The sequence below is a fragment of the Arthrobacter sp. MMS18-M83 genome (assembly GCF_026683955.1).
GTDB lineage: Bacteria > Actinomycetota > Actinomycetes > Actinomycetales > Micrococcaceae > Arthrobacter.
On sequence record NZ_CP113343.1, the window covers coordinates 3099627 to 3214969 of the forward strand.

Sequence of the window (115343 nt, forward strand, 5' to 3'; positions counted from 1 at the left end):
TGGCCTGGGTCGCGGCTGACCGCATGGTCCGGGGAATCCGTGAATCCGGTATGCCTGGCCCGTTGGATCGCTGGGAGGCTTTGCGGGACACCATCCATGACGAAGTCATGACCCATGGATTCGACGCCGAACGCAACACCTTCGTGCAGTCCTACGGGAGCAAGGAGCTGGATGCCAGCCTTCTCCTGATCCCCAAAGTGGGCTTCCTGCCCCACGATGATCCGCGCGTGATCGGCACCATTGACGCCATCCAGCGTGAGTTGACGGAAGACGGCTTCGTGCTGCGCTACCGTCCGCAAGACAGCGACGACGGATTGCCGGGTGGAGAGGGCGTCTTCCTCGCGTGCTCCTTCTGGATGGTGGACGCACTTTTGGGCGCCGGGCGCAGCTCGGAAGCCACGGAGCTCTTTGAGCGGCTCCTTGCGTTGCGCAACGATGTGGGGCTGCTGAGCGAAGAATGGGACGCACATGCCGGCCGACAACTGGGCAATATGCCCCAGGCTTTCAGCCATTTCGGCTTGGTGCTCAGCGCCTTGCAACTGCACCACGGCAAGGCGCACCGCAGCAATGCCCCGATAGGCGGGGCACCGCCGTCGGAATCCCCTGCAGTGTCTTTGGAAGCACCGTCCTCAGAGGCGCCGTCGGCGGTTTAGGGGACGCCGACGGCGGCCTAGGGACGGCGTCGAGCTGACTTTCTGGAGCGTTTAGGCCAGCGGAAGATCCGGCCGGCCAAGGCCAGCCCAGCTCCGAGGTTGATCGTGGGCAGGTAAGCCCGTGCGACTGCCGTTCCAACGGCCGGCAATGAAGCGGCGTCGGGGTAGAGCATGTAAAGGGGTTCGTACCTAGGCTGGAACTTTGCCTTGAATGCCAAGAGGGACCTGAACCCGTACACCGGTTCCAACGTCGCGCCCAACCAATCGAGCAACCGGTCAAGGCTGCCGGGAGGCCGGGATCGTGGCCTTGGGCGTGGAATTTCGGAAGGATCCTCGGCGATCCGTGCCAGGGGGGCTCCAGAGAGGCTGAGGAATTCGCATCCTTCATCCTTGAGGCTGAGTGCGGCGGAAGCGATGAGGAATTCGATGCTGGCACGGAAGCCGTTGCTACGGCGCCGCATGAAATCCAAGGTCCAGCCCACGATGTGTCCGTTGCGGTACACGGGCAACCAGGACGTGACAGCGTGAACGGTGTGGCGCTGGTCAATCGCGAGCAAACAGCGCACGTCCGGGTCGTCGAGCTCGTCCAGGCTGCCCAGGGTGAAGCCCATTTCGGGCATGTTCCTGTCCGCTACCCATTCCTCGGAGATTTCCTCGATCTGGACCTGGACGGAGAAAGGAGCAGAGGCGTAGCTCGTCCACTCGTAGCGGACGCCCTCCTTCGCTGCGCTGTTCAGGGCTGTGCGGATGTCCTGGAACTTCTTTCCCTTGAAGGAAATCGAATGCAACGGCAGGACCGTTTCCTGGGCTACCTGGGCGGAGCTCCAACCGGACAAGTCCGCATGATCGCGCAGTTCCTGGGGCACCGAGTAGAAACACGGCGTCCACCCATTGCCCCTGCAGTGGCGGGCGAATTCCGCGAAGGCGGCGCCCATCTCGGATTTGGGTCCCACGGGGCCACCAAGCGTGAGCGCAACTCCCGTGCTGACCCGGTACGCCACAAAGGACTGTCCTGAAGAGGAAAACCAATACGTGTTTCCCGGCCAGGTAGTCATCCAGGACAGCGAGCTGCCTTCCCACGTCTTGATGATATTCCGCGCCCGCTCGGTACTGGCGTCGTGCCGGGTGTGGGTCTGGTGAAGGAAAGTCTTGAATATCAGAACACCTGCAACGGCCCAAAAAAGCACTCCGACGCCCTCGTAGACGAGAACGGCGGCTGTGCCCTGGGGAAAGAAGGCCGGAGGGACGTCCAGCACGAAGCCCAGCGGAAGGAAGCGGTCGGGGATATCCGCCAATAGATCCGGCAATCCCGGAACAGGGGAGAAATCCTGGGCGAGGAGGAGCCCTGCACCGACGTAGACCACACTGAGCACAGCCGCCATGGCAAGAACCTGGACAGCAAGGCGCTTATAGGTTCCAGCCGGCGCCGTAACGTGGAACAGCCGCCGGGCGGCGAGCAGGACGATGGTCAGCGCAAGAGGCAGGAGCAGCGGCAGGGCCAGGGTGAGCGGCTGCGAGGAGCTTGACCCTTCGATCGCGGCGATCCCCTCGCTTGCCCCGGTGTCCGAGGTAGTTGGCTGTAGGACCCCGGCGATGGCAATTCCAGCCAGGACGGACAGGGCCACCTGGATCAGCAGGGTCCCCACCCATGCAAATCGTCGTCCGCGACGAAGGCCGTCCGCGAGCAACAGGAGGAGGAACGACGGGAGGATGGCCATGAAGATCCCTCCGGCCCCTGCGCGCAACTGCAGCTGGGCGACGGCACAGTCCTTCGCCTGCGCCGGATCCGCGCAGAGGGCTTGGAGCGCTTGGGAGTCTATCGGCTGGATGTTTGTGAACAGAAAGCGCAGGATAGACAACGGTCCCACGGCATGCGGGACGAGGCCGGCGACCACCGGTCCGATCGCCGATGCGGCAATGAGCAGCGAAAGCAGCACACGGCCCTCGTGCCGGGTGCTGACCGGTCGCCCGAATCGCGGCCGCCGTCCCAGCAACAGGGGGCCAAGAACCGTGCCCACCCCTGCGGCGGCGAGCCTCACAAGATCCGCGAACCCTCCGCTGTACAGGGCCAGGAGCAGCAATAAGGCGAAGCCGGCCAGCCGGATGCGGCGCCTCCAAAGGGTTGCCATGGACGCAGTCGCTGCCATGGCCGTGCCGGTGATGAAAGCACTCGGACCCATGAAGAGGTGGCTGCCCATCTCCGCCGTCCAGCTTCCCAGCAAGCCTTGGACAAGGCCGAGGAATCCAAGGGAAACTCCAACTCCCAGAATCTGGCTGGAGACCGCAGCGGTTGCGTATGCCCGCCATCCCATTCGCCGCTCCAAAGGCACTCCGAGCAGGAGCACCAGGACGGTTCCAAGCACGTACTCCGTCAGGTCCCTCGCCCAAAAGGCGGAAGCCAAGACGGCCCACCAGTGATCTGGAACAGAGTGCGGCGTCGCTGCGACGTTGAGCCGCAATTGCGCATTCGGTCCGGTGGCAAGGCTCGACGTCAACGCGCCCAATCCCCAGAAAACGATGACAAAACCCAAGGTGAGCCGTGCGGAGCGCAGTCTTCCAGCCCACGATGGCCGCGCTGGGACGTCTGGGAAGGGCTCGGTTCCCGGCTCGTGCACGGGGTTCCTTTCAACGCACCAGAAGGATTGGGGGCGAAATGAAATTCTTCCACACCAGCTGTCCTACGAGGATAGGTCCCACTTCGCCGTGACCTTCCCCGTCCCGATCCAATAGACTCCGACGTAGGCAGGCCGTCGGATTGATTCCGTTCCCTACAAATGGCTATCAAGGGACAGTTGTTCCACGTTTATGCCGCCAGAGTTCAAAACCAACAGAAGCAAGCTCGGGACAAGGACGATGCACAAATCTCGCATAATCCGCTTCGCTGCATCCGTAATGGCCGCTGGCGTGGTCTTGGCCGGCTGTGCGCAGGCGCCGGCCGAGTCGACCCCGTCGGCCAGCGGGAAGCAGGCCGCGGCGCCCATCGCGCCCTCCGGAAGTCCGGCGGCAGCGGCCGAAGGTCCCAAGAAACCCGATTCTCCACAGGATCCGTCAAAGCTTCCCGTGGGGACCCTGTACAAGAATCCAAGCAATGACCGGAACGAAATCATCCTCGCGGATATCCGGCACACCGCTGTCCTCATTGGTGACTCCCAGTCTGAGCCGATGGGCTCATGGCCACGGGTGGCCTTGGACTCCCTTGGCTACAAGGTGTATTCCGTGGCCCGGGGCGGTACCGGATACGTGGCCGCCACGAAAACCAGTGGGAACTACATCGATGCGCTGCAACGCGGAGACTGGGTGCTGCCTTATGGGACGCCGCCGCTGATCGTGCTCGAAGGTGGAGGCAACGACGCCGGCCACGACGCCAGCGATGGGCAGATCACGGCCAACGCCAACAGGCTCCTCGCAGCCCTCAAAAAGAGATACCCACAGGCGAAGATTGCGATGATTGGAACCCTTGCCAGGGGTTCCAGCGTCGGCGGGGGTCGCCGCACCGAGGTTGACGCGCTGCTGGGCGACATCGCGGCCAAGGCCGGAGCTCCGTTCTTCAGCGTCGGCGACTGGATCACCAAATATCAGGTCGCCGGCGACCTCGTGGATGGCGTGCACCTGAACGCCGCAGGGCATGCCAAGCTCGGCAGGGTACTGGCCGCCGACATGGCCGAAGCCGGACTTCGCCTGCAGCCGGACCCGGCCAGCTGACCCGGCTCCGAACTAGCTTGCCCAACACGTTCCAACCAGAGGAGTGCTTCATGAAAATTGCAGTAACCGGAGGAAGCGGAAAACTGGGCAAGAGCGTGGTCCGCAGGCTGATTGCCGACGGTCACGACGTCATGAACCTGGACCGGGCCGGCGGGAGGGAGCGCGGAACTGTCACGGTGGACCTTCGCAACTACGGGCAGGTTGTGGACGTGATCCTTGGCCTGGATGACCGCCACGAAGGATTCGACGCGATCGTCCACCTAGGAGCGATCCCGGCACCAGGACTGTTTCCGGACGCTGCAACGTTCGAAAACAATATGCTCTCCACGTACAACGTGTTTCAAGCAGCCAGGAGGGCAGGGATCAAGAAGATCGTCTACGCCTCCAGCGAGACAGTGCTGGGGCTGCCGTTCGACGTCGATCCTCCCTACATCCCCGTGGACGAGGAATATCCGGCACGGCCGGAAAGCACCTATTCGCTGGTGAAGCACCTCGAAGAACAGATGGCCATCGAACTCACACGGTGGGATCCCGAGCTGAGCATTGTGGGCTTACGGTTCTCCAACGTCATGGACCCCGAGGACTACGAAGCTTTCCCGTCGTTCGACGCCGACGCCAAGCTTCGTAAGTGGAACCTGTGGGGTTACATCGATGGCCGGGACGGCGGGCAGGCTGTGGCCCGGGCACTCGAGCACGGCAAGCCGGGTTTCGAGGCGTTCATCATTGCGGCGGCGGACTCTGTCATGGGCCGTTCAAGCGCCAGCCTCGCAGCCGAGGTCTTCCCGCAGGTCACGGTGACCAAGGACCTGGGAGAACACGAAACCATGCTGTCGATCGACAAGGCCGGGCGCCTCCTGGGTTTCTCCCCGGAACACAGTTGGCGGGACTACCACTCGAACCGGACCACGCCCACGGAAGACTAGCCCGCGGCAGCCGGAAGCCCGCCGCCGTCAGGCCCAGCTATCTGGAGATGGCCGGGTCTGGCAGAACTCCGTGCACGGGAGAACAATTGATTCATGGTCAGCTATTCAGCCCTTGAACAAGCGTCCAGCAAGAATCCGCATGACTGGGGCCGGGCGATGGCAACGGCGATGACAAAGCTCCTGGATGCGGCTCGCATTGATGGACGGCATTTTGAACATGAGTTCCTCTATGGCGAGGAACTGCGCATGAGGATCGACGAGATCAACGGCGGAGCCACCGTGAAACTCACGTGGACGCCGATGGACCAGGAAACTGAAGAGGAGAAATCCTCGGCCTGAGCGCTCCGGCCTGCTCGGGACCGGCCGGGCCAGGAAAGCCGCCCGGGCCCGGGCCGGGGCCGCTAGGGCCTCCGTTGCTGCCGAGCAGGCTCCGCGTCAGGGCCTCGCCGTCGGCCATGAGCTGTTCCACCGCGAAGCCCAGGTGCGCGTCGCCGGGAGTCTCGTCCGCCAGCGCTGCCGCGACCACCGCGCGTCGGATTAGTTCCTTGGCGAACGACGCCGTGGTGCCGGCAGTGCGGGCTGCTGCGGTTTCGATCGACGAGGGTGAGAACGGGAGTCCGTTCGAATACAGCCTCAGCAGTTCCACCCGTTCGTGCTTGGAAGGAAGCGGTATTTCCACGGCAAGGTCCACGCGTCCGGGCCGCTGGGCGAGGGCCCGCTCCAACAGGTCCACCCGGTTGGTAGTCAGCACGAACGCGACGTCGGCGTCGTTGTCCAGCCCGTCCATGGCGTCGAGCACCTCGAAGAGCAGCGGCTTGGGTCCATGTCCCCTCGGCGATCAGATCGCAGTCCTCCAACACAACGATCGACGGGGCCAACGCCCGCGCGATCTTGGCTGCCTCCGAAATCCTGGCGAGTGACCCGCCCGAGAGGAGCACCGCCGTCGTACCCTCGCTTTGGCTCAGCAGGTACCGGACGGTGTGTGTTTTGCCCGTGCCCGGTGGCCCGTAGAGAAGGAGGCCGCGCTTGAGATGCTGTCCGTGTGCCGCCAAGATGTCCGCTTGCCGGGCAATGCCAAGGGTATGGCCCTCCACCTTGTCGAGGAGGCCGTCAGGAAGGACCACATCACCGCTGGTGAGTTCCGGGCGCCTGATAAAGGTCACGCCACTGATGCTCGGCCCATAATCGCTGACGGCGAGGGCGATGATCTGGCCCTTGAAAACGCTTTGATGCTCCATTTCCCCCGCACTTCGGCCAGCAGCTCGGAAGCGACGGGAGGGTGGGTGGCCAGGACTTCGAGTGAGGCAAATTGCCGGCCGCGGTCCATCTTGGCCCCGCGCTGGAGCACCGCAACGGGCGAACCGGCGTAGCTGAAGAGCCAGAGACCAAGCGCGACGGCCTGGCGCTGTTGATCCGGGCCGGTGGCCAAGTTGGAGTAGTCCGGTTGGGCGAGCGGGAAGCGCGGGTAGCTGCGGGATTGCTGCAGCATGTCGCTGAAGGACATGCGGTGGCGCTGGTCGCCGCCTCCGATGCCCACCAGCCGGTAGTCCGGATCGCGGCCGGCCAGCCCCTCCATGACGATGTCCACATCCACCAAGCGATGCGGCGGGATCTCCTCCGTCACCACGGAGAGTTCATGGGCCGGCACGGCAAGGTGCCCGGTCAACGCCTGCAGAAGCTGCTCGTCGCCCTCGGTACGGTCCAAACCAGACTGGGCCAAACGTGTCAGTGTTCCGAAGTCTTCGATGAATTTCCCCAATTTTTCATCCATGGTCAGACCCTAGCAGGAGGGGCATTGCTTGGTCAGCGGGTTCAGCAGAGCCCGTTCAGGGTAGTGATGGCGAGATCCCGGAGCCGCCCGGACACCGGTTGCGTGAGGGCGGCGACCATTGCGTCGTTCTCCGCCCCGGTGTCAGGTGGGTAGGCGATCCCCAGGCTAAGCTGGCGGTTGCCGTCCGCGCTGCTGACACTGATGCCGCCGAAGCCCAACGTGGATCCGCCGTGGCCGTAGTAGAAGCCGTTGGTGCATTCGTCATTCCAACGCTGCAGCCCAAGGCCATAGTTCGCCCCGTTGATCGTCTCCATCTCCGTCAGGGCGGCGGGTCCTAGTAAGCGACCCCGCATGAGGGCCGCATAGAACGAATTCACGTCCCCCACGCTCGAGATGACTCCGGCACCGGCCGACCCAAGCTGAAGCTCCGGTTCCGTCACGTCCAGGCGCTCGCCGTCCAGCAGGGAATAGCTGTGGATCAGGTCAGGTTCCGAACGGTCCGGCCCGCCAAGGGTAGTGCGGCTCAGCCCCAGGGGTTCGAAGATGTTATCGGCAAGGACATCGCTGATCGAGTGGTGGCGGTACCTCTGGATGATCAAGGCCAGGGCAGCGTAGTTCGCTTCCGAATAGGTGAATTGCGGAGCGAGCCGTTCCGCCCAAGGCGCTGTACCTGCCAGCCGCAGGATGTCCTCCGGGCTGAAGCGAGTGTTGATGGCCTGCTTCAACGACTGGGACCTCAGCATGGGCCCCGTCGGGTCGGCCAACCCTGAGGTGTGGTTCAGCAGGGACCGGACCGTGACGGCGTCGCTTGCGTGGACGAGGGTGTTGAATTCCGGAAGGTGCTTCGAAACGGGGTCATCGAGGCTGACTGTTCCTTCCTCCACCAGTTTGAGGAGGGAAACCGAGACCATGGACTTGGTGATTCCCCCGGCCGGAATCCGGTCCGTGACTTCGGCGGGATGCTGCGCGTCCACGTTCCGTACCCCGTAGCCCTTGGCCCACTTGTTGCCCCGGACGTTGACCTCGACAACTACAGCGGTGGCCCCTTGTCCGATCATGGCCTGTGCGAAGAACTCCAGCCCGGGCACATCTATCGCCGCCGCTCCCGTAGGCGCCGCGACGGGTGCGGAATCGGACGTGGGAGGGTACGTGCAGGCTCCTGTAGCCAGGGTCAATGCCACGACTGAGGCCGCCAGGAATCCTGCAATCGGGGAGGTGGCTCGAGCCCGGGGAACCATGGAAGCCCGCGCAGCCTTCATGACTGCCTCCTGAAGCTCCGCTGCAGGGCAACGGCGGGGCGCCCTTGCCCCCGTAGTTTCGATCGTCCTCTTCGGAGCGGAGGGGGTCAACGCCGAAAACGTGGGTGGCCCGAACCCAACTGACTCGCAGTAGTTGTCGTTATGAGCGCTCATAACGACATTTACTGCGAGTCAGTTTGGGTGGCCGGGGGAGCCTAGGTCAGCTTGATCTGACGGTTGACGTCCTTGTACAGCAGGTACCGGAACGGGCCCGGTCCGCCGGCGTAGCAGGCCTGCGGGCAGAAGGCGCGCAGCCACATGAAGTCGCCTGCCTCCACTTCGACCCAGTCATTGTTGAGCAGGTACATGCCCTTGCCCTCCAGGACGTACAGGCCATGCTCCATGACGTGGGTCTCCGGGAAGGGGATCACGCCACCGGGCTGGAAGGTCACGATGTTCACGTGCATGTCGTGGGCCAGGTCATTGGGGTCCGCGAAACGCGTGGTGGCCCAGACGCCGTTGACGTCCGGCATTTCGCCTGCTTCAACTTCTGCATCACTCGTGACGAACGACTTGGCTTCATAACCCTCAAGGCGCTCGTAGGCCTTGCGGATCCAGTGGAAGGAGACGATGTCGTCCGAGACGTTCTCCAGGCCCCAGTTGGAACCGGCAGCAAGGTAGGCGTAGCCGCCCTCCTCAAGCTGGTGCAGTTCGCCGTCAAGGGTCAGGTTGACCTTGCCCTTGGTAACGAAGATGACGCCTTCAACACCCGACTCAAACTCGGCCTTGGGAGCGCCGCCGCCCGGGCCGATCTCGACGATCAGCTGGGAGAAAGTGGTGGCGAACCCGGAGATCGGGCGGGCAATGATCCAGGAACGCGTGTTGGAGAAGCCAGGCAGGTTGCTGGTCACAATATCGGTCAGCACGCCCTTGGGGATGACCGTGTAGGCCTCCGTGACGATTGCGCGTTCCGTGGTGAGGTGGGTCTGCGGCGGCAGGCCGCCTTGGGGGTAGTAGTACTTGCCCATCATTGGATCCTTACTTGGAGGTGGTGTGCGCCAGCCGGGGGTGCGCCAGTGCGGTCAGCCGGGGGAGTTCGACGCCGGCAAGCGCCAGCACTTCTTCGGAACCTACCGCTCCGCATTGGACGCCCCGCAGGACGAAGGCGGCGAGGGCCCGGGCGGTGGCGGGTTCGTCCATGACGCCGCCTTCGGTTCGTTCCACGTAGTTGCGGAGGCGTGCCGCGGCCGCGGGCATGCCTTCGCGGTAGAAGGCGTACGTTGCCGCGAAACGGCTGGGCAGTTGGGCGGCGTGCAGATCCCAACCCTGGTAGTAGCCGCGTTCAAGCGAGCGCCGTACCAGTCGGCCATGCAGCTTCCACGCGTTCTCCACGTTGTCGCCCACCGGGATGATGTTGGTGGAACCGTCGGAGAGCCGGATTCCAGTGCCCGCAACGGCCAACTGCGTGACTTCCTTCGCGAAGTCCGCCACCGGGTGCTCCATGGACTGGTACTCCGCGGAGATCTGCAGAGAAGCCGAGTAGTCATAGGTGCCGTAGTGCAGGGCGCTGATGCGGCCAGGAACTGCGTGCGCAAGCTTGGCCACGGGGGAGGTCCCGTCCGGACCCAGAATCAGCTGAGGTGTTTCCACCTGGACTTCGAAGCGGAGCCGGCCTGCCGGAAGCGAGTGGATCTCTTCCAAGCGGGAGACGGCGAAGTCCATCGCCTGCACCTGGGCCACCGTGGTGACCTTGGGGAGCGTGAGGATGAGGCCGTCGGGCAGTTCTCCGGCGGAAGCCAAAGTGGAGACGAACAGGTCCAGGGTCTTCAGGCCGCGTGCCCTGGTGGGGGCCTCGAAGCATTTGAACCGAATGCCGATGAAAGGCGGGGCAGAGCCGGCGGTAACGGCTTCGCTGACAGCCTGGGCTGCCGCTACCGCTGCCACGTCTTCAGCTTCGTCGCCGCGGTCGCCGTACCCATCCTCGAAGTCGAGGCGCAAGTCCTCGATCGGTTCGCTCCGCAACTTGGCAGCCACACGGGTGGCGACGGCGGCAGCCAGCTCGGGCTCCTGGCCCAGCAGCGTACCGAGCCTTTCGAGACCGCCGTGGGCCTCCGCCGTCGTGATCGCCTGGGCGCCCCATTCGGCAGAGAGCGACGGCGTGAAACGGTCCGCAGGGACGTACACCGTGTGCACCGGCTGGCGGGTGCCGTCGTCACCGGGGTAGTTCCGCTCCAGCAGTTGGTCGGTGGCGGCCAGCTGGGTGTCGATGGCGGCGAGATCGGCCGCCGAGAAGGAGGAAGCGGCCATTCCTACACCAGCTCGTAGGCGGGAGTGGTGAGGAAGTCCGTGTAGTCCTCGGAGAGACAGATGTCCGCGATCAGGCGGCTGGCCGGCTCGTAGAACTTCTCGAAGGTCTCGGCGTCAACCTCACTGCGCAGGCGGTCGGTCTCTTCGCCGAGGATCCGGGTGACCAGTTCGCGGGTGACCGTGTTGCCGGTGTCAGCCAGGACGGACTTGTTGCGGATCTGCTGCCACACCTGGGAGCGGGAGATTTCCGCGGTGGCGGCGTCTTCCATGAGGTTGTGGATCGCGACGGCACCGCTGCCGGAGAGCCACACGGCGGTGTACGCGACGGCGACGTAAAGGTTCAGGCGAAGGCCCGCCTCGGTCACTTGGCCGCCAGCGGAGGAGATGTCCAACAGCTGCTCGGCAGTCACTGAGACCTCCGGGCGCTGCTTGTCCAATTGGTTGGGCCGAGCTCCCAGCACCGAGTCGAACACTTCGCGGCAGGTGGAGACGAGGTCCGGGTGGGCCACCCAGGAACCATCGAAACCGTCGTTGGCCTCGCGGGTCTTGTCCGCACGAACCTTCTCGAAGGCCTGTGCCGTGACTTCGGGTTCGCGGCGGTTCGGGATGACGGCTGCCATGCCGCCCATCGCGAAGGCGCCACGCTTGTGGCAGGTCTTGACCAGCAGTTCCGTGTAGGCACGCATGAACGGAGCCGTCATGACCACGGACGCGCGGTCCGGCAGGATGAAGGACTCACCGGCGTCGCGGAAGTACTTCACGATGCTGAAGAGGTAATCCCAACGGCCTGCGTTCAGGCCGGAAGCGTGATCACGAAGTTCGTAGAGGAACTCGTCCATTTCGAACGCGGCCGGGATGGTTTCGATCAGCATGGTGGCGCGGACGCTGCCCTGCGGGATGCCGAGGTAGTCCTGGGCGAAAACGAAGATGTCGTTCCACAGGCGGGCCTCAAGGTGGCTTTCCATCTTGGGCAGGTAGTAGTACGGGCCCTGGCCATTGAGCAGGAGTTGCTTGGCCACGTGGAAGAAGTGCAGGCCAATGTCCACCAACGCGCCCACGGTGGGTTCGCCGTCGATCAGCAAGTGCCGTTCGTCCATGTGCCAGCCGCGCGGGCGGGCGACGACGACGGCGAGCGGCGCGTCCGTGCGGAGCCGGTATTCCTTGCCTTCTGGAGAGGTGTAGCTCAGGGTGCCCTGGGCGGCGTCGCGGAGGTTCAGAATGGCGTCGATGACATTTGCCCAGGTGGGCGTGCTGGCGTCCTCGAGGTCGGCGAGCCACACTTTCGCTCCCGAATTCAGGGCGTTGATGGCCATCTTGGCCGGGGAGGCCGGACCGGTCATCTCGACCCGGCGGTCCCGCAGGGCCGCGGGTGCTTCGGCGACCTTCCAGTCGCCGTCGCGGATGTCCTGCGTTTCCGGGAGGAAGTCGAGACGGCCGGTGCGGGCCACTTCTTCACGCTTGGCGACGCGCGCCGCCAGGAGCTCGGTGCGGGTGCCAGCGAAGCGGCGGTGCAATTCCTCCACGAAGGCCAACGCCTTGGGAGTCAGGATCTCCTCGGCGCGTTCGATCGGCCGGGGGTCTGTGACTGTGAGAGCCATTGGGTGGTCCTTTCCTAGGGAGCGCCCTAGCGGGCTGCGGATGCTGCGTTTGCTACGGCTGCGGCGACGTCGGCGGCAACGTGCGGGTCGAAGACGCTGGGGATAATGTAGCTCGCATTCAGTTCATCATCTGCAACCCGGTTGGCGATAGCCTCTGCGGCGGCCACCAGCATTTCCGGGATGATGTCCGATGCTCCGGCGTCGAGCAGTCCGCGGAAGAAGCCCGGGAAGGCCAGTACGTTGTTGATCTGGTTGGGGAAGTCGCTCCGGCCGGTGGCGACTACCGCGGCGTGCTTGGACGCAATAACCGGGTCGATTTCCGGCGTGGGGTTGGCCATGGCGAACACGATCGCATTCTCGGCCATCGAAGCCACCTGCTCTTCGCCGATCACGTGCGGAGCGCTGACGCCGATGAACACGTCGGCACCCTTGAGGGCTTCGTGCAGCGTACCGGAGAAACCGGCCTCGTTGGTGTTCGAGGCAATCCATGAACGGTGCTCGTCGTCGTACTTTTCGCCCGAGTGGATGGCACCGGAACGCCCGGCCGCCACGATGTGCTGCGCGCCCTGGGCCTTGAGGAGCTGGATGATGGCAGATCCCGCAGCACCGACGCCGGAGACCACGATCTTGACCTCGGAGAGCTTCTTGTCCACAACGCGCAATGCGTTGACGAGGGCCGCGAGGGTGACAATCGCCGTTCCGTGCTGGTCATCGTGGAAGACGGGGATGTCCAGCTCGTCGCGGAGCCGCTTCTCGATTTCGAAGCAGCGCGGGGCGGCGATGTCTTCAAGGTTGACGCCGCCGTAGACGGGTGCGATCGCCTTGACGATCTTGATGATTTCCTCGGTGTCCTGGGTGTCCAGGCAGACCGGCCAGGCATCGACGTTGGCGAATTGCTTGAACAGTGCGGCCTTGCCTTCCATGACCGGCAGCGCGGCGGCGGGGCCGATGTTGCCGAGGCCCAGGACCGCGGAACCATCCGTGACGACGGCGATCGTGTTCCGCTTGACGGTCAGGTTGCGGGCTGCGGCGGGGTCCTCCGCGATGGCGAGGCAGACGCGTGCGACGCCGGGGGTGTAGGCGCGGGAGAGATCGTCGCGGTTGCGCAGGGCTACCTTCGGGACGACCTCGAGTTTGCCGCCCAGGTGCATGAGGAAGGTGCGGTCCGAGACGTGCTGGACCTTGACGCCGTCGAGCGCGTTGAGGGCGTCCTTGACACGGTTGGCGTGTTCTTCGTCGGTGGTGTTGCAGGTGACGTCAACAACCAGGGTGTCGTGGTGCGACTCGGTCACATCCAGCGCGGTAACGGCTGCACCCGCCGCGGCGACGGCCGCGGCCAGCTCGCTCGTGGCAGTGAAGCTTGACGGCGCGGCGACGCGCAGGGTGATCGAATTTCCGGGGCTCGGGTTCGCCATTGAATTTCCTCCTCGTGCAGGCCCATAGAGGGCCTCCGCTCAAACCGAATGTTTTCGTATTATGGATATTATTATCTACAAAGTGGAAACACAAGCCCCGGTTGGTACGCAAGCATTCCGGCGTCGCGTGCTGTATCTTGAGTGTTCTAAGCAATTCTTTTCACGATGCGGATAAGAGTTGTCGGATTCCGAGCCATAGGAGACAACGGAATGGCTGAAAAGCCCTCGGGAGGCGTGCAGTCCGTCGAGCGCGTCTTCGAACTGCTGGAACTCATCACTGATGCCGGCGGAGACGTTACGTTGAGCGAGCTGTCGTCGTCGACAGACCTGCCGCTCCCCACCATCCACCGCCTGCTGCGCACCTTGGTGTCCCTCGGCTACATCCGGCAACTGCCAAATCGTCGCTACGCGCTGGGTCCCCGGCTCATCCGGCTTGGCGAGGGAGCCAACAAGCAGCTCGGAGCCCTGGCGCGTCCCCAGCTGAAGTCGCTCGTTGACCGGCTAGGCGAGACGTCCAACATGGCCGTGCTGGATTCCGACATGGTCATCTACGTTGCCCAGGTTCCGTCCCTGCACTCCATGCGCATGTTCACCGAGGTGGGCCGCCGCGCCCACACGCACGACACCGGCGTGGGCAAGGCCATCCTGGCCCAGTTGGACGACGAGGTGGTCCGCGGGATCGTGGCCCGCACTGGCATGCCCACGCCCACGGCCAAGAGCATCGGGGACATCGATTCACTCCTCGCCGATTTGAACCGGATCCGCGAACGTGGCTACTCCATCGATGAGGAAGAGCAGGAGATTGGCGTGCGTTGCTTCGCGATGGCCGTCCCGAACGCTCCGACGCCCACTGCCATTTCCGTTTCCGGGCCGGTGTCCCGCGTGGACCAGCACTTTGCGGACCGCGCCGTGCCGCTCCTGCGCGAAGCCGCCCTCGCGATCTCGGCCGAGCTGAACCAGAACTAACCCGTCCCGACGCTCGCTCACCTATGACGCGAAACTCCCCGACGCTCGCTCACCTATGTCGGGTTTCCCGCGGACGCTCGCTCACCTTTAAGGCCAAAATGGCGAACGCTCGAGCACATCTTGTGCACGAGCGTTCGGCCGGGGGCGATCTATCTGCAGGAGCGTTCGCCAAAAAGGGGTCAAAAGTGAGCGAGCGTCCGGCGGGGCTTGCGCGAACTGGCGGGCGTTGCCCCTTTGCCTGAGAAAAGAGGTGCGACGCCTGCCAGTTCGGCACAGTAAGGCGAAGAAAGCCGCTAATGCTCGGCTGCGGTGGACGACGTGAGCGGCACTTCCTTGCCTTCGGCGTCGATCAATTTGCCGTTCTCGAACCGGTCGCCGTTCGCGAGGCACGCAATGTCCGCTTCTGTGACCACACGTCCCGTGCCTGCCACGAACACCGACTGGTTGTCCGAGTTGCCGGCCTTGAGGTGGTTGAAGAGCATGTTCAAGAGGATGGCCATGATGGCGGCCGAGCTGATGCCCGAATGGAAGATGGTGGAGAACCAGGAGGGGAACTGGTCGTAGAACTTCGGGGCGGCGATCGGGATCATGCCGAAGCCGATGGAAGCCGCCACGACAATCAGGTTCATGTTGTTGCGGTACTCGACTTTGGAGAGCGTCCGGATGCCGCTGGCGGCCACAGTTCCAAAGAGTACGACGCCGGCGCCGCCCAGGACGGGCGTCGGAACCGCTGCGACCACTCGCCCGAGGATCGGCAGCACGCCGAGGACCACCAGGATGAGTCCGCCCGCGCTGACCACGAAGCGGCTCTTGATGCCCGTGATGGCCACGAGACCGACGTTCTGGGCGAAAGCGCTCTGGGTGAAGGAGTTGAAGAGCGGCGAGATGGCACTTGAGAGCATGTCCGCTCGCAGGCCGTTGCCGATGCGCTTGGAATCGACCTTGGTGCCGACGATTTCGCCGACGGCGATGATGTCCGCCGAGGTCTCAGTCAGGGTGACCAGGATGACGATCAGCATCGAAACAATGGAGGCGATTTCGAAGGTGGGGGCACCGAAGGCGAACGGAGTGGGGAAGGCAACGATCGGACCCTGGCCGACCTTGGAGAAATCAGCCATTCCCGTGGCGAGGGCGATGACGGTTCCGATAGCCATGGCGAGGAGGATAGACAGCCGGGAGATTGCCGCGTTGCCGATCTTGCTGAGGAGCAGGACGATGCCCATCGTGGCCGCGGCGAGTCCAATGTTCGCCATGCTGCCGTAGTTGGGTGCGGCGCTGTTGCCGCCCATGGCCCAGTTGGCTGCGACGGGCATTAGGGTCAACCCGATGGTGGTGATGACGGTACCCGTGACTACAGGCGGGAAGAATTTGATGATCTTGGAGAAGAGGGGAGTGATCACCAGGCCGATCAAGGACGCCACGATGACCGAACCAAACACCGCCTGGATTCCGCCGCCACCGTGGACGATCGCCACCATGGTGGAAACACCGGCGAAGGACACTCCCTGGACCAGGGGCAGTTGAGATCCGAAGAACGGGATGCCGATGGTCTGCAGAATCGTGGCGAGGCCGCCGACAAACAGGCAGGCCGCGATCAGGAGGCCGATGTCCTGCGAGGACATGCCCGCGGCGGCTCCGATGATGAGCGGAGGGGCGATGATGCCGCCGTACATGGTCAAAACGTGCTGGAAGCCGTACGCGAACGTGCTCCCGATCGAGAGGCGCTGATCCTCGGGCCGGGTTGGCCCGGACTCTGCGGGGCGGGTTTTCTTCTTGGTGTTCATGGCAGACTTTCTTGGTTCATGGCAGACGTCTTTGTCTGGCTAACTTTGTCTGGCTAACGATGTGGGAGTTTTTGGGTACGGGTTAGTGCCCAACTGACTCGCATTTGATGTCGTTTTGACGCTCCAAAACGACACTTACTGCGAGCCAGTTGGGCGGGGATCTGGCGGCTTAGCAGAAGCCGGCGATGCCGTTCCAGGCAGCCGGGGCCGGCCTGGTGTCGTCGCGCTGGACCGTGGCTTCGATCAGGCCGTACGGGCGGTCCGCGGCGAAGAAGACCTCATTGGGGTTGTCGAGGCCGAACGGGCTGAGGTCCACCAGGAAGTGATGCTTGTTGGGCATGGAGAACTTGATCTCGTCGACTTCGCTGTGGGCCTCGAGGACCTTCTTGCCCATGTCGAACAAGGTCTGCTGCAGGGCATGGGAGTAGTTCTCCGTGAAGCCCTCAAGGAGCAGGGCCTTGATGTCCTCGTAGCTCTTGTTGAAGTCGGTCCCGGCAACGTCGAGTCCGGTGCTGTAGCGCCAGCGGGCCGAGACGTCGGTGGCGAGGATGCGGTCCGTGGTCTCGGGCAGCGTGGTGTACCGGTCGCGGGGGTAGCCGACGAAGCCGGACTGGGTGGTCTTGAGGACGGTCAGGTCCTTGAGGCCGGAAATGACGTGCGTTGTGTTGCCTTCGCGGACCACGACGGCGGTGCGGACTTCCTGCCCCTTGCGGACAAAGCTGTGGTCGTGTGCGGAGCCGTGGGCCTGGATGCGGTCCCAGGTGTAGGCCTCGGCTTCCCAGCGGCCGCCCGTGACCCACTCGAATCCGGAAGTGAAGTGCGCGCTGAGGCGGAGGAGGAAGGCCTCGGGGGAGCCGATGCCGTCACGGGCGAAGGCGTAGATGGTGTTCTTCTGGGTGTCCGTGGCGACGACGTGTGCGTTGTCGCCCTGGAGGTGCGCAGCCTGGAAGTCGCCACGCAGTTGTGAGGTGACATTCAGGTCTTCGATCTGGTGGCGGTCGGTGTCGCGGGTGACTTTGACGACGCGGACTTCTGCCTTGCCGTACTGGTTGTCGCCGAGGACGATGTTGTTGCTCATGGTCATATCCCAACTTCTACGAGGTGGAACCACTAAGGTCCACCAATGAAATTAAGCGCGTGTTCAAACGCGTTTCTGGTGGAGCCGACCCAACAAAAAAGAGCCGGCATCCGTTGATGCCAGCTCATTACGACCCTGCCTGCTGCTCCCAGGTTACGTGACCTGCGCCACGAATTGAAGAAAGCGTAGCCCACGTTTGCCAGTGGTGTACATCACTTCCGGAGAATCGTTATCTACTTTTCGATTGTGACCGACGGCGGCTGGCGGTGGGGGCATGGTCCAGAGGGCACCCCTTGACGCGGTTCGAGGATCCCCTCTACCATTTCCATATAACAAAAAATGTTTTCCAAGATGCGGAAGCTGGCGAGACCTGACGAAGGGTCCAGAGCGCATCCTCACGGAGAACTTGAGCGCATGAAATAGGAGGACAGATGGACTCGCAGGATAAGAAGAACGTCGTGGAATTCCCGGCGCCCGGCCAGGAGCTGTACCTGCCGTTCGGCGCTACGGATCCTGACTTCTACATTCCGGCCGACTGTGACCGCATGCCCGGGACATTTTCCCGTTGGCTGCGCGCCCTTCCGGTATTCGGCCGGCAGCGTTCCTAGGGCTCCTGCCCCTGGGGATGAAGGACTCTGCGCAACAGAGCCAAAAGGCGGGTGGCACCTGGGGAGGTGCCGCCCGCCACTTTGTGTATCTAGAAACGGTGCGTGTTCGGGGAGCCTACATCGGTAGGGTGCTGGCTATGCTCGAAAAGATCACGCCCGCTTTGATGCCCACCACAATGAAGCTCAGTGCAGTGACGCCAATCAATGCCCAGATCGGAGCAAGTCCGCGCTGCGGTGCAACCTTATGGACGATCACGGACCGACCAACCACGTAGACCCCGGCGCCCAAGAATGCCCATGCCCAGTGGAAGGGGCGCACCACGCCGTCCTTCTGCAGCTTTTGCCAGTCGAGGTAGGACAGGAGAACGCTGACCCCGTAGATGAGCCAACCCGAAGCGATGAGCAGAAAATATGGAACGCTGAACATCGAGGTCGGATCGAGGGTTGGTACGCGCCTGGCGCCCACGTACCGCAGGTGGAAGACCGGATTCCAGACGAGCAGGACGATCAACGAGATCACCGGCAGGAGCGTGACCAACCAAATGAACGGGTTGTAGACCGGGGTCTGCGCGCTGATTTCCGGGCGCGGAGCGGGCCGTGGCGGACCGATGTATTGCCCGGGCTGTGCCGCTGCCGGCCACGGGGCTCCCGCCGGCGCCGCCTGGCCCGGCGCAGCCTGTGCAGTTCCGGCCTGGCCCGGTGGGTTCCACGCGGTTCCAGTCCAAGCATTACCGTCCCACCACCGTAGCTGCCCGGAGCCCGAGGGGTCTGGGTACCAACCTGGAGGAGTCGGCGTGTTGTGCTGGGGGACGGTCATGATGTGCCTCCTGATCTACGACCTAATCGAGAGGCTACTCCTAACCCCTGATGATTTTCTGTGCGGCGGCTGAATGTTTGGCAATAAGTTCCGGGATGTCCAGCTCCGGGATCTGTCCGTCCACAACGCGCCACTGGCCGGCCACCATGACGCGGTCGGCGCGATCCGCTGCGCAGAGCAACAATGCCGCGATGGGATCATGGCTGCCGGAGAAGCGCAGCCCGTCTGGCTTGAACAAGGCAAGGTCTGCCTGCATCCCGGGAGCAATCTGGCCGATGTCGGTGCGGCCCAGCGCTGCCGCCGATCCGCGCGTCGCCCAGCCGAGGGCGCGCTCCACGGGGATATCCGCACCGTAGCGCAGCCGCTGGAGATACAACGCTTGCCGCGCTTCGAGGATCATGTTGGAGGCGTCGTTCGACGCCGAGCCGTCCACTCCCAGCCCAACGGGAACCCCGGCGGCCTCGAGTTCCAGCACCCGCGCGGTGCCGGACGCGAGCCGCATGTTCGACGTCGGGCAGTGCGCGACGGCGGTGCCCGCGGCACCCAACCGGGCGATCTCGTCGTCGTCGAAATGGATGCCGTGGCCAAGCCAAGTGCGCTTTCCGAGCCAGCCGACGCTGTCCAGATAATCCACGGTGCGCAGCCCGAACATCTCGCGGCAGAAATCTTCCTCGTCGATGGTTTCGGCGAGGTGGGTGTGTAGCCTGACGTCCAGCCGTTCGGCCATGGCGGCGCTTTCGGCCATGAGCTCCCGCGTCACCGAGAACGGCGAACAGGGAGCCAATGCAATCTGGATGACCGCGCCGTCTCCCCGTTCGTGATACTTCCCGATCAGCCGTTCGCTGTCCGAAAGGATCACCTCCGGGCGCTGCACGGTGGACCGCGGCGGCAGGCCGCCGTCGTCCTCGCCCAGCGTCATCGACCCGCGGGTGAGCGTGGCGCGCATGCCGAGTTCGCGTACGACGCCGGCCTCGACGTCGATCGCGTCCTCAAGTCCCGCGGGAAAGAGGTAGTGGTGGTCGGCTGCCGTGGTGCAGCCGGACAGCAGGAGTTCTGCGAGCGCAACTTTCACGGCAAGCTCGAGGCTGTCCGGGGTGAGGCGCGCCCACACGGGGTAGAGGTTCTGCAGCCACGGGAACAGGGGAGCGTTGGCCGCCGGACCCCAGGCGCGCGTGAGCGTTTGGTAGAAGTGGTGGTGCGTGTTGATGAGCCCGGGCAACAGGACGTGGCTGCGGGCGTCGAAGACTCGATCGCAGGGTGCGGAAGGTTGCTTTCCTGCCGGAACGAGCTCGGCGATTTTCCCGTCGCTGACCACGATGCCGCCGCCGGCGTCGAGCCCGTTGGCGGTGAACACTGCGAGAGGCTTCTTGATCCAGAGTCTGGATGGTGTTGGGCCTGCCGGCTGGAAATCGGGTTTCGGAGACACTGGAATCCTTGTCTGGTCGGCGTGGTTGCGTTCCAGCTCAGTGGGTCCTGTCTGCTGATCCAGGTCCCGGCGGGCGTGCCCTGCCGGTGGCACCCAGCGTAGGACTCCACGCTGAAGCGAGTCAATGTGACCGACGCCCCAACCCGGCCCAGCGCCCGGCCAAACGGCCGAATTTCACATGTCGAAACTTTTTTTCCAGAAACTATGGCGCGGCTCACATCTCCGGTGCTAATCTCAATTTGCCAAAGGCGGGCACCCGGACTCCGGGAAGCTATCTACCAGGCGAAACCTTCAAAAGCACATGCTGAAGCCTGGTAATCGCAGCACTGGTCTGTCATGTTCAGATGCCTCCCTGGTTACAGGCTTCCTCAGCACTAAGGAAGTCGCACATGAGTACCACCGTCACGGCCGAACATTTCTTGGCCACCTCCATTGAGCTGGCAACAGCCAATGTCCTCAACAGCGGCGGGCCGTTCGGCGCCGTCATTGTCACCGCGGATGGCCGCGCCTTCGAAGGCGTCAACCGGGTCACCGCAACCAACGACCCCACGGCCCACGCCGAGGTCACAGCCATCCGCAATGCCTGCCGCGAGCTCGGTACCTTCGATCTCAGCGGAGCCACCCTCTACACGAGCTGCGAGCCATGCCCCATGTGCCTGGCCTCGGCTCTCTGGGCGCGCATCGGCAACGTGGTTTTCGCAGCAGACCGGCACGACGCCGCCTCCGTTGGCTTCGACGACGCCGTCTTCTACGAGTACTTCGAGAACGAAGACCGGGACAAGCTCATGCCGGTCACCAAGCTGGAACTGGGCGACCCCCAGGCGCCGGCCATCCTGGAACCGTTCAACACCTGGAACACGCTTGACTCCAGGATTGACTACTAGGGCCCGGTGGCTGAAATGACAATCCTGGACCCCGCAGATGTGCGAACAGCAACTGAAAAGCAGGCTGCGCCCTTGGGCGCAGGGCAGACAGCGGCAAGCGAAAAGCACACGGCAACCGGACTGGTGCGGGGCAGCAGCCCCAGGCCACCGGCGTCGAACTCCTTCCTGGATGGTTTCTTCCAGATCACCAAGCGTGGCTCCACGCTGGCCCGCGAATTCCGCGGCGGCATTGTCACGTTCTTCACGATGGCCTACATCGTCATCCTCAACCCCCTGATCCTGGGCGGTTTCTCTGCCCAGAACGCACCCACGGACGTGGCCGGCGGCTGGTTGTCGGCAGCGCAGGTGGGGGCCGTCACCGGCCTGACCGCCGGCGTCATGACGGTCCTCTTCGGCCTCATCGCGAACCTGCCGTTCGGGCTCGCTGCGGGCTTGGGAATCAACTCGTTCCTGGCAGTCGCCGTCATCCATGAAGTCACTTGGCCGGAAGCCATGGGCCTGGTGGTCATCAACGGCATCCTGATTGTCCTGTTCGGCGCCACGGGTGCGCGGACCGCGATCTTCAAGGCTGTCCCCAAGGAACTCAAGGCCGCCATCACCGTTGGCATCGGCCTGTTCATCGCCTTCATCGGCTTCGTCGACTCCGGCTTCGTCCGCGCCACAAAAGGTGGACCGCCGGTACAGCTCGGCACGGATGGTTCCATCACCTCCATCCCCACGCTTGTATTCATTGTCGGTCTGCTGGTCATGGGGATCCTCGTGGCCCGCAAGATCCAGGGCGGCCTCCTGATCGGAATCGTCGCCACCACGGTCCTCGCCGCCGTCGTCGAGGCCGTCATGCACATCGGGCCTGGCAGTGCCGCCAATCCCGGTGGCTGGCACCTCAACACCCCGGTACTGTCCGGCCAACTGGTTTCCGCCCCGGACTTCAGCCTGGTGGGCCACTTCGACCTCTTCGGTTCGTTCTCGAGGATCGGTGGCCTGGCGGCCACGATGCTGGTGTTCACCCTGGTGTTCACCAACTTCTTCGACGCCATGGGCACCATGACCGGCCTCGCCAAGAGTGCAGGCGTGGCGTACAAGGACGGGACTTTCCCCAAGCTCAAGTCGGCCTTCATCGTCGAAGGCCTGGGCGCGGTAGCCGGCGGCGCGACGTCCGGTTCGTCCAACACCGTGTACATCGACTCCGCTGCCGGCATTGGCGAAGGCGCCCGCACCGGCCTGGCGTCGGTGGTCACTGGACTGCTGTTCCTGGGCTCGATGTTCCTGACCCCGCTCACCAGCGTGGTTCCGCTGGAGGTCGCAGCCTCGGCGCTGGTGGTGGTGGGAGCCATGATGATGGCGCAGATTCGCGAGATCAAGTTCTCCAAGTTCTCCGTGGCCCTGCCCGCCTTCCTGACCATCGTCACCATGCCGCTGACATACTCCATCGCCAACGGCATCGGCGTCGGGTTCATCTCCTGGGCCGTGATCCATGCGGCATCGGGGAAGGGCAAGAAGGTCCATCCGCTCATGTGGGTGGTGACCGTGGGCTTCCTGATCTACTTTGCCCGCGGGCCGATCAGCGCGCTGATGGGAGCGTAGCCGGCCATTGAGACGGCGGTCCGGCCGCAAGTCACCGCAATGAATAGGCGTCCGCCGATCGTCCTCCACCCGCATAGCGCGGACGACGACGGCGGGCGGCGGTGAGGTGCGGCCGCTCCGCTAAGGACCGGGGTGGGAAATGAGAGGCCCACCCCGGTCCTCTTCACGCAAAGGGTCGCCTGTTTACCCGAAGCTCTCCTGTACAGACGCAAGGAATGAGAATATGAGGCAAGATCGCACACTGCCCCGGACGGGTCTCCGGTCCGGGACCTCGGTAAAGGAAGTGTTGCCATGCTGGATTTGATGCCTTCGCTGGGCACCTGGCGGCCCGCGGTCTCTGGCGAGCGATGCGCAGTCGCCACCATCGTGGCCGCCGGAGGCTCCGTGCCCCGGCCCCTTGGCACGTCCATGCTGGTTTCCGAACACGGCGATGTCCTCGGCAGCCTCTCCGGAGGGTGCGTGGAAGGTGCCGTGGTGGAGGCCGCGCTTGAGGCAATGCACGACGGCGGCAGTCGCCTTGAATCGTTCGGCTACAGCGCCGAGGACGCGTTCGCCGTCGGGCTCACCTGTGGCGGCGAACTCGAAGTCCACATCCAGCCGACCGGGGCAGACGGGTTGGACTTGGCTGTCTTGAACGCCGCTGGCGGAGGGTTGAACACCGCGAGCGGCTGGCGGTCCTCCATGGCACTCATCCGAAGGCTCGATGGTGCAGGGGGCGCCGTCGTCGTTCCTGATCCGGTGGTCTTTTCCGCCGCGGGTTCGCGGGAACTCTCGGACCTCCTTGGCGGGGATGACGCCGTGATCCGCGCGGCCGCAGCCCAGCTCGAGCCCCTCTTGCGTGGTGGCCGCGCAAGGCTGGTCCGGCTGGCGCCGGCCGAAGGCTGCGGGACCGTACCGGAACCCGAACCAATTACCCTCTTCGTGGAAAGCCGCTTGCCCGCGGCCCGCATGCTCATCTTTGGCGCCAACGATTTCGGCGCCGCGCTGCTCCCTGCCGGGAAACTCCTGGGCTACAACGTCACTTTGTGCGATGCCCGTCCTGCGTTTTCGAGCCAGGGCCGTTTCCTCGCTGCAGACCACCTCGTCACGGATTGGCCGCATCGCTACCTTGCCGCCGAGTCAGCCGCCGGCCGGATCGATTCCCGCACGGTGGTGTGCGTGCTGACCCACGATCCCAAGTTCGATATTCCCCTGCTGGAAACCGCCCTTGCTTTGGATCTTGCCTACGTGGGCGCCATGGGTTCCAGGCGCAGCCACCGGCAGCGGATCGACGGACTGTTGGCCAAAGGCACCCAGGCTGAGGCGCTCGAACGGCTTCATTCGCCCATTGGGCTGGACCTTGGCGCGGTCACCCCGGCTGAAGTTGCAGTGTCCATTACGGCCGAGATCCTCGCGTCCCGCGCGCCCCAAGCCACGTCCGGCTGGGGTTCGCTCAAAGACGGCACAGGACCGATCCATCACAGCGCCCCCGAAGCCCGTACCCCCGATCACGGCACTCTCGAACACAGCAAGGTGACCCCATGGACATGAACACCATCGAGTCCGTGGTTGCCACCACGGATCCAGGCCAGTGGCGCGACGGCGACGCCTGGCTTGCCGGCGGCACTGTCCTGTTCTCCTACGGCAGTCCGGTCGGCAGCGAAGAACCGCTCAAGCGCTTGCTCGACCTGGGCCAAGCAGGCTGGCGGTCCGTGACCGTGAGCGACGCCGGCATAGAGCTTGCCGCCACCTGCACCGTTGCGGAGCTCTACGCACTCCCGGTTTCGGACGCCGTGGCCGGCCGCAACTGGCCCGGTCTTGACGTTTTCCGCCCATGCTGCGACTCTTTCGTAGCTTCCTTCAAGGTGTGGAACATGTCCACCGTTGGCGGCAATGTGTGCACCTCTCTCCCCGCCGGCCCCATGATTTCGCTGTGCGCCGGCATGGACGCCACGGCGACAATCCTTGGCCGGCACGGCAGCAGCCGCACTGTCCCGGTGGCGGAGTTCGTCACTGGGGACGGGAAAAACTCCCTGGCACCTGGTGAGCTCCTCCGCAGTATCCAGCTGCCGGCGTCGGCTCTGTCAGCTCGGGTGGCCTTCCGTCGGCTCTCGCTGAGCAACCTCGGGCGATCGGGGGTACTGCTGATCGGAAGGCTCGACGCCGATGGGCGACTGGTCCTCACCGTCACCGCCGCCACCAAACGACCCGTGCAACTGCGGTTCGCCGCCGCGGAGGCGCCCGACGCAGGCCAGCTGGCCGCCGCCGTCGAGCATTCGATCCCTCCGGAGCTGTACCACGACGATATCCACGGGCTCCCGGAATGGCGGCGGGACATGACGTTTCGACTTGCGGAGGAGATCCGCGTGGAACTACTCGACCCGGCTGGACCCGGAGGGCCGTTTACGGTCTCGGGCGACTTCTGGCCACCGCATGCCACCTCACAACAACCGTCCACCCAGCCCGCTTTGAGGGACACAGCACAGCAGAAGGAGGCCTGAGCATGGCAATAGAGATCAACGGAACCGCCACCGAGGCCGCACCCCGCCCGGGCCAGTGCCTGCGGACATTCCTACGCGAACAGGGCAACTTCGGCGTCAAGAAGGGGTGCGACGGCGGCGACTGCGGCGCCTGCACCGTCCACGTGGACGGCACGCCCGTGCACAGTTGCATCTATCCGGCCTTGCGCGCCGAGGGGCATTCGGTCACTACTATCGAGGGGCTGTCCAGCGGGGGAGATCTGCATCCTGTGCAACAGCAGTTCCTGGAACACCAGGGCTTCCAATGTGGGTTCTGCACAGCCGGCATGATGATGACCGCCGCTACCTTCGACGACGAACAGAAGGCCAACCTCCCGCGCAGCCTCAAGGGAAATCTGTGCCGCTGCACCGGTTACCGCTCTATCGCGGACGCTGTGTGCGGCAGTCACACCCACGCTCCCGACGGCGGCGCGGCGGCTCAATCAAACGCGGGCCAGCTCGGCGACGACGTTCCCGCCCCTGCGGGTCGCGCCGTCGTCACGGGCTCCGCCCGCTACACGCTCGACGTCCCCGCGGAACAACTCCCCGGACTGCTGCACCTCAAGCTGTTGCGCTCGCCGCACGCGCACGCCCGGATTGTTTCGATCGACACGACGGCGGCCCTCCAGGTACCGGGAGTCGTTGCGGTGTTCACGCACGAGGACGCGCCGGCTCGGTTGTTCTCGACCGCCCAGCACGAGCTCTACACCGATGATCCCGACGACACCCGGGTCCTCGACAACGTGGTGCGATTCATCGGCCAGCGGGTTGCCGCCGTCGTTGCCGAATCGGTGGGCGCAGCCGAAGCCGGGGCGCGGGCCATCAAGGTGGAGTACGAACTCCTCGACGCCGTCTTCTCGCCACAAGAGGCGTTGCGGCCCGGCGCCCCCGCGATCCACGGGGAGAAGGACGCGGAGACGGCCCGGATTTCCCGCCCGCAGAACAACGTCGTGGCAGAGGTCCATTCCGAGCTGGGGAACGTGGAGGCTGGGTTTGCAATGGCCGATTTCATCCATGAAAACACGTACCAGACCCAACGGGTGCAGCATGTCGCGATGGAAACCCATTGCTCCATCGCGTGGCTGGAACCCTCTGAGGAGCCCGGGGAGGACAGGCTGGTGGTGCGTTCCTCGAGCCAGGTGCCGTTCCTTGCCCGGCGCACCCTGGCCCGAGTGTTCGATCTCCCGGAAGACCGCATCCGCGTGGTCGCTGGTCGGGTTGGCGGTGGGTTCGGCGGCAAGCAAGAAGTGCTCACCGAGGACCTCGTTGCCATGGCAGCCCTCAAGCTGCGCCGACCGGTGCAGGTGGAGTTCACCCGCACCGAGCAATTCACCGCCACCACCACGCGCCACCCCTTCACCATCAAGGTCAAGGCCGGGACTACCCGGGACGGGCACCTGACGGCGATGCAGCTGGACGTGGTCACCAACACGGGCGCGTATGGAAACCACGCGCCCGGAGTGATGTTCCACGGTTGCGGCGAATCCTTGGCCGTCTACAAATGCGCCAACAAGAAGGTGGATGCCCAGGCTGTTTACACCAACACTGTCCCGGCTGGCGCCTTCCGCGGCTACGGGCTGAGCCAGATGATCTTCGCGATCGAGTCCACCGTGGACGAGCTCGCCGTCGGAATCGGCATGGATCCCTTGGAATTCCGCCTCAGGAACATGGTCCGGCCGGGTGATGACATGCTTTCGACGAATCCGGAGCCGGAAGAGGACGTCTTCTACGGCAGTTACGGCCTGGACCAGTGCGTGGCTTTGGTCCGGGACGCCCTCGAGCGGGGGAGAAGCGCTACCAGGACGCGGGCCTCGACGACCTTGGCCCGGAGTGGGCCACCGGTGTCGGTTCCGCGCTGTCCATGATCGACACGGTTCCGCCTCGCGGCCACTTCGCCCACACTCGCCTTAGGCTCTTGCCGGACGGTACGTTCGACGCCGCCGTCGGGACCGCCGAATTCGGCAACGGCACCACCACGGTCCACGCCCAACTGGCCGCGACCGCGTTGTCCACCGCGGCGTCGACGGTGGCCGTGCGCCAGTCCGACACGGACCTCGTGGAGCACGATACAGGTGCCTTTGGCTCCGCGGGCACAGTTGTGGCCGGGCAGGCCACTTTGCTCGCGGCACAGGAGCTGGCCGTCCGGATTCGTGCTGCGGCGGCCGCGTTCGCCGCGGTTCCGGAGGCGGATTGCGTGCTCGAGGACGGTGCGGTGCGCTGCGGCTCGCAGGTCCTAACGCTCGCCGAGGTGTACGACGCCGCGCAGCAGCAGGGCGCGGAACTCGCCGCAGAGGGCCGCTGGGGTGGAACACCGCGTTCGGTCGCCTTCAACGTCCACGGATTCCGGGTCGCTGTGAACACCGGAACGGGGGAGCTGCGGATCCTGCAGAGCGTGCAAGCAGCCGATGCCGGCGTCGTGGTCAATCCGCGGCAGTGCCGCGGCCAGGTGGAAGGCGGAATCGCGCAGGCGCTCGGCGTTGCGCTGTATGAGGAAGTCCGCGTGAACGACGCCGGACGGGTCACCACGGACATCCTGCGGCAGTACCACATCCCGTCTTTTGCTGACGTGCCGCGCAGCGAGGTCTACTTCGCGAAAACGAACGATCAGATGGGGCCGCTCGGTGCGAAGTCCATGAGCGAGAGCCCGTTCAACCCCGTCGCGCCCGCACTGGCCAACGCCATCCGGAACGCTACGGGAGTGAGGTTCGCGGAACTCCCCATCGCTCGGGACAAGATCTACCTGGCGCTCAAGGACGCCGCCGCCCCCACCCAACTGGCTCGCATTTAATGCCGTTTTGAGCCCTCATTACGGCATCTACTGCTAGTCAGTTTGGGTGGCGGGTCGGCCGGGCCGGCTAGTCGGTCAGGAGGTGGAGCTGTGCCTTGGTATCCACGTCTGTTCCATCGGCGAGGTCGCTGCAGTCCACAACGTCCACCAGCCCCGGGTGGGCTTTGAGGAAACGGCGAGCTCCGGCGTCGCCCACGGCGGACTCGGCTGCCTCGGCGCGGAGGGCGGCGTCGATGATCAAGGGATGGCCACGCCGCAGCTTTGCGGGTGCACTGCCGTTGATGGCGTCCTCCGCGTACCCTGCGGCCGTCACGCGGCCGGGTCGGTGAGCGGCCAGCAGCCTGGCGACGACGCCGGGAGTCAGGCCGGGCTGGTCTACCAATGCCACGAGGACGTTGTGGCCATGGGCAGCCGCTGCGATACCTGTCCGGAATGAGCTGGCCATACCGGACGCCCACTCCGGATTGTCCACCACGAGGTATCCGTCCAGATCTGTGGTGCGGCGGACTTCCTCTGCTCCGGCACCGAGCACCACCACTACCTCGTGGCATCCGCCGTCGAGCAACGCCTTGGCGAGTAATTCCACCAAAGTGCGGCCGCGGAAGGGCAGCAGTGCCTTGGGGCCGAGGCCCAGGCGGGTCCCTGCGCCGCCGGCCAACAGTACGCCGGCGGTGGGCGTGAGGCTGGTGTCATTCATGGGTTCACCATATACATGGTGGCCTTGGGGTCTTGACACGGGCCGGGCTCGTCCGTGGATGCTCGGGCACTGTTCCTTCGCGGTCGTCCGCAATTCGTCCGAAATCCCTGTCATGATCTGAAGTCGGGGTGCTCTTAACCTTTGAAGCCCTTCTTTCAAGGGATCGAAGTGAACCTACCGACGGGTGCGCCTGTCTCAGGAGCCGCTGTGGGAAAGCATCATGAGTCTGGCCGGATCGTTGATCTGGTGCTCTCTGGAAAATTTGGCCGGGTCCTGTCGGCTTGCTTCCTGGCTGTCTTGGTGACGTTTGCTTTTGGCTTCCAGGGCCCGCGCCTGGGCGGGCCATCGGCCGGGGGATCGTTGGCCGCGGGCCAGGTGGAACCCGGCATGCTTCCCGCCGACGGCAGCACCTCCGGTGCGCCGGGGGCTGCGGTCCAAAGCCTGTCCTCGGCTCCTGTTCCTGCAGGTGAGAAGGCCACGGTGTCTTTTGAGCGCTCCCCGGTCCAGACCCTGGACAGGAACGGGGTCGGCAATCTCAACGTCGCGTCGAGTTCCCTTGACCGGCCTGCCGCCGGGAAACTCTACGCTCCGCTGGAGGTGCTGGTTCCGAGCTCTCCCTTCGGGTTGAGGATCGACCCTTTCACGGGCCTGCCCGGGGAGTTCCATTGGGGCCAGGATTTCGCCGCGGGCTGCGGCGCCCTCGTTTATGCGGCTGATTCCGGTGTGGTCCGCGCTGTGGGCTGGCATCCGTGGGGCGGCGGGAACCGGGTGGAGATCGATCATGGAAACGGGCTGGTCACCACGTACAACCATCTGCAGGGGGTCGCGGTGGCCAAGGGGCAGTCGGTCCGGGTGGGCGAGGTGATCGCCAGGGTGGGAACCACGGGGTCCTCGACGGGCTGTCACTTGCACTTTGAGACGATTCTCAACGGCGTCTATGCCAACCCGATGAACTGGTCTTTCTTGCCGACCAGGCAGGTTGACCGGCTCGGGGACCTTGCCATGGTCAGTTACCGGCCGGGTTCTGTAACGGCGGCCTCGGCGGGGTCTGTGTGGTCCGTCCCCGGCAGGCCCCCCGAGGAGTTAGTGACCGGCGGGGTGCAGGAGGCGAAGGTCGTGCCGCCGGGCCCGTCTGCTACGGCCACGGCGACCCCGACTGGGACACCCACCGGCAGTCCGACGGCGACGGCGACGCCGACGCCCAGCGTGACGCCGACGCCCAGCGTGACGCCGACAGCGACGCCGACCGGGTCACCCACCGCGACGCCGACAGCCAGCGTGACCCCAAAGCCCGGCGGGACGCCGACGCCGACGCCCACGCCCACCGTGACGCCGACAGCGACGCCGACCGGGTCACCCACCGCGACGCCGACAGCCAGCGTGACCCCAAAGCCCGGCGGGACGCCGACGCCGACGGGCATATCCGGCACCTCGGGGACAGGTGCCCTCGCGACCTGGTCGGGCGTTATGCCGGGCTGGCCGAGTTCGCCGGGGTCAGTGACACAGTCGCCGTCGCCGAAAGTCCAGTAGCCAGCCACACGATCGGGGATGGCAGCAATCGACATCTTCTAGTGAGATTCCAAGGCGGTCTTGAGGTTGTGAAGTTGGGCGACTTCGGCCAGCATCGTCCGCGTGATCGAGCGGTCGATGAGCTTCATGAGGCCTTTGGTCTTCAGGTCGAGTCCGAATTGAATTCTCGTGCCGTTCAGGACCTCGGCCAAATGAAAGACGCCAGCGGGGCGGGCGGGGCCGGCAATGACCTGGAATGCGAGGAGGGAGCCAGGTTCCGCGCGGGTGATTTCAAAGTCACCCTTGATTGGTCTGCCGCCTGGACCCGTGAGGGTCTGGCTGTAGATGGCTCCGACAGTTCCTGCGATCCCGCTTTCCAGGGCAATGCTTTGGATCCCATTCCTCCATTTGAGTTCGTTGAGCGGGTTGGCGATGAAGACGTAGACGTCACTGATCGGACGCTTAACGATGATCGTGTTCTCGGCGTGAGCCACGGGAGACCTTTCGTCCTTCGGGCTAAGTCTCTCTGAAAGAGCGGATGGGGCCCTGGAGCTGGTGTTTGAAAAAATGGTGTTGTAAAGAGGCGTGCGGCCGGGGTCTCAGATCCGACCGCACGCCTTGCGGGGATCCGTGGATCCCTGCGCATGCCCCGTGTGGTCGGATAAGCATGGGGTCCCCGACCGCCGTGGCACGGCCTGACACGCGCTCCACGGAGGACGGCTCCGTGGCGGAGCCCTAACAGGCCAGAGGCGCATTTCACACTTCTCTCGCATGCCAGGCACTATGTATGTGTCTTGAGTGCCCGAAACATGTCGCCAACCTGGCAAGACAAATTCCGGAGCCGCTAGGAGCCGATAGCTGCCTTTCCATGGGCAACTTAGACGTAATGAGCGCAGTCTTCTGTTTCAGGGTCGGACCACGAATGACCGGTGCTCGCCGCTAGACCAATGTCAGCGTTCCTCAAGATCGGTCTGAGCGCCCGGGGCGCCTGCAGGTCTGGAATGTCGTCTGGCCAGTTGATCCGGAGGTCGCGTGGACCTTGGTCAACCGCCGTGAAGACGAAGACTGGTTCTGCACGATCGCCCGCAAGTCGGTCGAATCATCGGCGACACGATTTCCAAAGTCTCGCTACTAAGCAAGTGGCGCACCTTCTCGGGTCTGCCGGTCACTGGTTTGCATGAAAGGAATTGAGAATGCCTAGTCAAATGGCACGACGCCGTTTTGCGTCCGGGCCAACATCACCGGGGGCGCGCAGTGGCAAGTAAGCGGCAAAAGCCCCTACAGCGCCACCAACATCGGCTGACCTGGAAATGATCGGACGCCATCGAGCCGCCCCCTGGATCACAGGGAAGAATAAGACCAGCGAACAAGGGAGTACCAAAATGGCCGCAAGATTCAATCTCCACTTTGACGCGGATGCCCGCGTGAGATTCCAACTTGTCACCGAAAGTGGAGATGAATTGCTCACCTCCAATGCTTTTGAGGACGAAGATGCGGCAATAGCAGGGATCTGGACTGTGCGCGAGGCCGCGGCCAACGGGCGCATCGTTGATCTCACAGAATTGGCGCCCGAAAACCACATCGCCAGCTAAGAACATTGCTCCTCCTATCCGCCGTCTAGACCTTTGCCTTCGCTTTCCCCGATGCGAATATTCCATTGGAGACATTGAACCCGTAGGGATACCGCCGCGCCACGTCGCGAAGCACGTTTGGCGGACATCACGAGGTGTGACGGGAGACGGAGCACGTCTTGGTGATTAGGAGCGTTTCGCCGCGACGGAATTGTCCGTCTGGTTTCCTTTTCAGGTCCCTCGCAGGGACCGGGCTCCGGTGATGGTTAGAGGTACGGGCGAATTTCGTCCGCGGAACTGACGCAGGGTGCCGAAAGATTTCCTGGGCCGTTGTGACACGATCCGGATCCTTTTGACACTTAGTAGGTGTCTGGCACGCGAGGCAAAGTTCTCCGCAGTCCTGTAGGGGGATTGCTGCGGCGGACCTCCCAGAGTGCATGCCAGGCCTTGGTCCGGCGGTGAGGGCTCCAGCGTCTCGATCCGTCAGGCCATGTTTGCCGGCACAGCGACCCGGCATCGCGGGCGGCTGGGACTGAGACTCCCGGCCGCCCGTTTCCCGTCAAAAAGGAGTGAACACTCCAGAGGATTCCGGAACGTGCCGGCAGGCAGGATCCACTTTCCCGTGGCTCCAGCGGTGGGCGATTGGGGAGAGCGGTCACATTCGGCGAAAAGGGCTTGGCTCTTGACCTGGGCGTTGCCGGAAAGTAATCTAACCCACATTCCTCATTGCGGATATATTATTCCACATTGCGGAATTTAGCGAACCGGCCATAAAAAAGTTAGTCGGACGATCCATCGATATTGGAGCATCATCGAAACGCACTCCACCGCTCAGCTGCCCTCGACCTTCGAGGAAAGAAGCCGTACGTTCAGGCGTATTGTTTTCCGGTTCATCCCGTTCCTTACCCTGGTCTGGTTCTTCGCGTGGATCGATCGGGTCAACATCGGCTTTGCCAAGTTGACCATGGTGGATGACCTGCACTGGACTGAGGTTGTTACGGGGCGGGTGCCGGCATCTTCTTCCTCGGGTACTTCTTCTTTGAAGTCCCCAGCAACCTCCTGCTCCAGAAGATCGGAGCACCCAAGACAATCATGCGCATCGCGTTGGGTTGGGGAGTTGTCTCGATCCTATTGGCCTTCGTCCGGGAGGAGTGGCAGTTTTACGCCCTCCGATTCCTTCAAGGAGCATTCGAAGCCGGACTCCAGCCCGGCGTCATACTCTTCCTGACCTTCTGGCTCCCCGCCCACCGCCGCGGCAAAGCCATGGCAATTTTCATGTCGGCCTCTGCGATGTCGCTGATGATCGGCTCCCCTATGGCCGGATTCATCATGGACAGCCTCAACGGCGTCCTTGATTTGGCTGGCTGGCAGTGGCTGTTCATCGTTGAAGGCATCCCTTCCGTAGTCGTGGGTTTCGCCGCCGTCTTCATCCTGACCAACAAACCGATCAACGCCAAATGGCTTTCCACCCAAGAGAAGGAGCACGTCGCCTTCGAACTAGCCGTCGAGAACACGACACTGGGCGACCGGGACCACAGCTTCTGGTCCTCCCTGTGCAAAGCCAGCACCTGGGTGCTGATCCTGACCTTCTTCTGCATTGTCGCCGGTGACGCCACATTGACGTTCTACGGCCCCAGCCTCGTAAAGCCGTCGGCATTACCGATATCACCACCCTGGGCTGGGTCCTGTCCGCCATCTACGCCTGCGGCTGGCTTGGCATGATCGGCAACGGCTGGCTCTCGGACCGCAACCACGAATCCCGATGGCACACGGCTGTGGCCGCAGGGGTCGGCGCGACTGGGCTGGTGCTGGCGGCCGTTTTCCTGAACCAGGGCAGCGCCCCCGGCGTGCCTCTCCTTGGCACTGTCAGCAGCCGGCACCATGGGCGCCATCCCCGTGTTTTGGAACCTCCCAGCCCGCTTAATGTCAGGCACAGCCCTCGTGGCCGGTCTCGCGGTCATCAACTCCATTGCCAACCTCGCCGGATACCTCGCTCCCCAGGTCCTCGGCGGCATCAAAGCCTCCACCGGAGACTACACAGGGGGCCTCTATCTAATCGCTGTCGTCGAATTCATGGCCGTCGGCCTGGTCCTGCTGTTCATCAAGAGACAGCAGAAGGTCAGGTTTGAAGATTCAAAGGATCAGGACCTGACCAGGATTCGATAGCGGCAGCATGACACGGGAAGCGAGGTCAGGGACCCCGATCTCGGCGTGGTTCGCGGGGGACGGTCTGACAACCGAAGTCTGGCCCGGGAGTTGCGGCCCTGCGGCCGCAGATCCGATGGAATGCCAAAGACCTCTTCCTTTCGGGCGGGCCCTGAACATTCCGTGACCCGTTCTTATAGAACCGGCCCATCCTGACCGGGTCCGGACAGACCTGCGTCGAATCGTGCAGGGACTTCGAAGAGCGCGCTAATATCGCCGGCTGTTTCCCGGGGCAGCGTGCCTTTGAGGAAGGTGATGGCCGGGCCGAGACCCGGGGTGACGGCGGTGCCGCCGACCATGGCCGTGAAGTTGGGTTCTCCCGCCGTGCCGGTGACCCGCAGGTGCGCTCCCTCTCTGAGGCCCAGGACCGGGACATCGTTTTCTTCGAGGAATTCGCTGAGCCTGGTTTCGCGGGTTTCCCCGGCATGGGTGCTGCCGGGGACCGCGTCCAGGTAGTGCGGGTTGATCTGGAACGGTACGAGGCCCAGGGTCGAGAAGCTTGGGGGTTCGACGATGGGCATGTCGTTGGTGGTGCGCAGCGTCGGAGAAGCGATGTTCGTTCCGGCGCTTGCTCCCATGTACCTGGTCCCGGACAGGGCCGCGGTCCGCAGGGGATCCATTAGTCCCTGCCGGTGCAGCTGTGAGACGAGCCGGAAGGTATTGCCTCCTCCCACAAAGACAGCATGGGCCTCGGCCAACTCGTACTCGGGCGAGTCGAACGTGTGCAGCCCGCGGGTACTCATGCCGTGGGCAGCCAGCGCTTCAGCTACTTTCGCGGTGTAGGTGTCGTGGTCCTGAAGGGCGTAGGGCACAAAGATGACTTCGGTGACCCCTTCCAGGAATTGTGCGACCTCGTCGCGAGCGTGGTCGAGGTAGCTCCTGTTGGCGTTGGTCGAGTTGGAAAACAGCAGAAGATCGAGCATGTGTTCAAGCTTTCGTTCGTGACCGGGTTTGGTTGGACAGGCTCTTGCCGTGGCGCCAGTTCCGTTGGGGTGCGGCCGTCTTGTTGGACAATAAGTCGGAGAGTTCCTGGGCTGCTGCCAGAAGTTGGGGCAGGAAGTCCATCAGGTCTGTGCCGTCCTGTTGGACCTTGCTTTCGGAGATGGACAAGGAACCCACCGGGCGATGCCCCAGAAGCACCGGAACGGCCAGTGCCCTGGTGGAGGGGTCATATTCACCTTGGGAGAAGGCGTAGCCGTCGGTGACTGTTTGATCAAACAGCGCTTCGAGGCGCTGCTCATCGACCTCGGTGTGTTCGGAGTATCTTGGGTGCGGCCTGCCTTGGAGCAGGTTCCGTCGCTCGGCGGGACTGAGGAACGCGAAATATGACCTCGAGGTGGCCCCGGCATGGGCCGGGTACAGGTCTCCGATCAGGGGGTTGGCCCGGAGGGGGCCGTGGAGACCGTCGATGGCTGCGATGCACCTGACGTAGGCCCCGTCGGGGATGGCGAACAACGTGGTCTTGGTGGTTTCCTGTGAAAGCCTGGTGAGGACGGTGTCGGCAAGCCGTGCCAGGCCCCCGGTTCGTTCCCACAGGGAAGCCATCCTCCACATGGCAGGCCCCAGACTGTATCGGCGGGTCCACGAGTCGGCGCGGAGAAACCCCTGGGCCGCGAGGGAGGCCAGGAGCCGCTGGGCGGAGGACTTGGTCAGTCCGAAGGTCTCGGCAAGTTCAAGAACTCCCCAGTCCGTGCGGAACTCATTGAAGGACAAGAGGATCCCCAGGGCGCGGTCAACAGTCTGGAGCGGGGACTGCGCATCGGCGCCTGGAAGGGGTTGCGGGGACGATGTCATGGGAAAAGCATAGGGGCCACCGGAGCCGAAAACGGCAAATTCCCGAATTTCCATCCCAAAGATAGATTCTACCTCCCAAATAGTGGGAATTGATTGTTTATGGTGAGCATCCCGTGGGCTAATTGAGGCAGTCCAAAATGTCGGGCAGATCACAGCCGGCAGCAAGCTACGGCGGGCGCCGGGAAAGGATTCAGATGAACGACGTACCACCACCTGCGGCCCCGGCCCGCACCGCACGGACCCTGGGCGTCATCACCATCGGGCAGACGCCGCGGACGGACCTCACCCCGGAACTCGCGGACCTTCTTCCTGGTGTGTGCATCGCTGAACGAGGCGCATTGGACGGGCTCTCGGCGTCGGAAATCGCCGAACTTGCTCCGGTATCCGGAGACCATGTCATGACGACGCGTCTGCGGGACGGGACGGCCGCCGTCGTCGGCCAGGAAGCTCTGGTGAGACGGGTCCAGGTGGCCATCCTGGACCTGCAGGGCGAAGTCGACGTGCTCCTGCTGGCATGCACAGGGACTTTCCCAGAGTTCATCCACCACAAACCACTGATTGAACCGGACCACGTCCTGGCCCACGTGCTGGCCGCCGTCGCCTCGCCGACCCGCTGTGTCGGCATCATCTGTCCTCTGGCCGAACAGGAGGAGGACGCGAAGGCCAAATACCGGGCCCTGCTGCCCGGGACGGTGGCACTCTCAACGGCGGCAGCCACCCCTTATTCCACGGACGTGGCATCCCTGGGGGTAGCCGCCAAACAACTCAGAGCCGACGGCGCCGAGATCATCGTTCTGGACTGCATCGGCTACACGGCACGGATGCGCTCCCTGGTCGTCGAAGCCAGCGGCCTGCCAGTGCTGCTGGCACGATCCGTCGCTGCACGCATCGCCGCTGAGCTGCTCGGCTAACCCAACCCAAAGAACCAGACACGGCGCCGGTGACCCCGGCGCCGCAATGAAACCTGCATTGACCCATAAAAAAGGAGCAAAAACAATGTCCTGGAAGCACGTGCTGGAATCCTTTGACCTGCTGGACAGCCCGGCAGCCAACGGCGAGGCGGTCAGGAATCTATGGCAGAACCACGGAGCCGATGATGTCTTCGTGGAAACCGTCGCCGGCCACGCCGGAGCCACGGACTTCGTCCGCGTTCTCATCCCGGGAACCAGAGGCAAGAGCGCCGGCGGCGCGGCGCCGACCCTCGGGATCATCGGCCGGCTCGGGGGACTGGGAGCCAGGCCTGAAAAGATCGGTTTTGTCTCCGACGGCGACGGCGCCCTGACAGTCGTGGCCGCCGCGGCCAAACTCCTGGAAATGGCCTCCCGCGGAGACCGGCTTGAGGGCGACGTCATCGTCAGCACTCATATCGACCCCGACGCCCCGACGCAACCCCACGACCCCGTCCCGTTCATGGGTTCCTCGATCGATATGTCGATCAACAACAAGTATGAAGTCACCCCGGACATGGACGCCATCATCTCCGTAGACACCACGAAGGGCAACCGCATCTGCAACCACCGCGGATTCGCCATCACCCCCACAATCAAAGAAGGGTGGATCCTGCGCGTGGCCGAGCCGCTGCTCGACATCGCCGAACAGACCTCCGGGATGGCGCCGGTGGTCCTGCCGATCACCATGCAGGACATCACCCCCTACGGCAACGACGTCTACCACATGAACTCCATCGTCCAGCCCTGCACCGCGACCACCGCGCCAGTCGTCGGGCTGGCCATCACCACCATCTCGGCCGTTCCCGGATCAGCCACCGGAGCGACCGACCTGGGCAGCGTCGAATCAGCCGTCAGGTTCGTCATCGAAACGGCCAAAGACTTCGGACGCGACAAGCTGGCGTTCTTCGACGACGAAGACTACGCACAGCTGACCGCCCGCTACGGGACCATGTCCAAGCTCCAGCACCTCGATCAAACACTCGCCGCAGCCACCACCCCGGCCTGAGCGGGAACCGCCCCACCCCCAACGATCCCTCCCACAGAAATCAGTCCTCCCATGGCACAGCCTCTCAATGTCAAAGACGACACCAAAGCACGCCACCCCAGGGCCTTTGAGCCCGTGACCCTGGTGGTCACCGTTCTCCTGAGCATCCTGGGCGCCGTCATCGGCCTGCACATGATCACCACCATCGGCATCTCCGCCAATACCTCCGTCATCGGCGCACTCATCGCCATGATCATCGGCCGGATCTCGTTCTTCGGGCTGGCCAAGATGCGCGACATCAACCGGCAAAACCTCGCGCAAAGTGCCATCTCCGGTGCCACCTTCGCCGCCGCAAATTCACTGCTCACACCCATCGCGGTCCCCTTCGCATTCGGCCGGACCGACCTGGTCGGTCCCATGCTCGTCGGCGCGTCAATGGGCCTGCTGATTGACGCCTGGATCCTGTACAAGAGCTTCGGGTCCAGATTCCTCCCCGCCGACGCAGCCTGGCCTCCCGGAGTGGCCGCCGCCGAAACCATCCTCGCCGGCGACAAAGGAGGCAAACGGGCGCTCCTCATGGCCGCCGGAGGCGCCATCGGCGTAGGAGCATCCTTCTTCGGACTGCCCATGTCCGCGGCCGGAGTCGCGCTGATCGGCAACGTATGGGCCTTGGGAATGTTTGCCGTCGGGCTCTTGGTGAGCCAATACGCTCCGGCGATTCTGCACTTCACCCTCTCCTCCATGTATGTCCCGCACGGGGTCATGATCGGCGCCGGAATCGTTGCCCTGGTCCAGGCGGTCCGCATCCTCCTGGACAAAAAATCCGCCAAAGACCGGCAGAAAGACCAGATCCTGGCCCGGGCCCGCGCCGCAGCACCGGAAGACCCATCCCTCGTCTCTACCGTCAGCGCCGGCAAGCTGCGCCGCACCTTCGCCTCCGGCTACGTCCTCTACGTCGCCGGCGCCCTGATCCTTGCCACGCTCGGTGGCATCTGGACCCAAATGTCCGTCCCCGCAGTGATCGCCTGGATCCTCTTCGCCGCTGTCGCCGCGATCGTCCACGAACTCATCGTCGGCCTCGCGGCCATGCACGCCGGCTGGTTCCCCGCCTTCGCCGTGACACTGATCTTCCTCGTCGCCGGCCTGCTGCTCCAGATCCCCGCCGTACCCCTGGCCCTCCTGGTCGGATACTGCGCCGCCACCGGCCCAGCGTTCGCCGACATGGGCTACGACCTCAAAGCAGGCTGGATCCTCCGCCGAGAAAACCGGCCGTACACGGCCTTCGAAATCGAGGGCCGCCGGCAGCAATTGCTCTCCGCCATGATCGGCTTCACTGTCGCCATCGGCCTCGTCGCTCTGCTCTGGAACACCTATTTCACCGCCGGACACCTCCCGCCCGCCGCCATGGTCTACGCGGACACCATCAAAGCCGGCCTGACAAACCCTGACGTCATCCGCAACCTCATCCTCTGGGCCATCCCCGGAGCCATCATCCAGATCATCGGCGGGGCCAAACGCCAAATGGGCGTCCTGCTCGCAACAGGACTGCTCATCGGAACCCCCAACGCCGGCTGGCTCGTCCTCGCAGCCCTGCTCTTCCGCTTCATCTGGACCAAATACCGGCCGCAAAACGGAGAAACCGAAGTGTCCCTCATCGGAGCAGGCCTGATCGCCGGCGACTCTATCTATTCCGTTGGCCAGATCTTCAAAGGCTAAACAGCCCACGATTTGTCTCCGCTGTCACTGCCGGGACAATGACTTCAAGGTCAACGAAGGCGGCTGCGAACAAGGTTCGCAGCCGCCTTCGCCGTCCCCGGTCAAGCTGCCTGCAGTTTGTTCAAACACCGAACGTAGCCGTTCATTACCGATTCGAAGTCAAGCAACTGCGGTTGGATAGTAGTTGCCAAGAGACCATCGCCGGAATCTTCCTTGCAAAGCAGAGGTTCACAACTGTTCCCTGATGCGGAGAACGTTGCGATGCCCCATGGATGGGTTGCGCATGTCACAGCGATCCCGGCAGCGTCGAATGTATCGGCCAGGACTTTGGTGGCAACGGTCTGCCAGGAGTGCAGGAGCGCGTCCTTCATGCGCTCCGCGAAATCCGTGTCTTGGCTCTTGCGGGCGAGCGTCAGCGCGGCCGAAAGATCGTCCCACTCCTGTGCCGGGCGAACAAGAAGGTGTCCACTCCGGATCTGGGCATTCATCTCATTCAACGACAACACTTGTCAACGGCAACTTAGAAGTGACCGGTGGCGGCATGTTGGTTTGACCGCTGGCGGCAAGTGATTGACCGGTCGCGGCAAGTATTTTTGGACAGGGTCAGGCGCCCCGGGCATGCCGGGTTTCAGTGCGCCTGACCAGGGTTTGGGGTTAGTTCATGGGGCGGGTTCCTTTCCCGTTCTGGGCTTGCATGAGCCGGACGGACTCGCCGCTGGTTTGGCAGAGGTGGGCGTGGTGGAGAAGCCGGTCAACGGTCGCGGTGGCGATGGTTTTGGGCATGAGCTCATCGAACCCGGAGGGGTGGATGTTCGAGCTGATCGCCAGGGACCGCTTCTCGTAGGAGGCCTCCACGACGCGGTAGAAGCCCTCGGCCGAGTCCGCGGAAACCGGCAGCAGGCCGATGTCATCGATGCAGATCAAATCCACGTTGGTGGCCCGGGTGATGGCTTTGTTCACGCTGTCATCGATGCGGTGCCGGCGCACGAGCGCACCGAGGTCTTCCATGCTCAGCCAGGACACGGACATGCCCTGGTCGATGGCCTGCTGGCCCAAGGACTCCAGCAGCAGGGTTTTGCCGGTGCCGGAGGGCCCGCACGCGATCAGGTTCTCCCGCCGCCGCACCCATTCCAGCGTCCGCAGGAACGATGTCGTTGCGGCCGGGAGGGTGGACAGAGCCTCGTCCCAGACATCGAAGGTCTTCCCGGAGGGGAAACCTGCGCGTTTGCGCCGGGTGGCCAGCATCGAGGCGTTCCGACCGGTGGCTTCGGCTTCGAGCAGGACACGGACGACCTCGGTGGGGTCCCAGCGCTGGGCTTTCGCGGTGGCCAGGACATCGGCGACGACGGCGCGGGCGTGCGGCATCCGGGTCGTGCGCATAAGCGCGATCACCTGCTCCACCGCCGCGTCGGTCAGGGGCGGGGACATGGTGTCAGCGCTCATCGAGGGCTCCTTCAAAATCGCCGTCAACGACTGGATCGGTGGTCGGGGCGGTCGTGGGTGTCGTGCCGAAATTCGCCCAGGAGCCGGTGCCCTGGCTCAACCATTGGCCCTGGTCGGTGACGGTGCGGGTGGTGCCGGTTGTGTGGCCTGTGCCGCCGGCGGTATTGACGATGGAGCACAGGTCCTCGTGGGTGAAGCGCTGGTGCACCGCTGCCGCCCCGAGGCCCTTGTCGACCTCGCCGGCGCCCAGGACCTTGGCCAGGGTGACGGCGCGTTCCATTTTGTGCCGGATCTTCTGGGTTCCGGCAGCGGCGGCTTCCTTGAGCCAGAGCGCGGCGCCGGCGCCGATGGCCAGGAACTCTTCCTCGGCCTTGTTGGTGGGGCGGATGACCCGTTCGAGGGCACCGGACGGGGCCGGCGGGAAATGGGCGTCGATGATCGCCGGGGTCCCTGGGCGGGTGAGCTGGTGCCGTGCGACCTCCACCGGGCCGGCGTCCCCGACGTGGACGATGACGACCTCGGTCTCGGTGCCGCGGACCCAGACCATCTCACCCATCAGGGTGTGCGGGACGGAGTACCGGGACTGCTGAAAGGTGATCATGGGCGTGTTCGGCGGGACCTGGCGGGTGTGGCCGAAACTGGCCGTGACGGGGGTTTCCGGGACCGGGTGCAGCCGGGGACGTTCGAGAACGCGGAGCATGTCCTTGGGGATCTCCAGAGTGGCCCGGTGAACCCGCGAGTTCACCTCCTCCATGAACGCCTCACACGCAGCCTCCAGCTCGGCGAAGGACCGGTACTCGGGCAGCAGGTTCGTCTCTTTGGGGACGAGGTCGGCTTTGGCGATCTTGACCGCGTTCTCGACCCCGCCCTTGGAGGCCGGGTCGGCCGGGATGCACGTCTGCATGGACGTCGAATAGTGCCTGGAAAACGCCACGATCTGCGCGTTCCGCACGGGGATTCCGGCGACGTGCTCGATCGTGACCGTCTTCTCGTTGTCAGTCAAAATGTAGGTCGGGATCCCGCCGATCAGCCTAAACGTCCGGTCCAGGGCGGCGAAGACGCTCGGCATGGTCTTGTCCCGCAAGGCGATCACGATCCGGAACCGCGAGAAGGCCAGCCAAGCGACGAACAACACGGTCTTCACACCGTCAACCACGGGGCCATCCCCGTAGTCGAACTGGAGCCATAGACCCGGCTCCGGCGTCCAGGGCCGGTGCACGCGCACGTTCCGGGCCCGGTATTTGGCCTTCAGTTCAGCCAGCGTTGTCCTGGTTGTCCGCTCACACCCGGTGAACCCTAGAGCGAGGAGCTTCTCATGCACGACATCACCGCGGATCTTCCCACGGGACTGCTCGACCCAGGAGATCATCTGCGGCAGGAACGGGTCGGTCATCCGGCCGCGGTGCCGGGCCACCGGCGCCTGCGCGCCTTCCTGACGGGCCTTCACATAAGAGCGCACCGTATTGTGTGAAACGCCGCAGATCTTCGCGGCATCCCGGTAGGACCGGGTCAAATCGTAAGCAGCTAAAATTTCCATGAACTCTCCTGGAGACTTCATAACGAGCCCCTTCCTTCCCGCAACGGGTGAAATACACGATTGGCATCGCCATTTCACCGCGGAAGGAAGGGGCTCTCCCCGTAACGACACGAGGAATGGACAAGGGGGAATCCCGGCACGCCAAGCCACCCGTAGTGGCCGACTGCTGTTCAAAAATGCTTGCCGCCGCTGGTCAAAACCACTGCCGCGAACGGTCAATCAGTTTTGCCGTCTCCGGTCAGTTTAAAGTTGCCGCTTACAAACACTGGATACCTCCCTGGAATTGGTGCGGCCTCGGCCGCCGGGTGTTCACATGCGGGAACACCGCCAAGGATCTTGTGTCCACAACCACTGGAACATGACGCCATTGTTCCGAAGTTCGACCCTCCCGGCCGGTCAGCTAACCTGCTTCCGGCCTTCGTCGGCAGCGACGTTCCCGCGCCAGCTCTAGTGCGGGTCCCGAGGGCCTCTACGCGATCAGCAGTGTCCGCAGCTCCACCGCCAATCGTTGGACATGGGAAGCTTCAGACGAGGGAGAATAGCATCATGACTTCAGAAGAGCCGGCGGACCCCGGACATGCCTCTCCTCGGCCAGAATCACCGTCCGGGGCCAAATCCCCGAACCCATCAGCGGTGATGCTGATCGAAATAAGCAGGTCACGAGGACAGCAGTCATTTGGGGGGCCGTAGCGTTCGGTCTTGCGGTGATGGTGCTGTTGATAATCTTCTTCATCCAAAACCAAGACATGATCGCGGTCAAATTCCTTGGCTGGGAAGGCCGCCTGGCCCAGGGAATCGCGTTCTTCATGGCCGCCGTCGGAGGTGGAATACTCGTGGCAATCGCAGGCGGAGCACGAATCCTGCAGCTTCGCCGCAACGAGCGACGACGCCGGAAGACCACGGGCTTGTAGAGCAACGGGTGGAGAATTCCTGAAAATCGGCATTGGAGTTGCGGCACGAAATCTGACTGAAGGCCACTGTAAGGATGTCCGTAGTTTTAACGGACTCCTTGTGTCCCCCAAAGGTGAATTTCCCGGTTCCGGGGAATTCACACAGTGGGTGTGCCACGGGATGTGGCGCGAGTCGAAGGAGTGAAGATGCCTGTTCGTACTGAAAAATGGCCCGAGGGGACGCCGACATGGGCCGATCTTGGAGTCACTGATCTGGATGCCGCCAAGGCGTTTTACACCGAGTTGTTCGGCTGGGAGTACTCCTCCGGCGGTGAGGATTCCGGAGGGTATTGGCTTGCTCATCTTGGTGGGAAATCGGTAGCGGGTTTAGGGCCGAAACAGAATGCGGAGATGCCCACGGTCTGGACCACCTATCTTGGGTCCGACGACGTGGATGCCACTGCGGTGAAGGTGGCCGCAGCGGGCGGGGGTCTTATCGCCCCGCCGTTTGATGTGATGGACTCCGGCAGGATGTCGATCGCCGCGGACAGCGTTGGCGCGGTATTTGGCGTTTGGCAGGCCGGGACTCACATCGGCGCAGAACGAGTCAACGAGCACGGGGCATTGTGTTGGAATGAGTTGCACACACGCGACTACGGCCCGGCCCGGGAGTTTTACGCAAAGGTTTTCGGGTTCAGCTATAAGGACATTGACGGTGACGGCTTTGTCTACTCGACGTTCAAGCGGATCTCGGACGGTGAAGAAGTCGGTGGCATCCACCACGACACGCAGCTTCCCGACGGTGCACCTAACTACTGGTTGGCCTGGTTTGCCAGCGATGACGTCGACGTTACCGCAGCGAAAGCCCGCGAATTGGGCGGGAGCCTCGTCATACCCGTCATGGACAGTCCGTTCGGGCGGATGACGATCCTGCAAGCACCCCAGGGCGAAACTTTCGGGGTCATCCACCTGCCCGACACGCGGGGATAATTTCGTCGTTGAGTAGTTCAACCGATGGACCCCCATGACCGGCGCGGCAGATCTTCAATGTAACGACAAGAATCATACGAATGTGACGCACGCCGACGGGCTGCGCTCCTGGGCCAAAGGCTCCCTCGCTTGCGAGGCGGCCACCGAACTGCTGCTCCGTGGGTTTGGAGGCCGGTTCGCCGCGCCGGGCAATCCCTGGATCGGCACGGACGAATTCAGCGGCGCCTCGTGGATTGATTTCGCCTCTATCCCCGAACATGCCGGCCGCGTCTCCAACGGTGAATGGGCGTTCCTGATGTTCGCCGCTTCCATGGCCGAGGGCGTTCCCGTGAATTTGGCTGAAATCGTGACCGCAGTAAACAGAGAGAGCGTCGCGCTTATGCTGGCCTCGATCGCCCACGCTTCCGGTAGCCATGAACACTCCTGGGAGAGGGCGGACCGGGGTCGGTTGGAGGGCTTCAACCGTCTGCCCGGGCTGTATTCATGGCCGGGCAAGCACGCTGAAGGCCGCTAGGACAGAACTTTCGGACACATCCCGGACGGCCAGCACAGTGACCGGACCATCCGAGCTGGTTCCCGGGAGGCCGGTGGCAAAGATTTTTCCATTGTGGTTCGCGACACGATCCTGATCCTTTCTCTACTTAGTAGGTGGCAGGCATGGGAGTGGTGAAATCCGACAGACTTCATCGATGTGGTGTCCGGGCGGACAGCCATCACTTCACATGACCGGCCCTGTCACGGAGTGCGCGCCGGATCCTGTCGGTGCCGTGTCTGCCTGGACATACGAGCCGATGACTATGATCACGGCAGAGCGCGCGGCCAGGCCTGGACCTGGCCGCACGCTTCTTTCCCGTCGATGTTCACAAACAAGGAGCCTCTCGCGGCCCATTCTCCCCAGACTTATCTGAGCGAGCGTTTCTGCTGATCAGCGGGCATGGCCCGGGCTAAGGGAGAAGTAGGGCGTGAAGCGGGCTCGGGCCCCGGGTGGAATGTTCGAGCGGACGGTCCCGGCTGATTCCAGCCTGAGAAGATGACCATGGACCGTGCTTCTGGACAACCTCACGGCATGGCAGATATCGGCCACTCTACTGGCGCCATTCTTGAGCAAATAGTCGAGTATCAAGGAGCGCGCCGTGGCGGAGCCGGTAGGAGCCTCGGGCGGGAGTGCCGGGTCCATTGTGGGGTAGGGGATTGTAGACATGTCTGCCTCTCAATGCGTCAACGTGTACGAAGCGGGATCTGCTCCGGGCACAGGATTCGCCGGATGCCGTGGAACCTCCCGACATACAAGTGCTGCCTCCTGGTGAAACATGTCGCGGTTCCGCGACCGACGTCGGCGCAGTCCTTGAGGCGGCAGACTCACGGCTGCCGCTCTATGCATCGGGTGTCCGCGAGTCTGGTCTGTCAGACCACGTTTTGTTTGAGGCCCGGACACGGGGGATGTTGCCTTGGTTCACTCGTTTGATGAAGGAATCGAAGGCAGGTATCTGGTTGATGGTTGCCGCGACGGTGGCAATCGCGGCACTGGACGGGCTGGTTGGGGTCGTCCCCATTTTTCGGCCGAGCGGTAAGTCGACCATGTTCGGACTGGTGTTCGCACTCGTATCCGCCGTGTTGTATGCCTTTCCTGCGCATATCGGCGGGGGCTCCTCAATCCAATCGGCGACGGGGCATGAGTTCAATTTGCGGAGAAGTTCCCGGTTAGGCGTCATTTATGGCGCCCGTAGGCCACACAACACATATGGCCAAGAATTCTGAAGCTCTAGGGGAAGTCATGGCAGGTAGGTTTCGGGCAGCTGCGGTCGCCAGTGACCGTGAGCTCATCGCGATGGTTCGCGCCGGGAACGCGGAAGCATATGAAGGGCTTTACACGAGGCATGTATCCATCGCCTCCTCTGTGGCACGGAGGAACGTCGATAACCCAGGTGACGCGGACGACGTCGTTGCGGAAGCATTCCAGGCCGTGCTTCAAAGTCTCAAATCCGGCGGTGGTCCCCGGGAGTTTTTCCGCGCGTATTTACTCTCCGCCGTCACCAGGCTCGCCCATCACACCAACAGAAAGGCACGCCGAACCACCCCGGCAGACATAGAAGCGAACTTCGACCACGATGTGGTGGAGGAGGACCCGGTCATTCGCGCATTTGAGTCGCGGACCGTCACGCGCGCGTATCGCGCACTGCCTGAACGGTGGCAGTCGGTGCTTTGGTATCTGGACGTGGAAGGGATGAAGCCGGCAGCGGTCGCCCCGATCCTGGGGCTCTCTCCCAACGCCGTTTCCGCGCTCGGAGTACGGGCCCGTGAGGGATTGCGCCGCCAGTACCTGCAGTCCCATATCAATGACCCGGAGCGCAGGGGATGCGCGGAGTTCAGGTCCCAGCTGGGGGCCTATCTTCGTGGCGGCCTTTCCAAGAAGAAAGCCTCGGGTGTCCGCAGCCATTTGGATGGCTGCGCGGCGTGCACAGCTGTCCTGATTGAACTTGAGGACGTTCGCGGAACCATGCGGGCCGTGCTGTTGCCGTTGGTCACAGGCATCCCATTGGCGGCCTGGGGCGACGGGTCCAAGGAACTGGGGGAGGCCGGCATCCTGCAGGGAACCTCAACCGGGACCACCCTGGTCAATCCCGTCGTGATGACCGCCGCTGGTGCTCTTATGGCGACGATCATGTTTGGCGGGGTCAGTGACTCAGCCAATCTGACCACGCAGGGCCAGCTTGACGCGCTTGGTGGCGGGACCTCACGTAACGACGTTCCCCCTGGGCCGGTGTTGCCTACACCTGCGCCATCACGGCCCCAAACCGCGGTAACGCCGGCGGCTCAACCGCCCTCCACCCCCGTTACGCCCTCCGGGCCCTCGCCTTCCCTGCCTTTCGAAACTGCGCCGGACCCGGCCCCACAGCCCGCCCCAGCCGCGTCGTCGGCCACGGCTCCTCCGCCCGGGCCTGAACCGGGCATTGTCTCTGATTCGATCCAGGCCGCCGGCGTCCAGGGGAGTGCCTACGTCTCGGATGTTAACGGCGATCCCAGAACCCGGAGCATAGTCGTTGTTTTTTCCATCACAGGCGGTGCAGATCTCGGCACCGCAACCGCAGCCTTCTCGTTATCGAAACACGCCTCGATAGATCCAGCATCCGTAAACGCCCCTTCAGGATGGACCTGCATCGTGAACGCAGCAGATTCCGGCGCACTCACATGCACTACCGACGTCCTCAAGGGCGGAACCGCAGAGTTCCAATTTACGGTCAACACCACAAACAGGGGCCACGGTCACGTGCTTCAATACAGCCTCAACGGTCCAGCCATCGAAACCAACTCATACACGTATGGATTCTGAAATCAGTCCGCGTGCCAAGATTCCCGGCGGTTAAGCCCGAAGGGCGGCCGGATGTGCGGCCTTGAGACGTTTTTTAGTACCGGGAGGAGCTGCGCCGCTTCTCTTTGTGTCGTCGGAACGTACAGGAAAGTGACTGAGCCTCCTATTAGTGCCAGCCGGGGACCATTCGTGTCGCCTGGAGTTAGTCCTTGGGGGAGAAATGAAGGCAACGTTGTTCGCTCGCAAGGGATTCTTCTTCTGCGGAGTGGGGGGCGCCGTGCATCGCGCGGCTTGCTCTCTTGCTGGTGCGCTGGCGCCGGAAAGCCACCGCTACGAGCGGAGCGGTCAGCAACACAAAGACGACTCCGGTCACGGCGAGGGCACCTGACACGGTAATCAGCGCTGCCATGACCATGATATGGATGCCCTCGGTTTCAGAGATCGACGGGCTTAATGCCGAGGCGGCGATCGTGTTCAAGCTCATTGTTTTCCTCTCAAGCTGCCGGTCCGATCCGTGACCTGGCAGACAGGGCGCGGCGGCTGCGAGCCTGGTTCGCAGCCGCCGTTTCCTGGGTCAGACGCCGAGGCACTCACTGACCTGCAGCGTTCCGCCGCGGGCTATGAAGGGGTGTTCGGCGAGCAAGGCGCGGACGGCGTCGAGGGACTCGGCCTGGATGATCGAGTAGCCGGCGATCTCGACGGCGGGAGCGGGCTCGCCCGACGCCAGCTGGGCGACGAAGTTCACCGGCGCGCCGGGGTCGGTGACCGCGCCGCCGGTGGAGGATGGCCATGCGGCCGAAGGGGCTGTCCGTGGGCGGGAAGAGGGTGGCCGCGCCGAGCGCGGCGGCAGCCTCCAGGGTCGCGTCCGGGTCCTGGACCTGGAACCATGTCAGCCAGTAGCTCGGAACACCGTCCGGGAGGTTGGTGTCGTGGGAGATTCCGCCCACGGTCTGGCCGTCCTTGGGACGTTCGAAGGTGGAGTAGACAAACTCCGAGCCGTCTCCGATGTCCGTGTAGCTGAAGCCGAAGACGCTGGCGTAGAACTCGCGTGCGGGCTGGTAGCCGCGGGTGTGAAGCTCATTCCAGCACACGGCCCCGGGTTCGTTGTAGCGGCCGATACCGTGGTGGCCGGTCGACTGCCAGATGCCGAAGGCGGCCCCTGCCGTGTCGAAGGCCACGCTCATGCGGCCCTGGTCCATGACGTCGAACGGCGGCATCATGAGCTGCCCGCCGGCATCGGTGATCTTCGCTGCGGTGGCGTCGGCGTCGTCGACGGCGAGATAGGTGCTCCACACCGAGGGCAGGGGGCCGGCGTTCTCGGGTTTGGGGCCGATGCCGGCCACGGGCGAACCGCCCAGGAAGGCCATGTGGTAGCCGCCCGCTTCCGGGCCGGCATCCTGGATATCCCAGCCGAACAACCGGGAGTAGAAGTCTGCGGCGGCCTTGACGTCATCCACCTGGGCGTCCACCCAGTTCGGGGTTCCCTCGGGCCAGCTTTCGTTGCGAACAGGCATGATGCTCCTTTGAGTATGCGGCGTGGTGCGGCTGGTTTGCTTGGCATACTCAAAGTGGTGCCTATTCGCTGTTTGTGCTGCGAAAAGGGCGCCGCAATTTCACGGCGCCGGCTCCCGATGCGCGTGTCGGGTCACCGGTTTCGCCGGCGGTTCCGGAGGGCGGCGGCCAGGCAGAACGCAAGCAGGCCGCCGATGAAGTAGAGGGCCCAGAACGGGAATCCGATGTTGGTTTGTCGTCCTGCCAGGGTTTTCTGTTCGGGGGCGTCTTTGGGGATGTCTGCGATCCGGGAGGCGTGGACGAGGAGCCGGTGCGAGTTCACGCCGATGGGGGTGCACGTGATCAGGGTGATTTGATCCTCACCCGCGGTGATTTTCAGGGAAGAGATGTCATCCGGTTTGACCACCTCGATCTTGTTCACTTTGTAGAGGAAGGTGTGGTCCATGACTTCGGTGGAGAAGATGTCGCCCGTTTTCGCTTGATGGAGGGGGTTGAAGAGTTCGGCGTTGGGGATTCCCGAATGTGATGTCAGGACGCTGTGTGTACCGGGGCCCCCTACGGGAAGGGAGGATCCGTAGAGATGGCCGACTCCCTTGGCTAGGACGTCGTCGCTGGTTCCGTGGAAGATGGGCAGGTCGATGTTCAGCGAGGGGTATCGGAACCGCCCGATCACGTCATCGTTGGCCACGTTTAACTGGCCCTGGTAGTCCCGCAGTTGCCCTTCCACGGCCGGGGTGGGGGCTTGTGCGGAGTAGGGGTCACGCAGCTGTCCCGGGGGGATGCGGGAGTTGTATTCGCGTGCGCGGTCCAGCACTTTCGTCCGGGCCGAAGGTTCGAGTTGCTCGACTTCCTGGGAGTAGCCGGAAAGCTGGCTGTTGTGGGATATCGAGCTGAACCAGTCCGCTGCTTGTGGGTAGAGGATCAGGCCAAGCCCGATGGCCGCGATCACCATCATTGCCGCGAACCTCCGGTCAGCAAGCCCGGATCGGATGCCGTGGCGTCCAGCCGCCGGTCTCCTGGCTCTGCGGCGACCATTGGGGTCTTTCGGGCCGGGTTCGGAACCCTCCATGAATTCTTCGAGGGTTTGAGTCATTGGAGCCTCTTGCTTTGATGGACGGGAGAGGTGTGGGGCATCCACCAGGTTGGCGGATGCCCCACACCTTGCATCACAGGACGTAGGTCACCGAGGAATTACTTTGCCTCGTTGCGCTTCCGACGGCCAGTGACCATGAAGAGACCAGCACCGGCTAGCACAAGAATCCCGCCGGCTGTCAGGGCCCAGGTTCCCACACCACCGGTGAGGGGCAACTGGAATCCGGCGTTGTGCAGGACGTTGTTGATCGTCACTGTGACGACCGTCGGGTCCGAGCTGGTGACCGTGGTCTGGACCGGCTGGGCGAGCAGTTCGTAACCGGCCGGAGCCTTGGTCTCTACCAGCCAGTACGACTGGTAGCCGGGCTGGCCCGGGCTTACCGCAACCCCGTTGGCCCAGTTGGAGTAGCGCAGTCCGGAGATCACCAGGTTGCCGCTGGCATCGGTGGTCCAGGAGCTGACACCGGCGATGGTGATCGCGTTGGTGCCGGCAAGGGCATCAGCCTGGGTCGGGTACACCGAGAACACGGCGCCGGCCAGGGCAGCCGAGGTCTTGGAGTCCTGCTTGTGAAGGACAATGTCGCCCCACTTGGTAACCACCGGCGGAGTGACGACCGGACCGCCGGGCTGGCCCGGAGCGATCGTGAAGCTGGCCGCGTTCGGGTACACGAGGGCAGTGTTCGAGATCTGGCCGACCGTGTTCACGGTGGTGTTCACAGTCACGACGACTTTGGCCGTGGGGTTGGCGGCAAGGATGGCCCGGCCACTGGCGGTGAAGTCGACCGTGAGGGTGTTCGTGGCGGCGTTGAACGCGATGGTGTAGTCCGTGTTCAACGTCAGTGTGGCGCCGTTAGAGAGCGCTACCGACGAGTTCGTGTACGTCAGTTTCGGGTCGAGCTGATCCACGATCCGGTAGCCATCAATCGGGTTGACATTGGGAATGTCGCCGGTGATGGTCCACTGCACGTTGTCGCCGAGCTTGATGGCCGGGGCGTCCGTGACGGTCTTCGTGGCGCCGGTCACCGCGTTCTTGGGGTAGACGTTGACGTTGTACATCCAGTTGTTCTCGTTCACGGGGTCCGTCATGGGAAGCGTGACCAGGAACGGAGCCGCAGGAGTGACCCCGGCCGGGTAGCCGGTCTCCGTTACCAGGTACAGGCCCAGAGGAAGGTTCGCCAGGGTGGCTGTACCGGTCGCGTCGGTCGTGACCGCGGTGCCCGGGGTGGCCGCCTGCGCTGCGGCCTGGGCCGGTGTCAGGGCTGCTGCGGCAGTCCAGCCCGCGTTGGTCGTCAGGTCAATGTTGTTGACCTTCTGAACCGTGAACGTGACCCCAGCCATGGGGGTCAGGCCCGCTAGCTGGGCCGCAGTCAGTGCCGTTCCGTTGTTCGGCAAGTTGGTCGGCGTGGCCGGCTGCTGGTACTTGTGGATGGTCAGCGTAGCCGTCTTGGACGGATCGATATTCGCAATGTTCGCCGCGTGCGCGCCCCCTGCCCCGAGGGCAAGCATTGCTGCTGAGGCAATTGCGGCTAGCGAAGCAACTATTCTGCGCCTCACCTTCGATGATTTCATCGTTTTCCTTTCTTGTTGTCCCCAGGGAGATGCACGGAGCTGCGCTCAGCAATCTGGGTATGTGGGGTTTTGTCCGCTCGCCTGGCCATGATGAGGGCGAGCGAAGTCATGAGGAGGAGGATCCCGAGAAGGGCACCTCCGAAGAGGCCGGCATTGCCCGGTCCGCCGGCGGCTGGAAGCTTCACTGCCGCCACGTCCAGGACGGTGATGGTCGAACCGTTCACTGTTACAGAGGTGCCGGCCGTGGTTGTATCCAGAGTGATGCTGCCGTTAGCAGACACAGTGAACTTCACGGGAGTAGCCAGGAGCGAGTAGCCGTTCGGGGCCTTGGTTTCGAGCAGCCAGTACGTCCCTGGAAGCAAGTTCCTGACCTCGACCAGTCCGGGGGACCCGGACACGGCGCTGCTCACCCCGACCACCGTGGAGCCCATTTGCCCGGCGGCATCATTATGGATCTCAAAGGTCGAGCCGGTCAGGGGAACGGTGGAACCCTGGGTCGGGCCGGGCCCAGATTTTTGCACGAACAGGTGGCCCGTGGTGGGGTTCGTGGTGAAACACGCAGGGTCAAGCGGGGCTGCGCTGCCGGTCACGCATCGTGCCGGCGGGATGACCCCGTTGCCGGTTGCCCCGTTCTTCAGGGTGACGAGCCACGCATTCGTATTGACGGTCACCGAGTAGGTCAACACCGCGGTGCCGTTGCCCGGGAGGGTGAACGAGGGTGTCACCAGCTTGTTGCCGGCGCCGGGGTCCGGAACTGCGACGGGTGTGCCCCCGTTGATGGTGAGCTTCGCCGAACCGGCTGTGAAGGTGGCGTTGTTCAGTACCTGGCTCAAGTCATCGGTGAGGATGACACCGGTGATGGGATTGACGGTGGAATTGGTGGCGGTCACCGTGTAGGTGATCACCCTGCTCGCAGCCGGGTCGCCGGGGTTGATGTACGTTCCCGAGGCCGGAGAGGCGGTCTTGCCCAGCGTCCACGAGCCCACCGGGTTGACGGTGCAGGTGGTACTGCCGGCCGGGCAGGACGTCGGGGGAGTGGTGGTTGTCGAGGGCGTCAGGTAGTTCTCGACCGAGGCATTACCTGGAGCGCCGGGGTTGTTGACCTTCACCTGGTAGGTCACCACGCTCTTCGCGCCCGCGGCCACCGTGCCGGTAATGCCCAGAGTTGGCGGTGCCGCCCCCGAGTTGTTGGCCACGACCAGGGCAGTCCCGCTCGTGGTGGTCGTGCTGATGGAGTTGGCCACGAAGGTCGTGTCGTCGAGCACGTTCCCGAGCCAGTCGGTGTAACTGACGGCTGCCGGGGCGGTACCGGTTGTGTTGTCGAAGGTCAGTGTGTAGGTGAGTACCTGTCCGGGTTGGACCATGGTCCCGGCCGCGGGGTTCACGCTCTTCGAAGCCACCAAGTTGGGCAGGAGGGCTGTGTTGACGAAGCGGCAGGTGACCTCGGTCGAGACAGTGCTCGATGAAGTCGGGATGCTCGTGCTGTTGACGTTGAATGAGGTCCCGGTGCCGCTCAGGAATGGTGCGGCGGTGAGGTCCGGGGTGTTCCAGCATTTCCAGGTGGTGGTGTATCCGCCGGTTGACGTGGTCTGGGATTCGGAGAACGTGTAGTACACCCCGCTGGCCTGGGCGAGGACGGCGGCCGGGCCCACTTGTTGGCTCTGGACACCCGAGGCGCTGCCGGTGGTGGTGGTGCTTCCCAGGACGGCTCCGTTGCCGGCTGTGTCGCCACGTTTGATGGAGAGGTTGAACTGGTCGCTGGCGCTGACTCGGCCGCCGACGATTTCCTTCTGCAGCTTCACGTGGGGCGGTGCCGGCTGGCATGAGGCCAAATCTTCACCGTTGGGATAAGCCAGTGCTGTTCTGGTCCCTAAGGGCTGGAAGGTGTTGGGGTCGTAGACAGTGACGTTGGTGCTCGTGCCGAGGTTGTGCGACTCGATGATGAGCGCGCCGTTGGAATCGAAGGCGATGCCGTCGTAACCGGGATCGTTGGTCGAATTGCCGATCAGGATGCTGCCCGTGGCATTGGCCACCGTTCCACCCGGGGTGGCGCCCACCCCGGTGATGGTGAAGATATTGACCCTTCCCGGGTACGCCGTCTGTGCGTTGTCGACCTGGGAAACGATGGCGTAAAGATTTCCCTGGCTGTCAAAGGCAAAGTCGCCGTTAAGGGTGGCGGGTACCGGGTCCCAGCTGTTCGTTGTGGAGTTGAAGTTGTATCCCAGGTAGGCAGAGGAGGAAAGCTGAAGCCCGTTGACCACCAAGGTAACGGCCCCGGTTGCCGGATCGTAGCGCCAGATGTACAGGTTGACGGTCCAGCTTGGCGGGTTGCTTCCGGCGACCGGGATGTCCTTGTAGCCGCCGAAGTAGTATGCGCCGTCGACGGGGTTGACCGCGCCGGCTACGGTGCCGCCACCGATCGAAGTATTGACATTTGTGATAAGAACCGGGGCGGGATTGGTTGCGGTGGGATTGTAGGAGTAGAGGTTGACAGATCCCGAGAGACGATCGACGTAGTACAGAATTCCCGTCTGGGGGCTGACGCCGAGCGCGTTTGCATTGGTGAGGGGAGTGCTGGTGTTGGCCATCTGGTAGTCGTACACAGGGTTGTTGGTGGTGGGATCCACGTGCGATCGGTAGATCCCCCCGGACTGACCGATGGCGTAGAAGACGTTGGGCGCGCACACCTGGGAAACCGTCAACGCCATTGGCAGCAAGGCCGTGCCGGCGTTCGCCGGGACAGACTGCCCGGCCGGAACCTGTGGGGACCCCGCGGCGTTCGCAGCCGCGGGCATCGCCAAGAGCTGAACTAGAAGGACCAGAACAGTGGTAAGGCCCAGGATCAGCCGTGACAGGGAGCGGTGCGTCTTCGGGAGTAGCCCAGCGGGGTCCTTGAAGACACAGGAGAAAGTCTTGACGGTCATCAGGAACCGCCCCTGATCCCAGGCCTTGCTGTGGTGAATTTGTTCAATTTCACCGAACACCTCACTAGTAGTAACGACCAGGCCCACGCCCGGAACTTTGCGTCTGACTGGTTAGTAGTCGCACCCGACCGAACGTGACGACGATCTGGTAGGAAACTCTCAACTTTTTCCCAGGGCACCTGAGGATGGTCATGTAAAATTCGCAAAACGGCGCGGCAGAGCCGAGTCACTCCTCCGCCAACAGGCGTGAACCGGCTACACCGTCCTGCGGAACCTGATCGGGCAGAGGGCTATTCAGGGAAAGGAAATGGGTGTGATGGCGTCGTGTTCATCCCAGTGCCTCGTCCCGGACGCGGTTACGGCCTGGACAGCCATGGCGCTGATGAGCTCTCCTGCATGGCTTTGGTCGTTTTCGGTGACGACATACGTGAAGACGAGCTCGGTTTCCCCTCCGGCTGGCATCGGACCGAAACTCAAGGCGGACGGGCCGGTCGCGTAGCTCAGCTCTTCTAGTCCTGCGTTGGTGAAGGACCGCAGGACAAGGGTGACATCGGTGAGGACTTCCCCTGAATCATTGATGACCCAGGCAGAATAGGTCAGGGTGTCGTGAGGTGCCGCGGTGGCCTTGTGCGCGTAATGAACGAGGCGCACACCGGTACCGTGTAGGGGACACGCCAAGAAGACTCCGGGAGCTGTGGCATGCGATGGAGGCGATTCGTGCCTCGTTTCAGGGGGTTGCCGTTCAATTTGATTGTCCAGGTTTCCCGGGAGCTGCAGCATTAGGACTTCCTTGGGAAAAGTGTTTTCAGCCATTGGGCTCTCAGCGTTTCTGCTCGGCGGCGGCCCCGGGCGGGTGTTTGGCCGATGGCGTCTTTGCCGGGAGGTGCCATCGGCTCCTGGATGGAGACCATTGATGAGGTGAACCGCCGTGTGCCGGTGGCAGTGTCCCGTTCACTGGCTGTGTTGTGGCCCGGCAGGCTGAGAACGGCATCAATGATGGCAATGAGCCGCAGTGAGCCCTCGTTCCCGCGTATGGCCGGGCCCGCGGTTGAAGTGAACAGGTTCGCCGGACGTTCGCGGCAGGTCATCGCGACTGCGGCCTTACCGGGATCCCCCGGAGCTGCGCCATGAGGCGCATGGCTTCGGCATCCGTTGACGGGATCGGTTGGTACCGGAGCTTGCAAGGGCCGAGGGCCCCGTTACGGAGCGTTTCAAGGCGCCTCTTGCACCTCAGCGCATCAGCAAGGTTCCCTGTTGAACCCTGGATGAGGAAGTCCACCCTGTCATGGCGGTACACCTGTATCGCTGATTCGCCGGTGAATTCCTGGGCGCAGATTCGACCCACTTCCACGGACAGGGTCCAGGAGCCTTTCAGTTGTTTGTCCATGAGAGGAAACAGGAAAGCCCCCAGGATGAACTTGCCGGAGCCGTTCGCCGTCCGGCGCGCGTCTTGAAGTGCGCGTTCGAAATGGGCTGTGGTTGCCAGGCCCGTTGTGACATCCGTGCAGGACGAAGGCTGTTGGTCTTGCTCTCTGGCCTCTACCCATCCGACGGCGATGTCCTGCAGCGCGCTTTGATCGACCGGTTGTCCGGCAGCTGTGAAGAGGGATCGCAGATCGGTCATCGTTTCAGCGATGCCAACACCGTGGAAGGAACGCGATGCACCCAGATGCCGGGCTGCACCAAGAGATGAATTCCCATTCATCACCGAGAGGGCCATGCCTTCGACTTCCGGTACGAACCAGTCCCGGACATACCGCCAGCCATCGCGCCGGCTCTGGTCCCGCCACCGGTCCAGAAGCTGCCACACGCCGTTCTCAACGGGGACGGAAGGCGCTGTTTGAATCTTCATGCCTAACTTGTGGCGCGTGCAGACGATTCATGTTGCAAGTGCCGCGAAATATCTGCGTCGAGGGCAACTAGTCAAGTCAATCCGGTGCGCTCGAGAGTCGGTTGAGGCAGTCCACCGTGCCTGGGCCGCGTTGGCCCGGCGTAAACCTTGGGTGTCTCCGTGTCTTCCGGTTCTCCTCGGATTCCGGCGTAGGTCTACCGAAAAAGGTTGAATATTACCCACGGGTAGGCCTTCTGGCACGCTCCGATGGCGGATATTCTCTTAGGGACTTCACGAGAGTCAGTGGTCATCGAAAGGGATGCAACGACGCATCCGCGGTAGAAAGAGAGTTTATGTCTGGCATTTTCGAAATCTTGGCAGCAGGGGAGCAATCGTTCCACTTCCGGTTGAAGGCCGACGATGGAACGGTCGTGGCAGTGTCGCCTAAGTTCCCGGATATCGCGGCCCTCGTGGCCGGAATCAATGCAGTCAGGGAGAGTGCCGCCACAGGATTCGTGGTGGATCACCGCTCGCTCGGAGCGCAATAAGAAATCGGCGGCAGTGCTCACAGGAGCACTGCCGCCGATTAGTTTTAGGGCACCTTAGGCGTCGCCTCCTGAACCGCCGGTAGTGCCGGCAGTGACGTCCAGGAGCTTGTAGCGGTCAATGGCGTACGACGGCGCACTCGGGTCTACCTCGCCCCTCGCCGCGAGGAGTTGCAGGGTTTTGGTGACGATGGAGTGGGTGTCGTTTTTGAAGTAGCGTCGGGCGGCTTGGCGGGTGTCGGAGAAGCCGAAGCCGTCGGCGCCGAGGGAGGCGAATTCGTTGGGGATGAATTGGCGGATCTGGTCCGGGACGGCTTTCATGTAGTCGGTGACGGCGATGACGGGTCCGGTGGCGCCGGCGAGTTGCCGGGCGACGAAGGGGGTGCGGGGTTGTTCGCCGGGGTTGAGGAAGGCGTGTTCTTCGGCGGCGAGTCCGTCGCGTCGGAGTTCGTTCCAGGAGGTCACGGACCAGACGTCGGCGGAGACTCCCCAGTCGCCGGCGAGGATTTTCTGGGCTTCCAGGGCCCAGGGGACGGAGACGCCCGAGGCCAGGATCTGCGCGCGGGGTCGCTTGTTGTCCCGATCCTCGGGCTTCGCCGGGGCGAGCAGGTAGATGCCCTTGAGGAGGCCTTCGGTGTCGAGGTTTTCCGGTTCCGCGGGCTGGGTGATGGGTTCGTTGTACACGGTGAGGTAGTACATGAGGTTCCGGTCCTCGGAGTGGTCCCCGTACATGCGTTGGAGTCCGTCGCGGATGATGTGGCCGATTTCGTAGCCGTAGGCGGGGTCGTAGGTGCGGACGGCGGGGTTGGTGGAGGCCAGGATGGGGGAGTGGCCGTCGGCGTGTTGGAGTCCTTCGCCGGTGAGGGTGGTCCGTCCTGCGGTGGCGCCGATGATGAAGCCGCGGGTCATCTGGTCCGCGGCGGCCCAGAAGGCGTCGCCGGTGCGTTGGAAGCCGAACATGGAGTAGAACACGTAGATCGGCACGAGGGGTTCGCCGTGGGTGGCGTAGGCGGTGCCGGCGGCGGTGAACGCGGCGACGGCGCCGGCTTCGTTGATGCCGGGGTGGATGAGCTGGCCCATGGGGGATTCCTTGTAGGCCAGGACGAGGTCCCGGTCCACGGAGAGGTAGTTCTGGCCCTTGGGGTTGTAGATCTTCGCGGTGGGGAAGAACGCGTCCATGCCGAAGGTGCGGGACTCGTCCGGGACGACCGGGACGAAGCGGGCGCCGAAGTTCTTGTCCCGCATGAGGTCCTTCAGGAGCCTCACGAAGGCCATGGTGGTGGCGGCCTGCTGTTTGCCGGAGCCGCGCTTGGCGGCCTCGTAGGATTTGTCCTCGGGCAGCACCACGGGGGTGTGGGTGGAGCGGCGTTCCGGGACGGGCCCGCCCAGGGCGGCGCGGCGGTCCATCATGTATCGGATTTCCGGGGCGTCCATGCCGGGGTGGTAGTACGGGGGCCGGTACAGGTCCGTGTCCAGTTGTTCGTCGGTGATGGGGATGCGCAGGTGGTCACGGAAGGCCTTGAGGTCTGCCATGGTGAGTTTCTTCATCTGGTGGGTCGCGTTGCGGCCCTCGAAGTGGGGTCCGAGCCCGTAGCCCTTGACGGTCTTGGCCAGGATCACGGTGGGTTTGCCCTTGAACTCCGACGCGGCCTTGTACGCGGCGTAGACCTTGCGGTAGTCGTGGCCGCCGCGTTTGAGGCCCCAGATCTGGTTGTCGTCCAGGTCCGCGACCAGGTCCTTGGTGGCCGGGGTCTTCCCGAAGAAGTGTTCCGCACGAACCCGCCGGACTCGGCCTTGTAGGTCTGGTAGTCCCCGTCCACGGTCTCGTTCATGATCTTCACCAGGGACCCGTCGGTGTCCCGGGCCAGCAGATCATCCCATTCCCGGCCCCAGACGACCTTGATGACGTTCCAGCCCGCGCCGCGGAAGAACGCCTCCAGTTCCTGCATGATCTTCCCGTTGCCCCGGACCGGCCCGTCCAGGCGCTGGAGGTTGCAGTTGATCACGAAGTTCAGGTTGTCCAGGTTCTCGTTCGCGGCGAGCTGGAGCAGGCCGCGGGACTCGGGCTCGTCCATTTCCCCGTCGCCCAAAAACGCCCAGACCTGCTGGCCGGAGGTGTCCTTCAGGCCCCGGTCGTGCAGGTAGCGGTTGGACTGGGCCTGGTAGATCGCGTTCATCGGGCCGATGCCCATGGACACGGTCGGGAATTCCCAGAACGCGGGCATCAGGCGCGGGTGCGGGTAGGAGGAGAGGGCATGGCCCTCCTTGGACTTTTCCTGCCGGAACCCGTCCAGGTCCTCCTCGGAAAGCCGGCCCTCCATGAACGCCCTCGCGTACATCCCCGGGGACGCGTGTCCCTGGAAGAAGACCTGGTCCCCGCCCGAAGGGTGGTCCTTGCCGCGGAAGAAATGGTTGAATCCGACCTCGTACAGCGTCGCGGCCCCGGCATAGGTGGAGATGTGCCCGCCCACCCCGATGTCCGCCCGCTGCGCCCGGTGCACCATCACGGCCGCGTTCCAGCGCATGTACGCCCGGTACCGGCGCTCGAACTCCTCGTTGCCAGGGAACACCGGCTCCTGGTCCGCCGGGATCGTGTTCACGTAATCGGTGGTCGTCACCATCGGCACCCCCACCGACTGGGACCCCGCCCGCTGAAGCAGGCTGCGCATGATGAACTGCGCCCGCTCCGTGCCCTGCTCCCTGATCAACGCATCCAAAGACTCAACCCACTCGGCAGTCTCTTCCGGATCACGATCAGGCAGCTGGGAAGTCAACCCGCTAAGGATGTGTGAGGTCTCTTCTCCTGCAGCCACGTCCAACCTCTCTTCATTGAATGTCTGGGCGCTTGCACTGTAGTGCGCGCTGAAACGTGCATGGAAATTTCGTATTGTGAGAATAAAATTCTGTATTTCGAGATTAGCCATGCGTTCGCCAAGCGTCAATCTAGCGCCGCAGAGGCTAGTCCTCGCGAGGCTGCGCGGCGCCAGATGGCAGATTGTGACCGCCGTCGGGAGCGAAACCCTTGACCAAAGGTGATCTGGCTCATAAAGTTATTTCACTATTCAATAACTAGATTTCACGATGCGAAAAAGATTCACATCCTCTCACAGCGTCTCGGAAGCCTAGTTGCAGCACCACAAAGAAGTGGAGATCCACGATGCAATCGACTCCCCCAGTCGGCGTCACAACGGCTTCGGAGCAGACCATACTGCCTGGCAGTTCGGTACATCCGTCAGTAGGAAATGAAACGCTCTGCGATGTAGCGTCCGTCGCAGCAGGCCGCACCATCAGCCCCAGCCTCTACAACCTGGACCTTGCCCCCACCAAGAAAGAGGGCAGGCGCTGGACCAGCTACAGCATCTTCACCCTCTGGGCCAACGACGTCCACAGCCTTGGCAACTATGCGTTCGCCATCGGCCTCTTCTCGCTTGGCCTGGGCGGGTGGCAAATCCTCGTGGCCCTCGGCATCGGCGCGGTTTTGCTGTTCACCCTCCTGACCTTCTCCGGCTTCATGGGCCAGAAGACGGGCGTTCCCTTCCCGGTGATGAGCCGGATCAGCTTCGGTATCCGGGGCGCCCAGCTGGCCAGCCTGGTCCGCGGGGCCGTGGCAATCGCCTGGTTTGGAATTCAGACCTACCTCGCCTCGGTGGTGCTCCGCGTCATGCTTGTCGCCATGTTCCCCGGACTCAAGGACGTGGATGCCAACTCCATCCTGGGCCTGTCAACGCTCGGCTGGATCGCCTTCGTATCGCTCTGGATTATCCAGTTGGTCATTGTCAGCTTCGGCATGGAAATGATCCGCAAGTACGAGGCCTTCGCCGGCCCCATCATTCTCGTCACCATGCTGGCCATTGCCATCTGGGTCTTCGTCGAGGCCGGGGGTGCCATCCAGTGGTCCGGCATCAAGGGACTCGAAGGCGGCGAGATGTGGCGCACGATCTTTGCCGGCGGCGCCCTCTGGGTCTCCATCTACGGCACCTTCGTCCTGAACTTCTGCGACTTCACCCGTTCCTCGGTGTCCAAGAAGTCGATTGTCCGCGGCAACTTCTGGGGCATCCCCATCAACATGCTCCTGTTCGGCGCAATCGTGGTCATCATGGCCGGCGGCCAGTACAAGATCAATGGCAAGATCATTGAAAGCCCTTCGGACATCGTGCAGAGCATCCCCAATACGCTCTTCCTGGTCCTGGCCTGCCTTGCCTTGCTGATCCTGACTATCGCAGTGAACCTCATGGCGAACTTCGTTGCACCGGTCTACGCCCTCACCAACCTCTTCCCCAAGCACCTGAACTTCCGCAAGGCAGCCTGGGTCAGCGGTACCATCGGCCTGATCATCTTGCCGTGGAACCTCTACAACAACCCCTTGGTGATCGTGTACTTCCTGGGCGGACTTGGCGCGCTGCTCGGCCCCCTGTTCGGCGTCGTCATGGCCGACTACTGGCTGCTGCGCCGCGGCAAGGTCAATGTCCTCGACCTTTACACGGACCACCCGTCCGGCACCTACTTCTACAAGCGTGGCGTCAACCCCCGGGCGATCGCCGCCATGGTTCCGGCCGCCGTCGTCGCCATCCTGATTGCATTCGTACCCGCACTGGAGGCCGCAGCACCGTTCGCCTGGTTCTTCGGCGCAGGCATCGGGGCGTTGTGCTACTACGTGTTCGCGGACAAGAAGCAGCAGCACAGCGACATCTCCGGCGAGCCGATCGCCGTCGTCAGCAACCACTAATACTCAACTGACTCGCAGTTAGCGTCGTTTTCGCCCGTCAAAACGACAACGACTGCGAGTCAGTTGGGCTAACCCGGCTACCAGGCAACCCAATCAAGGAGGAACCCATGCGAATCCTCGTCGCAAACGTCAACACCACCCAATCCATGACGGACTCCATCGCAGCCCAAGCTCGAAACGTCGCGGCTCCGGGCACTGAAATCATCGGCATCACCCCACGGTTCGGCGCCGATTCCTGCGAAGGGAACTTTGAAAGCTACCTTGCCGCCATCGCTGTAATGGACCGCGTGGTCAATTACCCAGAACCGTTCGACGCCGTCATCCAGGCGGGTTATGGCGAGCACGGCCGCGAGGGGCTTCAGGAGCTCCTCGACGTCCCGGTGGTCGACATCACCGAGGCCGCTGCCAGCACTGCGATGTTCCTCGGGCACAAATACTCGGTGGTCACCACATTGGATCGTGCGGTTCCGCTCATCGAGGATCGCTTGAAGCTTGCCGGGCTTGACGCCCGCTGCGCCTCCGTCCGTGCGAGCGGGATGGCCGTGCTGGAACTCGAGGAATACCCGGACCGCGCTGTGGAAGCCATTGTGGAACAGGCTGAACGGGCCGTGCGTGACGACAAGGCAGAAGTGATCGTCCTCGGCTGCGGAGGCATGGCCGGCCTCGACGAGCAGATCCGCCAACGTTGCGGAGTGCCGGTAGTAGATGGAGTTGCCGCCGCGGTGACTATCGCCGAGTCGCTCGTCCGCCTGGGCCTGTCCACGTCCAAGGTCCGGACCTACGCCACGCCTCGTCCGAAGACCGTCGTAGGCTGGCCACTGACGATCACAGACACGACGACGGCGGATGCTCCCGCCGCGCACTAGTTCAACAACCAGGAGAACCGCGTGAGCGAAACCATCCCCACCCAGCCCCGGGTCGCCGTCGTCACCGGAGCAGGTTCCGGGATCGGGCGGGCAGTCTCCCGGCTTCTGTTGGCCGAAGGCTACCGCGTTGCCCTCGCCGGTCGCCGTGAAGCGCAGCTCCTCGAGACCGCTGAGGGCCACGCTGAGGCGCTTGCGGTGCCGTGCGATGTGACAGTGCCCGACGACGTCGCGCGCCTTTTCGCCGCGGCCCGCCGGCGCTGGGGGAGGGTCGACGTCCTATTCAACAATGCGGGCATCTTCGGTCCGTCCGGAGGCGTGGACGAGATCAGCGTGGCCGATTGGGATGCCACCCTGGCCGTGAATGTCACGGGCTCCATGCTGTGCGCGGCCGAGGCCGTTCGGACCATGAAATCGCAAGAACCGCAAGGTGGGCGCATTATCAACAACGGCTCAATCTCGGCCCATTCGCCGCGGCCATTGTCCGTTGCGTACACGGTGAGCAAACACGCCATGAGCGGCCTGACCAAGAGCATTGAGCTGGATGGGCGCCCCTTTGGCATCAGCTGCGGACAGATCGACATCGGCAACACGCGCACCGAAATCATGGATACCATCGGCGTGGGCTCGGGCGCGCTCCAGGCCGATGGGAGCAGGCGCGTGGAGCCAATGTTCCCTGTGGAGGATGCCGCGCGCGCGGTGCTCATGATGGCCAATATGCCGGCGTCGGCCAATATTGGTTCAGTGGTGGTGACCGCCGCGGGGATGCCGTTCGTGGGCCGCGGCTAGCTCGACGCGGCTAGAAGCCCTGCGCCGGGCTAGAAGATCGACCAGCCCGTGCGGGTGGTGAACTCGTCCAGGGCGGCAACGCCCGCCAGCGAATTCCCGGATCGTCCCAGGCCAGGGCTCCAGACGCAGATGGTGCATCTGTTGGGCACCACAGCCACAATGCCGCCGCCTACCCCGCTCTTGCCGGGGAGTCCCACGCGGTAGGCGAATTCGCCCGCGGCGTCGTAGGTGCCGCATGTGAGCATCACGGCGTTGATCCTCTTGGTCTGGGACGGGGACAGTAGCGGCGTGCCGTTCCCGCGCAGCCCGTTATTGGCTAGGAACCTGCTCGCAAGGGCCAAATCGGTGCAGCTCATTTCCAGGGCGCACTGGTTGATGTAGGCCTCGAGGACCGAGTCCACGGGATTTTCGAGGTTTCCGTAGCTGGCCAGGAAGTGTGCCAGCGAGGCGTTGCGGTGACTGTTCGCCGCCTCTGAAGCGGCCACCACGGGGTCGGCATCGATAGAGCTGTTGCCGCTTTCTTGCCGGAGCAATTCCCGGACGGATGGCGAGTCATCCGCGATGCTGAGCAGCCTGTCGGTGACAACCAGGGCCCCGGCATTGATGAACGGATTCCGCGGAATTCCGTCTTCGTGTTCCAGCTGCACCAGGGAATTGAACGGATTGCCGGATGGTTCCCGGAACACGCGCTTCCAGATGCGGTCGCCGTCCCCGGCCAGCACCAAGGCTAGGGCGTACACCTTCGAAATGCTTTGGATCGAGAAGGGCACGTCAGCGTCGCCGGAGGAGAATACGTCACCGCTGGAGGTTGCCACGGAAATGCCGAATTGCTTGGTATCCACCGCGGCCAGGCTCGGGATGTAGTCTGCGGGCGCTCCTTGGCCGAGCAAAGGCTGAACCGTGCCGACAATGTCGTCAAGGAGATTCTGGAGATCCATGTTTCTTAGCGCCGTCCTTCGGAGTGGTTCCACAGCCTGAGCTACATTACCCGCACTCTGCCGGTACGGGCTCCACTGCCTGGGTTCAGGGTCTTCGCAAGCAGGAGCAGCGTCAAGCTTCACGATTCCACATTGTGAAATTTGAATTTCCCCTTGTGGAATCGTGTGAGCGGGATTACATTGATTTCATCCCCGAAATCAGGGGCTGTTCCCAAACTGATTGGTTCAGATCAATGAAGATCCCAGACTCCGCGGCGCTGAAGGCGAGTTCGGCCCCGCGGAAGAAGAAGCCACTGTACAAGTCGCTCTTCTTCCAAATTCTGATCGCCGTCGTCGCAGGTGTACTCATCGGCCATTTCTGGCCGAACATCGGGTCCACCCTCCGGCCACTGGGCGATGGTTTCATTCAACTCATCAAGATGATCATCGCTCCGCTGATCTTCCTCGTGATCGTCACGGGAATCTCGGCAGTGGGCGACGTCAAGGCGGTCGGAAGGGTCGGGGTCAAGGCCCTCTTGTACTTCACCGGCGCCACGCTTTTCGCACTGGTTTTCGGCCTGATCGTCGGAAACCTTGTCCAGCCGGGTGCTGGACTGCACATCGATCCGAGCACTCTCTCCCAGGATGCGCTGAACGCAAAGACCGGCACCGCCCCGCCCAAGGACGCGGCTTCCTTCCTCCTGGACATCATTCCCACGTCTGTGATCGGCGCTTTCGCCAGCAACAGCCTGCTCCAGGTCCTCTTCTTCTCGGTCTTCTTTGGCGCGGCAATCGTCGTCATCGGGCGTGAGCGCTGCCTCCCGGTCATCAGCCTCATGGAAACCGTCCTCGAACTGATCTTCAAGATCATGTCCTGGATCATGAAGGTCGCGCCCATTGGTGCCTTTGGTGCCATGGCTTTCATCATCGGCCAGTACGGACTGGACACCCTGGGGACGTATGCGCTCCTGATCGCCTCCTGTTACGGGGCGGCCATCGTCTTCATCGGCCTGCTGTTCCTCGTCGCCTGGAGCTTCGCCAGGGTGCCCCTGTGGCAATTCCTGAAGTACACCCGTGAGGAATTCCTCCTGGCACTTGGTACGGCATCCACCGAGGCCGTCATGCCGCGCATCATGACCAAGCTGACCAATGCCGGCTGCTCCCGCGCCACCACGGGCCTGGTTGTCCCCACGGGCTACTCATTCAACCTCGACGGCGCCGCGATCTACCTTTCGATCTCGTTGCTGTTCCTGGCCCAGGCCTTCGGTCATCACCTCGACCTCGGGCAGCAGTTGGCAGCCCTGGGTGTCCTGCTCCTGACGTCCAAGGGCATGGCCGGCGTACCGGGTTCATCGTTCCTGGCGCTGTCTGCCACGGCGGCCGCGCTCGGCATCTTCCCGGTTGCAGGCGTCGCACTGCTCCTCGGCGCCGACCGCCTCATGGACTCCATGCGCGTCGTCGTCAACCTTCTCGGCAACTGCGTAGCCACATTCGTCGTCGCGAAATGGGAAGGCCAGTTCGACCGTTCCGTTATGCTCCGTGCCTTCCGCGGTGAAATCACCAACGAGGATTCCGCCATCATGCTCGGAGCCGAGGACGTTTTTGAGGAACAGGAAATCGAACGCATCAGCGAAGGGCGGGAACCCTCTCCGAAGTTCCGCGGCGGGCCGAGCGCGGATGAGATCCCGCAGTTCGAGATGATCAAGCCGGGTCAACACCGGAGCCCCTCGGTCAGTCCCGACTAGAGGCACCAAGCTCCATTCCAGTTGAGCGCCCCACGACAATGTCGTGGGGCGCTCAACTGCGTACAGGGGACCGCTACTGTTTCAGCGGCGCGAGCTGTATTTGCTTCGCAAGCCCGTAAGCGATCGGCAGGTCGCTGTCGCTCTCGACGAAGACACGGCCAATCACGAGCGCGGAATCGGTTGGCGAAGAAATCTGGGTCATGCCGTCCGGTACGGTTCCCTTCCAGCCGGGCCCGCTGAGAACATAGTCGCCGGCTTCGGTTCCGGTCGTACGTTTGCCGACGTAGGAAAAATTGGTGCTCGTCGACGGGTGGGTGAACTGCACGCTGAAGTAGCGGCCGGCCATGTCCGGTACGTGCAGGACCTGCGGCCCCTTGCTCAAATCGAGCCAGCCGCCAACGTAGAGCAGATCGTCGGCTCCGGTTGCCATGAGGCTCCCGTGCGACGCCGACGGGGAAGAAGTGCTTGGTACTGCGTACAGGGTGTTGACTGGGATCGGGCCGTCACCGAACCCATGCTTGAGGATCGCCCTCTTGTATCCATTGACCGTGAGACGCGGCCAGAGGTAGATGAAAGCCGGCGCGCCGATCACCCAAACGATGACAGCCGCTATGGCGAGTGGAGTGATCCCGTCCCCGCTGGCGATCCGCCGATAGATGACCCAAGCAAAGACCGCCAGTATGACGGCTGTAAGGGGACGCCCATACTTCAAGATGAGGCGGTTCATATCACTGCCTTTACAACGGGCGGCAATTGGTACGTGCCGTCGAGAATTGCCGAGCCAGGCAGATACACGCGGAACATCAGCTTGAACTTCCCCGAAGGAGTTGGCAGCCAGTTCTGCTCGTGCGTGCTCGGAGCCTGATGCTGGAGATAGATGTCGACTGAACCGTCGGCGTTCTGCTCGAGCGGTGACCGGTCACCAACGCTATAGCGATTAGTTGGATTGTTCACCATATATCCGACGATGTCGGTGGGAGTGAGCGACCAGAAGGCGTCAGTCGGCGGGAGTTTCCCGGCAGGAAAATGCAGGACGTATCCATGCCCGCCGCTCAGCGTTTGCCCTGAGCCATCCACAGTGGTGGTCCAGTACGCGGCCTCTTCAAACACATTGACGACCGGCAGGGCTTTGGCGCAGGCAGCCCGCACGAGCACTCCGTTGCCGGGCTGGCCGCATTTGCGGATGGCACTCCAGCCGTTGACAGTTGTTGTGATCGCCCTGCCCACGGCATTCATCAAGAGGATCGCCGTCAAGAACGCCAGCACGGCACCGAGAATTAATCCTTGCACCACACCGGACTGTGAGAACCACGCGAGGGCATTAACCATAACCGCAAACTACCACTGCGCTATGTAGCTGAGTGCTGTTGGCGCGGCCGCGGCGCTTGCCGCTTCAGAACAGCGGCAATAGTTCCGACAAATCCGCGCGCAGGCCCGATGCGGCTACCCGGCCGGCGTCGACGGCGGCGGACCACGCCAAGCGGCCGGTCACCATCGCCAGCCAGGTGGCGGCGTCGCATTCGATGACATTCGGGGGAGTACCGCGCGTGTGCCGTGGACCTTCCACGCACTGGGTGACGCCGAACGGCGGCACCCGGACTTCAACTGAGTTGCCAGGGGCGCGGGCGGTGAGCTCCTCAAGCGAGTAACGCACCGCGGTTGCCAAAACAGTGCGCGACGGCGATGTCCCCGTCTCTGATTCTTGCGCGACGGCCGTCTGCCATGCGGCCAGTGCCGCCCTGCCCTGCTCAAGGTCGATCCGGCGTCGTGCAATTGCCATCTTTCGGCGCCCCAATCAGTCCAGCAGCGCCGAAACGGCATGCCCGAGGCGGATCCTGCCGACGGAGTGGCCACCGCCGAGGACCGGCTCCACGACCTTTTCGAGCACGCTGGAGACTCCGGGAATATCCACAGCGCCTGCAACTGCGAGGAGCGTCAAGCCAACCAGGGTGGCTGCGCGGGGATTCCCATCCAGAATCTTCACTGCAACGGAGGCGCCAGTGGGTGTTGCCAAGACCAGGACACCTTCAGCTCCGCCCTTGGCAAGCACTTCGAGTTCGTCCATGACAATGGTGTTTGCCCCGCCGCGGCCCTGAACTGCCCACGGGTAGTCCAACATTGACGTGGCAATGGTTGCCGCGCGGGCATTGGAGCTCTGGTCCCGTGGGGCCTGCGCCAAGCGCGAGTAGGCCCGCGCCAGCCCGGTCAGGGAAAGCGCGGCAACGGGTGCTCCACAGCCGTCAATGCCGAGGTGGGCGATTTTCTCACCGCTGTATTCCTCGATGACGGTCCGCACGCGCTGTTGCAGGGGATGGTTGGGCTCCAGGTAACTGTGCGTGTCCCAGCCGTTCTCGGTGCACGCCCAGAGGAACGCTGCATGCTTTCCCGAACAGGTGAAGGCCAACTTGGACTTGCCGTGCTCGGAACGGATCAACCAGTTGCGGGCAACCTCGTCTTGCGGCCACGCCGAGGGGCATTGCAGTTGCTCTTCCCGGACGCCGGCGGCTTTGAGCATTCCTTCCACCACGTCCATGTGGTCCAGGGAGCCCACATGGCTGGCGCAGGCCAAGGCAACTTGGGCGCCCCGCAACGGCACGCCCGACTGCATAGAAGCGAGCGCCTGGAAGGGCTTGAGCGCGGAGCGGGCATAGATGGGGGTGGTGATGTCCCCGAGTTGGGTCACCACCGAGCCGTCACCGGAAAGGACGACGGCGGAACCGATGTGGCGCGATTCGATGAACCCGCTGCGCTCAATCACTGCCAGCTCGACGGCGGAATCAACGCTGAAGGTTTCATGCGAACTCAAGGGCATGATGCAAGTCTAGGGTGCGGCAACCGTCTTCCCGGGCTACTCCACGGTCACCATGACGGACTGCCATCCCGAGGCGCCGTCCGGCACAGGATCCACTCGCTTTTCAGTCTGCAGTTCCCCTGTTCCGTCCGTGGCGCGGACTTTGATGTAGTGGGGTCCCGGCGTGGCGTCCCACTCGAAGGACCACTGCCGCCACGTGACCACGGATGCTTCCGCGGCAAGGGTGGCTTCGGCCCACGCGCCGTTGTCGATCTGTACTTCAACCTTCTTGATGCCGCGGGTCTGCGCCCAAGCCGTGCCACCCAGGGCGACCCTGCCTGCCGGCACTTTGGCGAAGGATTTGGGCACTTCCAGCCGGGCCATCGTCTTGATAGGACCTCGCTCGGACCAGCCGCGGTTGGTCCAATAGGCTTTGTTGTCGGCGAATCGGGTGACTTCCAGATCCACCACCCATTTTGTTGCGGAAACGAACCCGTAGAGCCCGGGAACCACCATGCGCACGGGGTAGCCGTGTTCCAGCGGCAGCGGGTCGCCGTTCATGCCGATCGCAAGGATTGCATCCCTGCCGTCCTGGAGCACTTCGAGCGGTGTGGAGGCGCTGAAGCCGTCTATTGAGGTGGAGAGAACCATGTCCGCTCCGGCCTTGGGGCCGGCTCGCTTGAGCACGTCGCGGATGGGCAGTCCAAGCCATTTGGCGTTGCCGGCAAGGTTTCCGCCGACCGGATTGGAGACACACGTGAGCGACACGTGGGCCTCGATCAATTCGGCGTCGAGCAGGTCTTGAAAAGTCAGCCGGACCTCTCGTTCCACCAGTCCATGAACCCTCAGCTCCCATTCCTGGGCGTTGATCTCCGGAACGCTCAGCGCGGTGTCGATTCTGTAGAAGTCCTTGGCTGGGGTGAGCCAAGGGACGACTCCCGGTGTCGGGGACTGGACACCGGCTGGAACGGGAGCAGCCGCGCGGGCCGGAGCGGGGAGCTTCAACGAATCCCGCGCCCTGGCCACATTGCTGCGCGCGGAGCTCAGGAAGCGCCCGCCCCCGGCCGCGATGGCGGCTGCGGCGACGGTGATACCCGTTGCGGCAAAGAAGGTGCGGCGCGTGGTGGCGGGACGCTCGATGCCTTTTGCTGCGGTGTCGGCGGGTGCGTCGGGGAAGGAATTCAGCCGCCAGAGCCTGGTCACCAAGAAGCGCAGGGTTGCGAGTCCGGCAAGCGTGCCGATCAGGCTCGGTATGGCGTCCACAGGCTTGACGCCGGCCCGGGTCACGACGGCGGCAACGATCACCGCGCCCATGCCGAGGACGCCCAACACGCCCAGCGCCCAATTACGGAAGGCCACAATGCCGAGGACGCAGGCCAGCACGAAGATGGTCAGGCCCATGCCCACAAACAGGGCGGCCTTGTCATTGGTGCCGAACGTGGTGACCGCAAAATCCTTCATCCACGGCGGCGTGAAATCGATGAACGTGGACCCCAGCGCAATCACCGGAGTGGCCCGGGCGGTAAAAAAAGCGCCGATCAGTTCCGCAACGGAAAGTACGACGCCGGCCGCTGCCACCCCGGCCAGCGCAGCCATTGTGGTGGGTCCCCTGAGCCAGTTTCTGAGCGTCTTCATGCAGGTTGTTCGGAGCGGGAACACCCCAGGATGGGTGGGACATGCTCCTCGTTGGTGGTGGGGAATGGGCATGTCAGTGCTATGTCCATTGCTCGTGGCCAAGAGGGGGCATGTCCGGTGGTGGACACAGCTTAGGAGTCCTGCCCCCGCACAAAGTACCCTTGAAGACTGTGAAGGTACTCGTCATTGGCCCCGGCGGCCGCGAACACGCCATTGTCCGCTCATTGCTCAAAGATCCCAACGTTTCCGAGGTCCACGCGGCTCCGGGCAACGCCGGCATCGCCAAGCTGGTCCCCACGTACGCGATCGACGGCAACAACCCCGCCGCTGTCGCAGCGCTTGCGACGAAACTGGCCGTTGACCTGGTAGTCGTCGGACCCGAAGCCCCGCTCGCGGCAGGTGTTTCCGACGCTGTCCGCGAGGCCGGCATTCCGGTCTTTGGCCCGAGCAAAGCCGCTGCCCAGCTCGAAGCTTCCAAAGCGTTCGCCAAGGAGGTCATGGCTGAGGCCGGTGTGCCCACCGCCATGGCCCGCGTGGCAACAAATGCGGCAGAGGCCGCTGACGCCTTGGACGCCTTCGGCGCTCCGCACGTTGTCAAGGACGACGGACTGGCTGCCGGTAAGGGCGTGGTGGTCACCAACGATCGCGAGGAAGCCCTCGCCCACGCGCAGACGTGTTTCGACGCCGGTGGAACCGTGGTGATCGAGGAGTTCTTGGACGGACCCGAGGTTTCCCTGTTCGTGCTGTGCGACGGCCGCACCACTGTGCCGCTGTCCCCGGCGCAGGACTTCAAGCGAATTTTCGACAATGATGAAGGCCCCAACACGGGCGGCATGGGCGCTTACACCCCGCTCGACTGGGCGCCTGAAGGCCTGGTGCAGGAAGTTATCGACCGCGTGGCCCAGCCCACCGTGGACGAGATGGCCAGCCGCGGCACGCCGTTCGTCGGCGTCCTTTACTGCGGCCTGGCCCTGACGTCCCGTGGCACCCGCGTCATCGAGTTCAACGTCCGCTTCGGCGATCCCGAGACGCAGGCGGTCCTCGCTCGCCTCAAGACCCCCCTCGGCGCCCTCATGCTGGCAGCTGCCAAGGGCGAACTGGACCAGGCCGAAGAGGTGCGCTGGTCCAAGGAGTCTGCGGTCGCCGTCGTCGTTGCCGCCGAAAACTACCCGGACACGCCCCGCACGGGGGACCGCGTCCGTGGCCTGAACAAGGTGGATGCGCTTGAAGGCGTCCATGTCATCCATGCCGGCACCAAACTGGACGACGAAGGCAGGGTAGTTTCGGCCGGGGGCCGGGTGCTGGCCGTCGTGGCGCTGGGGACGGATCTCGTGGAGGCCCGCGAGCGGGCTTACGACGGCGTGGAGCTGGTCCAGCTCGACGGCGCGCAGTTCCGTACCGATATCGCCGGCAAGGCAGCCCGCGGGGAGATCCACGTGGTCTCCCCGGCCACCGGCTCCATACCTAACGTAAAGGCTTGAGCCATGCCTGAAAACAACTCAAACGGCCTGCAGACCGAAACCCTCGACCTCCCGGGTTGGAAGCACGTCTACTCGGGCAAGGTGCGCGATCTCTACGTCCCCGCGGACGACGCCACGGCGGCCGAAGCCGGCCAGGACTGCGTCTTGGTGGTGGCCAGCGACCGCATCAGCGCTTACGACCACGTCTTGAGCAGCGAGATCCCGGACAAAGGCCGGATCCTGACGCAGCTGAGCCTATGGTGGTTCGAGCAGCTGGGCGTGGAACACCACGTTCTCGCGTCCACGGCCGCCGAGGGAGTCCCTGCGGAGGTCGAGGGCCGCGCGATGATCTGCAAGCGGCTGGAAATGTTCCCCGTGGAATGCATCGCTCGCGGGTACCTCACGGGTTCCGGCTTGGCGGAGTATCGGAAATCAGGCACCGTCTGCGACATTCCCTTGCCGGCGGGCCTGGTTGACGGCTCGCGGCTTGAGCACGCGATCTTCACGCCTTCCGCCAAGGCGGAGGTCGGCGAGCACGACGAGAACATCACCTACGACGACGTCGTCGCGATGGTGGGCGACGACATCGCCGCCCGCTTGAGCGAGCTGACGTTGAAGATCTACACCCGCGCTGAAGAGATCGCCCGTGGGCGCGGCATCATCCTGGCCGACACGAAGGTGGAGTTCGGCATCGATACCGCCACCGGTGTCATCACCTTGGGCGATGAAGTCCTGACTCCGGATTCCTCCCGGTTCTGGGATGCTTCCACCTACGAACCGGGCAAGGCCCAGCCTTCGTACGACAAGCAGTTCGTCCGTGACTGGCTGACGTCTGCGGAGTCGGGCTGGGACCGCTCGGGCGACACCCCGCCGCCGGCACTGCCGGCCGACGTCGTGGAGAAGACACGAGCCCGCTACGTGGAAGCCTACGAAAAGCTGACCGGCCGCACTTTCGCCTAGGCTGCATCGTCTGGCCAACGGCTTCAGCAAGCAAGCGCCGCGGAAAGCAAGAGAAGAGCCCCGGACCATCTGGTCCGGGGCTCTCGCTTTGTAAGGGGACTCTTAGCTTGCGCGAGAAGACTTCGCGCTCTCGCCATGGCCTGACGCCGCCCGACGTTCCGCCAACCGGATTTCCAGGACGGAGTCCATGGCCTGTTGGACGCGGTCGGCTGCTCCCGCAGCGGTGAAATCGCGTTGTGCTTCCTCGAGATGAACCAGGGCGTCCGCGTTTTCGCCAGCCGCTTTGAGCGCCTTCCCGAGCAGGAAGGCGACTTCGCCCGCGGTATGGCGCGCCAGGACATCGCGGTCCGCGTGGATTTCGCGCAGCTTGGTGATGGCGGCCGGGATGTCGCCCGTCAGGTAGAGCCAGCGGGCGCGGATAAAGGCAACCTCCAGCTGGTCCGTCTTGTTTCCGCCCACGATCGACAGAGCGAGTTCAGCCCGTTCGATGGCGGAGAGCGTCTCCGGCTCCACAATTCCCGAGGAGAGCCGGACCGCCGCAGATGCCTTGTTGAAGCGGGCCCAGAGCTCAATGTCATTGGCGGGCGACAACAGTTTGGCGGCGCGCTCGTGGTGCTTGATGCCCTCGGCGTAGTCGTGCCGCATGAAGGCTACGTTTCCCACCACCCAGGCCACTTCGCCCGCGAGCTGGGACATCGAGTGATCGTCCATCTGGCTGTTCATGGCCTGGCAATACGTCCAGGCTTCGTCCAATCTGCCGCTCTCAGCCAGTGCCCCGATCAGAGCCCGATGCGCCCCGATGATCAGGGTTGAGCCCTTGGGCAACTGCTCGGACAGCCTTACGGCTTCCATCGCGTGTTCGACGGCGGTGGCCAGCTGGCCTTGGCCGTGGCAGACCGCGGCAAGCATCTGCCGGGCACGGACTCCCAGGCCCGCGGATTCAGTGGCCATGGGGTGTTCCAGAAGATGCTGGATGATCTGCTGGCATTCCTTCAGTTGCCCCTGCTTCATGAGGCACTCGGCCTGCATGTACGTCATGTTCCACCACGCGCTGGTGTTCTTTGCCTCAAGTGCGATCTGGGCTGCGGTCGACGCGTGGCTCGCGGCAAGAGGGTAGTCCCTCAAGTCCCACGCTTGCCTGGCATACAGCCCCGCCAGCACGTATTCGGCGTCGCTGACGGATACGGGCTGGCTCCAGGCTTCCAGGGCTTTTGGTGCCAGCTCAAGGCGCCGGGCGAGTTCCTCAATGACCTCGGCTGTGGGTTCCCGGCGGCCGGTTTCAAGAAGTGAAATGTAGCTGGGTGAGTAAAGGTCTCTGCCCAATTCAGCCTGGGTCAGCCCACGTTCGAGCCGTTCGGCACGGAGCTTTTCTCCGAATCCGTTCCCCACAGGTTCCTCCTAGAGGCTTGTCTTTGCGCTGTCTTTACGCGTACACCTTGACAGTAGCTGTGGAAAACATTTTACAATGAATGTCAACAGGGACCGCGTAATTTCCGTAACGAATCCGACTCGCATTGAGGAAAAATTATGTTGAAGAAGATTGCTGCAGCAGTCGCCCTGGCCGGCGCTCTTGCATGCTTCGCCGCGGCGCCAGCCGTGGTTTCCGCAGCCCCTATGGCAGACACCGTCAGCACGGTGCTCAGCATTGGTAATTGGCCCGACCCCATGAGTCTCGCCCAGGCAATCGGCAATTGGCCTGACCCGATGAGCGTCCCGCAGGCTATTGGTAATTGGCCTGATCCCATGATGGTGCCGCTGATCGGTAACTGGCCTGACCCCATGTAGGCGAAACTCAAGGACGGCTTCCGGTGAACCGGGCAGCTGTCGGATAATTCAAATGAAATGAATAATCCCCGGGGTGTAATAAACCAACACACCGGGGATTTCTTTTGCGCGGGCAACCGCAGGCCGCTCCGGTAACTTCCGAGCCATTGCCGCCGGTTGTTAACAACACTTGTCTCTAAACCTCGGGCAGGCCTGGGAAAACCGGTCATCGGAATGTTTTGGCATTTCCTGGCCCGGCCTAAAACCTTGTTAAGTACAGATAGAAGGCCTTCCAGTGGAAGGCCTTCTATCAATTGGTCGGGATGACAGGATTTGAACCTGCGACCTCTTCGTCCCGAACGAAGCGCGCTACCAAGCTGCGCTACATCCCGATCCGCTGCGAAAGCAACTGTTCAAGAATAGCCGATGCCCGCCCGGATGCGAAATCGAGCACGGCGCCGAAGTTAGACCAGGGAGTCCTTCCAAGCGCCGTGCAAGCGAGCGAAGCGCCCTCCGACGCGGATGAGTTCGGCCGGTGTGCCGTCTTCCACGATGCGTCCCTTATGCACCACCAGTACCCGGTCTGCGGTCTCCACGGTCGAGAGCCGGTGGGCGATGATGATTGCGGTCCGTTCAGAATCCGATCCCGACAGGAGCCGGGACAAGCCGGCCTGGACCAAGCGTTCGGAGGGAATGTCCAACGAGGACGTCGCCTCGTCCAGGATGAGTACCGCCGGGGCCGCAATGAATGCCCGGGCGAATCCGATCAGCTGCCTTTGCCCTGCAGACACGCGTCCGCCGCGCTTGTTGACGTCGGTGTCGTAGCCGTCGGGCAACGCGGAGATGAAGTCGTGCGCACCGACGGACTTCGCCGCGGCTTCGATCTCCGCGCGCGAGGCTTCAGGCCGCCCCAGTGCGATGTTGTCCGCCACGGAGCCGCTGAAGAGGAATGCCTCCTGGGTGACCATCACGACGGCGCGGCGCAGGTCCGTCGTCGAGAGCTCCCGCAGGTCAATGCCGTCGAGGGTCAAGGAACCTTCGGTGACGTCGTAGAAGCGTGCGATCAGCTTGGCGAAGGTGGACTTGCCGGCTCCGGTCTGTCCCACGAGCGCGACGGTCTGCCCTGCGGGGATGTGTAGGTCCAACTCGGGGACCACCACACTGCCGTTGCCGTAGCCAAACTCCACGCCGCGGAAGTCGATTTCGCCACGGGCCCGCGGCAAGGGCACCGGGGTCTTGGGAGGCCGGACGGTGGGGACCTCCTGGAGCAGGCCGGAAACCTTCTCCAAGGCGGCCTGCGCGCTCTGGAAAGAGTTATAGAACATGGCCATCTGGTCCACGGGCTGGAAGAAGCGCTTCGTGGAAAGGATCAATGCCAGGAGTACCCCCACCGCCAGCTCGCCGGAGAGTACACGGAAGCCGCCGAACAGCAGGACCACCGCCACGCACACATTGCCGATCAGGACCAAGCCTGGTTGGAAGATGCCGTTGAGGTTGATGGAGCGGACCGTCACCTTGCGGTAGTCCTCGGACAGCTGGGCATAGCGTTCAGCGTTTTCCGGCTCCTTGCGGAATGCCTTGATGGCCCGGATGCCGGTCATGGTCTCCACGAAATGCACGATCAGCCGGGCGGAGACCACCCTGGATTCGCGGAAGGCGATCTGGGAATGCTTCTGGTACCAGCGGGACAGGAAGAACATGGGTACGCCGGTGGCGAGCATGATGAGCCCGCTGCGCCAGTCGAGGGCGAATACCGTGAACGCCGTGAAGAGCATGAACAGCAGTCCGGAAGCCAGCGAGCTGACGCCCGAATCGAGCAATTCGCGCAGTGCCTCAAGGTCCGATGTCTGCCGGGCGATAATACGGCCCGAGGTGTACTTCTCGTGGAACTCCAAGCTGAGCCGTTGCGTATGCCGGAACACCCGCAGCCGCAGGTCGAGGAGCATGGCCTGGCTCAGCTTCGCCGTTGAGGTCACGTAGAGGGCCGTCAGCAGTGCTGTTGCGATGGCCGCCGTCAGGTACAGGACTCCTGCCAGGAGCAGTGGCACGTTGTTACCGGCGAGCAGTGCGGGCAGTGCATGGTCGATGCCGAAAGCGATGATCGCCGGCCCCGCCACGCGGGTGGCCTGCGAGAGCACCACCATGCCCAGCGTCAGCCAAAACCTCAACCGGACCGGGCGGATGAGCGAGCCCAACAAGGCGACCGACCGCCGTCGTACTGCTTTGCTGTCGCTCCGGCTCAGGTGGGCGTTGTCTTCATTGGCGGTTCCGAAAGTGCTCATCGGCGGCCCTCCCCGGCTTGGTCCATGTGCTGTTCGGAATCGAGTTCGTTTTCCAGTTCGTCCAGTTCGCGGTCGAGGTCCTTCGGACCCGCGTCGAGGCTCGCGATCACGTAGCGGTAGTGCGCATTGTCGGCCAAAAGTTCCGTGTGCGTCCCGACTGCGGTGATGCTCCCGTTTTCGAGCAGCGCCACGCGATCTGCCAAGGCTACGGTTGAGGGCCGATGGGCGACGATGAGCGTGGTGGTGTCCCTGAGGACTTCGCGCAGCCTGGCCTCGACGAGTTCCTCCGTGTTCACGTCCAGGGCCGACAGTGGATCATCCAGCACCAGGACCTTGGGCTTGGCTGCGATGGCCCGAGCAAGGGCGATGCGTTGCCGTTGACCACCGGAAAGGCTCAGTCCTTCTTCTCCGATGAGGGTCTCGACGCCGTCCGGCAGCGAATACGCAAAGTGGGCCTGCGCGACGTCGAGCGCTTCGTCGAGCGCTTCCTCGGAGCCGTCGGGCGCGCCAAGCAGCACGTTGTCCCGGACCGAGCTGGAGAACAGCGTGGTGTCCTCAAAGGCGACCGCCACAACGGTCCGAAGCTGCTCCACGCTGAAGTCGCGCACATCCACGCCGTCGATCCGCACGGAACCTTCGGTGACGTCGTAGAGCCGGGGGACCAGCTGGAGCAAGGCACTCTTTCCGCTCCCTGTGATTCCTACGAGTGCCATGGTTTCGCCGGGCTTGATGTCCAGGGTGATGTCGCGCAGGAGCCGGGCGCCGTCGTCGAACCCGAAAGCGGCACCGTTGAAGCTCAAGGCTCCACGCAGTTCAGCCGGGGATGTGGGGTTCGCCGGGTCCGTAATGGTATTGGGTGTGTCCATGACCTCGAAATGCCGGTCCAATGCCGTCTTGGCGGTCAGTGCCATGGCCAGCAGCATCCCCGAGAATTCCACTGGCGACGCCACAACGGCCGCTGTGGCGAAGAACGCAACGAGGGAGCCGATGCTGAGTTCGCCCGTGGATACCAACAGAATCCCCGCAACGAGCCCGATTCCGAGTGCCAGTTCCGGCAGCAGCGTGACCACCAAGGTGAACGTCGCCTGATGCTTGGCCTTGGTGATCTCGGTCTGCCTCAGTTCCTCGGCCTGCTCATTGAAGTTCTCAAGTGCTTCACGGCTCCGGCCGAACGCCTTGAGCACGCGGATCCCGTGGACGGATTCCTCCACGGTGGTGGCGAGGTCGCCGGCCTGGTCCTGGCTGAGCCGGGTCACCAGGCTGAAGCGGCGACGGAAGCGGAACGAAAAGACCATGATGGGCACGGCGGCGGCCAGGAAGATCAAAGCCAGTTGCCAGCTCATGGAGAACATCACGAGGACGCCGATCACCACGGTCAGGGTGGTCACCACAAGCATGATGGCCCCGAACGCCATCCAACGCCGGAGGAAGTTCAAGTCGGTCATGGCGCGCGACAGCAACTGTCCGGAACCCCAGCGGTCGTGGAAGGAAACCGTGAGGTCCTGCAGATGACCATAGAGGGACACCCGCATTCGGGTTTCCACCGTGGTTGCCGGATTGATGACGAACTGGCGCCGCAGCGCCACCAGCCCGGCCTCTGCGATGCCGAGGGCAAGAACCACGACGGCGGCAATCCAGACGGCGTTGCTGGAGCCGCCGGGGTGGAGGGAACCGTTGATCAAAACCCGCAGTACCTGTGGGATGGCGAGCGCCACAATGCTGGCCATCAAAGCGCTGAGCAGCCCCATGAAAAGCCGGGGGAGGATCGGTTTTACGTGCGGATAGAGACGTTTGACGGAGGTGAAGAATGAAGTCTGTTTGGCCATGCCCGCTTCTCAACAGCTGTGTCCCGGTGTTCGGCGCCAACCCGGCGCGACACTCGGATGTAGTTTCCTGTAGCAACTACCCTATGCCATCGCGTGACGGGATTCACAGCAGCATTGCGCTGCGTGATAGGAGGTATTGGGGGGCGTGGTTCGTGGGCCCGCACCGGGGGACATGCTCAACTTGGGCAGCTAAGGATGGACATAGTGGTGATATGCCCATCTTTGGCCCGGCCCGGTGGGCATGTTCTGTGGCCAAAGGAGGACATGTCCAACCTTGGTGTGGCTCGACGGACATGCTCAGGGGTGGATGGAGCTATCAGTGCGCCGAGTTGGTACTGGCGGGCTCGGCGCCCGTGGCTACTGGCGGGCCGTCAACGTCAGCAGGACTGCCTCGGGCTTGCACGCGATCCGCACGGGCGCGAACCGCGAGGTGCCGATACCGCCCGAGACGTTGACCGGCGTCGTACGCCCGTTTGTTTCCCAGTCGTGCAATCCCTTGGCCCGCCACGTGGGGAGGTCGCAATTGGCCACGAGGGCGCCGTAGCCGGGGATGCAGATCTGGCCGCCGTGGGTGTGTCCGGCGAGGATGAGGTCTGCGGAGTCGTCCGTGAAATGGTCCAAGACGCGCTGGTAAGGGGCGTGGATGACCGCGACCCTCAGGTGCGGGCGGGAGTCTTGTCCCGAGGTGCCGCGGGGCCAGCCAGCGTAGCGCTCCCGATTCAGGTGGGGATCATCGACGCCGGAGAAATCGAAGCGGATCCCGTTGATGGGCAGCGACTGGTGCCTGTTGGTGAGATCGATCCAGCCGGACATCCCGAAACCCGAACGCAGCCGTGGCCAATCAAGCTCAACGGGATTGTTCTTAAGCCGCGAAGGGCCAAGGAGATATGTGGCCGGATTCTTGAACCGAGGCGCGAAGTAGTCGTTTGAGCCGGGGACAAAGACGCCCGGGAACTTCAACAGCGGCTGCAGGGCATCCAACAACGGAATGACCGCGTGGGGGTGGCTGAGGTTGTCGCCAGTGTTAACCACGAGGTCTGGTTGGAGCGTAGCGAGCGAACGCAGCCACGCGGCTTTCTTTCGCTGGCTAGGAACGAAATGGATGTCGCTCAGATGCAGGACCCGGAGAGGAGCTAATCCCTCGGGGAGGATGGGAACTGTCTCTTCGCGGAGCACAAACTGGTTCTTTTCCCAGAGGCCATAAGCGAGGCCCGCAACGCCAGCGGTTGCGCCGGCACCTGCCGCGACGGCAAAGCCGCGTCCGATGCTTCGGACGCGGCTTGCCAGCGATTCAATGACGGGCTTGGAGCTGCTAGCCATTGTTCTTTTTTCCATTGTCATTGCTGGTGGGTTGGGTGCTCGGCTGGGTGCTCGGCGAAGTGTTGCTCGGAGTCGGGGCACGGAACGAGGGTGCGTCCAAAAGGTTGGACGGCGGAGCCGGGAACGGGTTCGTTCCATAAGCAGGGGCAACCTGGGACATGTAGTTCGAGAACTGAGGGCCGGCGATCATGTAACCGTCGACGTTGGGATAGAACTTGCCGTTGACGGTGATGTTGCGGCCGAAGCGGTTTTGGCCGCCCAAGGGATCGCCGAACCAGCTGGCCGTTGCGAGGCCCGAGGTGTAGCCAACAACCCAGGTGGAGCCGTTGTTGTCATTGGTTCCGGTCTTGGCCGCGATGGGGAAACTCGTCTTGGTGGAAATCCTCGGCTGGATCAGCGAACCAGAACCCTGGTTAAGAACCTCTTGCATGGCGTAGGCAACACCGTGAGCAACCGCCGGGGTGACGGCGTCGCGACAGTTCGGAGACTGGGCAGGAAGCTTTGCACCCGTCTGGTCCGTCACGGACGTAATAGCGATTGGCTCGCAGTACTTGCCGTTGTTGGAGAACGTTGCCATTGCGCTCGCCATGGTGAGCGGTGCAGTTTGGGTGGAACCGATCAGGTTGGCCAGCGTAGTCATGGGGACTTTGGGATTGGGATCCGTGATCTGGCCGGACTTGTCACGGGCAGGGTTTCCACCGTGGATGCCCACTGCATCCACGATTTTCTGGATGCCGCACAGATCCACCTTGGATGCCGAGGCGAAAGTAGCTGTGTTGATGGAGTTCATCAGACCGTACAGGACCGTCATGGGGCGGTAGTAGCCGAGGTCCGAGTTCTGGAGGTCGAAGCTTTCAGGGATGTTGCTGTCGTACCAGCCGACGGTGGGCGCAGGGCAGGTGTTCTTCCAAGGGAAGTTCTGCGGGTATTTGCGGACAGACGCATCGATGGTGGTGTTCATGGACTTGCCCTCCTCGAGCCACTCGGCGAACGTGAAGGGTTTCATGGTGGAGCCAGGCTGGAATCCGCCCAAACCGTTGAGGTCGTTGCCCTTGGCATCGAGTACATCCACATTGAAGTTCTGTGTCTGATCGAACTTCCCAGCTGTGGGCAGCCAGACGGTGTTCTGGGCCATGGAAACGATCTTGCCGTTGCCTGGTTGGACCGAGACGATGGTAGCGCCCCACTTGTCCGGGTTGGCACCGGTGGTGGCATCAACCTGGGCTTGGGCGACGGCCTGGGCCTTGGGATCGAGAGTGGTTTGGATGGTCAGGCCACCGCGTGAGACGCGGCTGTTGCGTTCTACCGGCGTGGCGCCGTAGGCCGGGTTGTTAAGGAGCAAGTGAAGCACATAGTCGCAGAAGTACGGGGCCGTGGCGGCGTAGGCACAACCCTGGCGAGGCTGCGTGACCTTGGTGGTTACCGGCGTCGCGATGGCAGCGTCGTAGTCCGCTTTTTTGATCTTTCCCTGGTCCAACATGAGTCCGAGCACCAGGTCTCGACGCTGCTTCGCGTGGTCCGGGTTCGTGATCGGGTCGTAGTAGGACGGGCTGTTGACAACACCCGCGAGCAATGCGGCCTGCGGCAAGGTGAGGTCCTTGGCGCTGGTGCTGAAAAAGAGCCTCGAAGCGGCTTCGATGCCGTAGGCATCCTTGTTGAAGAAGACGATGTTGAGGTAACCCTCAAGGATCTGCTGCTTGGAGAACTTCTTCTCCAGGGCGATGGCCAGCTTCATTTCACGGAGTTTGTCGCCCACGCCCTTGTTGACGCCATTGAGCTTGACGTCTGCCCCTTTGTCCTGGGACACGAGGGACTCGTTGATGACGTTGTTCACGTACTGCTGGGTGATGGTGGATGCACCCTGCTTCTGGCCGCGCGCCGTGCTGACGATGGCGCGCATGATTCCGGTGGCGTCGATGCCGCCGTGCTCGTAGAAGCGGCTGTCCTCGACCGCAACGATCGCGTCCTTGATGTTCGGACTCATCTGGTCAAGGGGGACACGCGTTCGGTTCTCCGTATAGATGGAGGCGATCTGGCTGCCATCGGCAGCCAGGATGGTGGTCGCCTGGCTGGGCGGGTTCACCTGAAGCTCCGCCGGCAGCGTGTCAAAGAACTGAATGGACCCACTGGCCGCACTGCCTGAAACGGCGGCGGCGGGGACGAGCAGGCCCGCCACCAGGACACCACAAATAGCGCTCACACCAAGGAATCCGAGGATCTTTCCAAGAGTGGTGGCAGTGTCGAATAGAGGGTTCCTACGAGTCACCATGTTCTCCACTTTAGCGGCAAGGGCTAGTCTTTCTTTCATGACCAAATGGGAGTACGCCACGATTCCGCTCATCATTCACGCCACAAAGCAGATTCTGGACCAGTGGGGAGAGGACGGCTGGGAGCTTGTCCAGGTTGTTCCCGGGCCCGATGGAAACGGACTTGTTGCATACTTGAAGAGGGAGAAGCAGTAACAATGACAACCCCCGCAGAAGCCACCGTTGGCGCGGATTCCACAGCTCCGGCATCCGCCGTCGAGCAGCGCCTTGCCGAACTGGGACTGACCCTTCCGGCTGTCGCAGCTCCGGTGGCCGCCTATGTTCCGGCCATCGTCTCCGGCAACCAGGTCTACACCTCCGGACAACTGCCGTTCATTAACGGCAAACTCGAAGCTACGGGCAAAGTCTCCAGCGGTGAAGAGGGCCTTTCGGACGAGCCGACAGTGTCTCCGGAAGACGCTCATAGGTACGCAGCCGTCTGCGCAGTCAATGCCTTGGCTGCCGTCAAGAGTGTCATCGGAGACCTCGACCGCATCACGCGCATCGTGAAAGTGGTCGGCTTCGTGGCCTCCGATACTTCCTTCACCGGCCAGCCCGGTGTAATTAATGGTGCCTCCGAACTCCTCGGGCGTGTCTTCGGCGATAAAGGGCAGCACGCGCGTTCCGCCGTCGGTGTTGCAGTCCTTCCGCTCGACTCTCCCGTCGAGGTCGAGTTGATCGCTGAATTCAGCTAAGGAACCGGTTCATTCAATTGCCACAACTAGCCCGACGCCTGTTTGCGTTGCCCCCCGAGCTCGAAGGGGCGGCACGGAACTGGCTTCAGCTCGGCGAACGGGCCCCCCGCGCCGCGCGTTACGCATCATCCGTTGTTCTGCTCCGCGATTCGCCCACGGGCCTGGAGACGTGGATGGGTTACCGTCCCGGCTCCTCGCCGTTGGGTGTGGTCGCGTTTCCCGGCGGTTCGTTGGAACCCACCGACGACGACGCGCTCGGCTGGCTCGGCCCCTCGCCTCAGCATTGGGCTGACGCGCTCGGGACCACCGACGCCGGACTCGCCCGCCGCCATGTTGTGGGGGCCATCCGCGAACTGTTCGAAGAGACCGGTGTTTTGTTGGCCGGCCCGGACCTGTCCTCCACGGTGGAGGCAACGTCCACGCCCGAGTGGATGAAGGCCCGCGAAGCGGTAGCTGCCCAGGACAAGTCGTTCACGGATGTACTGGCCAAGCGTGGCTTGTCGCTCCGGACGGACCTGCTCAAGCCACTGGTCAACTGGCTCAGCCCGGACTTTACGCACAGGCGTTTCAACACCCGCTACTTCGCGGCCACGCTTCCCGTGAACCAGCAGCCTTCGTTGCTGGCGAGCAAGGGAGTCTGGGGCCGCTGGGTGTGCGTCTCAAAACTCATCGACGAGCGCCACACCACCGCTCTTGGCGACGAAATCGGCCAGGAAAACACTGCTGGCTTGACCCTGGGCCAATTGCTGGTGCCGGGCTCGGAGATCATCCTCGAAAAGATGGCTGCCGCCCAAGGCTGCATCGCGTATCTCAGCTACAAACGCAAGCCGCACATGTACCAGCCGCGGCTTGTGGAAGAGGATGGCACGCTTATGCTCGAAGTCGAAGCCGCCAGGACGGTTTCAGGGGAGCCGCAGCGGGAGCGCTGACGACGCGCAAATCCACTGGGGATACGCAAAATGCCTGGCGATACCGGAAGTCCGGTATCGCCAGGCATTTTCTGTGTCGCAGGAAATTAGCGGGAGCGCTGGCGGAGGCGCTGCATGTCAAGGATGACTACTGCACGGGCTTCCAGGCGGAGCCAGCCGCGTTGGACAAACTCAGCCAGGGCCTTGTTGACGGTCTCCCGGGAAGCGCCGACCAGCTGGGCCAGTTCTTCCTGTGTGAGTTCGTGGGCGACCAGGACGCCGTCCGTGGCGGGCCGGCCGAAGCGGTCGGCAAGGTCCAGCAGGGCCTTGGCGACGCGGCCCGGAACGTCCGAGAACACGAGGTCGGACAGGGAGTCGTTGGTACGACGCAGGCGGCGGGCAAGTGCCTGCAGCAACTGTGCAGATACCTCGGGGCGCGTCCGGAGCAGGGCGTTGAGGCTTTCGTTCTTCAGGCCTGCCAGGCGCGTCTCGGAAACGGCCGTGGCCGTAGCGGTCCGCGGGCTGGGGTCGAACAAAGCCATTTCGCCAAAGAGTTCGCCCGGACCGAGGATGGCCAACAGGGATTCACGACCATCCGGGGAGGTGCGGCCGAGCTTCACCTTGCCGGACACGATGAAGTAGAGCTGGTCACCCTGATCGCCCTCGCGGAAAACGGACGCTCCACGTGAAAGGTCCACCTCGGTGAGCTCGTCCGTCAGCAGACGGAAAGCGTCGTCGTCAAGGGTCGCGAAGAGGGGCGCGCGGCGCAATACCTCGATGTCCATGAAATCTCCTGAGTAAAAGTTCGGCTGGGGCGCTTCAGCCATTGTTTCAGAATTTTGTCGCGTCTGTGACGTACTTGGCAGCCGAAACGCCCTAAATCACGCGGAAGGGCCTCAAAACCGTATCCCAACTGGCCGGGAATGCTCCGCTAAGAGGCGGCTTCGTGATGCGGTTGGCAGCGTGCTCGTGAGGGAAAGCTGTCAGGCTATGCATCTACAATTGGGGCTTACTCGGCTGTGAGGAGCTTTGGTGTTCGGCTTGACCATTTTGGACCTGGCGTTGATTCTGACGCTTCTTTCCTACCTGATCTACGGACTGCGCAACGGCTTCTTCGTGACCCTCGGTGGAATCGCCGGCTTCGCGGCAGGAGCCGTGGCAGCCTTCATCGCGGTTCCGCTTGTTGGCGATTGGGTGAAGGACAGCGGTTGGAGGCTGACGGCCATCATCGGCTCGGCTGTTGTGCTCATCGTCCTGGGGCACGGGCTGGGCACTTGGATCGGCCAGAAGGTCCGCAGGGCCGTGCGGATTCAGCCATTGAACGCCTTGGACCGCCTGCTGGGTGGTTTCGTTAGCCTGGTGGTCGCGGCATTGGTGATGTCCATGTTGGCGTTCAGCATCGGCTCGTTGGGCGTGCCGCTCGTTTCGCAGCAACTCGCCGATTCCAAGGTGATCCGCTTCATCGACACCATGACGCCCACAAACGTCAAAGCCGGCGTCGCGCAGCTGCGTTCCACTGTCATGGGCAACGGCATTCCCCACATCATCGAAGGCATCGGTCCTGTTACCCCGTTGCCCGTCCCGAACACCAGCACAGACACCCCCGCACTCAACAATGCCGCACATTCCGTTCTGAAGATTGCCGGTACTGCCTATCAGTGTGGCCAGAACCAGACCGGGTCCGGCTTCGTCGTCTCTCCGGGCCGCGTAGTGACCAACGCGCACGTCGTAGCCGGCGTGTCCCAGCCTGTGGTGGAAATCCCCGACGGCGGCGCGTTACAGGGCCGCGTGGTTTATTTCGACAGCCAACGCGACCTCGCTGTGCTCGCCGTCGACGGTCTTCCGACGGCGCCGCTGCCGTTGAGCGCTGATCTTCCGGCCGGCTCGCCCGCAGCCTTCGCCGGCTATCCTCATGGCGGTCCTTTCCAGTCCAAACCTGCCGCGGTGGAGGGCATCTCGACCCTCCTGGTCCCGGACATTTACGGCAACAACCCTTCACCGGAGCAGGTCTACAAACTTGCCGGTGACGTGCAACCAGGCAACTCGGGCGGTCCCCTCCTGACGACGGAGGGCCAGGTTGCTGGCGTGGTCTTCGCCAAGACCACTTCGGACGTGGCCGTGGGCTACGCCCTCACCATGGACGAGCTTTCGCCGGTGGCCCAGCGGGCACCATCTCTGAGCTCGGCCGTGTCGCCGGGCCAATGCACCAAGAAATAACCCTCCCACCACGGGACATGCTCAGCGCTTGATCTGAGCAGTGGACATAGTGCGTTTATGTCCAACGCAGGCCACGAAGAATGAGCATGTCCCCAAGGGAGGATGCACATGTCCAGCGCAGGCCGCGAAGAATGAGCATGTCCCCAAGGGGACGGTGAGCTTAGAGCCACTCCAGGCTCTGGCCATGCGGGCCGGTGATGGCTGTCGGTACGCCGTTGTGCATGAGCAGGAATCGGCCCCGCAGCCGCTCTTCGGGCATCTCTGGGACCACGCTTGAGCCGTCCTGCTGGTCGATGACCATGTGGCCTTCGTTGGAGAGCCAGTGGCAGCCTCGGGTCGCCGCAAGTTCGGACACGCTGGCCCGGAATCGTGCCCGTTCCTGGGCATCGAGATACCCGAGCACCGCGCTGTGGAAGACCACCAGGGTGGAGTCCGCGGGTGCTTGGCTCGCCACTTCCAGCAACCGGTCATTGAGGTCCCCCGCCACCAGCAAAGGCGGATCCTGACGGGCTATCGCTATCGCCTGGTGGAGCCGTTCCCGGCGGAAGTCCTGCTCGGGCCAGATCAGGGCATCGAGCCACGCGACGTCGCTGGGATTCGTCACGTCCAACGGGTTCAGGTCGATGCCTGCCCGCCAACTGACTCGCGGCAACCGCTCGGGGATGGGGACCGGCCCCGAATCGGTGCAACGGAGCACTGGAGCATCAGCGTCGGCGCGGCCGATGCGCTTTTGCCGGGTGCCGTCGTCGTACTCGTAGCGGTATTTGTCCGGATACAGCGTGAGCCCGGCAGAGGCCCCGACTTCCAGGAGCGCGAGCGGTTTCTTTTCCGCCGCCGCGATCAACGCCAGCGACGGCAGGAGCGTGGCACAGCGGCCTGCTTCGTTGGTCTGCGTGGCGCGCGAAAGCACGGTCCGGGAAACATCGGCCCAGTGGGCATCCAGGAAGCTCCGGAACTCCGGATAGGGGCTGACGCGGGCGCCGAGGTAGCGGGCGGCGGCGAAGAGCAGAATGGGTTGCCGCTTGCTGTGCGGCCATTGGTCGATCCGGGCGATAAGCTCCGGATCGTCGGCCGCGGCAAGGGCCCATCGGGCGTAGCAGTCCGACGATCCGGGCGCGTCGAACGTGCCGAAGTGCCGGTACCAGTCAGCCGTGCCGCCCAAGGGAACCCCGCTCAGATCGACGATTCTAGACCGCGGTGGCGAGGTAGTCGATGGCCAGCTTGTAGCCCTGGACTCCTGCGCCGACGATCACCGCGGAGCAGACGGGGGAGAGGTAGGAGTGCTGCCGGAACTCCTCGCGCTGGTGCACATTGGTGATGTGGACCTCGACGGCGGGAAGCTGCACCGCTGCGAGGGCGTCACGCAGTGCCACGGAAGTGTGGGTGTACGCGCCAGCGTTGATGACGATCCCGACGGCGGTGCCGCGCGCGCCGTGGATGGCGTCAATGAGGTCACCCTCGTGGTTGGACTGGACGCAGTCCACGGTGAAGCCGTTGGCGCCGGCGGCTGCCATGGCGAGCTGTTCGACGTCGGCCAAAGTGGATGTGCCGTACTTTTCCGGCTCGCGCGTTCCCAGGAGGTTCAGGTTGGGGCCGTTGAGGACGAGGATGGTGCCGCGGCCGGCTTCGGTGGCGGTGGGAGCTTCAGTCATGACTCCCAATCTATAGGGGTGCGGCGCCCGCCCGGCGTTTCTTACGCTGCTTTGGACAGCGCGCAGTCGCCGGGCGGACACCAAACAGTTGCCTATGCCGCAGTGATCCGGAGCAAGAGAGCATGCTCCGGGTTCAGGACCGGCATGGGAAGGCCTACCTCTGCCAGGAAGCGGCCGCTCGCCTTAGCGCCCGCGGGCAGCCAAGCCGGCGGATGCACCTGGGTGAACGCGCGGGCATAGTCGGCGTCGCCGGGAGCCGGGAAAATAGCCTCCACTTTGTACGAGCGCTCAGGATCGAGCCCTGGAATCGCAACGCGGCCGGGTTGTTCGGCGAACGACGTCCGGGTGCTGACGACGGCAAACAAGCCGGCGTCGCCGTCGTCGGACACCACACCGTGCAGCATCAGCGAGTCGTCCGGGACGTCCGCACGGACCATCCGCCCGCTGTGGATGAGCCCCCGGTGCTCCTTGTAGAGGCCAATGAAGCGCTTGAGCTCTTCGCGTTCGGTGCCCTGTACCTGACGGACATCCCATTCCATGCCGAAATGCCCAAACAGTGCGGTAATGGCTCGGAAAGAGAGATCATGCGTGCGGGTAGTGGTGTGCGACGTGGTGGGGCCGATGTGCCCGCCCACGAGTTCCGGGGGAACCACGACGCCGGTCCAGCGTTGGATGGTCTGCCTCTCAAGGGCGTCGTTGCAGTCCGATCCCCAGATCCGGTCGGTTCTCTCAAGGATGCCGAGGTCCACCCGTGCGCCTCCGGAGGAACAGCTTTCAATCTCGACGCCGGGGTGCGCCTTGCGGAGCTCGTCGAAGAGTCGGTAGGCGGCCAGGGTCTGCTCGTGAACGGACGCGCGGCCCGCATGGCCGTGCTCCAGCAGGTCTCGATTTTGGTCCCACTTGAGGTAGCTGATCTTGTTTTCCCGCAGCAGGGAATCGATCCGGTCGAAGACATACTGCCAGGCAGCGGGATTGACGAGGTCGATGATGTGCTGGTGACGCCACTCCAAGGGCAGGCGGCCGCCGTCCTTGTGGGACAGCGCGGCGGGACCCACGATCCAGTCAGGATGCGCACGGGCAACATCGGAGTCCAGATTGATCATTTCCGGCTCAACCCAGAGCCCGAATTCCATGCCGTGAGAGTTGACGGCCTCGATGAGTGGCGTCAGGCCATCCGGCCAAAGGGTTTCGTCGACGTACCAGTCGCCCAAGCCGGCGTGGTCGTCGCGGCGCCCGCGGAACCACCCGTCGTCGAGCACGAATCGCTCAACCCCCAGTTCGGCGGCGGATTCCGCGAGCTCGATCAGGGTGTCCAGCTTGTGGTCGAAGTACACCGCTTCCCAGGTGTTCAGGACCACGGGGCGGGGCTTGCCTGCTGGGAGTCCCGTGGAAGCCGCGGGGAGCACGTGATGAGGACGGGACCGGAACCAGCTGTAGAAGGCTTCGCTGATGCCGTCCAGGCCACGATCCGAATAGGCCGCGAAAAGGGCAGGGGTGGTGTAGCTTTCGCCCGGCTCGAGGACAACTTCGGCCGGGCCCAGGAGCTCCGAGCCGCCGATCATGGTGCGGCCATCGGCTACGGTGTCGGCGAACTGTTCGTGGTTGCCGCTCCAAGCCAAGTGGGTGGCCCAGACCTTTCCGTGGCGATTGCCGAATCCGGCTGTGCCCGCGGCGAAAAGCAGCGAGGAATCGTGCCCTGTTCGGCCGTGGCGTCCCGTGCGTACCCACGTGCCTTGCTGGACGGCACGGCGCTGTGGGTGCCGCTCGCGGCACCAGCGTCCGGTGAGGTCAAGGAGCTCGACGGCGTCCGGCCCCACCGGGAGGACGGTGGCCAGTTCGTCGAGCTGGAAGGGGGACGTGCCGTCGTTGACGGCCGTGTGGCGAAGCTCAAGGAGCCCGCCGGGGTGGAGTGTCAGGGCGGAGGTCACCGTGATTCCGGCGTCGGGATCTTTTTGGACGACGACGGCGGAGCTGCCGTCAGCGTGGACGGCCACCACGCGAAGCCGGACCGAAAAGTCCAGGCCGGGAACGCCGTCGGCGATTCTGTGGCCGCGCAGGCCCGGACGGCCCTGCCAGGCAGAGGAACCTTGCGGGAGGAGCGCCGCCGGTACCGTGGCGTCGACGGCGGAGTGCGGGATGGGTTCGCCCAGGATGGCCAGGTCAGGGAGGGTGCTGCCGAGGTCGGCGCCCCAATGGATGACCTCGGCCTCTCCGCTGTTGAAACTGACCACCAGGCTTGTGCCGGTGGAACGGAGGTGGAGCGGGTCCATGAGCGGTTCTCTTTCAGGGAGTCGTTGAGTTGCGTTATGAGGGAGTGGGAGTCCGGGCGCCGCCGTCAAAGGAGTGAAGCGGCGGCGCCCGGACTGGTTCGGGGTTACTTGAAGAGGTTGTTGACCTGGTTGTTGGCATCGGACAGCGAGCTGGCGGGCTTCTTGCCGCTGAGCACTGCATCCATTGCGGGCTTCATGATGCCGTCAACTTTGGCAGCCTTGTCTGCGATGGGGAAGAGGAACGTGGTGCCGTCTTTGACCTGGGTGGTGAAGGCCGAGACGTCCACACCCTTGGCCGCGAAGGCCTTGGCGGCCAGGTCCGAGGAGGTGGAGATTGCGGGGAAGACTACTGCCTTGTTGGCAACGACGTCCTGGCAGGCTGAGGAACCGAGGTATTCAACCCACTTGGTGGCTGCTGCGGGGTTCTTGGTGCCGGCCCAGATGGAGTCCGCCAGGCCGTTGAACATGGACGCGCGCTTGCCGCTGGGGCCCACTGGGGTGGGTGCGATGGCAGTCTTGATGCCCTTGTAGCTGGTGTACTGGCCGATCATCCATGAGCCGCTGGTGTTGATCGCAGCCTTGCCGGCTCCGAAGTTGTCCGACACGCTGGCGCCTACCGTTGTTTCAAGTTTGGGCATGTAGCCCTTGTCCGCGAGTCCGGCCCACCAGCTGATGGTTTCCTGGAACTTGGGGTCGTCGTAGTTGAACTTGCTTGCCCACGGGTTCTTGTCGGTGGCGGTCCAGCCGGTTGTGGCTGTCAGGAAGCTCCACTGGGTCTGGCCCTGGCCGGAACCGGAGGATTCCAGGCCCAGGCCGTAGACGGCGACGTTGTTCTTGTCGAAGCCGGCTTCGTCTCCGCGCTTGCCGTTCTTGTCCACGGTCAGGTGGGCGATGGTCTTTTCGTAGCTGCCGCCGTCCTTGGGGTTCCAATCCAGCTTGGCCATCTGCTCGGCCGTGATGCCTGCGGAATCAGTCATGGCCTTGTTGTAGAAGAGGCTGATGGTGTCCCAGTCCTTGGGAAGGCCATAGCGCTTGCCGTCCTGGCCCACCCAGAGATCGGCCAGGCCCTTGTTGTAGCTGTCCAGCTTGACGCCGTCCTTGGCCACGGCGTCGTCCAAGGCCAGCAGCTGCTTCTTGGAGGCGAATTCCGGGTACTTGGCGAGGTGGTCGGTGAAGACGTCCGGAGCGGTGCCGGACACGAAGCCGTTGGTCAGGGTAGTCCAGTAGTCGTCCCAGCCGCGCTGCGTGATTTTGACCGTGATGTTCGGGTTGGCCTTGGTGAAGTCACTCGCGCACTGCTGGTAGGCGGGCAGCTGGTTGGCATCCCACAACCAGTAGTTGATTTCGCCCTTGGCCTCGCTGGAGGCGGGGGCGGAGCCGCCGCCACAAGCGGAGAGCGACAGCGCGGCTGCGGCAGCGACGGCGACGGCAGCTGCGACGGTGCCAGTGGATTTCTTCATGGTGGACCTTTCAGGGGGTTGCGATAGAGCAGGGCGTTGGTTGGGGAGGGGGAGCTATTTGATGCCCGAGAAGCCGATGGAGTTGACTACCTTCTTGCCGAAGGCGATGAAGAGCAGGAGAACCGGGATGGCTGCCACGAGCGTGGCGGCCATCAGTCCGCTCCAGTCCGGTGCGCCTTGCGGGGACTGGGACTTGAAGACGCCCAGGCCAACGGTGAGGACGCGGACGTTCTCGTCCTGGCCCACCAGAAGCGGCCAGAAGTACTCGTTCCACTGGCCTATGAAGGTCAGCAGCGCCAGGGTGGCCAGTGGTGCGGCTGCGTTGGGGATCACAATCTGGAAGAAGATCCGGAGGTGCTTGGCGCCGTCGAGCATGGCTGCCTCTTCCACTTCGCGGGACATGCTCAGGAAGAACTGGCGCAGGAAGAAGATGGCGAAGGGCGTCATGAACATGTAGGGCAATGCCAGGCCGGCAAAGCTGTTGAGCAGGCCCAGGTTCTTGATCATCAGGAAGTTGGGCAGGGCAGTGAAGATCGGCGGGACCATCATGGTGGCAAGGAAGATCGCGAAGACCTTGTTCCGGCCGGGCCAGCGCAGTCGGGAAAAGGCGTAGGCGGCCATCGCGCTGAAGAACACCTGGCCTGCAGTGGTCATGGTGGCGAAAACAATTGAGTTTCGCAGGTACAGCCAGAAGTTGATGGCGGCGCCGGAACCACCCTCGGCGATTGCCTGCTCGGGGCTTTGGAGTCCCAGGACGCGCTGGAAGGCGCCCCAGCTGAAGTCTGCAGGAAGGAGATTGCCCGCATTGGAGGCCAGCGAGTGATTGCTGGACAGTGCAGTCCGGAGCATCCAGAGGAACGGAGCGATCGTGACCACGACGGCGATCACCACGAGGACCCAAGCGCCGGTGCGGCGCCAGTTGAAGGGTTTCGTGCGGGGGCGGCGCGACTGCAAGGGGCCGACGACGGCGGCAGCGGACTCGCGCGTACGGCGGGAATTGGTGGAGGTACTCATGGCGGGTTTTCCTTAGTCCAGGTCCGTCTCGTTGCCCTTGAGGAACTTCATCTGGATGAAGGCCACCAGCGCGAGAATGATGAAGAGAATCACGGACAGTGCCGAGGCGTAGCCGAAGTCGGACTCGCCGAAGGCCTTCTGGTAGATGTACATCTGGATGACGCGGGAGGCGTTGACCGGTCCGCCGCCAGTGGTCACGGCGACCGTGTCGAAGACTTGGAACGAACCGATAACGGTGACCACCAGGACAAGGACCAGGACGGGGCGAAGGAGCGGCATGGTGATGCTCCAGAACGTCCGGGTGGGGGAGGCCCCGTCAAGGTTGGCCACCTCGTAGACGTGGTTGGGGATGGACTGCAGGCCGGCGAAGATCAGCAGGGCGGTGTAGCCCATGTGCCGCCAGACGTTCACGAAGGCGATGGTGGGGATGGCCCACTGTTCGCTCCCGAAGAACGCAATGCGGGGGAGGCCCAACCAGCTGATGACCTCATTGACGATGCCCAGCTGATAGTCGAGCATCCAGAACCAGAGCAGCGCGACGATCACGTTGGCCACCAGGAACGGGAGCAGGAGCGCGCCACGGATGAACGTCGACTTGGCCACGCGGTGCATGAGCAGTGCGAGTCCGATGGCGATGACGGTCTGGAATCCGATGTTCAGTGCTACGTACTGCACGGTGACCGCCATGGCGTTCCAGAACAGATCGTCGCTGAATATTGCCGTGTAGTTCTTGATGCCGATCCAGGTGGGGTCACCCAGGATGCTGTACTCGGTGAAGCTCAGGTAGATGCCCCGGATGGTGGGGATCAGGAAGAAAACTACAAAGCCGATCAACGCCGGGAAGATGAACAGAAGTGCGATCTTCAAGTCCCCGATCCGGCGAATGCTGAACTTGGACGGTTTGCCCGATTGGGGAGGTGCGGCGGGCTCCGCTTGTTTGGCAAGGGTGGTCATCTTCGACCCTTTCCTGACTGTGATGTGGGTTACAACTGATGGAAATCTACACGAGTAGATATGGCGGGGTCAAGTAACTTTGTGAGATTTTGTGCGATTATTTTGGATTTATTGCGTTTTGTTGACTCGAGTAGATCGTAGTGATTCACTGGCCTGAGCCGCCCTTCGGACCATATCCCGTCCGGAGACGGCACTCCGCGAGCAACCACCATCATCGAAGGGCTAACAATGACGTTTTCAATGGGAGTAGTAGGACTTGGCCAGTTTGGCGGCCAATTTGCCCAACTCTTCAAGCTCCATCCCGGGGTTTCCGCGGTCTACGCGGTGGATGAGCTACCTGAACGGGCAGCCAAGGCTGTTGAACAGCTGGGCCTGGACGGAACCATGGACAGCTTCGATGAGTTGCTGGCCTCCGACGTCGACGCCGTCGCCATCTTCACGCAGCGCTGGACACACGGTCCATTGGTGATCAAGGCGCTGCGCGCCGGAAAGCATGTCTACTCAGCCGTTCCCATGGCAATCTCCGAGGACCAGATCGCAGGGATCATCGACGCTGTGCGCGAGACCAAGCTTGTCTATGCCATGGGGGAGACAAGCTACTACAACCCCGCCACGGTCTACGCCCGCAAGCAGCACGCCGCTGGCAAGTTCGGCCGCATCTTCTACACGGAGGGTGACTACGTCCACGACATGGACTTAGGCTTCTACGAGGCCTACCAGTACAGCGGCGGCGAAAACTGGAAGGCAACCGCCAGCTATCCGCCCATGCTGTACCCCACCCACGCCATCGGCGGCGTGCTGGGGGCCGTACCCGGCTATGCGGTGAGCGTCAGCTGCATCGGCGTCAAGGACGATCGGGGCGACGGGGTCTTCGACAAGGAAGTCAGCATGTTCGACAACGACTTCTCCAACGCCACTGCGCTCTTCGAAATGAACGACGGCGGCGCGATGCGGACCAACGAGATGCGCCGCGTGGGCTATCCCTCGCACATCCGCGAGTCCCGGTTCCGTTTCTTCGGGACGGAGGCGAGCTTTGAGCAGTTGGCCACCACCACGCTGTGGCAGGACAAGGAGGGCGTGATGGACGTCTCTGAGCAAGTGGAGACCAAGCCGAGCATGTCGGCCGACGACCCGTCGCTGGCGGACGTCGCCCCGGAGCTTCGCGGTGCCTTCATCTCCGGCCTCGCTCCGGTGCACGACGCCAGCCGGCTGCCTGCTGAATTCGATGGTGCCCCCACCGGGCACGAAGGCAGCCACCAATTCCTGGTGGACGACTTCGTCACCGCCGTGAACCAGGGGAGTCTTCCTCCGGTCAATGCCTGGGTGGCTGCCCGCTTCACGCTTCCGGGCGTCGTGGCGCACGAATCGGCCCTCCGCGGTGGCGAGCGGCTCCCCATCCGGGACTTCGGAGATGCACCCGAAGCTTTGTAGCTAGCATGATCACCATGACAACTTCGGCAGTGCACACCCCGCGCGGACCGGTAACGCGCAAAGACGTGGCCCGGTACGCCGGGGTGAGCACCGCCGTCGTGAGCTATGTGGTGAACGGCGGTCCCAAGAAGGTGGCGCCGGCCACGGAAGCCAAGGTCCAGGACGCCATCCGGATCCTGGGGTACCGGCCGAACGCGACTGCACGTGCCCTCAAAATGGGTTCCAACCAAACTGTTGGTTTGGTGATTCCGGACTCCAGCAACCCGTTCTGGGCGCTGCTGGGGCACGCAGTCGAGGTGGCGGCCGCCGAGCGCGGATATGCCCTGCTGCTGACGAATTCCGACAACAAACTGGACTCCGAACGCCGCCACATCCGCAACCTCGCCGCCCGGCAGGTTGATGGTGTGGTACTGGCCAGCGTCATGTTTGAACCAGACCTGCTGGAGCTTGTGGGAGCCGGAATCCGCTCGGTCCTGCTTAACCATGCCTCGGTCGCTCCCGGATTCAACAGCGTGGGCGTGGACCTCGAGGCCGGTGCCCGGCTGGCCGTGGAACATTTGATCAGCCATGGTCACAGGAGCATCGGCCTTGCCATGGGAACGACGGCGGACAACGAAGCTGACGGAAGGGAACGGGGTTGGCTGCAGGCTCTACAGGCTGCCGACCTGCCTGTTGGACCCCTTGCCCGGGGCCGGTTCGATCGCCCGGGAGGCTATGAGGCCGGGCAGCGACTTCTGGCCTCGGACAACCGTCCGACGGCGATCTTCGCAAGCTCCGATATGCAGGCAATCGGGGTTCTGCGGGCAATCCGCGAGGCTGGCTTGTCCGTTCCGGAGGATATTGCCGTGGCATCCTTCGACGGTTCGGTTGAGGCCGAGTACAGCTGGCCGGCGCTGACCACCGTGGAACAGCCGGTGTGGGAGATGGCAGAAGCTGCCGTGTCTGCGCTGGTGGGTGCGGACCGCAACGAACCCCCGCAGCACAGGGTCTTCCCGACCCAACTCCGCATCCGGCAATCGTGCGGCTGCCCGTAGCGGTTCTTCCACCCAACTGACTCGCATTTGTTGTCGTTTTGGGGCCTGAAAACGACACCTACTGCGAGTCAGTTGAGCTCAGGGCGTCGCGATCCTGAGCTTCCCGACGCCTTCGGCGAGGATGCGCCGGGCATCCTCGCCGAGGCGCGAGTCCGTCACGAGCACGTCGGCTTCTTCCAGCTGGGCAATCGAAGCGATGCCCACCGTTCCCCATTTGCTGTGGTCCGCCAAGACCACCACGTTGCGGGCCGCGCTGATGAAGGCTCGGTTGGTTTCGGCTTCCTGCAGGTTCGGAGTGGTGAATCCTGCGTCTGCGTCCATGCCGTGGACGCCCAGGAACAGCGTGTCGAGGTGCAGCTGCTTCAGGGCGGCGGTGGCAATGGGGCCTACCAAAGCGTCCGACGGCGTGCGCTCGCCACCCGTGACGATGACCGGGAAACCCGGGCGGGAACCTGAGGCATTGTGGAAGAGATCCGCGATCCTGATTGAGTTCGTCACCACCGTGATCCGCGGGCCTTCCAGGAGTTCCTTGGCGAGCTCGTAGGTGGTGGTTCCTGCGCTCAGGCCCACGGCCATGCCTTCGTGGACGAGGGTTGCAGCCTCTACCGCGATCGCGTGCTTTTCCTCGATCAGCTGGGTGGACTTCAGCTCGAACCCTGGCTCGTGGGTCCGCGCATCACCGGGTATCTTGGCCCCGCCATGGATACGCTCGACGAGGCCCGATTCCTCAAGCGACTCGATGTCGCGCCGAACGGTCATCGCGGAGACGCCCAGCAGTTGAGCGAGATCCGAGACGCGGACAACCCGTTCGCGCTGGACGGCGTCGACTATGGCTGTGTGGCGCGCGGCCTGAAGCATTGGAGCCTTTCTGGAAGGACGGCAGGTGGTTAGGCGGGAGTGGCGACGACGGCGACGCCCCCGGCAGTAAGGTTTAGCGTACCTCCGGTGGCGGTTCCGCTCAGGAGCTCGACGCCGTCGAGCGGCACATCCACATCATGGGCGCTGTGGTTGATGACGAAAATCCAGTCCGTGGATCCGTTGCTCCTGCGGACGATTTCCACGTCTTCCGGAGGCTGAACGCCCAGGACCGGCTCCACCCCGGCGTCCAAGCAGAGGAGCTGGACCAGTTCGGCCAGCCCGGTGCGGCCCAGACTGGTGGCGACGTAGTACGCGGCACCGCGTCCGCTCGCTCCCGCTCGGCGGGTGACCGCCGGGGAGCCTCCGACGCCGGACCCGCCCCGGCCTGCACCTCCGGGCCCCGCACCGCCGTCGAACGTGGCGAGAACCTCAGCGTCGGTCGCCTTCCCCAACTCGCTCCACAGAGTCCCGGAGCCGAACTGGCTCAAGCCCACGGTGTCTCCGGAACGCAGGGGGAAGAATTCCTCCATGCTCACGCCGAGCAGTTCGGAGAATGCCCCCGGGTAGCCGCCGCCATTGACCGGGTCCATGCGGATGTGGTCGTTCTCGTCAACGATTCCGGAGAAATACGTGATCACCAGGGTTCCGCCGGCTTCGACGTACTCGTGGAGCTTTGCGGCGCCTTCATCCGTGACCAAATACAGCATGGGTGCGATCACCAGCTTGTAGCCGGAGAGGTCGTCGGTGCTTTGCCGAATGTCCGTGGTGATGCCGGCCCGGTAGAGGGCATCGTGCCAACGCCGTGTTTCGGGGACGTTCCGGGCGTCCTCGCTGGGGTGCGAGTCCAGTTCGGTGCCCCAGCGGGCATCCGTGTCGTGGATGATGCAGGCCTCGGCCTGGACCGTGGAGCCGGCCGCCCCCGAAATGCTCTCGAGCGCACGGCCCAGCTGCACTACTTCGCGCCACACCTTGCTGTCACGGCCAGCGTGGGGGACCAGTCCCGAATGGTATTTTTCTGCGCCGGCTCGGGAGGCCCGCCATTGGAAGAACAACACGCCATCGGTTCCGCGGGCCACGTGTTGCAGGGAGTTGCGCAACATTTCACCCGGCACTTTGGCGACGTTTCGGGGTTGCCAGTTGACCGCGGAGGTGGAGTGTTCCATCAGGAGCCATGGTTTGCCCTGCGCCCATCCGCGGGTGAGGTCGGCTGTCATCGCCAGGTCCTGGAAGTTCCGCTCGTCGGCGGCGATCAGATAGTGGTCATTGGAGACGACGTCCATGTGTCCGGACCAGCGCCAATAGTCCACCGGGGCGTTCAGGCCCATGTTGAAGCCCATGAAATTCGTGGTCACGGGATGCTCTGAATGTGCCCGGATGATGTCCGCTTCTGCGTTGAAGCACTCGAGGAGCGCATCGGAGGAGAACCGCGCGAAATCTAGTTGTTGGGTGGGGTTGACCCAGGTTCCGGAACGGCGTGGCGGCAGGATCTCTGCCCAGTCGTAGTAGTGCTGTGACCAGAACGCCGTGCCCCACGCCTCATTGAGCGCATCAAGGCTGCCGTACCTGTCCCGGAGCCAGTCCTGGAAGCCACGTTCCGCATGCGGACCGAAGTCCGGTTGGTTGTGGCAGCCGTACTCGTTGTGGACATGCCACATGACGACGGCGGGGTGCCCGGCGTAGCGCTGCGCGATCGCCGTCGTCAGGGCTGCTGCCGCCCGGCGATAGTCCGGGGAACACGCCGCAAAAGCTTGCCGCGAACCGTAACTTTGCCGGACGCCGTCGGCATCCACCGGGAGCGAATCGGGGTATTTGCGGCTGAACCACGGCGGGGGAGAGGCACTCGCGTTCGCGAGGTCCACGCTGATGCCGTTGGCGTGGAGAAGCTCAAGGACCCTGTCCAGCCAACCGAACTCGTAACGGCCTTCCTCCGGTTCCAGGAGTGCCCAGCTGAAGATCCCGACACTCACCAGGTTCACCCCGGCTTCCTTCATGAGGGCGACGTCGTGTTTCCAGACCTCTTCGGGCCATTGCTCGGGGTTGTAGTCCCCACCGAAGGCGATCCGGCCGCCCAGCTTGTCGACGATGTAATCCATGGCCATGCGTTTTTATCCTTTGCTGGAACCGAGCGTGAGGCCGGCCACGAATTGGCGCTGCAGCACGAGGTAGATGATCAGGGTGGGTATCACGGTGATGGTGGCACCGGCCGCCAGGAGGTTGTAGTTGCTGAGGAACTCGCCCTGCAGGTTATTGATGGCAGTAGTGATCGGCAGCCGGTTACCGCTTTGGATGAAGAGCAGCGGCCAGAAGAAATCGTTGTAGATGAAAATGACTTCCAGCGTGCCCAGCGCCGCGAGGGCGGGCCGGCAGAGGGGCAGGATGATGTTCCAGTACTGCCGCCAGATCCCGGCACCGTCCACCAGCGCAGCCTCGGTGAGGTCCGAGGAGAGGGCTTTCATGTAGTTGGAAAGGACGAAGGTGCAGAAGCCGATCTGGAAGGCCGTGTCCACGGCGATCACCGAAATATAGGTGTTGAGGAGGTTGCCGGAATCGCTGAAGGAGTATGGCAGCGTGATGTGCTTGAACATCTCGAACAACGGGGCCGCGAGGACCTGCGGGGGCAGGAGGTTGCCGGCCGTGAACATGATCAACAGCGTGATGTTGAATTTCCAGCTCACCCGGGAGACGGCGAAAGCCATCATTGAGGCAAAGAAAAGGGTCAGGAGCACCGAGGGGACGGTGATAAGGACGGAGTTCAAGAGATATTTCGAGAATCCGCCTTGGGTCCAGGCCTGGATAAAGTTGTCGAAATTGAAGGTGCCCCCAAGGCTGAAGTAGCCGAACTTGTCCGTATCGGCCTTGGGACGCAAGGCCGTGTACAGGGACCAGCCGAGCGGGATCAGCCACATGACGGCCATCACGGTCAGGAAGATATGGGTCCCGTAGTGGCGTTTGCCCCGGTTCCGGGACACGCCCACAGCTGCTGCGGTACGTGGGACGGGGTTGGCGAGGGTGCTCATGCTTTGCTCTCCTTGCCGAAGGTTCGGCTGAGGTAGAAGACGATCGGAATCAGCGAGATGACCAAGAGGATCACTGCGAGGGACGAGCCGACACCGATCACCTGGCCTTCGCCGATCAGGTTCTGGATCACCAGGGCGCTGATCAATTCGAGGCCGTTGGTTCCGCGGTTGATGACGTACACAATGTCGAAGGCACGCAGCGACTCGATGATCGTGATCACCACGATCACGATGTTGACGGGGCGCATGGCCGGGAATACCACGCGGAAGAACGTCTGCACAGCGTTAGCGCCGTCGATCGACGCCGCTTCGCGCAGGGACGGGTCCACGCCCTTGAGGCCGGCCAAGTACAGGATCATGACGTAGCCCGCGTGACGCCACGTGGCTGCGACCATGGCTGCCCAGATATTGACGTTCGAATCTCCGAACCAGTCAACGGCCCGGGGTGTGCCGGCCGTGCCCAGGAGGTAGTTCAGCAGCCCGCTGTCCCGGTTATAGAAGAGCTGCCAAATGATGCCGATCAGGGCCAAGGACAGCATGACGGGCGTGAAAAAGATGCTCTGGTAGATCTTGCTGCCGCGGATTTTCTGGTCCAGGAGCACGGCCAGGAGCAGGCCGAGGGGTGTTGCGATCAGGGCCAGGAAGACGAGCCACAGGATGTTGTGCTGCATGGCAGGCCAGAACGGGGGATAGTCCTGGACCACGAAGCGGTAATTGTCCGTTCCGGCCGCCTTGATGTCCTTGATGTCCAGGCCGTTCCAGCGGGTGAAGCTCAGCGCGATGGAAAAGAGCGTGGGCAGCCAGACCAGCAGCAGTTGGATCAGGGTAGGCAAACCCACCATGATCGCGAGGACCAACTTGTCACGCCGGGTGAGGCGGCGGACTTTGCGTGCTTTGCCCGGCGGCCTGCCAGCGCCGGCGTGACCCTTGCCGGCTGTGGTTCGCCCGGCAGCGCCGGGCTCGCTGTCCGGTGCGGCCGGTTTTTCGGCGGTAGTACTCATGGGGATTCCTTCAGTTTGCAAAAGGTGACCCGACGACGGCGGCTGGTACCGCCGTCGTCGTTCCTGTCACGGCAACTACTGGGCGGCGTAAAGGGTCTTGGCCTGCGCTTCAAGATTCTTGACGTCCACGGTGCCGTCTTTGATGAAGGACTGCAGCGCGGGGATCATCACGTTGTTGGCCATGGCGGGGAGGGCGTCGCGGTCCAGGAACTGGCTGATGTACTTGGCGTTGGCGATGGTGTCCGCGCATTTCTTGTTCAGCGGGGTGAACTTTGACGTGTCGGCGCCTTTGACGGTGGCGATGTTGGAGGTGTCCACGGCTGCGTAGGCGTTCTGGCCCTCGGCGGATCCCATGAAGGCAAGGAAATCGTGCGCTGCCTTGTTGTCGCCGCCCTTCTTGGAGAGGAGCAGGCCATCGATGGGGGCCTCGACCGCGTCGGTGCCTTCGACGGCGATTTCCGGAAACGGGAAGAAATCGATGTCGGCAAGCACTGTGGGGTCCGTGAACTGCTGGGTCACGAAGGAGCCCAACAGGTACATGCCGGTCTTCTTGGCTTCGAGGGCCTTGGCGGCATCCTGCCAGGTCTGGCCGAGGGCAGCAGGATCTTGGAACGGTAGGAGGGCCTTCCACGTGTCGAAGACATTGCTGACCTTCTTCTGATCCCAGCTTTCCTTGTGGGCGGTGAGGTCCACGTGGAATTGGTAGCCGTTGAGGCGCATGTTGATGTAATCGAACGTGCCCATGGCCGGCCAGCCGTCCTTGTCCGCGAAGCCGATGGGGATGATGCCGTCGGCCTTCATCTTTGCTGCCAGGGTCTTCAGTTCGTCGAACGTCTTGGGGACTGCGTAGCCCTTTTCAGCCCAGAAACTCTTCCGGTAGAAGAAACCCCAGGGGTAGTTGTAGTTGGGGACGAGGTACATCTTGCCGTCCGGCCCGGTGGAGGCCTTCTTCATGGCGTCGGAGAAGTTGCCGCCGATCTTCTCCCATACGTCGTCCACCGGAGCCAGGAGTCCTTTGCCTGCGTAGTACTGCATCCGGTAGCCGGCGAACCATGTAAAGGCATCGTCCGGGCTGCCCTGGAGGTAGGAGTTGATCTTGTTCTGGAAGTCGTTGTGCGGGACAACGTTGGTGGCCACCGTGATGCCGGTCTTCTTGGTGAAGGCATCGGTGACGGCTTTGTAGGCGTTCTTCGGCACATCGTCCGAAGAACCTGAGCCGAAGGTGAGGCTGTTCGATGAGGCCCCTGGGGCGGGGCCGGAGCCGCCGGTGCAAGCAGCCAGCAGCGGAATGCCCGCCAGGCCGGCAGCACCTATACCGAGCGTTTTCAGGATGGTGCGGCGTCCAGGCCCGGCATTGTGGGCCGACTGGAACGGGTCAAGATTCGCTGCCATGTTCTCTCCCTTGAAAAGCGTGGTGCTTGTGAGTTATCTCACGTAGAACTTGACTATAACCGCTCAAAACAGAACATGAAAGAACTAAATATAACATTCTTGCGACGGTGGGTTTCATGACAAAGGCGGCGGTCCCCGGGAAGGGGACCGCCGCCTTTGCGTGGTGGCTTGGCGCCTTATGTGGCTTGGTGAAATGCTTACTTCTTCAGCGACTGGGCGATCTGGGCCATGATGGTGGGGTCCGAGAGGGTGGTGGCGTCGCCGGGTTCGCGGCCTTCCGCGACGTCCTTGAGGAGGCGGCGCATGATCTTCCCGGAGCGGGTCTTGGGCAGTTCGGGGACCACCAGGATGTGCTTGGGTTTGGCGATGGGGCCGATTTCCTTGCCGACGTGGTTGCGCAGTTCCTGGACGGTGGCGTCGCCGTCGTTGATGGCGTCCCCGCGCAGGATCACGAACGCGACCACGGACTGGCCCGTGGTTTCGTCAGCGGCTCCGACGACGGCGGCTTCGGCCACCCAGGGGTGGGACACGAGCGCGGATTCGATTTCGGTGGTGGAGAGCCGGTGCCCGGAAATGTTCATGACGTCATCCACCCGGCCCAGGAGCCAGATATCGCCGTCTTCGTCCTTCTTGGCGCCGTCGCCGGCGAAGTACATGCCCTCGAAGCGGGACCAGTAGGTGTCTTTGAACCGTTCCGGGTCGCCCCAGATGCCGCGCAGCATGGCGGGCCAGGGTTCGCGGACCACGAGGTAGCCGCCGTGGCCGTCCGGGACAGACTCACCGGCCTCGTCCACGACGTCGATCGCGATGCCGGGCAGCGGGACCTGCGCCGAGCCCGGCTTGGTCGCGGTGACCCCGGGCAGGGGCGCGATCATCTGGGCGCCGGTCTCGGTCTGCCACCAGGTGTCCACGATCGGGGCCGGGTTCTCCTTCTTTTCGCCGTTCTTGCCGGCGTTGGAGCCGATGACGTCCCGGTACCACATCCAGGCTTCGGGGTTGATGGGTTCACCCACGGAGCCAAGGACCCGGATCGAGGACAGGTCGTACTTGCCCGGGATCTCCCGGCCCCACTTCATGAAGGTCCGGATGGCCGTGGGGGCGGTATAGAGGATGGAGACCTCGTACTTTTGAACGATTTCCCACCAGCGGCCCTGGTGCGGGGAGTCCGGGGTGCCTTCGTACATGACCTGCGTGGCGCCGTTGATGAGCGGAGCGTAGGCGACGTAGGAGTGGCCGGTGACCCATCCGACGTCGGCGGTGCACCAGAACACGTCCGTCGCCGGGTGCAGGTCGAAGACCGCCTTGTGGGTGTAGGCGGTCTGGGTGAGGTAGCCGCCGGTGGTGTGCAGGATGCCCTTGGGCTTGCCCGTGGTGCCGGAGGTGTAGAGGATGAAGAGCGGGTGTTCGGAGTCGTGCCCGACGGCGGTGTGTTCCGTTGAAGAGGCGCCGACGGTGTCGTCCCACCACTGGTCCCGGCCCTCGTGCCAGTCCACCGGTTCGCCGTTGCGCTTGACTACCACGACGTTCCGGACGGTGTGACCCTCTTTGGCGAGGGCCTGGTCCACGGCGGCCTTGAGCGGGCTGGGCTTGCCACGACGGTAGGTGCCGTCCGCGGTGACCACGAGCTTGGCCTCGGCATCGTCGATCCGCGAGCGTAGGGCGTCGGCGGAGAAGCCGCCGAACACCACCGAGTGCACGGCCCCGATCCGGGCGCAGGCCAGCATCGTGATCACGGCCTCGGGGATCATGGGCAGGTACACGGCCACCCGGTCGCCCTTCGCTACCCCGAGGGATTCGAAGGCGTTTGCGGCCTTCTTCACCTCTTCGGTGAGCTGCGCATAGGTGTAGCTGCGGGTGTCGCCGGGTTCGCCTTCGAAGTGGATGGCCACCCGGCCCCCGAGCCCGTTTTCGACGTGCCGGTCCAGGGCGTTGTAGGCGGCGTTGACCTTGCCGCCGACGAACCACTTCGCAAACGGCGGGTTGGACCAGTCCAGGGCCTGGCTGAAGTCCGTGTCCCAGTCCAGGAGTTCACGGGCCTGCTTGGCCCAGAACGCAGGCCGGTCCGCATCCGCTTCCGCATAGACTTCGGCGCCGACTACCGCATTGGCGGCGAACTCAGTGGTGGGCGCGAACTTCCGGTTCTCGTGGAGAAGGTTTTCGAGGGCATCGCCGTTGCCTGCCCGGTCAGATCCGGGTGCAGCGGTGGTGGTCGATCCATTGGCGTCCTGGGACATGTGAACCTCATCATTCATCGATCTCTGCCGCGCGGGTCCTGTGGCGGGCTGCCCTGCCCAGGCGCGCGTAGCATGCACGGCGTTGGGCTGGGGCGCCTCACGGGATTCCGCAAAGAGCTTTTCCGGAACCCACCTTAGCGTTTTGAGCTGACAACAAGTGTCTGCGGTCACAATCTGGACCGTGAGCGGCGCCTGATTCGCGCCGAACGGCTCCGACTGCTCTCAGGGTAGCTCCAAAAGCGGAGATCACAGGGCCCGCCTCCTAGTCTCCGCGCACGTGCCAGCTAGTGGACTGTCAGAAGGGTGGCATAGGCTGAAGAGGTCTCGAGACGCGAAGACTTGGCGCCCCTGCCTGGCCCGAAAACACTGGGTGCAGCCTTGGGCGGCCGCGTATCGGGCACCGCCGTACAAAGGAGATTTGCACATGAACCAGACGAGCCAAGGCCCGAAATACGGTGCGCTCGCGCCCGGATCGGCCCCCGAAGCAGCAACTGGAGCCGGGGCGCCAGAACCCGGTCGCAAGACCTCCCCGAAGTACCAAGCGGTACTGGGACCGTTCACCACCCGGGACGTGACTGTTTTCGGCTCCACCTTGCTGATGTTTGTAGGTTCCCTCCTGCCGATGTTTGGTGGGCGCTACAACCTGTGGAACCTGGACAACCTCTTTTTCCTGGCCCTGGGCATCATCCTTCCCCTGGTGGTGACGGCGTTGTTCGTTGCGCGGCGCCTGCAGCCGGGAAACGTGGTGAGAATCGGTTCGCTCTCGATTGACCAATTCGCTTCCGTTGTGGCGTCGTTCGCCGTGACCATGTTCTTCCTCGCCACGGCAGGCGCGTTTACTGTGTTCGCGCTGGTAGGCCTGATCGGCTCGGTGGGCTTTCTCGCTGCGACGGTCCTGGCTCCGCACTTGCCGGCGCTCCGCGAGGACTTCAAGGACCGGGCCGAACAGCCCGCGCACGTTGTGGCCCGGGAAGCGGCCATCCCAACCCGCAAGCCCATCGCGCCGAAGCCGGTGGTGCCCAAGCCCGACGCCTCGCCTGAAGCTTCCGCGCGCGCCACTCCGGAACCTGTCGCGTCGGCGGCCGTCAGGTCGGAGCCTGAAAAGCGAGCTCCCGAAACTTCAGCGCCGTGGGCTCCGGCAGCTGCCGCTCCGACGTCGTTCGGCCCAGCTGACCCCGGTTCCTCGGACACAGTACCGTCCAGTCCGGCAGCAACAGAGTCCGCCGACGTCGCACCCGCCGCCCCCGCAGCCGGGGACGCCGCCGTCGTACCTGCCGAGCCCGCCAGGCCCATCGGAACCGCCACCCAGCACATCGGGACAGTCAAGACGGCAGGCATGGGGAACCAGCCCAGCTCAGAGCAGCCCAATCTTGAGCAGACCAGGGCGCATCAGATCATCGGAGCCACCGTTGATCCGGCGACGCGAAGGGACGAAGAAGAACACGGCTCCGGGTACGAGGCCTTCTGGTTCGCCGTGGCCCATCCCCGCACCGTCGTCGACGAGCACACCGGAATCCCCGTCTTCACCATCGAGCCGGGCACGTGGGTCCTGGCCCTCGAAGACCGAGGCCAGGAATTCCTGGTGCAGGACACCGATGGCAAAGTAGGCATCCTGCGCGATCTCAGCCACATCGAACGCGGCTAGCCATGCCCGCTGTGGACGCCGCCGTCGAAACCCCGCTGGCATTGAAGCGGCGTGCGCGCAAAATCAATAAGGCTCTCGCCGGGCTTTATCCCTACGCCCATGCGGAGCTTGATTTCCGGAACCCGTTCGAACTGGTGGTGGCCACGGTGCTGTCCGCCCAGACCACCGACGTGCTGGTCAACCAGGTCACCAAGATCCTGTTTTCACGCTATCCGGATGCCAGGAGCATGGCCGAGGCCGAGCCCGCCGAGCTGGAGGCGATCCTGCAACCGACCGGTTTCTTCCGCGCCAAAGCGCGGAACGTCCTGGCGCTCAGCACGCGCTTGGTGGACGAGTTCGACGGCGAGGTTCCCGGCAGGTTGGAAGATTTGGTGACGCTCCCCGGCGTTGGGCGCAAAACGGCGAACGTGGTGCTCGGCAACGCTTTCGGCGTTCCCGGAATCACGGTGGACACCCACTTTGGCAGGCTGGCGCGCAGGTTTGGGTGGACGACATCCGAGGACCCGGTGAAAATCGAATTCGACGTCGCCGAACTGTTCGAGCCCAAGGACTGGACCATGCTGTCGCACCGGGTGGTTTTCCACGGACGCAGGGTCTGTCATGCGCGCCGGCCGGCGTGCGGGGCGTGCCCGGTGGCCAATTGGTGTCCCAGCTACGGTGAAGGCGAAACCGATCCGGTCAAAGCCGCCAAGTTGCTCAAATACGAACTGGCGCCCGGCAACGAAGCGCTTTTGGCAAGGCTGCTCGCCGAGACCCACCGTGCTGCGGAGATTCGGATGGAATCGCAAAGGAGCCCACGATGACCGCGCTGGAAGACTTGGTCAGCCTCATCACCAAGATTGATTCCGGCCTTCACCCAGGTCCTGACCCGCGGATTGCCGCCGCCACGGTGGATCCAGACAAGGCACGAAAAGCCGCTATTCTCATGCTGTTCGGCGTCTTGGACGATGTCCCCGCTGAATCCGGGAAACCTGTGGCCCCCGCCGACTTGGATGTGTTGCTCCTGGAACGCGCGCACACCCTGGACGATCATCCGGGACAGGTGGCGTTCCCCGGCGGCAGCATCGATCCCGGGGATGAGTCAGCCGTAGCGGCAGCCCTCAGGGAAGCGGTAGAGGAGACCGGCCTGGACAGCGGAGGCGTGCAGGTGCTGGGCGTCATGCCGGAACTCGGGCTGATCCGCAGCAATTTCGTCGTCACTCCGGTGCTGGCATGGTGGGCGTCGCCCTCTCCCGTTCGCGTTGTGGACTATGCCGAATCGGCGCAAGTGTTTCGAGTTCCTGTGCGGGACCTCCTGGACCCAGACAACCGCTACACCGGGACGCTCACCCGATTCGGCCGGACCTTCTCGAGTCCCGTCTTCAAAGTCAACGGACTAGTGGTCTGGGGTTTCACCGGAATGGTGCTCAGCGGCCTTTTCGACGCCTTAGGGTGGACGGTTCCGTGGGACGCGGAACGGGTTCTTGACATCGAGATCTAGCTGGCTATAGCCCGCCGACCGGCCGGGCGCCCGCCGGCGCCGTGGGTCCGCTACGCTGCGCGTCGGGCTGTTTTTGAGTGATCCTCGACGATGCCCGTGGCGGCATTTTCCCGTACCGCTGTAATGCCGGCGATTACCGCTTTCAGGTGTTTGAACTGCGGAGACTCCGCAACCAGCGTTCCGTCGGCTGCCATCAGTCGGAAACGGTAGCCATCTTCGCCGTCTTTGAGAATCTCGAATCGTCCAGCCATCGTTGCTGTTCCCCCTTGTATGCTGCCTCGCACAGTTAGTGCGTCCTTGCACTGTGGTGTCCCTCACCCGGAACGCCATGAATGAGCCTATCCAGACGCAAGGGGAGTGCTGAAATTACTTTGGAGTACATGACTTGCCCGGGTCATGCCAAGTTAGTTTCCGCCATATGACTCGCTTTCCGCCCTGCCGGACGCTATGGTTCCGGACTTCCTACGACGCGGTCCTCAAAAGGTCAGTGCTCGCCTCGGGGCCGGCACCGGATATTCCGCAATGGCCATCCGGAATTCTTCCTCCGCGTTGAGTCGCCGCCGGACTTCCATCTCCTCCAACCTTTGGGCATCGCCCGCGTCTACGCCGGCGGTGTTCGCCAGTTCCCTGATCCAGTCTCCGGCCACCACGGCATCGTGCTGCTCGCCCAACAGCCGCTGCAGACCGATCGCCGGTTGGATCACTCCGGCAGCATGGTGGCTGAAGGCGTCCGCAACCGCCTCCACCGAGTACCGGAGGCACTTGACGTCTTTGCGGGCTTGGTGGAGCGCGGCATTGCGCACGTCCGGGTCGTCGCTGCCCGCTTCCTCCGCGAGGCTGTGCTGCAGCCGCTCCCACTGCACTTGGAGGCGCTCCGCAAGGTCCGCCGTCGGGGGCTTGTACTCCTTGGCATCGGGGGCGTCCACTAGCGCCCTGGCAGCCCGCACTGTCCGCCTGCTGCGCTTGCGCCTTCCGAGGGTGGACGCCAGCTGCGCGCTGGACGATTCCAGTTCCTCAACGGCCAGGCGCAAGGACTCGGGAGCGTTCCATGAATCCTTCGTGTCAAGGGAGAGCCGTATCCTCTGGGCCAGGACGTAGGCATCTCGGGACTCGCCGAGCGATGTTGCCAGCCACCTGACTTCCTGGCGCGCCGGCCGAGGGAGCTTTGGGACCAGCCCGCGATAGCAGCTGAGCACCGAACGGATCCGGCGAAGCGCGAGCCTGGCATTGTGTACGGCTTCCGGATCAGCCGCCCCGATCAACGGCAATTGGCCCTCCAGCTCTGTCAGCTGGAAGGCAATGTATGCGGCCAACAGCGTCCGGCCTTTGCTTCCCACGGGGCAATCGTCCTCCCCAGCTGAACCGGGGGCAATAGGGGTGCTTACTTCGCTTTGTCGTAAGAATCGACGACGGCGATACTCACCGGAAATTCCACCGGAACCCGCCCGAACAGCAGCTCCTTCGCGGCTGCTGCGGCCTCCTCGATGGCGCTGATGCAGGCATCCACCGACTCGATAGGTGCGTGAACCATGACTTCGTCGTGTAGGAAGAACACGAGTTCCCCGACAGGCAGGCCATTGGCCCGTACGGTGCGCAGCCGCCGTCGAAGTTCAGCCAGCCAGCATGACGCCCAGTCCGCGGCGGAACCTTGCACCACAAAGTTCCGCGTGAAACGTCCCCGCGACCGGGCAATGCTGTCCGCCCGCCTCTGTTCTTCCGCCGTCGTGGATTGCTGGCTGCGGATCCAGCGGTCCGACGGCGGCGGGCTGCTGCGGCCCAACCTGGAGGTCACGGTCCGGCCGGCTTCGCCGTCGCGGGCTGCCTGCTCGACGTAGCCCACTGCTCGCGGATAAGTGCGGGTCAGCTGGGGCATAAGCCGCCCTGATTCGCCCGTGGTGGCGCCGTAAATTGCACCCAGCAACGCGATTTTGGCCTTCGCACGGTCGCCACCGAAGCCCTGAGCGGCGATGCCGGCGTACAAGTCTTTATCCCGCGCAGCCTCGGCCATCTTCGAATCCTGGGCCAGGGCCACCAAAACCCGCGGCTCAAGCTGGGAGGCGTCGGCTACGACCAACTTGTAGCCCGGGTCGGCGTGCACCGCGCCCCGAATCTGGCGAGGGATCTGCAAAGCCCCGCCTCCCCTGGAAGCCCAGCGGCCGGAAACCACGCCACCCACCACGTACTCGGGACGGAACCGGCCTTCGCTCACCCACGCGTCCAGCCACGACCAGCCATTGGCCGTGAACAAGCGGGAGAGCTTTTTGTATTCCAGAAGGGGCTCGATGGCCGGGTGCTTTGATTCCTTGAGTTCCCATTGGCGGGTTGTTTTCACCTCGATGCCGTTCCGGTGGAGGGCACGCATGAGGTCCTGGGGCGAGTCCGGGTTCAGCCGGGGAGTATTGAGGATCCCACGGAGCTCGTTGCAGAGCGCCTCGAGCCGGGCTGGCCGGTGGCCGACAAGAGGTCGGAGACCCAGATGGCCTTCCAGGATGTCTTCGTGCAGCGTCTCCTGCCAGGGCACCCCGGTGAACTGCATTTCCGCGGCGATCATGGCGCCGGCGGATTCAGCAGCCAGCAGGAGTTTCAGACGGTGCTGGCGGCCTTCTTCCGTGGAAGCCTGGCCAAGCGCGTCCTGCTGGGCAGCGAACTCGGCCCGGATGTGGTCGAGGCCGGGCTGCGTGTTGCGCGGGACAAGATCGTCAAAAAGCGCGTCTTGCTCGGCGGGGGCCGGGGGAGGCTGCAGGACGCGTGGAGGAACCGGCATTTCATCGTCCTGCGTGAGCTTTTCCGCACTGCGGGCGTAGTCGGTGTGTGCCGTGAATTCAGAGTGGACCAGGATGGCGCGGCAGAGCGTCAGGTCATGGCACCGTTCCAGTTCCACACCGGCCTGCAGCATTGCCGGGTACCAATCCTGCGTCCGGTTCCAGATCCAGCGCGGCCTCCGCCTTTCCAGCCCGCGTACGACGCCGGCAAGATCGGCTTTTCTTACGACGCGCGGCTCTGCCAGGGCTGCTCCAGCCGGATTGCATTCCTGAATAGCTGCGCCGTCTGGATGGGCGGCGAGCAACAGGTACATGATCTCAATTCTGCCCTGCGGTTCGGTGGAAGCTTGCACGTTACGGACAAGTGCCGTCCGCAATCCTTCTGAGCGCTGGCTTCGGTGGGCAAAGCTTTCGTGCAGAGCTTTCGTTCGCAGTGCTTTTGTTCGCAGTGCTTTTGTTCGGGCGGACTCGTCCTCCACAGGGTCTTTTGTGGTTGTTTGTCCACATACGCCAATACGGTTCTTCAATGCTCCCGGGTAACCGGGGACAGTGGCTTCATGAGCGGGCAACATCTCCAACAGAGTGACGACAGTGGTGGCAGAGCCGGTGGCAGGGGCGGCGGTGTGCGTCGCGCCGAGATGCTTCAACGTCGCGGCCACCGGTCAAGGACATCCGGTACGGGGCCCGGGCCTGATCCGGGCCCGGTGCCGGGGGCGTCATGGCTTCCCGTCGATTCCGCCGAAGTCCTGTTGGTGACGGGCAATACCAGGCTTCAGGCTGAGATGGAGAGGATCGCAGCGGCCGTGGGTGCCAGCCTTCGGACCGCGGTCGATTCGTCCGAGGCCTTGTCGGTGTGGGACTCCGCGCGGATGGTCCTTCTGGGTAGCGACATCCGCGAACTGCCGCCCCGCCGTCGTGCACCTTCTGTCTTGCTGGGACTCAACGGCGAGGGGGACTCTTTGTGGCAGTTGGGAGCGGCCTTAGGGGCCGAACGGGTCGCAGTGTTGCCGGAAGCTGCGGCATGGCTGGCGGAGCACCTCAGCCGCTCCCACGCCCCTGACCCTGGAGGCCTGGTGCTCGGGGTGACAGGAGGATGCGGAGGTGCAGGTGCCTCCACGGTCGCAGTCTGGCTGGCCCAGGAAGCGGCCATCCACGGGGTACGGACATTGTTGGTTGATGGTGATCCTCGGGGAGGCGGTCTTGAGCTTTGCCTTGCTGCGGAAGACGCGCCGGGGCTGCGCTGGCCCGATCTTGCCGGCGCCAGTGGCAGCATCGACCCCGGGCAGCTGAGCGACTCACTCCCGGCAGCAGGCGGATTCTCTTTCCTGTCCTGGCCAGGCAGCCGCGACCGTGCCCCGGACGTCGGGTCGGGTGCAGTCGCAGCTGTTCTGGATGCGGGCAGACGGGGTTATGAACTGGTCATTGTCGATATTGGCCGAGGAACGGAATCGCTTGGCAGCTTCGCCTGGGACTGCGACAGGATCCTCCTGGTAGCCCCGGCACAGCTCCGGGCAGCCGTCGCCGGTGCCCGGCTACTCCAGGAGCTGCCGCCCGTGGAAACGGCGCTCGTGATCCGCGGGAACACCGGTTCTTCCGTGGACGGACCCCTCATTGCCGAGTCGCTTGGCCTTCCCCTCCACGGCGTCCTGCCCGAACTTCGGGGAACCACCGGGGCCGCGGAGCATGGACGCCTCTTGGAGTTCGGTAAGCGCAAGGCCGTGCGTCGCTTTGCTGGATCCGTCCTTCAACTGCTCGACGACGGAGCAGCATGAGTGCGCCTGGATTCTCAACCGGCGGGCGCCGGCGTCTGTCGCAGCGTTTGGACGCCGCGCTCCTTGAAACCGTTCGGGAAACGGTCATGTCGGACGCCGGACCTGTCACGCCATCGCGGGTGGCCGCCGCCGTCCATGCCACCGGCCGTCTACTCGGAACCGCCGGTGCGCTCGCCGCCGTCGAATCGATCAGCGCTGAACTGAGTGGGCTGGGGCCTCTCCAACAACTTGCGCGGGATGCCTCCGTGACGGACATCTTCGTGAATGGCCCGGACTCCGTCTGGTTCGACCGCGGCAAAGGGCTGGAAAGAGCCCAGCTGCACTTTGACGGCGAACCTCAAATCCGCGCCCTTGCCTCCCGGCTTGTGGCAGCCGGCGGACGCCGCTTGGACGACGGATCACCCTGCGTCGATGTCCGGCTCGACGGCGGCTACCGGGTGCACGCGGTGCTGCCGCCGATTTCGACAGCCGGAACCTTGTTGTCCGTGCGGATCCGGCGCGAGGAAGTGTTCTCCATGGATGAGCTTTGCGAGGGCGGAATGTTCGGGTTACCCGTACAGCGGGTGCTGGAAGCCATGATTGACCGCAGGTTGAGCTTCCTGATCAGCGGTGCCACCGGGTCCGGAAAGACCACATTGCTGTCCACGATGCTCGGTCTGAGTAGTCCCCATGAGCGGCTTGTGCTGATTGAAGACGCCTCAGAACTGAACCCGGTGCACCCACACGTCGTGTCCCTTGAGTCCAGGCATGGAAATCTTGAAGGTGGAGGTGTCCTGGACCTCGGCGAGCTCGTCCGGCAGGCGTTGCGGATGCGGCCGGACCGGCTCGTCGTGGGCGAATGCCGAGGGGCCGAAGTCCGCGAACTGCTGACGGCACTCAATACCGGCCATACGGGTGGCGGCGGCACGATCCACGCAAACGCCGCCGCCGCCGTTCCCGCCAGGCTCGTTGCCTTGGGCGCCCTTGCAGGCCTGAGCAGGGAAGCCGTAGGCCTACAACTTTCAACAGCATTGGATGCCGTGGTCCACGTCGAGCGGACCCCTGCCGGAAGGATGGTTTCGTGCATCGGGCTATTGGCGGACGGCCGGACAGGCCAATCCGTGGTGCCTGCCGTGGAGCTGTGCGAAGGCGCCGCTGTTCCCGGTCCGGCCTGGACGGAGCTTGCAGCCCGCCTTGAGCTGGACCCAGGGCTCCTGCCTGCTTCACCCGAGTTGCCGGGGCCGCAGACTTCGCCCGAATTGCTCGGGCCGGATGGACCGATTCCCCGTTCGCATCATCGTCTTGGAGCTGTCGCGTGACCGCGATCCTCATATTCGTCCTTGCAGGCGCTGCGTGGGTTACGTTCCAACCGTCCCGGCGACGTGGCAAACGGGTGGTGCGCGCCCTGGCACCTGCTCCCTCGGTCCCAGCTATAGCGCGCAGGCCGTGGAGGCGCACGCGCGGGGACGCGTTGCCGCTCACGGTGCTCGTGCAGCAGCTGGCTGCGCTCCTCCGAGGCGGCCGGTCGCCGTCAAGGCTTTGGGTGGAACTGTGGATGGTGCATGGCTGCAGGGAACAGGGCGATGGTTCGGTCGATGCCGGCGTACCAAAGGCACGCGGGAAGGCTTCGGGATTACCCGTACTGTCGACCGGATCCCTTCGTGTCCTGGCGGCAGCGCGATCGGCCTCCACGATAGGGGCATCCGTCGCCGAAGCCATCAGAATGTCGGCGGCGAAGGATCTGACGGCCGGGCTTCCCGTGGAACGGCGAATCTGGGGAGAACTCGCCGCCTGCCTGGACGTTGCCGAGGCAAGCGGTTGTCCGTTGGCGGATGTGTTGACGCGGTTTGCCTCCCAGCTTGAAGCGGAAGACGACGCCGGTGATGCTCGGCAGACTGCACTGGCCGGTCCGAAGGCCACCGTCCGCCTCCTGACATGGTTGCCCGTGTTCGGGCTTGGGCTGGGCATGGTGCTGGGGGTGGATCCCCTGGGGATCCTGATGGCCAATGGCATCGGATTGGCGGCGCTCGCGGCGGGGATCGTCTTGACGCTAGCAGGCAGGATCTGGTCATCGCGATTGGTGCTGGTGGCGGCGGGCATCGACTGATGGATTCGACTTTCCCCGCCATCGCTGTGTCCGTGGTCTTGATTTCTGCAGTAGTCCTCGGGCTCGCGAATCCGGGAAGATCCCGGCAGCACACAGCCCTGCGGATGCTTCGCGGATCCCCGGGGGCATTGAGCCGCCGAAGCACCTTCATGGGCGCCCGTCTTCCGGCATGGCCCGGAATTCCCGGAGGCGGCGATCAGATGGGCACGAAGGACTGCACAATGTGCCAATGATTCTTGAGTTGGTGGCAGCCATGCTCGATTCAGGGGCAGGACTTGGACGGACCCTCGAATTGATCGCTGGATGTGCGAGTCCGCAGCTCAGCCGCTCCCTGGGATCCGTGGTTGCCGCCCTGGACATCGGAACCGACTGGGAGACTGCGTGGCGGAGTTCGGGCCAGCAGTGCGCTGAAGCACACAAGCTCAAGGACGCCCTCGCCTTCGCCGCACTGACAGGCGCGCCGTCCTCGGCCATTCTTTATGCCCAGGCAGCCCGCCTCAGGCGTGAACAGTTCAGGGCTGCGGAAAAGCGCGCAGCGGCCCTCGGGGTGAAACTCGTCATCCCGCTGGGCTTGTGTTCTTTGCCTGCCTTTATCTGTCTCGGAGTCATCCCGGTTCTGTTGGCCATGCTTCCGTCAGCGGGATAGTCGGTCGCGCCTCCTGAGCGGCGGTGGCGCTTGAGCCTGGTGCGGCGCGTGACGCGACCGCTCGGGTTTTCTTCCACACATGGGGTGCCAGAAGCGAGTTTTCCACATAGAAAACTTGGGTTCTTCTGAAGACCGGATCCCAACGGGAGAGTCGAAGTATGGCCGGCAGCAAGTCGGTCCCAGCGAAAGGAAATGAAATGAATGCAACTGCGGATACCTTGATCCAAGCGGTCCCCTCCCAGCCGGAGGCTGAGGTTCTGGGGCTGTTCCCGGGCTCACAGCGAAACCAGCCTGTCCGTCCGCCCGTCCGCCCACGCTCCT

At 63.6% G+C, this 115343-nt stretch carries 99 protein-coding genes, 1 tRNA gene and 2 pseudogenes (2 of these 102 cut by a window edge); 45 read left to right on the forward strand and 57 right to left on the reverse strand.

Annotated elements, in window-relative coordinates; genetic code table 11:
- On the forward strand, positions 1-653 hold the 3' portion of the coding sequence (locus tag OW521_RS14725; RefSeq protein WP_268025894.1) for a glycoside hydrolase family 15 protein. It extends 1180 nt beyond the left edge of the window; the window shows 653 of its 1833 coding nt (coding positions 1181-1833); the start codon falls outside the window, past its left edge; it ends in the stop codon at positions 651-653.
- Positions 654-670: 17 nt separating this feature from the next.
- Here the strand turns inward: OW521_RS14725 and OW521_RS14730 are convergent, their stop codons facing one another.
- Positions 671-3268 (reverse strand): bifunctional lysylphosphatidylglycerol flippase/synthetase MprF, encoded by a 2598-nt coding sequence (locus tag OW521_RS14730; RefSeq protein WP_268020374.1) that lies wholly within the window; start codon positions 3266-3268, stop codon positions 671-673.
- A 277-nt stretch (positions 3269-3545) separates the two neighbouring features.
- On the opposite strand from OW521_RS14730, the gene OW521_RS14735 reads away from it, so the two are divergent.
- The 3 genes from OW521_RS14735 (at position 3546) to OW521_RS14745 (ending at position 5617) form a co-directional block, all read left to right on the forward strand.
- Positions 3546-4355: an SGNH/GDSL hydrolase family protein gene (locus tag OW521_RS14735; protein ID WP_268020375.1), complete on the forward strand. Its 810-nt coding sequence runs from the start codon at positions 3546-3548 to the stop codon at positions 4353-4355.
- 50 nt (positions 4356-4405) lie between these two features.
- The gene (locus OW521_RS14740; protein WP_268020376.1) at positions 4406-5278 is read left to right on the forward strand and encodes an NAD-dependent epimerase/dehydratase family protein; all 873 of its coding nucleotides are present in this window, start codon (positions 4406-4408) and stop codon (positions 5276-5278) included.
- A gap of 93 nt (positions 5279-5371) precedes the next feature.
- A complete protein-coding gene (locus OW521_RS14745; protein ID WP_268020377.1) occupies positions 5372-5617 on the forward strand; it encodes a hypothetical protein in 246 nt (81 codons plus the stop codon).
- Here the strand turns inward: OW521_RS14745 and OW521_RS14750 are convergent.
- The 8 genes and pseudogenes from OW521_RS14750 to OW521_RS14785 form a co-directional block, all read right to left on the reverse strand.
- Positions 5565-6065 (reverse strand): hypothetical protein, encoded by a 501-nt coding sequence (locus tag OW521_RS14750; protein ID WP_268026119.1) that lies wholly within the window; start codon positions 6063-6065, stop codon positions 5565-5567. The two genes, OW521_RS14745 and OW521_RS14750, sit on opposite strands and share 53 nt — an antisense overlap.
- Positions 6066-6165: 100 nt before the next feature.
- Positions 6166-6516 (reverse strand): annotated as a pseudogene (locus OW521_RS14755) (AAA family ATPase); the annotation flags it as partial.
- The gene (locus tag OW521_RS14760) at positions 6438-7049 is read right to left on the reverse strand and encodes a hypothetical protein (protein WP_268020378.1); all 612 of its coding nucleotides are present in this window, start codon (positions 7047-7049) and stop codon (positions 6438-6440) included. The pseudogene OW521_RS14755 and the gene OW521_RS14760, both read right to left, overlap by 79 nt.
- A gap of 41 nt (positions 7050-7090) precedes the next feature.
- Positions 7091-8308, reverse strand: a complete 1218-nt coding sequence (locus OW521_RS14765) for a serine hydrolase domain-containing protein (RefSeq protein WP_268020379.1) — start codon at positions 8306-8308, stop codon at positions 7091-7093.
- 194 nt (positions 8309-8502) lie between these two features.
- Positions 8503-9315, reverse strand: a complete 813-nt coding sequence (locus OW521_RS14770; protein ID WP_268025896.1) for a bifunctional allantoicase/(S)-ureidoglycine aminohydrolase — start codon at positions 9313-9315, stop codon at positions 8503-8505.
- A gap of 10 nt (positions 9316-9325) precedes the next feature.
- Positions 9326-10594 carry a DUF6986 family protein gene (locus OW521_RS14775; protein WP_268020380.1) on the reverse strand — a complete coding sequence of 423 codons (1269 nt, stop codon included), beginning with the start codon at positions 10592-10594 and terminating at the stop codon, positions 9326-9328.
- A 2-nt stretch (positions 10595-10596) separates the two neighbouring features.
- On the reverse strand, positions 10597-12192 hold the full coding sequence (aceB, locus tag OW521_RS14780) for a malate synthase A (protein ID WP_268020381.1): 1596 nt from the start codon (positions 12190-12192) through the stop codon (positions 10597-10599).
- Between the two features lie 26 nt (positions 12193-12218).
- Positions 12219-13607, reverse strand: a complete 1389-nt coding sequence (locus tag OW521_RS14785) for an NAD-dependent malic enzyme (protein WP_268020382.1) — start codon at positions 13605-13607, stop codon at positions 12219-12221.
- 210 nt (positions 13608-13817) lie between these two features.
- Between OW521_RS14785 and OW521_RS14790 the strand changes: the two genes are divergently transcribed.
- Positions 13818-14573 carry an IclR family transcriptional regulator gene (locus OW521_RS14790; RefSeq protein ID WP_059389461.1) on the forward strand — a complete coding sequence of 252 codons (756 nt, stop codon included), beginning with the start codon at positions 13818-13820 and terminating at the stop codon, positions 14571-14573.
- Positions 14574-14866: 293 nt separating this feature from the next.
- Here OW521_RS14790 and OW521_RS14795 read toward each other — a convergent pair whose 3' ends face one another.
- Together OW521_RS14795 and pucL are read right to left on the reverse strand one after the other, a co-directional pair.
- Complete coding sequence (locus OW521_RS14795; protein ID WP_268020383.1) at positions 14867-16357, reverse strand: nucleobase:cation symporter-2 family protein; 1491 nt, start codon at positions 16355-16357, stop codon at positions 14867-14869.
- Positions 16358-16526: 169 nt separating this feature from the next.
- Complete coding sequence (pucL, locus tag OW521_RS14800; RefSeq protein WP_268020384.1) at positions 16527-17441, reverse strand: factor-independent urate hydroxylase; 915 nt, start codon at positions 17439-17441, stop codon at positions 16527-16529.
- A 425-nt stretch (positions 17442-17866) separates the two neighbouring features.
- Between pucL and OW521_RS14805 the strand changes: the two genes are divergently transcribed.
- Positions 17867-18043, forward strand: coding sequence for a hypothetical protein (locus OW521_RS14805; protein WP_265978884.1), 177 nt, complete (start codon positions 17867-17869; stop codon positions 18041-18043).
- A gap of 115 nt (positions 18044-18158) precedes the next feature.
- Here the strand turns inward: OW521_RS14805 and OW521_RS14810 are convergent, their stop codons facing one another.
- Both OW521_RS14810 and OW521_RS14815 read right to left on the reverse strand, forming a co-directional pair.
- Positions 18159-18860 carry a DUF2510 domain-containing protein gene (locus tag OW521_RS14810; protein WP_268020385.1) on the reverse strand — a complete coding sequence of 234 codons (702 nt, stop codon included), beginning with the start codon at positions 18858-18860 and terminating at the stop codon, positions 18159-18161.
- Between the two features lie 40 nt (positions 18861-18900).
- Complete coding sequence (locus OW521_RS14815; protein ID WP_268020386.1) at positions 18901-20286, reverse strand: 8-oxoguanine deaminase; 1386 nt, start codon at positions 20284-20286, stop codon at positions 18901-18903.
- A 389-nt stretch (positions 20287-20675) separates the two neighbouring features.
- On the opposite strand from OW521_RS14815, the gene OW521_RS14820 reads away from it, so the two are divergent.
- From OW521_RS14820 to OW521_RS24410, 6 genes are all read left to right on the forward strand, one after another.
- Positions 20676-21170 carry a nucleoside deaminase gene (locus OW521_RS14820; RefSeq protein WP_268020388.1) on the forward strand — a complete coding sequence of 165 codons (495 nt, stop codon included), beginning with the start codon at positions 20676-20678 and terminating at the stop codon, positions 21168-21170.
- 15 nt (positions 21171-21185) lie between these two features.
- On the forward strand, positions 21186-22754 hold the full coding sequence (locus OW521_RS14825; protein WP_442781275.1) for an NCS2 family permease: 1569 nt from the start codon (positions 21186-21188) through the stop codon (positions 22752-22754).
- Between the two features lie 291 nt (positions 22755-23045).
- Positions 23046-24284 (forward strand): XdhC family protein, encoded by a 1239-nt coding sequence (locus tag OW521_RS14830; protein ID WP_268020390.1) that lies wholly within the window; start codon positions 23046-23048, stop codon positions 24282-24284.
- Positions 24275-25234, forward strand: a complete 960-nt coding sequence (locus OW521_RS14835; RefSeq protein WP_268020391.1) for an FAD binding domain-containing protein — start codon at positions 24275-24277, stop codon at positions 25232-25234. The genes OW521_RS14830 and OW521_RS14835 overlap by 10 nt, the downstream gene beginning before the upstream one ends.
- 2 nt (positions 25235-25236) lie before the next feature.
- On the forward strand, positions 25237-27117 hold the full coding sequence (locus tag OW521_RS14840) for a molybdopterin-dependent oxidoreductase (RefSeq protein WP_442781158.1): 1881 nt from the start codon (positions 25237-25239) through the stop codon (positions 27115-27117).
- The gene (locus tag OW521_RS24410) at positions 27003-28040 is read left to right on the forward strand and encodes a xanthine dehydrogenase family protein molybdopterin-binding subunit (protein ID WP_442781159.1); all 1038 of its coding nucleotides are present in this window, start codon (positions 27003-27005) and stop codon (positions 28038-28040) included. Before OW521_RS14840 ends, OW521_RS24410 begins: the two co-directional genes overlap by 115 nt.
- Positions 28041-28107: 67 nt before the next feature.
- On the opposite strand, the gene nboR is transcribed toward OW521_RS24410, so the two are convergent.
- Entirely contained in the window at positions 28108-28737 is a 630-nt protein-coding gene (gene nboR, locus OW521_RS14845) for a nicotine blue oxidoreductase (protein WP_268020392.1), read from the reverse strand.
- 207 nt (positions 28738-28944) lie between these two features.
- Here nboR and OW521_RS14850 point away from each other — a divergent pair, with 207 nt between their 5' ends.
- On the forward strand, positions 28945-30267 hold the full coding sequence (locus tag OW521_RS14850) for a M23 family metallopeptidase (protein ID WP_268020393.1): 1323 nt from the start codon (positions 28945-28947) through the stop codon (positions 30265-30267).
- A 38-nt stretch (positions 30268-30305) separates the two neighbouring features.
- On the opposite strand, the gene OW521_RS14855 is transcribed toward OW521_RS14850, so the two are convergent.
- The gene (locus OW521_RS14855; protein ID WP_268020395.1) at positions 30306-30740 is read right to left on the reverse strand and encodes an SRPBCC family protein; all 435 of its coding nucleotides are present in this window, start codon (positions 30738-30740) and stop codon (positions 30306-30308) included.
- A gap of 888 nt (positions 30741-31628) precedes the next feature.
- Here OW521_RS14855 and OW521_RS14860 point away from each other — a divergent pair.
- The 3 genes from OW521_RS14860 (at position 31629) to OW521_RS14870 (ending at position 33983) form a co-directional block, all read left to right on the forward strand.
- Positions 31629-31838, forward strand: a complete 210-nt coding sequence (locus tag OW521_RS14860; RefSeq protein WP_268020396.1) for a DUF1508 domain-containing protein — start codon at positions 31629-31631, stop codon at positions 31836-31838.
- Positions 31839-32876: 1038 nt separating this feature from the next.
- On the forward strand, positions 32877-33539 hold the full coding sequence (locus tag OW521_RS14865; protein WP_268025898.1) for an MFS transporter: 663 nt from the start codon (positions 32877-32879) through the stop codon (positions 33537-33539).
- 201 nt (positions 33540-33740) lie between these two features.
- Entirely contained in the window at positions 33741-33983 is a 243-nt protein-coding gene (locus tag OW521_RS14870; protein ID WP_268020397.1) for a hypothetical protein, read from the forward strand.
- Positions 33984-34156: 173 nt separating this feature from the next.
- Here OW521_RS14870 and pepE read toward each other — a convergent pair whose 3' ends face one another.
- Both pepE and OW521_RS14880 read right to left on the reverse strand, forming a co-directional pair.
- Complete coding sequence (gene pepE, locus OW521_RS14875) at positions 34157-34945, reverse strand: dipeptidase PepE (RefSeq protein ID WP_268020398.1); 789 nt, start codon at positions 34943-34945, stop codon at positions 34157-34159.
- Between the two features lie 4 nt (positions 34946-34949).
- Positions 34950-35816: an IclR family transcriptional regulator gene (locus OW521_RS14880; RefSeq protein ID WP_268020399.1), complete on the reverse strand. Its 867-nt coding sequence runs from the start codon at positions 35814-35816 to the stop codon at positions 34950-34952.
- Between the two features lie 194 nt (positions 35817-36010).
- On the opposite strand from OW521_RS14880, the gene OW521_RS14885 reads away from it, so the two are divergent.
- The 3 genes from OW521_RS14885 to OW521_RS14895 all read left to right on the forward strand — a co-directional run bounded on the left by OW521_RS14885 (position 36011) and on the right by OW521_RS14895 (position 39467).
- Positions 36011-36727 carry an AroM family protein gene (locus OW521_RS14885; protein WP_268020400.1) on the forward strand — a complete coding sequence of 239 codons (717 nt, stop codon included), beginning with the start codon at positions 36011-36013 and terminating at the stop codon, positions 36725-36727.
- An 85-nt stretch (positions 36728-36812) separates the two neighbouring features.
- Positions 36813-37772 (forward strand): DUF1177 domain-containing protein, encoded by a 960-nt coding sequence (locus tag OW521_RS14890; RefSeq protein WP_268020401.1) that lies wholly within the window; start codon positions 36813-36815, stop codon positions 37770-37772.
- Positions 37773-37823: 51 nt separating this feature from the next.
- The gene (locus OW521_RS14895; RefSeq protein ID WP_268020402.1) at positions 37824-39467 is read left to right on the forward strand and encodes an OPT/YSL family transporter; all 1644 of its coding nucleotides are present in this window, start codon (positions 37824-37826) and stop codon (positions 39465-39467) included.
- 101 nt (positions 39468-39568) lie between these two features.
- Here OW521_RS14895 and OW521_RS14900 read toward each other — a convergent pair whose 3' ends face one another.
- The 3 genes from OW521_RS14900 to istA form a co-directional block, all read right to left on the reverse strand.
- On the reverse strand, positions 39569-39964 hold the full coding sequence (locus OW521_RS14900) for a hypothetical protein (RefSeq protein WP_268020403.1): 396 nt from the start codon (positions 39962-39964) through the stop codon (positions 39569-39571).
- Between the two features lie 157 nt (positions 39965-40121).
- A complete protein-coding gene (locus tag OW521_RS14905) occupies positions 40122-40910 on the reverse strand; it encodes an ATP-binding protein (RefSeq protein WP_326493961.1) in 789 nt (262 codons plus the stop codon).
- Positions 40900-42468 carry an IS21 family transposase gene (gene istA / locus OW521_RS14910; RefSeq protein ID WP_268020404.1) on the reverse strand — a complete coding sequence of 523 codons (1569 nt, stop codon included), beginning with the start codon at positions 42466-42468 and terminating at the stop codon, positions 40900-40902. The genes OW521_RS14905 and istA overlap by 11 nt, the downstream gene beginning before the upstream one ends.
- A gap of 686 nt (positions 42469-43154) precedes the next feature.
- Between istA and OW521_RS14915 the strand changes: the two genes are divergently transcribed.
- The 3 genes from OW521_RS14915 to OW521_RS14925 all read left to right on the forward strand — a co-directional run bounded on the left by OW521_RS14915 (position 43155) and on the right by OW521_RS14925 (position 44841).
- Positions 43155-43358, forward strand: coding sequence for a lipopolysaccharide assembly protein LapA domain-containing protein (locus tag OW521_RS14915; RefSeq protein ID WP_268020405.1), 204 nt, complete (start codon positions 43155-43157; stop codon positions 43356-43358).
- A gap of 186 nt (positions 43359-43544) precedes the next feature.
- The gene (locus tag OW521_RS14920; protein ID WP_268020406.1) at positions 43545-44327 is read left to right on the forward strand and encodes a VOC family protein; all 783 of its coding nucleotides are present in this window, start codon (positions 43545-43547) and stop codon (positions 44325-44327) included.
- 34 nt (positions 44328-44361) lie between these two features.
- Positions 44362-44841 carry a hypothetical protein gene (locus tag OW521_RS14925; protein ID WP_268020407.1) on the forward strand — a complete coding sequence of 160 codons (480 nt, stop codon included), beginning with the start codon at positions 44362-44364 and terminating at the stop codon, positions 44839-44841.
- 411 nt (positions 44842-45252) lie between these two features.
- Here OW521_RS14925 and OW521_RS14930 read toward each other — a convergent pair whose 3' ends face one another.
- Positions 45253-45528, reverse strand: a complete 276-nt coding sequence (locus tag OW521_RS14930; protein WP_268020408.1) for a winged helix-turn-helix transcriptional regulator — start codon at positions 45526-45528, stop codon at positions 45253-45255.
- A gap of 540 nt (positions 45529-46068) precedes the next feature.
- Between OW521_RS14930 and OW521_RS14935 the strand changes: the two genes are divergently transcribed.
- Complete coding sequence (locus OW521_RS14935; protein WP_268020409.1) at positions 46069-47658, forward strand: sigma-70 family RNA polymerase sigma factor; 1590 nt, start codon at positions 46069-46071, stop codon at positions 47656-47658.
- A 181-nt stretch (positions 47659-47839) separates the two neighbouring features.
- Here the strand turns inward: OW521_RS14935 and OW521_RS14940 are convergent, their stop codons facing one another.
- From OW521_RS14940 to OW521_RS14970, 7 genes are all read right to left on the reverse strand, one after another.
- Positions 47840-48121: a hypothetical protein gene (locus OW521_RS14940; protein ID WP_268020410.1), complete on the reverse strand. Its 282-nt coding sequence runs from the start codon at positions 48119-48121 to the stop codon at positions 47840-47842.
- Between the two features lie 106 nt (positions 48122-48227).
- The gene (locus OW521_RS14945) at positions 48228-49151 is read right to left on the reverse strand and encodes a VOC family protein (RefSeq protein WP_268020411.1); all 924 of its coding nucleotides are present in this window, start codon (positions 49149-49151) and stop codon (positions 48228-48230) included.
- Positions 49152-49282: 131 nt separating this feature from the next.
- Positions 49283-50242: a class C sortase gene (locus tag OW521_RS14950; protein WP_268020412.1), complete on the reverse strand. Its 960-nt coding sequence runs from the start codon at positions 50240-50242 to the stop codon at positions 49283-49285.
- Between the two features lie 98 nt (positions 50243-50340).
- Positions 50341-51810: a SpaH/EbpB family LPXTG-anchored major pilin gene (locus tag OW521_RS14955; RefSeq protein WP_268020413.1), complete on the reverse strand. Its 1470-nt coding sequence runs from the start codon at positions 51808-51810 to the stop codon at positions 50341-50343.
- The gene (locus OW521_RS14960) at positions 51807-54734 is read right to left on the reverse strand and encodes a prealbumin-like fold domain-containing protein (protein ID WP_268020414.1); all 2928 of its coding nucleotides are present in this window, start codon (positions 54732-54734) and stop codon (positions 51807-51809) included. The genes OW521_RS14955 and OW521_RS14960 overlap by 4 nt, the downstream gene beginning before the upstream one ends.
- Positions 54735-55028: 294 nt before the next feature.
- The gene (locus OW521_RS14965; RefSeq protein WP_268020415.1) at positions 55029-55514 is read right to left on the reverse strand and encodes a hypothetical protein; all 486 of its coding nucleotides are present in this window, start codon (positions 55512-55514) and stop codon (positions 55029-55031) included.
- Between the two features lie 304 nt (positions 55515-55818).
- Positions 55819-56586 (reverse strand): hypothetical protein, encoded by a 768-nt coding sequence (locus tag OW521_RS14970; protein WP_268020416.1) that lies wholly within the window; start codon positions 56584-56586, stop codon positions 55819-55821.
- 332 nt (positions 56587-56918) lie between these two features.
- Here OW521_RS14970 and OW521_RS14975 point away from each other — a divergent pair, with 332 nt between their 5' ends.
- The gene (locus tag OW521_RS14975; RefSeq protein WP_265981967.1) at positions 56919-57113 is read left to right on the forward strand and encodes a YegP family protein; all 195 of its coding nucleotides are present in this window, start codon (positions 56919-56921) and stop codon (positions 57111-57113) included.
- A gap of 54 nt (positions 57114-57167) precedes the next feature.
- Here the strand turns inward: OW521_RS14975 and aceE are convergent.
- A pseudogene (gene aceE, locus OW521_RS14980) lies at positions 57168-59923 on the reverse strand (pyruvate dehydrogenase (acetyl-transferring), homodimeric type).
- A gap of 344 nt (positions 59924-60267) precedes the next feature.
- On the opposite strand from aceE, the gene OW521_RS14985 reads away from it, so the two are divergent.
- From OW521_RS14985 to OW521_RS14995, 3 genes are all read left to right on the forward strand, one after another.
- On the forward strand, positions 60268-61836 hold the full coding sequence (locus OW521_RS14985; RefSeq protein ID WP_268020417.1) for an NCS1 family nucleobase:cation symporter-1: 1569 nt from the start codon (positions 60268-60270) through the stop codon (positions 61834-61836).
- Positions 61837-61943: 107 nt separating this feature from the next.
- Positions 61944-62702 carry an aspartate/glutamate racemase family protein gene (locus OW521_RS14990; protein ID WP_268020418.1) on the forward strand — a complete coding sequence of 253 codons (759 nt, stop codon included), beginning with the start codon at positions 61944-61946 and terminating at the stop codon, positions 62700-62702.
- Positions 62703-62723: 21 nt separating this feature from the next.
- Positions 62724-63488: an SDR family oxidoreductase gene (locus OW521_RS14995; protein WP_268020419.1), complete on the forward strand. Its 765-nt coding sequence runs from the start codon at positions 62724-62726 to the stop codon at positions 63486-63488.
- A 29-nt stretch (positions 63489-63517) separates the two neighbouring features.
- On the opposite strand, the gene OW521_RS15000 is transcribed toward OW521_RS14995, so the two are convergent.
- Complete coding sequence (locus OW521_RS15000; RefSeq protein ID WP_268020420.1) at positions 63518-64426, reverse strand: glutaminase; 909 nt, start codon at positions 64424-64426, stop codon at positions 63518-63520.
- Between the two features lie 233 nt (positions 64427-64659).
- On the opposite strand from OW521_RS15000, the gene OW521_RS15005 reads away from it, so the two are divergent.
- Positions 64660-66150, forward strand: a complete 1491-nt coding sequence (locus tag OW521_RS15005; RefSeq protein ID WP_268020421.1) for a cation:dicarboxylate symporter family transporter — start codon at positions 64660-64662, stop codon at positions 66148-66150.
- 73 nt (positions 66151-66223) lie between these two features.
- Here OW521_RS15005 and OW521_RS15010 read toward each other — a convergent pair whose 3' ends face one another.
- The 5 genes from OW521_RS15010 to OW521_RS15030 all read right to left on the reverse strand — a co-directional run bounded on the left by OW521_RS15010 (position 66224) and on the right by OW521_RS15030 (position 70576).
- Positions 66224-66877, reverse strand: coding sequence for a DUF1254 domain-containing protein (locus OW521_RS15010; RefSeq protein ID WP_268020422.1), 654 nt, complete (start codon positions 66875-66877; stop codon positions 66224-66226).
- Complete coding sequence (locus tag OW521_RS15015) at positions 66874-67479, reverse strand: DUF1214 domain-containing protein (RefSeq protein WP_268020423.1); 606 nt, start codon at positions 67477-67479, stop codon at positions 66874-66876. Before OW521_RS15015 ends, OW521_RS15010 begins: the two co-directional genes overlap by 4 nt.
- A 64-nt stretch (positions 67480-67543) precedes the next feature.
- Complete coding sequence (locus tag OW521_RS15020) at positions 67544-67930, reverse strand: sterol carrier family protein (RefSeq protein WP_268020424.1); 387 nt, start codon at positions 67928-67930, stop codon at positions 67544-67546.
- Positions 67931-67945: 15 nt separating this feature from the next.
- Positions 67946-68962, reverse strand: coding sequence for an asparaginase (locus OW521_RS15025; RefSeq protein ID WP_268020425.1), 1017 nt, complete (start codon positions 68960-68962; stop codon positions 67946-67948).
- Positions 68963-68998: 36 nt separating this feature from the next.
- Positions 68999-70576: a molybdopterin-dependent oxidoreductase gene (locus OW521_RS15030; RefSeq protein ID WP_268020426.1), complete on the reverse strand. Its 1578-nt coding sequence runs from the start codon at positions 70574-70576 to the stop codon at positions 68999-69001.
- Positions 70577-70746: 170 nt separating this feature from the next.
- Here OW521_RS15030 and purD point away from each other — a divergent pair, with 170 nt between their 5' ends.
- Both purD and OW521_RS15040 read left to right on the forward strand, forming a co-directional pair.
- Positions 70747-72057: a phosphoribosylamine--glycine ligase gene (gene purD, locus OW521_RS15035; protein WP_268025900.1), complete on the forward strand. Its 1311-nt coding sequence runs from the start codon at positions 70747-70749 to the stop codon at positions 72055-72057.
- Between the two features lie 3 nt (positions 72058-72060).
- Entirely contained in the window at positions 72061-72996 is a 936-nt protein-coding gene (locus OW521_RS15040) for a phosphoribosylaminoimidazolesuccinocarboxamide synthase (RefSeq protein WP_268020427.1), read from the forward strand.
- Between the two features lie 102 nt (positions 72997-73098).
- On the opposite strand, the gene OW521_RS15045 is transcribed toward OW521_RS15040, so the two are convergent.
- Positions 73099-74385: a helix-turn-helix domain-containing protein gene (locus tag OW521_RS15045; RefSeq protein WP_268020428.1), complete on the reverse strand. Its 1287-nt coding sequence runs from the start codon at positions 74383-74385 to the stop codon at positions 73099-73101.
- A 138-nt stretch (positions 74386-74523) separates the two neighbouring features.
- Here OW521_RS15045 and OW521_RS15050 point away from each other — a divergent pair, with 138 nt between their 5' ends.
- Positions 74524-74781, forward strand: a complete 258-nt coding sequence (locus OW521_RS15050; protein WP_268020429.1) for a hypothetical protein — start codon at positions 74524-74526, stop codon at positions 74779-74781.
- Between the two features lie 294 nt (positions 74782-75075).
- Here the strand turns inward: OW521_RS15050 and OW521_RS15055 are convergent.
- From OW521_RS15055 to OW521_RS15075, 5 genes are all read right to left on the reverse strand, one after another.
- Positions 75076-75152 (reverse strand) — tRNA-Pro (locus OW521_RS15055).
- A 72-nt stretch (positions 75153-75224) separates the two neighbouring features.
- Complete coding sequence (locus OW521_RS15060) at positions 75225-77042, reverse strand: ABC transporter ATP-binding protein (RefSeq protein ID WP_268020430.1); 1818 nt, start codon at positions 77040-77042, stop codon at positions 75225-75227.
- Positions 77039-78868 carry an ABC transporter ATP-binding protein gene (locus OW521_RS15065; protein WP_268020431.1) on the reverse strand — a complete coding sequence of 610 codons (1830 nt, stop codon included), beginning with the start codon at positions 78866-78868 and terminating at the stop codon, positions 77039-77041. The genes OW521_RS15060 and OW521_RS15065 overlap by 4 nt, the downstream gene beginning before the upstream one ends.
- Before the next feature lie 357 nt (positions 78869-79225).
- Positions 79226-80188, reverse strand: coding sequence for a metallophosphoesterase (locus OW521_RS15070; protein ID WP_268020432.1), 963 nt, complete (start codon positions 80186-80188; stop codon positions 79226-79228).
- The gene (locus OW521_RS15075; RefSeq protein ID WP_268020433.1) at positions 80181-82457 is read right to left on the reverse strand and encodes a transglycosylase domain-containing protein; all 2277 of its coding nucleotides are present in this window, start codon (positions 82455-82457) and stop codon (positions 80181-80183) included. The genes OW521_RS15070 and OW521_RS15075 overlap by 8 nt, the downstream gene beginning before the upstream one ends.
- Before the next feature lie 37 nt (positions 82458-82494).
- On the opposite strand from OW521_RS15075, the gene OW521_RS15080 reads away from it, so the two are divergent.
- From OW521_RS15080 to OW521_RS15090, 3 genes are read left to right on the forward strand one after another with little or no spacing between them, the layout of a single operon-like run.
- Positions 82495-82650 carry a DUF4177 domain-containing protein gene (locus OW521_RS15080; RefSeq protein ID WP_009359196.1) on the forward strand — a complete coding sequence of 52 codons (156 nt, stop codon included), beginning with the start codon at positions 82495-82497 and terminating at the stop codon, positions 82648-82650.
- Positions 82651-82652: 2 nt separating this feature from the next.
- Complete coding sequence (locus tag OW521_RS15085) at positions 82653-83189, forward strand: RidA family protein (RefSeq protein ID WP_268020434.1); 537 nt, start codon at positions 82653-82655, stop codon at positions 83187-83189.
- Positions 83190-83206: 17 nt separating this feature from the next.
- Positions 83207-84118 (forward strand): NUDIX hydrolase, encoded by a 912-nt coding sequence (locus OW521_RS15090; protein WP_268020435.1) that lies wholly within the window; start codon positions 83207-83209, stop codon positions 84116-84118.
- Positions 84119-84204: 86 nt separating this feature from the next.
- On the opposite strand, the gene OW521_RS15095 is transcribed toward OW521_RS15090, so the two are convergent.
- On the reverse strand, positions 84205-84882 hold the full coding sequence (locus OW521_RS15095) for a Crp/Fnr family transcriptional regulator (protein WP_011775987.1): 678 nt from the start codon (positions 84880-84882) through the stop codon (positions 84205-84207).
- 247 nt (positions 84883-85129) lie between these two features.
- On the opposite strand from OW521_RS15095, the gene OW521_RS15100 reads away from it, so the two are divergent.
- Positions 85130-86314: a MarP family serine protease gene (locus OW521_RS15100; protein ID WP_268020436.1), complete on the forward strand. Its 1185-nt coding sequence runs from the start codon at positions 85130-85132 to the stop codon at positions 86312-86314.
- Positions 86315-86474: 160 nt separating this feature from the next.
- Here OW521_RS15100 and OW521_RS15105 read toward each other — a convergent pair whose 3' ends face one another.
- From OW521_RS15105 to OW521_RS15130, 6 genes are all read right to left on the reverse strand, one after another.
- A complete protein-coding gene (locus OW521_RS15105) occupies positions 86475-87476 on the reverse strand; it encodes a DUF2332 domain-containing protein (protein WP_268020437.1) in 1002 nt (333 codons plus the stop codon).
- Positions 87477-87501: 25 nt separating this feature from the next.
- Positions 87502-87966 (reverse strand): type II 3-dehydroquinate dehydratase, encoded by a 465-nt coding sequence (aroQ, locus tag OW521_RS15110; protein WP_268020438.1) that lies wholly within the window; start codon positions 87964-87966, stop codon positions 87502-87504.
- Between the two features lie 92 nt (positions 87967-88058).
- A complete protein-coding gene (locus OW521_RS15115; RefSeq protein WP_268020439.1) occupies positions 88059-90236 on the reverse strand; it encodes an alpha-galactosidase in 2178 nt (725 codons plus the stop codon).
- A gap of 104 nt (positions 90237-90340) precedes the next feature.
- Positions 90341-91696, reverse strand: coding sequence for an ABC transporter substrate-binding protein (locus OW521_RS15120; RefSeq protein WP_268020440.1), 1356 nt, complete (start codon positions 91694-91696; stop codon positions 90341-90343).
- Between the two features lie 54 nt (positions 91697-91750).
- Positions 91751-92710, reverse strand: a complete 960-nt coding sequence (locus OW521_RS15125; RefSeq protein WP_268020441.1) for a carbohydrate ABC transporter permease — start codon at positions 92708-92710, stop codon at positions 91751-91753.
- 12 nt (positions 92711-92722) lie between these two features.
- Positions 92723-93664 carry a carbohydrate ABC transporter permease gene (locus tag OW521_RS15130; RefSeq protein ID WP_268020442.1) on the reverse strand — a complete coding sequence of 314 codons (942 nt, stop codon included), beginning with the start codon at positions 93662-93664 and terminating at the stop codon, positions 92723-92725.
- A 228-nt stretch (positions 93665-93892) separates the two neighbouring features.
- On the opposite strand from OW521_RS15130, the gene OW521_RS15135 reads away from it, so the two are divergent.
- Positions 93893-95095 carry a Gfo/Idh/MocA family protein gene (locus OW521_RS15135; protein ID WP_268020443.1) on the forward strand — a complete coding sequence of 401 codons (1203 nt, stop codon included), beginning with the start codon at positions 93893-93895 and terminating at the stop codon, positions 95093-95095.
- A gap of 14 nt (positions 95096-95109) precedes the next feature.
- Entirely contained in the window at positions 95110-96129 is a 1020-nt protein-coding gene (locus OW521_RS15140) for a LacI family DNA-binding transcriptional regulator (RefSeq protein WP_268020444.1), read from the forward strand.
- A 78-nt stretch (positions 96130-96207) separates the two neighbouring features.
- Here OW521_RS15140 and OW521_RS15145 read toward each other — a convergent pair whose 3' ends face one another.
- The 6 genes from OW521_RS15145 to acs form a co-directional block, all read right to left on the reverse strand.
- Positions 96208-96987, reverse strand: a complete 780-nt coding sequence (locus OW521_RS15145; RefSeq protein WP_268020445.1) for a DeoR/GlpR family DNA-binding transcription regulator — start codon at positions 96985-96987, stop codon at positions 96208-96210.
- A gap of 29 nt (positions 96988-97016) precedes the next feature.
- Positions 97017-99086 carry a beta-galactosidase gene (locus OW521_RS15150; protein WP_268020447.1) on the reverse strand — a complete coding sequence of 690 codons (2070 nt, stop codon included), beginning with the start codon at positions 99084-99086 and terminating at the stop codon, positions 97017-97019.
- Positions 99087-99092: 6 nt separating this feature from the next.
- Complete coding sequence (locus OW521_RS15155; RefSeq protein WP_268020448.1) at positions 99093-100004, reverse strand: carbohydrate ABC transporter permease; 912 nt, start codon at positions 100002-100004, stop codon at positions 99093-99095.
- Entirely contained in the window at positions 100001-101005 is a 1005-nt protein-coding gene (locus tag OW521_RS15160; RefSeq protein WP_268020449.1) for a carbohydrate ABC transporter permease, read from the reverse strand. The genes OW521_RS15155 and OW521_RS15160 overlap by 4 nt, the downstream gene beginning before the upstream one ends.
- A 75-nt stretch (positions 101006-101080) precedes the next feature.
- Entirely contained in the window at positions 101081-102397 is a 1317-nt protein-coding gene (locus OW521_RS15165) for an ABC transporter substrate-binding protein (protein ID WP_268020450.1), read from the reverse strand.
- A 197-nt stretch (positions 102398-102594) separates the two neighbouring features.
- Positions 102595-104631, reverse strand: coding sequence for an acetate--CoA ligase (acs, locus tag OW521_RS15170; RefSeq protein ID WP_268020451.1), 2037 nt, complete (start codon positions 104629-104631; stop codon positions 102595-102597).
- A gap of 424 nt (positions 104632-105055) precedes the next feature.
- Between acs and OW521_RS15175 the strand changes: the two genes are divergently transcribed.
- Genes OW521_RS15175 through OW521_RS15185 form a run of 3 tightly spaced genes read left to right on the forward strand, consistent with a single transcriptional unit; the run spans position 105056 to position 107756 of the window.
- Complete coding sequence (locus tag OW521_RS15175; RefSeq protein WP_268020452.1) at positions 105056-106276, forward strand: hypothetical protein; 1221 nt, start codon at positions 105056-105058, stop codon at positions 106274-106276.
- 2 nt (positions 106277-106278) lie between these two features.
- Complete coding sequence (gene nth, locus OW521_RS15180; protein WP_268020453.1) at positions 106279-107079, forward strand: endonuclease III; 801 nt, start codon at positions 106279-106281, stop codon at positions 107077-107079.
- A complete protein-coding gene (locus OW521_RS15185; RefSeq protein ID WP_268020454.1) occupies positions 107076-107756 on the forward strand; it encodes an NUDIX hydrolase in 681 nt (226 codons plus the stop codon). The genes nth and OW521_RS15185 overlap by 4 nt, the downstream gene beginning before the upstream one ends.
- A gap of 50 nt (positions 107757-107806) precedes the next feature.
- Here OW521_RS15185 and OW521_RS15190 read toward each other — a convergent pair whose 3' ends face one another.
- From OW521_RS15190 to OW521_RS15200, 3 genes are all read right to left on the reverse strand, one after another.
- Positions 107807-108007: a YegP family protein gene (locus OW521_RS15190; protein WP_268020455.1), complete on the reverse strand. Its 201-nt coding sequence runs from the start codon at positions 108005-108007 to the stop codon at positions 107807-107809.
- A gap of 225 nt (positions 108008-108232) precedes the next feature.
- Positions 108233-109093: a CHAD domain-containing protein gene (locus tag OW521_RS15195; RefSeq protein WP_268020456.1), complete on the reverse strand. Its 861-nt coding sequence runs from the start codon at positions 109091-109093 to the stop codon at positions 108233-108235.
- Positions 109094-109137: 44 nt separating this feature from the next.
- Positions 109138-110832: a bifunctional 3'-5' exonuclease/DNA polymerase gene (locus OW521_RS15200; protein WP_268025902.1), complete on the reverse strand. Its 1695-nt coding sequence runs from the start codon at positions 110830-110832 to the stop codon at positions 109138-109140.
- Between the two features lie 438 nt (positions 110833-111270).
- On the opposite strand from OW521_RS15200, the gene ssd reads away from it, so the two are divergent.
- The 5 genes from ssd to OW521_RS15225 form a co-directional block, all read left to right on the forward strand.
- Positions 111271-112290: a septum site-determining protein Ssd gene (gene ssd, locus OW521_RS15205; RefSeq protein ID WP_268020457.1), complete on the forward strand. Its 1020-nt coding sequence runs from the start codon at positions 111271-111273 to the stop codon at positions 112288-112290.
- Positions 112287-113588: a TadA family conjugal transfer-associated ATPase gene (locus tag OW521_RS15210; RefSeq protein WP_268020458.1), complete on the forward strand. Its 1302-nt coding sequence runs from the start codon at positions 112287-112289 to the stop codon at positions 113586-113588. Before ssd ends, OW521_RS15210 begins: the two co-directional genes overlap by 4 nt.
- Positions 113585-114376: a type II secretion system F family protein gene (locus OW521_RS15215; protein ID WP_268020459.1), complete on the forward strand. Its 792-nt coding sequence runs from the start codon at positions 113585-113587 to the stop codon at positions 114374-114376. Before OW521_RS15210 ends, OW521_RS15215 begins: the two co-directional genes overlap by 4 nt.
- Positions 114377-114605: 229 nt before the next feature.
- Complete coding sequence (locus tag OW521_RS15220; RefSeq protein ID WP_442781276.1) at positions 114606-115022, forward strand: type II secretion system F family protein; 417 nt, start codon at positions 114606-114608, stop codon at positions 115020-115022.
- Positions 115023-115219: 197 nt separating this feature from the next.
- Positions 115220-115343: the beginning of a DUF4244 domain-containing protein gene (locus OW521_RS15225; protein WP_268020460.1), read on the forward strand. Its footprint extends 221 nt past the window's final position; the window shows 124 of its 345 coding nt (coding positions 1-124); its start codon is at positions 115220-115222; the stop codon falls past the right edge of the window.

Coding starts and splice junctions, on each gene's coding strand:
- OW521_RS14735 (WP_268020375.1), top strand. CDS start 3,546: ATGGCCGCTGGCGTGGTCTTGGCCGGCTGTGCGCAGGCGCCGGCCGAG.
- OW521_RS14740 (WP_268020376.1), top strand. CDS start 4,406: ATGAAAATTGCAGTAACCGGAGGAAGCGGAAAACTGGGCAAGAGCGTG.
- OW521_RS14745 (WP_268020377.1), top strand. CDS start 5,372: ATGGTCAGCTATTCAGCCCTTGAACAAGCGTCCAGCAAGAATCCGCAT.
- OW521_RS14750 (WP_268026119.1), bottom strand. CDS start 6,065: ATGGACGGGCTGGACAACGACGCCGACGTCGCGTTCGTGCTGACTACC.
- OW521_RS14760 (WP_268020378.1), bottom strand. CDS start 7,049: ATGGATGAAAAATTGGGGAAATTCATCGAAGACTTCGGAACACTGACA.
- OW521_RS14765 (WP_268020379.1), bottom strand. CDS start 8,308: ATGAAGGCTGCGCGGGCTTCCATGGTTCCCCGGGCTCGAGCCACCTCC.
- OW521_RS14770 (WP_268025896.1), bottom strand. CDS start 9,315: ATGGGCAAGTACTACTACCCCCAAGGCGGCCTGCCGCCGCAGACCCAC.
- OW521_RS14775 (WP_268020380.1), bottom strand. CDS start 10,594: ATGGCCGCTTCCTCCTTCTCGGCGGCCGATCTCGCCGCCATCGACACC.
- aceB (WP_268020381.1), bottom strand. CDS start 12,192: ATGGCTCTCACAGTCACAGACCCCCGGCCGATCGAACGCGCCGAGGAG.
- OW521_RS14785 (WP_268020382.1), bottom strand. CDS start 13,607: ATGGCGAACCCGAGCCCCGGAAATTCGATCACCCTGCGCGTCGCCGCG.
- OW521_RS14790 (WP_059389461.1), top strand. CDS start 13,818: ATGGCTGAAAAGCCCTCGGGAGGCGTGCAGTCCGTCGAGCGCGTCTTC.
- OW521_RS14795 (WP_268020383.1), bottom strand. CDS start 16,357: ATGAACACCAAGAAGAAAACCCGCCCCGCAGAGTCCGGGCCAACCCGG.
- pucL (WP_268020384.1), bottom strand. CDS start 17,441: ATGACCATGAGCAACAACATCGTCCTCGGCGACAACCAGTACGGCAAG.
- OW521_RS14805 (WP_265978884.1), top strand. CDS start 17,867: ATGGACTCGCAGGATAAGAAGAACGTCGTGGAATTCCCGGCGCCCGGC.
- OW521_RS14810 (WP_268020385.1), bottom strand. CDS start 18,860: ATGACCGTCCCCCAGCACAACACGCCGACTCCTCCAGGTTGGTACCCA.
- OW521_RS14820 (WP_268020388.1), top strand. CDS start 20,676: ATGAGTACCACCGTCACGGCCGAACATTTCTTGGCCACCTCCATTGAG.
- OW521_RS14825 (WP_442781275.1), top strand. CDS start 21,186: ATGACAATCCTGGACCCCGCAGATGTGCGAACAGCAACTGAAAAGCAG.
- OW521_RS14830 (WP_268020390.1), top strand. CDS start 23,046: ATGCTGGATTTGATGCCTTCGCTGGGCACCTGGCGGCCCGCGGTCTCT.
- OW521_RS14835 (WP_268020391.1), top strand. CDS start 24,275: ATGGACATGAACACCATCGAGTCCGTGGTTGCCACCACGGATCCAGGC.
- OW521_RS14840 (WP_442781158.1), top strand. CDS start 25,237: ATGGCAATAGAGATCAACGGAACCGCCACCGAGGCCGCACCCCGCCCG.
- nboR (WP_268020392.1), bottom strand. CDS start 28,737: ATGAATGACACCAGCCTCACGCCCACCGCCGGCGTACTGTTGGCCGGC.
- OW521_RS14860 (WP_268020396.1), top strand. CDS start 31,629: ATGGCCGCAAGATTCAATCTCCACTTTGACGCGGATGCCCGCGTGAGA.
- OW521_RS14870 (WP_268020397.1), top strand. CDS start 33,741: ATGTCAGGCACAGCCCTCGTGGCCGGTCTCGCGGTCATCAACTCCATT.
- pepE (WP_268020398.1), bottom strand. CDS start 34,945: ATGCTCGATCTTCTGCTGTTTTCCAACTCGACCAACGCCAACAGGAGC.
- OW521_RS14880 (WP_268020399.1), bottom strand. CDS start 35,816: ATGACATCGTCCCCGCAACCCCTTCCAGGCGCCGATGCGCAGTCCCCG.
- OW521_RS14885 (WP_268020400.1), top strand. CDS start 36,011: ATGAACGACGTACCACCACCTGCGGCCCCGGCCCGCACCGCACGGACC.
- OW521_RS14890 (WP_268020401.1), top strand. CDS start 36,813: ATGTCCTGGAAGCACGTGCTGGAATCCTTTGACCTGCTGGACAGCCCG.
- OW521_RS14895 (WP_268020402.1), top strand. CDS start 37,824: ATGGCACAGCCTCTCAATGTCAAAGACGACACCAAAGCACGCCACCCC.
- OW521_RS14905 (WP_326493961.1), bottom strand. CDS start 40,910: ATGAGCGCTGACACCATGTCCCCGCCCCTGACCGACGCGGCGGTGGAG.
- istA (WP_268020404.1), bottom strand. CDS start 42,468: ATGAAGTCTCCAGGAGAGTTCATGGAAATTTTAGCTGCTTACGATTTG.
- OW521_RS14915 (WP_268020405.1), top strand. CDS start 43,155: ATGGTGCTGTTGATAATCTTCTTCATCCAAAACCAAGACATGATCGCG.
- OW521_RS14920 (WP_268020406.1), top strand. CDS start 43,545: ATGCCTGTTCGTACTGAAAAATGGCCCGAGGGGACGCCGACATGGGCC.
- OW521_RS14925 (WP_268020407.1), top strand. CDS start 44,362: ATGACCGGCGCGGCAGATCTTCAATGTAACGACAAGAATCATACGAAT.
- OW521_RS14930 (WP_268020408.1), bottom strand. CDS start 45,528: ATGTCTACAATCCCCTACCCCACAATGGACCCGGCACTCCCGCCCGAG.
- OW521_RS14935 (WP_268020409.1), top strand. CDS start 46,069: ATGGCCAAGAATTCTGAAGCTCTAGGGGAAGTCATGGCAGGTAGGTTT.
- OW521_RS14940 (WP_268020410.1), bottom strand. CDS start 48,121: ATGAGCTTGAACACGATCGCCGCCTCGGCATTAAGCCCGTCGATCTCT.
- OW521_RS14945 (WP_268020411.1), bottom strand. CDS start 49,151: ATGCCTGTTCGCAACGAAAGCTGGCCCGAGGGAACCCCGAACTGGGTG.
- OW521_RS14950 (WP_268020412.1), bottom strand. CDS start 50,242: ATGACTCAAACCCTCGAAGAATTCATGGAGGGTTCCGAACCCGGCCCG.
- OW521_RS14955 (WP_268020413.1), bottom strand. CDS start 51,810: ATGAAATCATCGAAGGTGAGGCGCAGAATAGTTGCTTCGCTAGCCGCA.
- OW521_RS14960 (WP_268020414.1), bottom strand. CDS start 54,734: ATGACCGTCAAGACTTTCTCCTGTGTCTTCAAGGACCCCGCTGGGCTA.
- OW521_RS14965 (WP_268020415.1), bottom strand. CDS start 55,514: ATGCTGCAGCTCCCGGGAAACCTGGACAATCAAATTGAACGGCAACCC.
- OW521_RS14970 (WP_268020416.1), bottom strand. CDS start 56,586: ATGAAGATTCAAACAGCGCCTTCCGTCCCCGTTGAGAACGGCGTGTGG.
- OW521_RS14975 (WP_265981967.1), top strand. CDS start 56,919: ATGTCTGGCATTTTCGAAATCTTGGCAGCAGGGGAGCAATCGTTCCAC.
- OW521_RS14985 (WP_268020417.1), top strand. CDS start 60,268: ATGCAATCGACTCCCCCAGTCGGCGTCACAACGGCTTCGGAGCAGACC.
- OW521_RS14990 (WP_268020418.1), top strand. CDS start 61,944: ATGCGAATCCTCGTCGCAAACGTCAACACCACCCAATCCATGACGGAC.
- OW521_RS15000 (WP_268020420.1), bottom strand. CDS start 64,426: ATGGATCTCCAGAATCTCCTTGACGACATTGTCGGCACGGTTCAGCCT.
- OW521_RS15005 (WP_268020421.1), top strand. CDS start 64,660: ATGAAGATCCCAGACTCCGCGGCGCTGAAGGCGAGTTCGGCCCCGCGG.
- OW521_RS15010 (WP_268020422.1), bottom strand. CDS start 66,877: ATGAACCGCCTCATCTTGAAGTATGGGCGTCCCCTTACAGCCGTCATA.
- OW521_RS15015 (WP_268020423.1), bottom strand. CDS start 67,479: ATGGTTAATGCCCTCGCGTGGTTCTCACAGTCCGGTGTGGTGCAAGGA.
- OW521_RS15020 (WP_268020424.1), bottom strand. CDS start 67,930: ATGGCAATTGCACGACGCCGGATCGACCTTGAGCAGGGCAGGGCGGCA.
- OW521_RS15025 (WP_268020425.1), bottom strand. CDS start 68,962: ATGCCCTTGAGTTCGCATGAAACCTTCAGCGTTGATTCCGCCGTCGAG.
- OW521_RS15030 (WP_268020426.1), bottom strand. CDS start 70,576: ATGAAGACGCTCAGAAACTGGCTCAGGGGACCCACCACAATGGCTGCG.
- OW521_RS15040 (WP_268020427.1), top strand. CDS start 72,061: ATGCCTGAAAACAACTCAAACGGCCTGCAGACCGAAACCCTCGACCTC.
- OW521_RS15050 (WP_268020429.1), top strand. CDS start 74,524: ATGTTGAAGAAGATTGCTGCAGCAGTCGCCCTGGCCGGCGCTCTTGCA.
- OW521_RS15060 (WP_268020430.1), bottom strand. CDS start 77,042: ATGAGCACTTTCGGAACCGCCAATGAAGACAACGCCCACCTGAGCCGG.
- OW521_RS15065 (WP_268020431.1), bottom strand. CDS start 78,868: ATGGCCAAACAGACTTCATTCTTCACCTCCGTCAAACGTCTCTATCCG.
- OW521_RS15070 (WP_268020432.1), bottom strand. CDS start 80,188: ATGGCTAGCAGCTCCAAGCCCGTCATTGAATCGCTGGCAAGCCGCGTC.
- OW521_RS15075 (WP_268020433.1), bottom strand. CDS start 82,457: ATGGTGACTCGTAGGAACCCTCTATTCGACACTGCCACCACTCTTGGA.
- OW521_RS15080 (WP_009359196.1), top strand. CDS start 82,495: ATGACCAAATGGGAGTACGCCACGATTCCGCTCATCATTCACGCCACA.
- OW521_RS15085 (WP_268020434.1), top strand. CDS start 82,653: ATGACAACCCCCGCAGAAGCCACCGTTGGCGCGGATTCCACAGCTCCG.
- OW521_RS15095 (WP_011775987.1), bottom strand. CDS start 84,882: ATGGACATCGAGGTATTGCGCCGCGCGCCCCTCTTCGCGACCCTTGAC.
- aroQ (WP_268020438.1), bottom strand. CDS start 87,966: ATGACTGAAGCTCCCACCGCCACCGAAGCCGGCCGCGGCACCATCCTC.
- OW521_RS15115 (WP_268020439.1), bottom strand. CDS start 90,236: ATGGACCCGCTCCACCTCCGTTCCACCGGCACAAGCCTGGTGGTCAGT.
- OW521_RS15120 (WP_268020440.1), bottom strand. CDS start 91,696: ATGAAGAAATCCACTGGCACCGTCGCAGCTGCCGTCGCCGTCGCTGCC.
- OW521_RS15125 (WP_268020441.1), bottom strand. CDS start 92,710: ATGAGTACCTCCACCAATTCCCGCCGTACGCGCGAGTCCGCTGCCGCC.
- OW521_RS15130 (WP_268020442.1), bottom strand. CDS start 93,664: ATGACCACCCTTGCCAAACAAGCGGAGCCCGCCGCACCTCCCCAATCG.
- OW521_RS15135 (WP_268020443.1), top strand. CDS start 93,893: ATGACGTTTTCAATGGGAGTAGTAGGACTTGGCCAGTTTGGCGGCCAA.
- OW521_RS15140 (WP_268020444.1), top strand. CDS start 95,110: ATGACAACTTCGGCAGTGCACACCCCGCGCGGACCGGTAACGCGCAAA.
- OW521_RS15145 (WP_268020445.1), bottom strand. CDS start 96,987: ATGCTTCAGGCCGCGCGCCACACAGCCATAGTCGACGCCGTCCAGCGC.
- OW521_RS15150 (WP_268020447.1), bottom strand. CDS start 99,086: ATGGCCATGGATTACATCGTCGACAAGCTGGGCGGCCGGATCGCCTTC.
- OW521_RS15155 (WP_268020448.1), bottom strand. CDS start 100,004: ATGAGCACCCTCGCCAACCCCGTCCCACGTACCGCAGCAGCTGTGGGC.
- OW521_RS15160 (WP_268020449.1), bottom strand. CDS start 101,005: ATGAGTACTACCGCCGAAAAACCGGCCGCACCGGACAGCGAGCCCGGC.
- OW521_RS15165 (WP_268020450.1), bottom strand. CDS start 102,397: ATGGCAGCGAATCTTGACCCGTTCCAGTCGGCCCACAATGCCGGGCCT.
- acs (WP_268020451.1), bottom strand. CDS start 104,631: ATGTCCCAGGACGCCAATGGATCGACCACCACCGCTGCACCCGGATCT.
- OW521_RS15175 (WP_268020452.1), top strand. CDS start 105,056: ATGAACCAGACGAGCCAAGGCCCGAAATACGGTGCGCTCGCGCCCGGA.
- nth (WP_268020453.1), top strand. CDS start 106,279: ATGCCCGCTGTGGACGCCGCCGTCGAAACCCCGCTGGCATTGAAGCGG.
- OW521_RS15185 (WP_268020454.1), top strand. CDS start 107,076: ATGACCGCGCTGGAAGACTTGGTCAGCCTCATCACCAAGATTGATTCC.
- OW521_RS15190 (WP_268020455.1), bottom strand. CDS start 108,007: ATGGCTGGACGATTCGAGATTCTCAAAGACGGCGAAGATGGCTACCGT.
- OW521_RS15200 (WP_268025902.1), bottom strand. CDS start 110,832: ATGTACCTGTTGCTCGCCGCCCATCCAGACGGCGCAGCTATTCAGGAA.
- OW521_RS15210 (WP_268020458.1), top strand. CDS start 112,287: ATGAGTGCGCCTGGATTCTCAACCGGCGGGCGCCGGCGTCTGTCGCAG.
- OW521_RS15220 (WP_442781276.1), top strand. CDS start 114,606: ATGATTCTTGAGTTGGTGGCAGCCATGCTCGATTCAGGGGCAGGACTT.